102 protein-coding genes and 2 pseudogenes (1 of these 104 running past the window's edge) are annotated in these 115343 nt (G+C 74.3%); 81 read left to right on the top strand and 23 right to left on the bottom strand.

Going from position 1 to position 115343, the window contains the following annotated elements:
- Positions 1–630: the 3' portion of an NAD(P)-dependent oxidoreductase gene (locus LQ327_RS24220; RefSeq protein WP_230738345.1), read on the top strand. The gene continues 327 nt to the left of window position 1, outside the view; the window shows 630 of its 957 coding nt (coding positions 328–957); the start codon falls outside the window, past its left edge; it ends in the stop codon at positions 628–630.
- A gap of 84 nt (positions 631–714) precedes the next feature.
- Entirely contained in the window at positions 715–2043 is a 1329-nt protein-coding gene (locus LQ327_RS24215; protein ID WP_269070865.1) for a class II 3-deoxy-7-phosphoheptulonate synthase, read from the top strand.
- A gap of 51 nt (positions 2044–2094) precedes the next feature.
- Here LQ327_RS24215 and LQ327_RS24210 read toward each other — a convergent pair whose 3' ends face one another.
- The gene (locus LQ327_RS24210; RefSeq protein WP_308286366.1) at positions 2095–3348 is read right to left on the bottom strand and encodes a protein kinase domain-containing protein; all 1254 of its coding nucleotides are present in this window, start codon (positions 3346–3348) and stop codon (positions 2095–2097) included.
- Between the two features lie 120 nt (positions 3349–3468).
- Here LQ327_RS24210 and LQ327_RS24205 point away from each other — a divergent pair, with 120 nt between their 5' ends.
- Positions 3469–3828 (top strand): Rv2175c family DNA-binding protein, encoded by a 360-nt coding sequence (locus LQ327_RS24205; RefSeq protein ID WP_230738343.1) that lies wholly within the window; start codon positions 3469–3471, stop codon positions 3826–3828.
- Between the two features lie 338 nt (positions 3829–4166).
- Here the strand turns inward: LQ327_RS24205 and LQ327_RS24200 are convergent, their stop codons facing one another.
- Genes LQ327_RS24200 through LQ327_RS24190 form a run of 3 tightly spaced genes read right to left on the bottom strand, consistent with a single transcriptional unit; the run spans position 4167 to position 7854 of the window.
- On the bottom strand, positions 4167–5159 hold the full coding sequence (locus tag LQ327_RS24200) for a phytoene/squalene synthase family protein (protein WP_230738342.1): 993 nt from the start codon (positions 5157–5159) through the stop codon (positions 4167–4169).
- Positions 5156–6661 carry a phytoene desaturase family protein gene (gene crtI / locus LQ327_RS24195; protein WP_230738341.1) on the bottom strand — a complete coding sequence of 502 codons (1506 nt, stop codon included), beginning with the start codon at positions 6659–6661 and terminating at the stop codon, positions 5156–5158. The genes LQ327_RS24200 and crtI overlap by 4 nt, the downstream gene beginning before the upstream one ends.
- The gene (locus tag LQ327_RS24190) at positions 6658–7854 is read right to left on the bottom strand and encodes a polyprenyl synthetase family protein (RefSeq protein WP_230738340.1); all 1197 of its coding nucleotides are present in this window, start codon (positions 7852–7854) and stop codon (positions 6658–6660) included. The genes crtI and LQ327_RS24190 overlap by 4 nt, the downstream gene beginning before the upstream one ends.
- A gap of 133 nt (positions 7855–7987) precedes the next feature.
- Here LQ327_RS24190 and LQ327_RS24185 point away from each other — a divergent pair, with 133 nt between their 5' ends.
- A complete protein-coding gene (locus LQ327_RS24185; protein ID WP_230738339.1) occupies positions 7988–8878 on the top strand; it encodes a methylenetetrahydrofolate reductase in 891 nt (296 codons plus the stop codon).
- 12 nt (positions 8879–8890) lie between these two features.
- Here LQ327_RS24185 and LQ327_RS24180 read toward each other — a convergent pair whose 3' ends face one another.
- Positions 8891–9592 carry a DUF3153 domain-containing protein gene (locus tag LQ327_RS24180; protein WP_230738338.1) on the bottom strand — a complete coding sequence of 234 codons (702 nt, stop codon included), beginning with the start codon at positions 9590–9592 and terminating at the stop codon, positions 8891–8893.
- Between the two features lie 52 nt (positions 9593–9644).
- A complete protein-coding gene (locus tag LQ327_RS24175; RefSeq protein ID WP_230738337.1) occupies positions 9645–10427 on the bottom strand; it encodes a GNAT family N-acetyltransferase in 783 nt (260 codons plus the stop codon).
- 305 nt (positions 10428–10732) lie between these two features.
- Here LQ327_RS24175 and LQ327_RS24170 point away from each other — a divergent pair, with 305 nt between their 5' ends.
- Both LQ327_RS24170 and LQ327_RS24165 read left to right on the top strand, forming a co-directional pair.
- Complete coding sequence (locus LQ327_RS24170) at positions 10733–11023, top strand: hypothetical protein (RefSeq protein ID WP_230738336.1); 291 nt, start codon at positions 10733–10735, stop codon at positions 11021–11023.
- Between the two features lie 29 nt (positions 11024–11052).
- On the top strand, positions 11053–11592 hold the full coding sequence (locus LQ327_RS24165) for an SAV_6107 family HEPN domain-containing protein (RefSeq protein ID WP_230738335.1): 540 nt from the start codon (positions 11053–11055) through the stop codon (positions 11590–11592).
- A gap of 3 nt (positions 11593–11595) precedes the next feature.
- Here LQ327_RS24165 and LQ327_RS24160 read toward each other — a convergent pair whose 3' ends face one another.
- Positions 11596–12468: a ParA family protein gene (locus LQ327_RS24160; protein WP_230738334.1), complete on the bottom strand. Its 873-nt coding sequence runs from the start codon at positions 12466–12468 to the stop codon at positions 11596–11598.
- Between the two features lie 34 nt (positions 12469–12502).
- On the opposite strand from LQ327_RS24160, the gene LQ327_RS24155 reads away from it, so the two are divergent.
- The 6 genes from LQ327_RS24155 to LQ327_RS24130 all read left to right on the top strand — a co-directional run bounded on the left by LQ327_RS24155 (position 12503) and on the right by LQ327_RS24130 (position 19044).
- Positions 12503–13273, top strand: coding sequence for a methyltransferase domain-containing protein (locus tag LQ327_RS24155; RefSeq protein WP_269070803.1), 771 nt, complete (start codon positions 12503–12505; stop codon positions 13271–13273).
- 226 nt (positions 13274–13499) lie between these two features.
- Positions 13500–13901, top strand: coding sequence for an SCO2097 family morphological protein (locus LQ327_RS24150; protein ID WP_230738332.1), 402 nt, complete (start codon positions 13500–13502; stop codon positions 13899–13901).
- Positions 13902–14591: 690 nt separating this feature from the next.
- A complete protein-coding gene (gene mraZ, locus LQ327_RS24145) occupies positions 14592–15023 on the top strand; it encodes a division/cell wall cluster transcriptional repressor MraZ (protein WP_230738331.1) in 432 nt (143 codons plus the stop codon).
- 291 nt (positions 15024–15314) lie between these two features.
- Positions 15315–16304, top strand: coding sequence for a 16S rRNA (cytosine(1402)-N(4))-methyltransferase RsmH (gene rsmH / locus LQ327_RS24140; protein ID WP_230738756.1), 990 nt, complete (start codon positions 15315–15317; stop codon positions 16302–16304).
- A complete protein-coding gene (gene ftsL, locus LQ327_RS24135; RefSeq protein WP_230738330.1) occupies positions 16301–17104 on the top strand; it encodes a cell division protein FtsL in 804 nt (267 codons plus the stop codon). The genes rsmH and ftsL overlap by 4 nt, the downstream gene beginning before the upstream one ends.
- Positions 17104–19044, top strand: a complete 1941-nt coding sequence (locus tag LQ327_RS24130) for a peptidoglycan D,D-transpeptidase FtsI family protein (RefSeq protein WP_230738329.1) — start codon at positions 17104–17106, stop codon at positions 19042–19044. Before ftsL ends, LQ327_RS24130 begins: the two co-directional genes overlap by 1 nt.
- 76 nt (positions 19045–19120) lie before the next feature.
- Here the strand turns inward: LQ327_RS24130 and LQ327_RS24125 are convergent, their stop codons facing one another.
- A complete protein-coding gene (locus tag LQ327_RS24125) occupies positions 19121–19597 on the bottom strand; it encodes a GNAT family N-acetyltransferase (RefSeq protein WP_230738328.1) in 477 nt (158 codons plus the stop codon).
- Between the two features lie 52 nt (positions 19598–19649).
- On the opposite strand from LQ327_RS24125, the gene LQ327_RS24120 reads away from it, so the two are divergent.
- From LQ327_RS24120 to dnaE, 28 genes and pseudogenes are all read left to right on the top strand, one after another.
- A complete protein-coding gene (locus tag LQ327_RS24120) occupies positions 19650–20300 on the top strand; it encodes a TetR/AcrR family transcriptional regulator (protein WP_230738327.1) in 651 nt (216 codons plus the stop codon).
- Positions 20293–21924, top strand: coding sequence for a UDP-N-acetylmuramoyl-L-alanyl-D-glutamate--2,6-diaminopimelate ligase (locus LQ327_RS24115; RefSeq protein ID WP_230738326.1), 1632 nt, complete (start codon positions 20293–20295; stop codon positions 21922–21924). Before LQ327_RS24120 ends, LQ327_RS24115 begins: the two co-directional genes overlap by 8 nt.
- Positions 21921–23369 carry a UDP-N-acetylmuramoyl-tripeptide--D-alanyl-D-alanine ligase gene (locus LQ327_RS24110; protein WP_230738325.1) on the top strand — a complete coding sequence of 483 codons (1449 nt, stop codon included), beginning with the start codon at positions 21921–21923 and terminating at the stop codon, positions 23367–23369. The genes LQ327_RS24115 and LQ327_RS24110 overlap by 4 nt, the downstream gene beginning before the upstream one ends.
- Positions 23366–24433: a phospho-N-acetylmuramoyl-pentapeptide-transferase gene (gene mraY / locus LQ327_RS24105; protein ID WP_230738324.1), complete on the top strand. Its 1068-nt coding sequence runs from the start codon at positions 23366–23368 to the stop codon at positions 24431–24433. Before LQ327_RS24110 ends, mraY begins: the two co-directional genes overlap by 4 nt.
- Positions 24430–25902 (top strand): UDP-N-acetylmuramoyl-L-alanine--D-glutamate ligase, encoded by a 1473-nt coding sequence (gene murD, locus LQ327_RS24100; RefSeq protein ID WP_230738323.1) that lies wholly within the window; start codon positions 24430–24432, stop codon positions 25900–25902. The genes mraY and murD overlap by 4 nt, the downstream gene beginning before the upstream one ends.
- Positions 25899–27218 (top strand): putative lipid II flippase FtsW, encoded by a 1320-nt coding sequence (gene ftsW, locus LQ327_RS24095; protein WP_230738322.1) that lies wholly within the window; start codon positions 25899–25901, stop codon positions 27216–27218. Before murD ends, ftsW begins: the two co-directional genes overlap by 4 nt.
- Positions 27219–27241: 23 nt before the next feature.
- Positions 27242–28414: an undecaprenyldiphospho-muramoylpentapeptide beta-N-acetylglucosaminyltransferase gene (gene murG / locus LQ327_RS24090; RefSeq protein ID WP_230738321.1), complete on the top strand. Its 1173-nt coding sequence runs from the start codon at positions 27242–27244 to the stop codon at positions 28412–28414.
- Between the two features lie 158 nt (positions 28415–28572).
- The gene (murC, locus tag LQ327_RS24085; RefSeq protein WP_230738755.1) at positions 28573–30015 is read left to right on the top strand and encodes a UDP-N-acetylmuramate--L-alanine ligase; all 1443 of its coding nucleotides are present in this window, start codon (positions 28573–28575) and stop codon (positions 30013–30015) included.
- Between the two features lie 262 nt (positions 30016–30277).
- Positions 30278–30934 carry a cell division protein FtsQ/DivIB gene (locus LQ327_RS24080; RefSeq protein WP_230738320.1) on the top strand — a complete coding sequence of 219 codons (657 nt, stop codon included), beginning with the start codon at positions 30278–30280 and terminating at the stop codon, positions 30932–30934.
- Between the two features lie 694 nt (positions 30935–31628).
- A complete protein-coding gene (locus tag LQ327_RS24070; protein WP_269070802.1) occupies positions 31629–32969 on the top strand; it encodes a DUF8814 domain-containing protein in 1341 nt (446 codons plus the stop codon).
- Complete coding sequence (locus tag LQ327_RS34975) at positions 32953–34716, top strand: polysaccharide lyase family 20 protein (protein ID WP_230738318.1); 1764 nt, start codon at positions 32953–32955, stop codon at positions 34714–34716. Before LQ327_RS24070 ends, LQ327_RS34975 begins: the two co-directional genes overlap by 17 nt.
- 312 nt (positions 34717–35028) lie before the next feature.
- Positions 35029–36321: a cell division protein FtsZ gene (ftsZ, locus tag LQ327_RS24060; RefSeq protein ID WP_230738317.1), complete on the top strand. Its 1293-nt coding sequence runs from the start codon at positions 35029–35031 to the stop codon at positions 36319–36321.
- 60 nt (positions 36322–36381) lie between these two features.
- Positions 36382–37092 (top strand): peptidoglycan editing factor PgeF, encoded by a 711-nt coding sequence (gene pgeF / locus LQ327_RS24055; RefSeq protein WP_230738316.1) that lies wholly within the window; start codon positions 36382–36384, stop codon positions 37090–37092.
- A complete protein-coding gene (locus tag LQ327_RS24050; RefSeq protein WP_230738315.1) occupies positions 37089–37829 on the top strand; it encodes a YggS family pyridoxal phosphate-dependent enzyme in 741 nt (246 codons plus the stop codon). The genes pgeF and LQ327_RS24050 overlap by 4 nt, the downstream gene beginning before the upstream one ends.
- Positions 37830–38753: 924 nt before the next feature.
- A pseudogene (locus tag LQ327_RS35395) lies at positions 38754–39026 on the top strand (cell division protein SepF); the annotation flags it as partial.
- A gap of 370 nt (positions 39027–39396) precedes the next feature.
- Positions 39397–40368 (top strand): DivIVA-like cell division protein Wag31, encoded by a 972-nt coding sequence (gene wag31, locus LQ327_RS24040; protein ID WP_230738314.1) that lies wholly within the window; start codon positions 39397–39399, stop codon positions 40366–40368.
- 71 nt (positions 40369–40439) lie between these two features.
- Entirely contained in the window at positions 40440–42152 is a 1713-nt protein-coding gene (locus LQ327_RS24035; RefSeq protein ID WP_230738313.1) for a hypothetical protein, read from the top strand.
- A gap of 33 nt (positions 42153–42185) precedes the next feature.
- Complete coding sequence (locus LQ327_RS24030) at positions 42186–42983, top strand: class I SAM-dependent methyltransferase (RefSeq protein ID WP_230738312.1); 798 nt, start codon at positions 42186–42188, stop codon at positions 42981–42983.
- Positions 42984–43078: 95 nt separating this feature from the next.
- Positions 43079–44584, top strand: coding sequence for a potassium/proton antiporter (locus LQ327_RS24025; RefSeq protein ID WP_230738311.1), 1506 nt, complete (start codon positions 43079–43081; stop codon positions 44582–44584).
- Between the two features lie 158 nt (positions 44585–44742).
- Entirely contained in the window at positions 44743–45342 is a 600-nt protein-coding gene (gene lspA / locus LQ327_RS24020; protein WP_230738310.1) for a signal peptidase II, read from the top strand.
- Entirely contained in the window at positions 45339–46274 is a 936-nt protein-coding gene (locus tag LQ327_RS24015; protein WP_230738309.1) for an RluA family pseudouridine synthase, read from the top strand. The genes lspA and LQ327_RS24015 overlap by 4 nt, the downstream gene beginning before the upstream one ends.
- Positions 46275–46282: 8 nt before the next feature.
- A complete protein-coding gene (locus LQ327_RS24010; RefSeq protein ID WP_230738308.1) occupies positions 46283–47050 on the top strand; it encodes a hypothetical protein in 768 nt (255 codons plus the stop codon).
- A gap of 197 nt (positions 47051–47247) precedes the next feature.
- Complete coding sequence (locus LQ327_RS24005) at positions 47248–48519, top strand: NAD(P)/FAD-dependent oxidoreductase (RefSeq protein ID WP_230738307.1); 1272 nt, start codon at positions 47248–47250, stop codon at positions 48517–48519.
- A 96-nt stretch (positions 48520–48615) separates the two neighbouring features.
- Positions 48616–49593 carry a malate dehydrogenase gene (locus tag LQ327_RS24000; protein WP_230738306.1) on the top strand — a complete coding sequence of 326 codons (978 nt, stop codon included), beginning with the start codon at positions 48616–48618 and terminating at the stop codon, positions 49591–49593.
- Between the two features lie 52 nt (positions 49594–49645).
- Positions 49646–50029, top strand: coding sequence for a cupin domain-containing protein (locus LQ327_RS23995; RefSeq protein ID WP_230738305.1), 384 nt, complete (start codon positions 49646–49648; stop codon positions 50027–50029).
- A gap of 502 nt (positions 50030–50531) precedes the next feature.
- Positions 50532–51374, top strand: a complete 843-nt coding sequence (dapA, locus tag LQ327_RS23990; RefSeq protein ID WP_230738304.1) for a 4-hydroxy-tetrahydrodipicolinate synthase — start codon at positions 50532–50534, stop codon at positions 51372–51374.
- Positions 51375–51460: 86 nt separating this feature from the next.
- Positions 51461–51817 (top strand): hypothetical protein, encoded by a 357-nt coding sequence (locus tag LQ327_RS23985; RefSeq protein ID WP_230738303.1) that lies wholly within the window; start codon positions 51461–51463, stop codon positions 51815–51817.
- A gap of 45 nt (positions 51818–51862) precedes the next feature.
- Positions 51863–55408, top strand: a complete 3546-nt coding sequence (gene dnaE / locus LQ327_RS23980; RefSeq protein ID WP_230738302.1) for a DNA polymerase III subunit alpha — start codon at positions 51863–51865, stop codon at positions 55406–55408.
- On the opposite strand, the gene LQ327_RS23975 is transcribed toward dnaE, so the two are convergent.
- From LQ327_RS23975 to LQ327_RS23960, 5 genes and pseudogenes are all read right to left on the bottom strand, one after another.
- Entirely contained in the window at positions 55409–55909 is a 501-nt protein-coding gene (locus LQ327_RS23975) for an SDR family oxidoreductase (protein WP_269070845.1), read from the bottom strand.
- A gap of 125 nt (positions 55910–56034) precedes the next feature.
- A pseudogene (locus LQ327_RS35310) lies at positions 56035–56082 on the bottom strand (hypothetical protein); the annotation flags it as partial.
- A 136-nt stretch (positions 56083–56218) separates the two neighbouring features.
- Positions 56219–56989 (bottom strand): crotonase/enoyl-CoA hydratase family protein, encoded by a 771-nt coding sequence (locus tag LQ327_RS23970; protein WP_230738301.1) that lies wholly within the window; start codon positions 56987–56989, stop codon positions 56219–56221.
- Entirely contained in the window at positions 56986–58056 is a 1071-nt protein-coding gene (locus LQ327_RS23965; protein ID WP_230738300.1) for an LLM class flavin-dependent oxidoreductase, read from the bottom strand. Before LQ327_RS23965 ends, LQ327_RS23970 begins: the two co-directional genes overlap by 4 nt.
- Before the next feature lie 7 nt (positions 58057–58063).
- Positions 58064–59095, bottom strand: coding sequence for an LLM class flavin-dependent oxidoreductase (locus LQ327_RS23960; protein ID WP_230738299.1), 1032 nt, complete (start codon positions 59093–59095; stop codon positions 58064–58066).
- A gap of 77 nt (positions 59096–59172) precedes the next feature.
- Between LQ327_RS23960 and LQ327_RS23955 the strand changes: the two genes are divergently transcribed.
- The 5 genes from LQ327_RS23955 (at position 59173) to LQ327_RS23935 (ending at position 63692) form a co-directional block, all read left to right on the top strand.
- Positions 59173–59994, top strand: coding sequence for a class II aldolase/adducin family protein (locus tag LQ327_RS23955; protein ID WP_230738298.1), 822 nt, complete (start codon positions 59173–59175; stop codon positions 59992–59994).
- A gap of 46 nt (positions 59995–60040) precedes the next feature.
- The gene (locus LQ327_RS23950) at positions 60041–60943 is read left to right on the top strand and encodes an ERCC4 domain-containing protein (RefSeq protein WP_230738297.1); all 903 of its coding nucleotides are present in this window, start codon (positions 60041–60043) and stop codon (positions 60941–60943) included.
- A 50-nt stretch (positions 60944–60993) separates the two neighbouring features.
- A complete protein-coding gene (locus tag LQ327_RS23945) occupies positions 60994–61827 on the top strand; it encodes an amidohydrolase family protein (RefSeq protein ID WP_230738296.1) in 834 nt (277 codons plus the stop codon).
- A 75-nt stretch (positions 61828–61902) separates the two neighbouring features.
- On the top strand, positions 61903–63279 hold the full coding sequence (locus tag LQ327_RS23940) for an NAD-dependent succinate-semialdehyde dehydrogenase (RefSeq protein WP_230738295.1): 1377 nt from the start codon (positions 61903–61905) through the stop codon (positions 63277–63279).
- Positions 63279–63692 (top strand): VOC family protein, encoded by a 414-nt coding sequence (locus tag LQ327_RS23935; RefSeq protein WP_230738294.1) that lies wholly within the window; start codon positions 63279–63281, stop codon positions 63690–63692. Before LQ327_RS23940 ends, LQ327_RS23935 begins: the two co-directional genes overlap by 1 nt.
- A gap of 51 nt (positions 63693–63743) precedes the next feature.
- Here the strand turns inward: LQ327_RS23935 and LQ327_RS23930 are convergent, their stop codons facing one another.
- Entirely contained in the window at positions 63744–64622 is an 879-nt protein-coding gene (locus LQ327_RS23930; RefSeq protein ID WP_230738293.1) for an LLM class F420-dependent oxidoreductase, read from the bottom strand.
- A gap of 92 nt (positions 64623–64714) precedes the next feature.
- On the bottom strand, positions 64715–65608 hold the full coding sequence (locus LQ327_RS23925; protein ID WP_230738292.1) for a PaaX family transcriptional regulator: 894 nt from the start codon (positions 65606–65608) through the stop codon (positions 64715–64717).
- Between the two features lie 17 nt (positions 65609–65625).
- On the opposite strand from LQ327_RS23925, the gene LQ327_RS23920 reads away from it, so the two are divergent.
- The 4 genes from LQ327_RS23920 (at position 65626) to LQ327_RS23905 (ending at position 71319) form a co-directional block, all read left to right on the top strand.
- The gene (locus LQ327_RS23920; protein ID WP_308286365.1) at positions 65626–66939 is read left to right on the top strand and encodes an adenosylmethionine--8-amino-7-oxononanoate transaminase; all 1314 of its coding nucleotides are present in this window, start codon (positions 65626–65628) and stop codon (positions 66937–66939) included.
- 467 nt (positions 66940–67406) lie between these two features.
- Positions 67407–69821 (top strand): SulP family inorganic anion transporter, encoded by a 2415-nt coding sequence (locus tag LQ327_RS23915; RefSeq protein ID WP_230738291.1) that lies wholly within the window; start codon positions 67407–67409, stop codon positions 69819–69821.
- A 21-nt stretch (positions 69822–69842) separates the two neighbouring features.
- Positions 69843–71021 (top strand): 8-amino-7-oxononanoate synthase, encoded by a 1179-nt coding sequence (locus LQ327_RS23910; protein ID WP_230738290.1) that lies wholly within the window; start codon positions 69843–69845, stop codon positions 71019–71021.
- 94 nt (positions 71022–71115) lie between these two features.
- Positions 71116–71319, top strand: a complete 204-nt coding sequence (locus tag LQ327_RS23905) for a hypothetical protein (protein ID WP_230738289.1) — start codon at positions 71116–71118, stop codon at positions 71317–71319.
- 104 nt (positions 71320–71423) lie between these two features.
- Here the strand turns inward: LQ327_RS23905 and LQ327_RS23900 are convergent, their stop codons facing one another.
- Complete coding sequence (locus tag LQ327_RS23900) at positions 71424–71663, bottom strand: type II toxin-antitoxin system antitoxin (RefSeq protein ID WP_230738288.1); 240 nt, start codon at positions 71661–71663, stop codon at positions 71424–71426.
- 8 nt (positions 71664–71671) lie between these two features.
- A complete protein-coding gene (locus LQ327_RS23895; RefSeq protein ID WP_230738287.1) occupies positions 71672–72574 on the bottom strand; it encodes an SPFH domain-containing protein in 903 nt (300 codons plus the stop codon).
- 86 nt (positions 72575–72660) lie between these two features.
- Between LQ327_RS23895 and bioD the strand changes: the two genes are divergently transcribed.
- The 4 genes from bioD (at position 72661) to LQ327_RS23875 (ending at position 75371) form a co-directional block, all read left to right on the top strand.
- Entirely contained in the window at positions 72661–73371 is a 711-nt protein-coding gene (gene bioD, locus LQ327_RS23890) for a dethiobiotin synthase (RefSeq protein ID WP_230738286.1), read from the top strand.
- An 89-nt stretch (positions 73372–73460) separates the two neighbouring features.
- Positions 73461–74498: a biotin synthase BioB gene (bioB, locus tag LQ327_RS23885; RefSeq protein ID WP_230738285.1), complete on the top strand. Its 1038-nt coding sequence runs from the start codon at positions 73461–73463 to the stop codon at positions 74496–74498.
- An 8-nt stretch (positions 74499–74506) separates the two neighbouring features.
- Positions 74507–74710, top strand: coding sequence for a biotin synthase auxiliary protein BsaP (gene bsaP, locus LQ327_RS23880; protein WP_230738284.1), 204 nt, complete (start codon positions 74507–74509; stop codon positions 74708–74710).
- 19 nt (positions 74711–74729) lie between these two features.
- Entirely contained in the window at positions 74730–75371 is a 642-nt protein-coding gene (locus tag LQ327_RS23875; protein ID WP_230738283.1) for a DUF2567 domain-containing protein, read from the top strand.
- A gap of 10 nt (positions 75372–75381) precedes the next feature.
- Here LQ327_RS23875 and LQ327_RS23870 read toward each other — a convergent pair whose 3' ends face one another.
- Both LQ327_RS23870 and LQ327_RS23865 read right to left on the bottom strand, forming a co-directional pair.
- Positions 75382–76188, bottom strand: coding sequence for an LON peptidase substrate-binding domain-containing protein (locus LQ327_RS23870; protein ID WP_230738282.1), 807 nt, complete (start codon positions 76186–76188; stop codon positions 75382–75384).
- Positions 76189–76306: 118 nt separating this feature from the next.
- Positions 76307–77002: an NUDIX hydrolase gene (locus LQ327_RS23865; protein WP_308286364.1), complete on the bottom strand. Its 696-nt coding sequence runs from the start codon at positions 77000–77002 to the stop codon at positions 76307–76309.
- A gap of 217 nt (positions 77003–77219) precedes the next feature.
- Between LQ327_RS23865 and nadA the strand changes: the two genes are divergently transcribed.
- The 6 genes from nadA to LQ327_RS23835 all read left to right on the top strand — a co-directional run bounded on the left by nadA (position 77220) and on the right by LQ327_RS23835 (position 83962).
- Positions 77220–78260 (top strand): quinolinate synthase NadA, encoded by a 1041-nt coding sequence (gene nadA, locus LQ327_RS23860; protein ID WP_230738281.1) that lies wholly within the window; start codon positions 77220–77222, stop codon positions 78258–78260.
- Entirely contained in the window at positions 78257–79882 is a 1626-nt protein-coding gene (nadB, locus tag LQ327_RS23855) for an L-aspartate oxidase (RefSeq protein ID WP_230738280.1), read from the top strand. Before nadA ends, nadB begins: the two co-directional genes overlap by 4 nt.
- A complete protein-coding gene (nadC, locus tag LQ327_RS23850; protein WP_230738279.1) occupies positions 79879–80757 on the top strand; it encodes a carboxylating nicotinate-nucleotide diphosphorylase in 879 nt (292 codons plus the stop codon). The genes nadB and nadC overlap by 4 nt, the downstream gene beginning before the upstream one ends.
- On the top strand, positions 80754–81878 hold the full coding sequence (locus LQ327_RS23845) for an NAD(P)/FAD-dependent oxidoreductase (RefSeq protein WP_230738278.1): 1125 nt from the start codon (positions 80754–80756) through the stop codon (positions 81876–81878). The genes nadC and LQ327_RS23845 overlap by 4 nt, the downstream gene beginning before the upstream one ends.
- 10 nt (positions 81879–81888) lie before the next feature.
- On the top strand, positions 81889–82812 hold the full coding sequence (locus tag LQ327_RS23840; protein WP_230738277.1) for a GH12 family glycosyl hydrolase domain-containing protein: 924 nt from the start codon (positions 81889–81891) through the stop codon (positions 82810–82812).
- Between the two features lie 136 nt (positions 82813–82948).
- Complete coding sequence (locus LQ327_RS23835) at positions 82949–83962, top strand: GH12 family glycosyl hydrolase domain-containing protein (RefSeq protein WP_230738276.1); 1014 nt, start codon at positions 82949–82951, stop codon at positions 83960–83962.
- Between the two features lie 88 nt (positions 83963–84050).
- Here the strand turns inward: LQ327_RS23835 and LQ327_RS23830 are convergent, their stop codons facing one another.
- Positions 84051–84482: an RNA-binding S4 domain-containing protein gene (locus LQ327_RS23830; RefSeq protein WP_230738275.1), complete on the bottom strand. Its 432-nt coding sequence runs from the start codon at positions 84480–84482 to the stop codon at positions 84051–84053.
- 151 nt (positions 84483–84633) lie between these two features.
- Between LQ327_RS23830 and LQ327_RS23825 the strand changes: the two genes are divergently transcribed.
- Both LQ327_RS23825 and LQ327_RS23820 read left to right on the top strand, forming a co-directional pair.
- Complete coding sequence (locus LQ327_RS23825; RefSeq protein WP_230738274.1) at positions 84634–85968, top strand: sensor domain-containing phosphodiesterase; 1335 nt, start codon at positions 84634–84636, stop codon at positions 85966–85968.
- A gap of 112 nt (positions 85969–86080) precedes the next feature.
- Positions 86081–87322, top strand: coding sequence for an EAL domain-containing protein (locus tag LQ327_RS23820; RefSeq protein ID WP_230738273.1), 1242 nt, complete (start codon positions 86081–86083; stop codon positions 87320–87322).
- 7 nt (positions 87323–87329) lie between these two features.
- Here LQ327_RS23820 and LQ327_RS23815 read toward each other — a convergent pair whose 3' ends face one another.
- A complete protein-coding gene (locus tag LQ327_RS23815; RefSeq protein WP_230738272.1) occupies positions 87330–88007 on the bottom strand; it encodes an MBL fold metallo-hydrolase in 678 nt (225 codons plus the stop codon).
- Between the two features lie 411 nt (positions 88008–88418).
- Between LQ327_RS23815 and uvrA the strand changes: the two genes are divergently transcribed.
- From uvrA to pheT, 7 genes are all read left to right on the top strand, one after another.
- Positions 88419–91316: an excinuclease ABC subunit UvrA gene (gene uvrA, locus LQ327_RS23810; RefSeq protein ID WP_230738271.1), complete on the top strand. Its 2898-nt coding sequence runs from the start codon at positions 88419–88421 to the stop codon at positions 91314–91316.
- A gap of 349 nt (positions 91317–91665) precedes the next feature.
- Positions 91666–92253 (top strand): translation initiation factor IF-3, encoded by a 588-nt coding sequence (gene infC / locus LQ327_RS23805; protein ID WP_230738752.1) that lies wholly within the window; start codon positions 91666–91668, stop codon positions 92251–92253.
- Between the two features lie 133 nt (positions 92254–92386).
- Positions 92387–92578 (top strand): 50S ribosomal protein L35, encoded by a 192-nt coding sequence (gene rpmI / locus LQ327_RS23800; RefSeq protein WP_230738270.1) that lies wholly within the window; start codon positions 92387–92389, stop codon positions 92576–92578.
- Between the two features lie 73 nt (positions 92579–92651).
- Entirely contained in the window at positions 92652–93044 is a 393-nt protein-coding gene (gene rplT, locus LQ327_RS23795) for a 50S ribosomal protein L20 (protein ID WP_230738269.1), read from the top strand.
- On the top strand, positions 93041–93853 hold the full coding sequence (locus LQ327_RS23790; protein ID WP_269070828.1) for a TrmH family RNA methyltransferase: 813 nt from the start codon (positions 93041–93043) through the stop codon (positions 93851–93853). Before rplT ends, LQ327_RS23790 begins: the two co-directional genes overlap by 4 nt.
- Positions 93854–93896: 43 nt before the next feature.
- On the top strand, positions 93897–94964 hold the full coding sequence (pheS, locus tag LQ327_RS23785; protein WP_230738267.1) for a phenylalanine--tRNA ligase subunit alpha: 1068 nt from the start codon (positions 93897–93899) through the stop codon (positions 94962–94964).
- A gap of 61 nt (positions 94965–95025) precedes the next feature.
- Positions 95026–97542, top strand: coding sequence for a phenylalanine--tRNA ligase subunit beta (pheT, locus tag LQ327_RS23780; protein WP_230738266.1), 2517 nt, complete (start codon positions 95026–95028; stop codon positions 97540–97542).
- 51 nt (positions 97543–97593) lie between these two features.
- Here pheT and LQ327_RS23775 read toward each other — a convergent pair whose 3' ends face one another.
- Positions 97594–98151, bottom strand: a complete 558-nt coding sequence (locus LQ327_RS23775; RefSeq protein ID WP_230738265.1) for a TetR/AcrR family transcriptional regulator — start codon at positions 98149–98151, stop codon at positions 97594–97596.
- Positions 98152–98222: 71 nt separating this feature from the next.
- Between LQ327_RS23775 and LQ327_RS23770 the strand changes: the two genes are divergently transcribed.
- Complete coding sequence (locus LQ327_RS23770) at positions 98223–99041, top strand: alpha/beta hydrolase family protein (RefSeq protein ID WP_230738264.1); 819 nt, start codon at positions 98223–98225, stop codon at positions 99039–99041.
- Here the strand turns inward: LQ327_RS23770 and LQ327_RS23765 are convergent.
- Positions 99020–100714, bottom strand: coding sequence for an alpha-keto acid decarboxylase family protein (locus LQ327_RS23765; RefSeq protein ID WP_230738263.1), 1695 nt, complete (start codon positions 100712–100714; stop codon positions 99020–99022). The genes LQ327_RS23770 and LQ327_RS23765 overlap by 22 nt on opposite strands.
- Positions 100715–100762: 48 nt before the next feature.
- Between LQ327_RS23765 and LQ327_RS23760 the strand changes: the two genes are divergently transcribed.
- The 12 genes from LQ327_RS23760 to tyrS all read left to right on the top strand — a co-directional run bounded on the left by LQ327_RS23760 (position 100763) and on the right by tyrS (position 114977).
- A complete protein-coding gene (locus tag LQ327_RS23760) occupies positions 100763–101761 on the top strand; it encodes a winged helix DNA-binding domain-containing protein (RefSeq protein WP_230738262.1) in 999 nt (332 codons plus the stop codon).
- A gap of 40 nt (positions 101762–101801) precedes the next feature.
- Entirely contained in the window at positions 101802–103457 is a 1656-nt protein-coding gene (locus LQ327_RS23755) for a class I adenylate-forming enzyme family protein (RefSeq protein ID WP_230738261.1), read from the top strand.
- A 229-nt stretch (positions 103458–103686) separates the two neighbouring features.
- The gene (locus LQ327_RS23750) at positions 103687–105591 is read left to right on the top strand and encodes an NAD(P)/FAD-dependent oxidoreductase (protein WP_230738260.1); all 1905 of its coding nucleotides are present in this window, start codon (positions 103687–103689) and stop codon (positions 105589–105591) included.
- A gap of 56 nt (positions 105592–105647) precedes the next feature.
- A complete protein-coding gene (argC, locus tag LQ327_RS23745) occupies positions 105648–106679 on the top strand; it encodes an N-acetyl-gamma-glutamyl-phosphate reductase (RefSeq protein ID WP_230738751.1) in 1032 nt (343 codons plus the stop codon).
- Positions 106676–107842, top strand: coding sequence for a bifunctional glutamate N-acetyltransferase/amino-acid acetyltransferase ArgJ (gene argJ / locus LQ327_RS23740; protein ID WP_230738259.1), 1167 nt, complete (start codon positions 106676–106678; stop codon positions 107840–107842). The genes argC and argJ overlap by 4 nt, the downstream gene beginning before the upstream one ends.
- On the top strand, positions 107839–108795 hold the full coding sequence (gene argB, locus LQ327_RS23735; protein WP_230738258.1) for an acetylglutamate kinase: 957 nt from the start codon (positions 107839–107841) through the stop codon (positions 108793–108795). The genes argJ and argB overlap by 4 nt, the downstream gene beginning before the upstream one ends.
- A complete protein-coding gene (locus LQ327_RS23730; RefSeq protein WP_230738257.1) occupies positions 108770–109978 on the top strand; it encodes an acetylornithine transaminase in 1209 nt (402 codons plus the stop codon). Before argB ends, LQ327_RS23730 begins: the two co-directional genes overlap by 26 nt.
- Positions 109975–110964 (top strand): ornithine carbamoyltransferase, encoded by a 990-nt coding sequence (gene argF / locus LQ327_RS23725; RefSeq protein WP_230738256.1) that lies wholly within the window; start codon positions 109975–109977, stop codon positions 110962–110964. The genes LQ327_RS23730 and argF overlap by 4 nt, the downstream gene beginning before the upstream one ends.
- Complete coding sequence (locus LQ327_RS23720; protein WP_230738255.1) at positions 110961–111590, top strand: arginine repressor; 630 nt, start codon at positions 110961–110963, stop codon at positions 111588–111590. Before argF ends, LQ327_RS23720 begins: the two co-directional genes overlap by 4 nt.
- Positions 111587–113029: an argininosuccinate lyase gene (argH, locus tag LQ327_RS23715; protein WP_308286363.1), complete on the top strand. Its 1443-nt coding sequence runs from the start codon at positions 111587–111589 to the stop codon at positions 113027–113029. Before LQ327_RS23720 ends, argH begins: the two co-directional genes overlap by 4 nt.
- The gene (locus LQ327_RS23710) at positions 113026–113658 is read left to right on the top strand and encodes a DNA-3-methyladenine glycosylase (RefSeq protein ID WP_230738254.1); all 633 of its coding nucleotides are present in this window, start codon (positions 113026–113028) and stop codon (positions 113656–113658) included. Before argH ends, LQ327_RS23710 begins: the two co-directional genes overlap by 4 nt.
- Before the next feature lie 41 nt (positions 113659–113699).
- Positions 113700–114977, top strand: a complete 1278-nt coding sequence (gene tyrS / locus LQ327_RS23705) for a tyrosine--tRNA ligase (RefSeq protein ID WP_230738253.1) — start codon at positions 113700–113702, stop codon at positions 114975–114977.
- Positions 114978–115343: the final 366 nt, after the last annotated feature.

The following is a 115343-nucleotide window of genomic DNA, read 5'->3' as shown; positions in this document are numbered from 1 at the left end:
CTGCTGCTCCTCTCCCTGCTGCGCCGGTTCTCCGAGGCGCGGGCGAACGTCGCCGAGAAGGCGGTCGGCGCCCCGATGGGGACGATGCTGCGCGGCCGGACGGTCGCCGTGCTCGGCACCGGGGACATCGGCGTCGAGGTCGCGACGCGGCTCGCGGCGTTCGGGGTCCACGTCGTCGGGGTCGGCCGGCGGGAGGCGGACGCCTACCCGGCCGCGGCCGCCGTCGTCGGGACCTACCGCCGGGCGCACGACCTGTCCGCCGCCCTCGACGGCGTCGACGACCTCGTCGTGGCATGCCCGCTCACCGAGGACACCCGCGGGATCGTCGACGGCGCCGCCCTCGGCGCACTGCGGCCCGGTGGGCACGTGGTGAACGTCGGGCGCGGCCCCGTCGTCGACTACGACGCCCTGCTCGCGGCCCTGCGCTCCGGGCGGCTCACCGGCGCCGGGCTCGACGTGACCTGGTCCGAGCCGATCGACCCGCACGACGAGCTGCTCGCCGAGAACGTGGTGGTCACCCCGCACATCGGGGGGATCACGGAGGAGTCCTACGCGGGCATGGCCCGCGGTTTCGTCGCCAATGTGGGGCGCTTCGCGCGCGGCGAGGAGATCGATCACCGCGTGTGCTGACGGGCGCCCGTAAGCTCCCGTGTCGTGTGGTCCGTCGATCTGCCCGTGGATGCCCTGCCCGGCCTTCCCCCGCTGCCCGCCGAGATGCGCGAGCACCTGGATGCCGCGCTCTCGAAGCCCGCCTCGCAGCAGCCGGAGTGGCCGGATGCGGATGCGGTGCTCGACGTGCGGACGGTGCTGGAGCATGTTCCGCCGATCACGGTGCCGGCGGAGATCGACCGGTTGCGGGGGCAGTTGGCGGCGGTCGCCCGCGGCGAGGCGTTCCTGTTGCAGGGTGGGGACTGCGCGGAGACGTTCGCGGACAACACCGAGCCGCATCTGCGGGGCAACATCCGGACCTTGCTGCAGATGGCGGTTGTGCTCACCTACGGCGCGTCGACGCCGGTGGTGAAGATCGGGCGGATCGCGGGGCAGTACGCGAAGCCGCGCTCGGCGGGCACGGATGCGTTCGGGTTGCCGTCGTATCGCGGGGACATGGTGAACTCGCTGGCGGCCAACGCGGAGCTGCGGGTGCCGGATCCGGGTCGGATGATCCGGGCGTACGCGAACGCGTCGGCGGCGATGAACCTGACCCGGGCGTTGACCTCGGGTGGGATGGCGGATCTGCACGAGGTGCACGACTGGAACCGGGAGTTCGTGCGCACCAGCGCCGCGGGGGAGCGCTACGAGGCGGTCGCGGCGGAGATCGATCGGGCGCTGCGGTTCATGTCGGCGTGCGGGGTGACGGATCATTCGTTGCACTCGACGGAGATCTACGCGTCGCACGAGGCGTTGGTGCTGGATTACGAGCGGGCGTTGTTGCGGCTGGATTCGGCGCGCACCGATGATCCGCGGTTGTTCTCGTTGGGGGCGCATTTCCTGTGGATCGGGGAGCGGACCCGGGCGTTGGACGGGGCGCACATCGCGTTCGCGGAGTTGTTGGCGAATCCGATCGGGGTGAAGATCGGGCCGTCGACGACGCCGGAGCAGGCGGTGGAGTACGTGGAACGGCTCGACCCCCGGCGTGAGGCCGGGCGGCTCACGCTGATCAGTCGCATGGGGGCGGGGAAGGTCCGCGAGGTGCTGCCGGGGATCGTGGAGAAGGTGACCGCCTCGGGGCACCAGGTCATCTGGCAGTGCGACCCGATGCACGGCAACACCTACGAGGCCACCACGGGGTTCAAGACCCGGCACTTCGATCAGGTCGTCGACGAGGTGCAGGGATTCTTCGAGGTGCATCACCGGCTCGGTACGCATCCCGGTGGGATTCATGTGGAGCTGACCGGGGAGAACGTCACCGAGTGCCTGGGTGGCGCGCAGGACATCTCCGACTCGGATCTGGCCGGGCGCTACGAGACCGCCTGTGACCCGCGGCTGAACACCCAGCAGTCCCTCGAACTCGCTTTCCTCACCGCGGAGATGTTGCGGCATTAGGTGCGCTGCGCGCGTGTGAGCACTCATTGTCGCCATAGCGACGATGAGTGCTCACAACCCGCCGGCACCCAGGCCCCAGCCGGCGATCCCGGCCGCCACGGTCGCCGCGGTGACGAGCACGAGCCACACCGCGAACACCCGCCGCGAGCGGATCCGGTCCCGACGCCGGGCGTGGCGCTCGACGCGGTCGACCACGTCGTCGACGTGCCCCGTGCGCCCGGTTCCGCCGGAGTCCCGGGTCGGCTCGTCGGGCTCGTCGTCCTCGTCCGGCTCGTCGTCGTCGACGGGAGGCGGCGGCGGAGCCTCCTCGGGGGCCGTGCGGGGCGTCGGGCCGCTGAACCGCCGCGTCCCGGTGTGCGGCGGCGGGGCTGCCGACCCCGCGCGGGGCCGGCGCGGCGGCGCGACCGGCGAGAACGGCAGCGACTCCTCCTGACGCACCCGCCGCGCGGCGTCGAGGAACGCGGCCGCGGAGGCCAGCCGCTCGCCCGGATCGCGGCGGGTGGCGGCGACGACGAGCCGGTCCAGGGCCCGCGGGATGCCCGGCGCCCGGGTGGACGGCGCCGGCACGTCGACGTTCACGTGCCGGTAGGCCACCGCCAGCGCGGTGTCTCCGCCGTGCGGGGGCGCGCCGGTGAGCAGTTCGAAGAGCACGACGCCTGCGGCGTAGACGTCGCTGCGCTCGTCGGTGCGCCCGTGCTCGACCTGCTCGGGCGCGAGGTACGCGGCGGTGCCGAGGATCAGGTCGTCCGAGGTGGAGCCGCCGGTGTCCAGCGAGCCGTCCGCGGCGCCGTCCCACGCGGCCGCCACCAGCCCGAAGTCGGCCACCTTCAGCTCGCCCGAGCGCGAGACGAGGACGTTCTCCGGCTTGACGTCGCGGTGGACCATCCCCTGCCGGTGCGCCACGCGCAGGGCCGCGAGCACGTTCTCGACCACCGTGAGCGCCGTCGCCGGGGCCAGGCGCACCTGCTCGCGGATGACGTCGCGCAGCGTCCCGCCCTCGACGAGCTCGAGGACCAGGAAGATCGTGCCGTCGTCGTCGCGCCCCTGGTCGTGCACCGCGACGATCCCGGGGTGCGAGAGCCGCGCCGCGGCCCGGGCCTCCCGCTCGAACCGGCGCACGAAGTTCGGGTCCTGCGCCAGCGACGGCTCCATGATCTTCACCGCGACCGGCCGGTCGAGGCGCAGGTCGGTCCCGCGGTGCACGGTGGACATCCCGCCCCGCGCGAGGACGTCCCCGACGCGGTAGCGACCCTCGAGAACCGTGCGCGACCCGGTCCTCGGAGGACCTGGGTCGTCGCGGGCCATGGACGGATGCTACGAGCGGACGACGGCGCTGCCCCTTCCGACGCGCGGACTCCAGGGTGGAGCAGGCGTTTCCCCGGGAGATCGGTGATGCCGGACGGTGTCCTCTGGCACAGTGTCCCGATGACCGCCGCACTGACCGCCATCGTCGGACGGGAGATCGACACCCTCACCCTCGCCGAGGCCTCCGAACGCCTCGGCGTACCCCGTACGCGCGTCGCCCAGATGATCAAACAGGGCCAGATGCTCGGGGTGCGCGACGGCGAGCGGTGGATCGTGCCCGCCGCGTTCGTCGGCGAGACGGCGGTGGTGAAGGGCCTGCCCGGCACCATCACGGTGCTGCGCGACGGCGGCTACTCCGACGAGGAGATCCTCCGCTGGCTCTTCCTCGAGGACCCGACGCTGCCGGGCGCCCCCATCGAGGCGCTGCGCTCGGACCGGGGCGGCGAGGTGAAGCGCCGCGCCCAGGCGATGGCGCTGTAGCGCCCGCCACCGAGGAGCCCACCGAGCACCGGCACGAGGGCGGCGGCCCGGCGTGGACCCAGGGTCGTGACCAGGCCCGCGGCGACCGCCGGGCCGTGCCACGCCCGCACCTCGTCGGCGCCGTCCGGGCGCACGCTCACCGCGAGCAGCGTCGGCGCCCACGGCGCGTCGGCCCCGTAGGCCTCGGCCCGCCAGGCCCGCACGCGGTAGTCGCGCAGCGGTGCCACCTCGAGACCGGGAGCGCGGCGTGCGGCCTCCGCGCCCGCCGCACGGCACCGGTGGCAGTCGGCGTCCACCGCGAGGACCAGCTCGTCGACGGCGGGGCGCACCTGCGCAGCCTACGGCCGGTGTCGGCGCCCGGGACGCCGTCGCGCGAGCACCGCGCGCACCAGCCCCGGGCCCGCGACCGCCGCTCGGCGGCCGTTGCCGACGACGACGCGGTGGGCGAGCACGTCGTAGTCGACCGCCACGATCTCGTCGAGGATGCCGCCGTAGAGCACCGCCGCCGCCCGCACGCAGGGGCGCGAGACCGGGTCGAGCAGCTCGATCCCGGGCTCCGCGCGCCGGTAGATCGCCCGGGTCCGCGCCACCAGGTGGGCCAGCGCCCGGCGCACCCGGGGGTCGTTGCGCTGCCGCGCCCGGCACCACAGCAGCAGCTCGCGGTCCACGCCGAACGCCGCCAGCTCGTCGCCCGGCAGGTAGACCCGCCCGCGGTCGAGGTCCTCGCCGACGTCGCGCAGGAAGTTCGTCAGCTGGAACGCCACCCCGAGCGCGGCGGCGGCGGGCTCGGCCTCGGCGCGCGGGACCACCGTCCCCAGCACCGGCAGCACCTGCAGCCCGATCACCGCCGCGGAGCCGTGGACGTAGACGCCGAGGTCGTCGAACGACCCGTAGTCGGGGACCGTGAGGTCCATCGCCATCGAGTCCATGAAGTCCTCGAGGTGGCGGTGCGGGATCCCGTAGCGCTCGACGGTGTCGGCCAGCGCCGCGACCACCGGCTCCTCGGTGAGCAGCCGCTCCCCGTCGGTGGTCCCGGCGAGCGCCACCCGCATCCGCGCCCGGACCTCCTCCAGGCGCGCCACCACCTCGGCGGTCGAGGCCGCGCCGGGGGTGTCGACGACGTCGTCGGCCATCCGCGCGAAGCCGTACAGCGCGTGGATCGCGGGCCGCTGCGCCGGCGTGAGTAGACGGGTGGCCAGGAAGTACGTGCGCCCGTGCGCGGCGTTGAGCGCCCGGCAGCGGGCATAGGCCCCGCGCAGCGCGGGCGCGGTGATGCCGGCGGCGTCGAGCTCGCCCGCCGCGACCCGCGGCGCGGCCACCCCCGACGTCATGCGGCGTCCCCGACGATGCGCTGCGCGGCGAGCTTCCCGGACACGACCACCGTCGGTACACCGACGCCCGGTGTCGTCCCGCACCCGGCGAGGACGACGTTGTCGACCCCGCGCGGGAGGTTGCCGGGCCGGAACGGGCCGGTCTGGGCGAAGGTGTGCGCGGTGGCGAACGGGGTGCCCGCCGCCATCCCGGCCCGCGCCCAGTCGGCGGGGGAGATGCGGTGCTCGGCGACGACGGACGCGGGGTCCAGGTCGATGCCCCGGCCGGCGAGCACCCCGAGGATCTCGTCGCGGTAGCGCGGCCCGATGCGGTCCCAGTCCAGGTCGGGCGCAGCGTCGAGGTGCGGGCACGGCGCGAGCACCGAGACGTAGTCGCCGCCGGGTGGGGCAAGCGCGGGATCGGTGGCCGTCGGGCGCGTGACCAGGAGTGACGGGTCACTCATCAGCCGCCCGCGGTGGATGATCTCGTCGAACGTGGACGCCCACGCGCCGCCGAAGGAGATGGTGTGGTGCCCGAGCGTCGGCTGCGGCCGGTCGAGCCCGAGGTGCACGACGAACGCCGACGGCGACCACCGCAGCGGCACCGGGCGTCGGGGGGTGCGGCCGAGCAGCCGGTGCACGACGGGGAGGTCGGGGGTGAGGACGACGGCGTCGGCCGGCACGCTGCCCCCGTCGGTGACGACGGCGGTGACCCGGTTGCCGCGACGTTCCAGTCCGGTCACCTCGGTGCCCAGGCGGAGCTCGACCCCGGCCTCGACCGCGGCGTCGGCGTAGGCCTGCGGCAGGGCACGTACCCCGCCCGGAGCGCGGTCGTGCCCCCTGGGGAAGAACACCCCCGCGATCGTGTCCATGTAGGCGATCACCGCGTACGCCGCGAGCGCCCGCTCGGGCGGCACCCCCGCGTAGAGCGCCTGGAACGAGAAGATGCGGCGCAGGCGCTCGTCGTCGAGGAAGCGGCCGATGCGCGGGCCGAGCCGGCCGAAGCCGCCGAGTGCGGCGAGCCGGGCCAGGTCGGGGGAGAGCACGTCGAGCGGCGAGTCGAAGTTGGCGTCGATGAAGGTCGCCATCTGCACGCGGTACAGCTCGCCGAGCCAGGTGCGCAGGCGCCGGTAGCCCACGGCGTCGCGCGCGGAGACCTGCTCGCGGATCTCCTGCTCCATGGCCTCGGTCCCGGTGTGCACGTCGATCGCGGAGCCGTCGGCGAAGCGCGCGTGGTAGGCCGGATCCAGTGGGACGAGGTCGAGGCGGTCGCCGATCTTCTCCCCGACGGCGGCCAGGGGCGCCTCGAGCAGGTCGGGCATCGTCAGGACGGTGGGCCCGGTGTCGAGCCGGAAGCCGGCCAGGTCGAGCCGGCCCGCCCGGCCGCCGGGGAACGGCTCGCGCTCGACGACGGTGACCTCGCACCCGGCCCCGCGCAGGTGCAGCGCGGCGGCGAGTCCCGCGAGCCCGGCCCCGACGACGACCACGTGGCGCGACGGCGGCACGGTCCGGCGCGGGCTCATCGGGTGCGGCGGGTGGCGGCAGCGGCGAGGGCGACGAGGCGCTCCCGTCCCTGCGGGTCGAGGTCGACCTCGGCGAGGGCGTCGAGCGCGGAGGTGGTCAGGGTGGCGATGCGCTCCTCGACGTCGTCGACCACCCCGAGCGTGTCGAGCGCCGCGCGCGCGGCCTCGACGTCGGAGGTGGTCAGGTCCTGCTTGCCCAGCGCGCGCTCGACCGGGGCGGCGCCGTCCTGGTCGGGGTGGTTGCGGGCGAGCGCGACGAGCAGCGTCCGCTTGCCCTCGCGCAGGTCGTCGCCGGCGGGCTTGCCGGTCACCGCCGGGTCGCCGAACACCCCGAGCAGGTCGTCGCGCAGCTGGAACGCGATCCCGAGGTCGGTGCCGAAGCGCCGGTAGGCGGAGACGACGTCGCCGCCGGCCCCGGCCAGTGCTGCGCCCAGGTGCAGCGGCCGCTCGATGGTGTAGGCCGCGGTCTTGTAGCGGCTGATCCGCAGGACCCCCTCGGGGGTGGCGAGGTCGGTCGCGTGGCCGACGACGTCGAGGAACTGCCCGGTGAGCATCTCGGTGCGCATCGCCTCCCACACCGGGGTGGCCCGCGCGAGCGCGGCCGGGTCGAGTCCCGCCGCGCGCAGCATGTCGTCGGCCCAGGCCAGGGCGACGTCGCCGACGAGCACCGCGACGGCCGCACCGAGGCGCTCCGGCTCGCCGATCCAGCCCCGCTCGCGGTGGCGGCCGGTCCAGCGCGCGTGCACCGTCGGGGAACCGCGCCGCAGGGCCGAGTCGTCGATGAGGTCGTCGTGGACGAGCGCGCACGCCTGGATCAGCTCGAGCGCGGCCACGGTGTGCAGCACGACGTCGGGGTGCGGCGCGTCGGGCGCGTCCGGCCCGCCGGCGGCGCGCCAGCCCCACCAGGCGAAGGTCGGCCGCAGCCGTTTGCCCCCGCCGAGCGCGAGCGCGGCGAGGTCGTCCACGGCGTCGAGGAACTCCTCCGCCATCTCGGCGCACGCCGCGCGGCGGACGTCGAGGAAATCACGGAGGGCATCCGTCACGGCCGCGGGCAGATCGGCGTCGACGGTGGCGAGGACCTCGCTCACGTCCCGGTCCCCGCGCCGTCGCGGGGCCGTCGACCCGTCGTCGGACCCGGGATCGTCGCCGGTCAGGGCGCCGCTCGGGGTCGCGAGCGTCCGGCCAGCCGTCATCCGTTCTCCTCTCGGCGGTTCGCCGGGTTCAGGGTAGGCACGTCCGCGCGGACCGGCCGGACGGGTGTCGGAGCGGGCGGCGGGGGTCACACGAGTGGTCCCGGGGGAGGTGTCGGCCACGTATGGTCACCGGATGGCCACTGTCATGGAACGCATCCAGCGTGGGACGCCGACCTTCTCGGTGGAGTTCTTCCCGCCCAAGAACGACGAGGGCGAGCGCACCCTGTGGGACACGGTGCGGTCGGTCGAGCCGCTCGACCCGGCGTTCGTCTCGGTGACCTACGGCGCGGGCGGCTCCAGCCGTGATCGCACCGTGCGCACCACCGGGCGGATCGCCACCGAGACGACGCTCACCGCGATGGCCCACCTCACGGCGGTCGACGCGTCCATGGACGACCTGCGCCACGTCATCGGCTCCTACGCCGAGGCGGGCATCTCCAACGTCCTCGCGATCCGGGGGGACCCGCCCAACGACAAGGACGCCGAGTGGGTGCCGCACCCCGCGGGCCTGCAGTACACCGACGAGCTGGTGCACATGGTCCGGCGCCTCGGCACCTTCTGCGTCGGCGTGGCGGCCTTCCCGTACCTGCACCCGCGCTCGGAGGACGAGGACGTCGACACCCGGTTCTTCGTGCAGAAGGTGAAGGCGGGCGCGGAGTTCGCGATCACCCAGATGTTCTACGACGCCGACCAGTTCCTCCGGATGCGCGACCGGATCGCCGCGGCCGGGTGCGACATCCCGATCATGCCGGGGCTCATGCCGATCACGACGGCGAAGTCGATGGAGACCGGCGCCGACTTCTCCGGGGCGCCCCTGCCCCGTCACATGCTCGACCGGCTCGAGCCGCTGGTCGACGACAAGGACGCCCTGCGGGATGCGGGCATCGACCTGTGCGTCGAGCTCTCGCAGCGGATGTACGACGAGGGCGTCGGCAACATCCACTACATCAGCATGAACCGCCACCCCGCGGTGGTGGACGTGGTCAGCCGCCTCGGCGTCGCGGCCGACCCCTCCGCGAGCTGACCCCCGCCGTCGTCAGCGACGTGCCCGCCGGTCGACCCGGGGGCGCGTCGCGGCGGCGAGGGCGAACACCACGCCCGCGGCGACCAGCACGACGAGGGTCAGCAGCAACGCCCAGCTGACCCACGACGGGGCGTTCGGGTCCGGGTAGTCGGCGACGGCGTTGACCTCGCCGACCTCGCCCGGGGCGAAGGTCCACGAGACGACGCCCTGCGACTGGGTGCCGTCGGTCTGACGGATCGTGCCCGGGAAGGCCATCTTCAGCTGCACGTCGGCGCTCTCCGCCGACACGCGCGTCAGGTCCACCTGGCCCGAGAGGATCACGCGGTCGCCCGCGCGGCGCAGCTGGAGGCGGACGGCCGACGACGTCGTCGGGCTGATCTGCGGGAGCAGCCGCGACACGTCGTCGAAGGACAGATCCTCGAACGACAGGTGCGAGCCGACGTAGCCGTCCTGCTCGTAGCGGGTGACCGTCACGTCACTGGAGAGGTCCGAGGGCACCTGCAGCGGCGGGCCGTTGCCGCCGGGCGCGCCGTCGGGCGTCCCGATGTCGATCGTCCCCGACACCGTGTCCTGCGGCGAGACCGCGAGGCCGGCGCGGACCCGGACGCACCCGGTGCTGAGCAGGGCCACGACGGCGAGCATCGCGGCGAGGACGACGACGGAGCGTCGGCGCGTGGGACGCGTGGGAGGGGAGCCCGGGGACACGGGACTCATCGTGCCAGGCACCCCCGACGGTCCCCGGGCGGCGCGGCGCGGCGCGTCCCGGTCAGCGCACCGACTCCGGGTCAAGCGGCAGCGGGCGGCCGAGGACCGCGAAGGGGCGCGGGTCGCTCGAGAAGCGGTGGTGGCGGAGCAGGTCGCGGAACCCGCACCGGCGGTAGAGCAGCCAGGCCCGCGTCGGGACGGGCGCCTCCGGGGTGGAGAGCAGCACGTGGCCCGCGTCGGCGCGGTCGAGGAGCCGCCGCAGCAACGCGTGTCCGAGCCCGTGGCCCTGCGCGTCGGTGCGGACGTGGAGCTCGGTGAGCTCGAAGTAGTCGGCGAGGTAGGTCTCGGGGTCGCCGTCGACGGGCCAGGTGTCGAGGTCGGCGGGGGACGGGCCGGGGCGGGTGCCGCCGAGGTTCGTCGCGTTCGCGGGGTTGGCCGCCTGGGCCGCTTGCGCCGCGTGGGCCGCGCTCGCGGCCTGGGCCGTGCTCGCGCCGCCGTCGCCGAGCAGCCGGCCGAGGCCGGAGCCGAGCAGACCGACGCCCGCGGACCGGGCCGGGCGCGCGGACCGCCGCAGCCCGCGGCGGACCTCCTCGTACCACCACTGGCCCGGCGCGCCGGGATAGCCGTAGGCGATGCCCTGCAGCACGTCGTGCCGGTCGAGGGCGGCGACGCCGCGCCAGCCGGGCCGCCGGGAGTGCTCGAGCCACATCGGGGCCCGCTGGCGGGCGGTGCCGGGTGGGTACCCCATGGCCGCCACATAGAGATCCAGCGCCTCGTCGAGCCGGGCGGCGAGCTCGGCCGGGTCGAGGTCGACCAGCCGCGCCTCCTCCGGCGCCGCCGTCATCGCCGCCCACCCACCCGGCACGGGGCCGGGATGTCCCGCGCCCGCGCCGCACCGTCCATCGCGCCATCTCATCACGCCCGTCGAGTGGGGTTCACCGCCCGGCCGGGGGAGGTCGCGCGGACGACTTGACGCGCGCCGGGAGGCAGGGTTCACTCGTGGCTGTCGAACACGTGTTCGACTCGGGTGCGGCGGGCCGTGGGGAAGCGTCTCGCCGCACCCTCCAGCCGCCGGCTTCCCCACGGTGGCAGGCACAAGGCCCGTCCCGCGTCCGGTGGGGCGGGGTAGCGCGCCGCCGTGGAGGACGCATGGTTCGTAGCCCCTCGCCGGTCCAGGTGCGGTGCGTCGACGGCGACCCCGTCGAGTTCCACCGCCGCCCGAACCGCCGTGACAGCCACTACCTGGTCACCGAGGTCCAGGAGCGCTGGATCGAGCAGTCGCGGTGGCCGTTCCGGTCGGTGATGCCGATCGGGGGCGATCGGTGCCGGTGCTGGCGGGTGCTCGCGCGTCGCTCCGACGAGCCGCACCTGCCGCCCGGCGAGTTCGTGCTCCGCATGCGGTCCGGGCCGGGGGTCTGGGACCTCCGCTGGCTGACCTGATCCCCGCTCCGAGTCCCCGGGAGGACACCATGACCACACCGACCACCACCCCGGACCGCGCCGCCGAGTCCGGGGGGCTCTTCGACACCGGGCTGGCCCACACGCCCGCGCCACGCTCCGCGCCTCGTGCCCGGTCCACGGGCGCCCGTCGCCCCGGCGGACCGGCGGCCGGGCCCCGCCCGCCCGGCCCGCCCCCGTCCCGCTCCGTGGTCACGCTGCTCGGGGCCGCACGCGACGGGCTGCGCGAGGCCCAGGCGGCCGATACGGCGGCGGAGCGCTTCCGTCTCGCCCACCTGTCGGCGCTGCGGTCGGCGGCCGCGGTGCTGGCGGCGCGGGCCAGGACCCGGCGGTCCGGGCGCCCCACCGACGCGTGGACGCTGCTCGCCTCGGTCGCGCCGGAGTACGGCGAGTGGGCCGCGTTCTTCGCGGCGCACTCGGCCACCCGCTCCGCGGTCGAGGCGGGCGCGCGCAGCCGCGTGACGCAGCGCGACGCCGACGACATGGTGCGCGAGGCCGACCTGTTCCTGGCCCTCGTGACGCGGACGGTGGCCGGACGGCGGCCGTCGTGACCCTCAGCCGGTGCGGCGGGAGCCCTTCTGCTCCTTGGGCGCCTTCTGGTCCCGGGCGCGGTGCCCGGCCCGCACGATGCGCCCGAGCAGGTTGTCGAACTGGTGGGAGATCTCGCGGGCGCCCGGGGTGTCCCAGCGCTGGATCGGCACGCCCGCGCCCTGGGCCTGCTGCACCGCGGTGCGGTCGGGCAGCACGCCGGGGAGGACCAGGGGACCGAACAGCTCGCGGAGCTCGTTCACCCGGAACTCGTGCTCGGCCGAGCGGGCCCGGTAGCGGTTGATGAGCACGCCCAGGGGCTGCAGGCTCGAGTTGTGGGCGCGCTCGGCCTGCACCGCCTCGAAGGCGCGCTGCACGCCGGAGACGGCGAAGATCGTCGGTTCGGTCACGAGGACCGCCCGGTCGACGGCCACGAGCGCGGAGCGGGTGAGCTGGCCCAGCGAGGGCGGGCAGTCGATGAGGACGAGCTCGTACTGGGGGAGGCGCGCGGACCCGCCGCGCGAGGTTCCGCCGTCGTCGGCGCCCGTCCCGCGCGGCAGGGCGGCGAGGAGGCGGGACAGGCGGCCGAGGCGCTGCGAGCCCGGGTCGGGGTGGTTGTGACGCTCGATGTCCTCGGAGCCGACCAGCACATCGATCGAGTCGTCCCAGGAGCTCGGCGCGATCGAGGTCGACAGCGTGGCGGGCGAGGGGTTCTCGAGCGCGTCCGCGATGGTGGTCTCGCTCTCCGCAGGCTCGAGGGCCGTGGTGGAGTTGCCCTGGGGATCCAGATCCACGACCAGGGTGCGCAACCCCTGCCGCGCGGCGGCCCCGGCCAGGCCGAGGGTGACGGTGGTCTTGCCGACCCCGCCCTTCAGGCTCAGCACACCCGTCACGTACACGGGGGCAACGTACCGGCTCGCGCACGAATCCCCGATGGGTGAGCACTACGGTGTGGCCGTGAACGCTCGACCGTCCGCGCCGACGACCGTCGACGTCGTGGCCCGTGCCCTGCACGACGAGCTCGTGGCCGCCCGCGCCCGACGCGGTGGTGCGGCCCCCCGCGTGCTCGACGTCGGCGGTGGCAGCGGGACCTGGGCCGTGCCGTTGGCGGCCGAGGGCTGCGAGGTCACCGTGGTGGACTCGAGCGCGAACGCCCTGGCGGTCCTCCGCAGCCGGGCTCGCGACGCCGGGGTCGCCGACCAGGTGCGCGCCGTCCAGGGGGACGTGGACGCCCTCGCCGACATCGACGGCGACGTCGGCGCCGACCTCGTGCTCGGCCACGGTCTGCTGGAGTACGTCGACGACCCGGCGGCCGCGGTCCGGGCCCTCGCGACCGCGACAGCGCCAGGGGCGGCGGTGTCCGTCCTCGTGGCCGGCCGCTGGGCGGCGGTGCTCGCCCGGGTGGTCGCCGGACGGGTGGCCGAGGCGCGGCGTCTGCTCGCCGACCCCGCGGGCCGCTGGGGGCGCAACGACCCGTTGCTCCGCCGGATGGACACCGGGGAGGTCCGGGAACTGCTCGAGCGGGACGGCGGGCTCGTCGTCGAACAGGTCCGCGGCCACCGCGTCCTCGCCGATCTCGTCCCGGAGGCCCCCGACGGCGGGGGAGGCGCGTCCGACCTCGCCGCGCTCGAGGAGCTCGCCGCCGACACGCCGCCGCTGCGGGATCTCGCCTCGCGCATCCACGTCATGGCCCGGCGTCGGTGACCCGCGGTGATCGTCCGCGTCCGGCACGCTGCGCGCCGGAATGATCGCGGCGCGTCGCCCGCGTGAGGCTTCTCACCGGCCGAAAGAATGATCGTCGGGGCAACACACCGGTCCGGGTAGTCGGAGTGCCGGACGACTCGTACGATGAGGTCAGCCATCCCGATGATGTGCCGATCGTCCCCTCCCGGGCCGATCATCGCTCTCGTTCCGGTGCCGGAGGAGAACCATGCCGCTCTCCGAGCACGAGCAGCGTCTGCTCGACCAGATCGAGCGCGCGCTCTATGCCGAGGATCCGAAGTTCGCGTCGACCGTGCGGGGTGGTCGACTCCGCCGTCCGTCACGGCGCCGACGGGTCCAGGGTGTGGTGCTGTTCGTCCTCGGCGTCGTCGCCCTGGTGCTCGGGCTCGTCTTCCAGTGGTTCGTCGCGGGCTTCCCGATCGTCAGCGTCGTCGGCTTCCTGCTGATGTTCGCCGGCGCGGTCCTCGCGATCACGGCCACGGGCGGGAAGAAGGGCGAGGCCGCCGCCGGCGAGGGAGACGGCAAGGCGTCCCCCGCGGGCGACAAGGAGAAGAGCAGGTTCACCAGCCGGATGGAGGAGCGCTTCCGGAAGCGCTTCGAGCAGGAGTAGCACTCCTTTCGTCTTCACGACGCGCCGTCGACCCACGTGATCGGCGGCGCGTCGTCGTGTGTGGGGCGGCGTGAGGCGGGCCTGCAAGATCAGGGAGCCCCTGCGCGGCGACAAGAAGATCCGCTCGACCCGTACCGGCTCCCTCGCGCCGCAGGGCGCCCGGCCGCGTGCGTTCCCCCTTGATCAGGAGCACGTGAGGCACACGCCGACGCGCCGCGGGCTGCGCCAAGTGCTCCTCGTCAGGTGGGGCGGGGTGACGCCGTTGATCAGGAGCACGTGAGGCATACGCCGACGCGCCGCGGGCTGCGCCAAGTGCTCCTCGTCGAACGGCCGGCTGTCCGGCGCCCCACCGCGCGCCCCACCCCGCCCCACCGACGCGCTCCACCGATCCCCACCCCGCGCTCCGGCCCTCCCCACCAGCCCCCACCGGACGCCCCACCAGCCCCCACGCCCGCCCCCGAGCAGGGCGAAGAGGGTCGATCGAGCCCGGAATCGCGTGTCGGAGCCCCCGCACCGGCCCCGGATCGGAGATCGTCGCCCCGCGTCCCCCACCACTCCCCACCGCAGTTGACCTGCGCGAACTCCTCCTAATGGGTCAGCGACGCGCGCACCCTGAGGTTGTGGGTGGAGCGATGTGGGGTATTGTGGTGAGCAGTGGGGCGCACTGGGCCTCATCGGGGAGGTGGGTCCGTGTTCCTCGGCACCCACACCCCACGGCTGGACGACAAGGGCAGGTTGACCCTGCCCGCACGATTCCGCGACGAGCTCGCAGGGGGGCTGATGATCACGAAGGGGCAGGACCACTGCCTGTACGTGTTCCCCCGCGACGAGTTCGAGCAGATGGCCCGCAAGGTCGCCGAGGCGCCGTTCACCGACGAGCGGGTGCGCGCCTACCAGCGCTACCTGTTCGCCGGCACCGACGAGCAGCGTCCGGACTCCCAGGGGCGCATCCCGATCACCGCGGAACTCCGCCGCTACGCCGGGCTGGACCGGGACTGCACGGTCATCGGGGCCGTGAACCGTCTCGAGATCTGGGACTCGACGGCGTGGCAGCAGTACCAGGACGCCCACGAGGACAGCTACGCGCAGGCTCAGCAGGAGGTGCTCCCCGGGGTCTTCTAGGCCCCGAGCGAACGATCGAGCCCACCGACGGTGCGGGTGCCGTGAGGCCCCGGCCCGCAGGGTGACGGCCCTGGCACACCTTCCCCGGTGCCAGGTCCGCCCGCCCTGCGGGCCGGGACGTGACGACATCCGCCCGACCGGGCCGGGGTGCGGCCGGGGGACCGACGTCCTCCGGCCGTACTCGCAGAGCGGACATGGCGGCGCACGGACACCGCGGCAGCCCGGCGGAGAGCGGCGGAGGCGACGATGGAGCCACGGGGTGGGGACGACGACGCGTCCGATTTCACCCACATGCGCACCACTGGCGCGCAGGGTGACGAGCCCCGCCCGACCTCCGGTCGCCACGTCCCCGTCCTTCTCGCCCGGGTCCTCGAGCTCCTCGACCCCGCGCTGACCGACCGGGACGCGGTCGTCGTCGACGCCACCCTCGGGCTCGGCGGCCACGCCGAGGCACTGCTCGCCCGCCACGCGGGCCTCACGCTCGTCGGCCTCGACCGCGACCCGGAGGCCCTGCGGCTCGCGACCGAGCGCCTCGCCCCCTACGCCGACCGCATCCACCTCGTCCACGCGATCTTCGACGAGGTCGGCAGCGTCCTCGACGACCTCCGCCTCGGACCCGTCCAGGGCGTGCTCTTCGACCTGGGGGTCTCGTCGCTGCAGCTCGACGAGGACGAGCGCGGCTTCTCCTACGCCCGCGACGCGCCCCTCGACATGCGGATGGACCCGACGACGGGCCCGAGCGCGGCCGACGTGCTCAACACCTACGCGCCCGGCGAGCTGGTGCGGGTGCTGCGGGACCACGGGGAGGAACGACAGGCCAAGCGGATCGTCGAGGCCGTCGTCCGTGCCCGGCGGCGGGCTCCGTTGCGTACCAGCGCGGAGCTCGTCGCCCTCCTCGAGCAGGCGATGCCCGCCGCCAGCCGGCGCACCGGCGGGAACCCCGCCAAGCGCACGTTCCAGGCCCTGCGCATCGAGGTGAACGGCGAGCTCGACGCGATCACCACCGCGATCCCCGACGCCGTCGACGCCCTCGCGCTCGGCGGTCGGGTCGTCGTCATGAGCTACCAGTCCCTCGAGGACCGGATCGTGAAGCGGGCGCTGGGGGAGCGCTCGCGCACCACGGCGCCACCGGACATGCCGGTGCTGCGCCCCGAGGACGAGCCCGAGCTCGCACTGCTCACCCGCGGTGCGGAGAAGGCCGACGAGTCCGAGGTCGCCGCCAATCCCCGGGCGGCATCGGTGCGGCTGCGCGCCGCGGAACGCGTCCGGGAGGCGGCATGAGCTCGAGCACGCTCGAACGCGGGACACGGACCGCCGAACGCGGACGGCCCGAACCGGCCACGAGGTCCCGGGCGGCGGGCACGACGACGGGTACGACGTCGGGTCGGGGCGCGTCGACGACCCGCGGCGGCTCGCGGGCCACGGCCTCGCGGGCGCGCGCCCGGGTCGAGGAGGTCGCCGACGCCTCCGGCGGCACCGCGCCGTTCGTGCTGCTGATCATGGTGCTGCTCACGACCGGACTCGTCGCGACCCTCTGGCTCTCCACCGCGGCCGCGGCCGACTCCTACCGGCTCGACTCCGCCCGCCAGGCCACCCGTGACCGCTCCGAGGAGGTCGAGCGGCTGCACCGCGATGTCGCCGCGATGCAGTCCGCGCCCGCGCTCGCGGCGGCCGCCGAGCGGATCGGGATGGTCCCGGCCGGTGTGCCCGCGGTGATCCTCGTGCACCCGGACGGCTCCTCGCAGGTCGTCGGGACGCCGGCCAAGGCCCGGGCGGCCGCTCCGCCGCCCTCGCCGGCCGCCGCGTCGGCGCCCGGCACCCCCGGCGCCGCGGCCGGGTCGCCGGACCCGGAGGCGCTCGCGAACGACCCGCGCTCCGGTGTCCAGGCCTCCACCGGCGGCGTCCTCGCCCCGGCACCCGCGGGCGCCGCGGCGACCGGCACCGCCCCGGCGTCGTCCCCGGGACCCGTCACCAGCCCGGCCGCAAGCCCCACGCCGGCCCCGGCCGCGAGCCCCACGCCCGCCCCGACGCCCAAACCGAAGCCCGGCCCGACGACCCCCGCGACCCCAGGAGGCCGTTGATGGCGCGCCTGCCCGCGACGCTCACCCGCCCGCCGTCACGGCAGGGCGGGCGGGGCGACCGCTCGGGACAGGCCGCGCCGGGACCCCGCAGGCCCGCGCCGAACCCGGGACCGCCTCGTCGTCCGGGCCCGCCGCCCGGACCTCCGCCGAAGGCGCGACGCGCCCCCACCCCGCCCGACCCCCGCCGCCGGCTGCGGCTCGGGCGGATCCTGCTCGTCGTCCTGCTGCTCGTCGCCGCGGGCAAGCTCGTCGAGGTGCAGGCGCTCAGCGCGAGCTCGCTCGCCGCCGACGCCGCCAAGCAGCGCATGACGAAGCTGGTCATCCCCGCCGAGCGCGGCGCGATCCTCGACCGCAACGGCACCCCGCTGGCGTTCTCGGTCGAGGCGAAGGCGCTCACCGCGAACCCGCGCCGGATCACCTCCGACTGGTCCAAGCCCGAGGTCCGCAACGTGCCCGGCACCCCGACCCCGGACCAGCGCAAGGCCCAGATCGCCCAGGGGATGGCGGCGATCCTGCACGCCGACCCCCTCGCGCTGTTCCAGTCGCTGATGAGCGACAAGAGCTACGTCGTGCTCGCCCCGCTGGTCGACCCGACGGCGGCGCGCACCATCCAGGACCAGTTTCCGGAGATCTCCGCCGAGGACCGGGAGTCGCGCCAGTACCCGGCGGGCGACGTCGGCGGCTCCGTCGTCGGCAGCGCGTCGTGGAGCATCGACAAGGGCCGGGTCAACGGCAACGTCGGGCTGGAGAGCGCCGAGGACAAGATCCTCGCGGGCTCCGACGGGTACCGCGTGGTCGACACCGCCGAGGGCAGCGACGCCGTCATCCCCGGCAGCACCCGGGCCGAGCAGCCCGCGCAGGCCGGGCGCGACGTCGTGCTCAGCATCGACTCCGACCTGCAGTACACCGTGCAGCAGAAGCTCTCCGCCTACGTGGCGAGGACCGGCGCGAAGGACGGCAGCGCCGTCGTCCTCGACGCGAAGACCGGGCAGATCCTCTCGCTGGCCAACAGCGCCGCGGGCGGGGCGCCCGCGCAGGGCGACGCCGCAGTCACCTCGCCGTTCGAGCCCGGCTCGGTGAACAAGGTGGTCACCTTCGCCGGGGCCCTCGACGCCGGACTGATCAAGCCGGAGGACGTCCTCGAGGTCCCGGGCAGCATCAAGGTCGCCGACCGCACGATCAACGACGCCTGGGTGCACGGCACCGTGGCGCTGACGATGAACGGCATCCTCGGCAAGTCGTCCAACGTCGGGACGCTGATGACCGCCCAGAAGCTGGGACCGGACCGGTTCGCGGCGATGCTGTCCAGCCTCGGCGTCGGCACCCGGACCGGCGTCGAGCTCCCGGGCGAGAGCCCCGGGTCGGTGCCGCCGCGCAAGGACTGGTCGGGGTCGACGTTCGGCAACCTGCCGATCGGCCAGGGCCTGTCGATGACGACGCTGCAGATGGCGAGCATCTACCAGGCGGTCGCCAACGACGGGGTCCGCGTCCCGCCCCGGGTGATCTCGGCGACGGTCGGGCCGGACGGGGTGCGCACGCCCACGCCCCAGCCGGCCGGGATCCGCGCGATGTCGCCGCAGACCGCGCAGACGCTGCGCCAGATGCTGCAGTCGGTCACCCAGAACGCGAAGAGCCCGAACGAGGGCACCGGGGCGAAGGCCGCGATGGACGGCTACCCGGTGGCCGGCAAGACCGGGACCGCCCAGCAGGTGGACCCGGGCTGTGGCTGCTATGCGAAGTCGACCTACTGGATCACGTTCGCGGGCATGTTCCCGGCCGAGAACCCCCGCTACGTCGTCGCGCTGATGCTCGACGCGCCGCCCGGCGGGGACTCGGCCGCGCCGCTGTTCCACGACATCTCGACCTACCTCGCGGCGCACGGCAACGTGCCGGTCTCGACCGCCCCGCCGCGGGTGGTGCCGCTGCAGCTGACGCCCTGACCCAGGTGGGACGAACGACTCGTTCGTGCACGTAGACGCCACGAACGAGTCGTTCGTCCCATCAGGGGATGGGCGGCTACAGCGCCAACACGTACGACTGCCCCAGCAGCTCGTCGCCGAACTCGCTGTGCGGCTGCTCGTCGACCAGCTCGAACCCGGCCGCCAGGTAGATCCGGCGGGCCGCGGCGAGCGGCTCGTTGGTCCAGAGCACCAGGCGGGCGAACCCGGCGTCCCGGGCGAACGCGACGCACCGCTCGACCAGTGCCCGGCCGACGCCGGTCCCGCGGGCGGCGGGGTCGACGATCAGCGTCCGCAGCCGGGCCGTCTGCGCGTCGTCGAGGGTGCACAGCACCGCGCCCACCCGCGCCCCGTCGAGCTCCGCGACCCAGCCGGAGAGCCCGTCGCCGTCGGAGGCCAGGAAGTCGGCCACGATCCGCGCTGTCACCGCCTCCACCGACCACCCGAACTCGGCCGCGTAGAGCTCCCCGTGGGCCATCAGCAGCCAGCCCAGGTCCCCGGGGCGGTCCGCGTCCCGGACCACGACGTCAGCCATGACACACGCCCCCTTCACTGAAACGACTGTTTCAGTGAAGCACACTGTGCGCGTGACGGCGACCGATTCCCCGACGGGCACGGACGAGGCGGCCGGCCCGGGCGAGGGCTCCGCGCGGCGGCGCGAGCTGCTCGACGCCGCCTACGGGTGGGTGCTCGCGCACGGGCTCGCGGACATGTCGCTGCGCCCGCTCGCGGAGGCGATCGGGTCCAGCCCCCGCGTGCTGCTCTACCTCTTCGGGAGCAAGGACGGGCTCGTCCGGGCGCTGCTCGGGCGCTCGCGGGCCGACCAGCTCCGCGTGCTCGAGGACCTCCCCGACGACGCCGGGCTGGACGTCGTCGCCCGCGGGGTGTGGCGGTGGCTCGCCGCGCACGAGCACCGCCCGCTGCTGCGGCTCTGGCTGGAGGCCTACAGCCGCTCCGTGATCGGTGAGCCCGGCCCCTGGGAGGGGTTCGCCGAGGACACCGTCACCGACTGGGACCTGCTGCTCGCCGCCCACCAGCCCTCCTCGCGGGTGGGCACGACCGACGGTGCCGCCGAGCGCGCACTGCTGCTCGCGGTCCTGCGTGGCGCCCTGCTCGACCTGCTCGCGACCGGCGACGACCACCGCACCGGGGCCGCCGTCGAGGCACACCTGCGGACCCTCTCGACGGGGCGACGCGCGGTGGAGGGCGCGGACGGTGGCGATCGGGACGATGGGTAACCTTCCGACCGTGCCGCCCGCGCCCAGCCGGACCGCCGGGGAGACCTCCGGGGACGCCGTCCCCGCAGGCCCCGACGTGATCCGCCCGCGCCACGTCACCCCGACCCGGATCGACGCGCTCGCCGCCCGGATCGCCGAGGCCACGGGGTCCGCGCCCGAGATCCATGGCGACCCGACGGTCGCCGTCACCGGCGCCTGCCTGCGGGCCCAGGACATCGTCGCGGGCGAGCTCTTCGCCGCCCTGCCGGGTGCGAACGTCCACGGCGCGGACTTCGCCGCCGTGGCTCTCGAGTGCGGCGCGGCCGCCGTCCTGACCGACCCCGACGGGGTCACCCGGCCGGCGATCGCCCGGGCCGGTGTCCCCGTCCTGGTCCACCCGCAGGCGCGGGAGGCACTCGGCCCGGCGTCGTCACTGATCTTCGGCGACCCGACCCGCCGGCTGGCGGTGCTCGGGGTCACCGGAACCAGCGGCAAGACCACGACGTCCTACCTGCTCGAGGCGGCCCTCGCGGCGGCCGGCGCGACGACGGGGCTCATCGGCACCGTCGAGACCCGGATGCGCGGTCGCCACGTGCCGAGCGCGTTCACCACCCCCGAGGCCCCCGACCTCCAGGCGTTGTTCGCGGCGATGGTCGAGGAGGGGATCACGCACACCGCGATGGAGGTCTCCAGTCACGCCCTGTCCCAGGCCCGGGTCGGCGGCACGACGTTCGCGGTGGGTGCCTTCACGAACCTCTCGGCGGAGCACCTGGACTACCACCACACGATGGAGGGCTACTTCGAGGCGAAGGCCCTGCTGTTCGACGGGCGGGCGTCGGCGCACGTCGTCTGCGTCGACGACACCTGGGGCCACCGGCTCGCGACGCGGGCGGACGCGGTGACGGTGAGCGCGACCGGACAGCCCGCCGACTGGACCGCGACCGGGGTCCATGCCCACCGCGACGGCACGCAGACCTTCCACGCGCAGGGCCCCGACGGACTCGACCTCCCGGTGACACTGCGCCTGCCCGGGGCGTTCAACGTCGCGAACGCGCTCGTCGCGCTGGCCTGCGGGGCCGCCGCCGGGCTCGACCCCGCCCGGCTCGCCGCCGGGTTCGCACAGGTCCAGGTGCCCGGCCGGATGCAGCGCGTGGACGTCGGCCAACCCTTCCTCGCCGTCGTGGACTACGCCCACAAACCGGCCGCCGTGGAGGCGCTGCTGACCACGTTGCGGGCGCAGGGCACCGGACGCGTGCTCACCGTGCTCGGCTGCGGCGGCGACCGCGACCGCGAGAAGCGGCCCGTCATGGGCGCGCTGGCCGCGGAGCTCTCCGACCTGGTGTGGATCACCGACGACAACCCGCGCACCGAGGACCCGGCCGCGATCCGCGCGGCGATGCTGGACGGGGCGCGCACCTCCGACGCCGCACGTGCGAAGGTGACCGAGCAGGGCGACCGCCGGACCGCGATCCGGGCCGCGATCGCCGCGGCGCGCCCGGGCGACGTGGTCGTCGTCGCCGGCAAGGGTCACGAGCCGGGCCAGAAGGTCGGCGCCGAGGTGCTGCCCTTCTCCGACGTCGACGAGGTCCACGCCGCCCTGCGTTCGACCATGACCGACCAGTCCATCCCGGAGGACCCTGCGTGATCGTGGAGACCCTCGCCGAGCTCGCGCGCCTCGTCGGCGGGCGGCTGCACCGGGCGACCGGGGACGAGCGCGTCACCGGCACGGTCGAGTTCGACAGTCGTGCAGTCGGCCCCGGCGGCCTGTTCGTGGCCCTGCCCGGCGAGCGCGTGGACGGCCACGACTTCGCGGCCACCGCCGTCGCCCGGGGCGCCGCGGGGGTGCTCGCCGCGCGCGAGGTCGACGCGCCCGCGGTGATCGTCGACCCGACGCCGGGTGAGCACGGCAGCTACGTCCTCGAGGCCGACCACGACGGGTCGGGCGCCGCGGTGCTGACCGCGCTGCAGATCCTCGCCCGCCACGTCGTCGACCTCCTGGTCGCGACGCGGGGCCTGTCCGTCGTCGGGATCACCGGCTCCTCGGGCAAGACCTCGACCAAGGACCTGGTCGCGACCCTGCTCGAGCGCGACGGCCCCACCGTGGCGCCCCCGGGGAGCTTCAACAACGAGCTCGGTCACCCGTGGACCGCGCTGCGCGCCGACGCCGCGACCCGCCACCTGGTCTGCGAGCTCTCCGCCCGCGGGCCCGGCCACATCGCCGCGCTGTGCCGCGTCGCGCCGCCGCGGGTGGGGGCGGTGCTCAACGTCGGGTCCGCGCACCTCGGGGAGTTCGGCTCCCGGGAGGCGATCGCCGCGGCGAAGGGTGAGCTGGTCGAGGCGCTGCCGGCCGCGGACCGGGGCGGCGTGGCCGTCCTCGGCGCCGACGACCCGGTGGTCGCCGCGATGCGCCACCGCACCACGGCCCGCGTCGTGCACGCCGGCCGTGCCCCGGAGGCCGACGTGCGGGCCGTCGACGAGTCCCTCGGCGACGACGGCCGCGCGCGGTTCCGTATGGTCACCGCGTCCGGCGAGTCCGACGTGGCGCTGCGGCTGCGCGGCGCCCACCAGGTCGACAATGCGTTGGTGGCGGCCGCGATCGCGCTGGAGACGACGGGCATGACGGTGGCGCAGGTCGCCGACGCCCTCGATGCGGCCGAGCCGCGCAGCCGCTGGCGCATGGAGGTCGGCGAGCGCGCGGACGGCCTCACGGTCCTGAACGACGCCTACAACGCCAACCCGGAGTCGATGCGCGCCGCCCTGACGACCCTCGCCGCCATGGGCGGCAACCACAAGGCCGTCCTCGGCCCGATGGCCGAGCTCGGCGCGGACGCGGACGACGCGCACGTCGCGCTGGGCCGCCTCGCCGCGAGCACCGGCCTGCACCGGCTCGTCGTCGTCGGCGAGGCCGCGCGGGGCGTCCACGAGGCCGCCCGCGACGCCGGGCTCGCCTCCGACCTGGTGCCCGACGCCGCCGCCGCGGTGGCCGCGCTCGACGCCGGGCCCGGGGACGTCGTGCTGGTCAAGGCGAGCCGCTCGGCCGGGCTGGAGTCCGTCGCGCAGGCGCTCCTGGACGGGGGGCCGACCCGATGAAGGGTGTACTCGTCGCGGCCGGGGTCGCGCTCGCGGTGTCGATCCTGCTGACGCCGTACGTGATCCGGCTGTTCATCAAGCAGGGCTTCGGGCAGGAGATCCGCGAGGAGGGCCCGCAGAGCCACCAGGGCAAGCGGGGCACCCCGACGATGGGCGGGGTCGCGATCCTCGTCGCCATCTGGGTCGGCTACCTCGTCTCGCACCTCGCGGCCGACGTCTCGATCTCGGTGTCCGGCCTGCTCGTGCTGCTGCTCATGACCTCGCTGGGGATCGTCGGGTTCCTCGACGACTTCATCAAGATCCGGCGGCAGCGCAACCTCGGGCTGAACAAGACCGCCAAGCTGGTCGGCCAGCTGGTCACCGCCGTGATCTTCGGGACGCTCGCGCTGCAGTTCGCCGACGAGCAGGGCCTCACCCCGGCCTCGACGAACCTGTCGTTCGTCCGGGACATCGCGGTGGTCGGCTTCGGCAGCGTCGGGTTCATCCTGTTCTGCTACCTGATCGTCACGGCGGCCTCGAACGCGGTGAACCTCACGGACGGGCTCGACGGGCTGGCCGCGGGCATCTCGGCGATGGTGCTCGCGACCTACCTCATCGTCTCGTTCTGGCAGTTCCGCAACGCCTGCGGCACCGCGATCGAGGCCGGCTGCTACCAGGTCCGCGACCCGCTGGACATCACGCTCGTGGCGGCCGCGGGCATGGGGGCGTGCATCGGGTTCCTGTGGTGGAACGCCGCGCCGGCCCGCATCTTCATGGGCGACACCGGCTCGCTCGCCCTCGGCGGTCTGTTCGCGGGGCTCGCGATGGTCACCCGCACCGAGCTGCTGCTGGTGGTCCTCGGCGGGGTGTTCGTCGTCGAGGCGCTCTCGGTGGTGCTGCAGGTCGCGGTGTTCCGGACGACGCGGCGCCGACTGTTCCGGATGGCCCCGTTCCACCACCACTTCGAGCTGGCCGGATGGGCGGAGACCACCGTGATCATCCGCTTCTGGCTGCTCGCGGCGATCTGCTGCGCGCTGGGCGTCGGCCTGTTCTACAGCGAGTGGCTCGCCGCGTCGGGCGGGTGAGCACGATCGAACCGCCGACCCCCGCCCGTCTCGCGGGCGCGCACGTGCTGGTGGCCGGGGCGCGCCGCACCGGGGCCTCCGTCGTCGACGTGCTGCTCGACCTCGGTGCCACGGTCACGGTCGCCGACGGCGACCCGGCCCAGCTCGCGACCCTGGGCGACCGGAAGGTCGCCGCCACCACCGACCTCACGACGCTGCCCGAGGGCTGCGACCTCGTCGTCACCAGCCCCGGCTTCCGCCCGGACTCCCCGCTGGCCACCGCGTCGAAGGCCGCCGGGATCGAGATGATCGGCGAGCCCGAGCTGGCCTGGCGCCTCGGGGACGACCCGGCGGTCTGCCCCGACGGGCCGCCGCGCTGGCTCGCGATCACCGGGACGAACGGCAAGACCACGACGACGGGGATGCTCGAGGCGATCCTGCTCGCCGCCGGCCAGGACGCCGTGGCCTGCGGGAACATCGGCCTGCCGATCGTCGACGCGCTGCGCGCCGGGCACCGGGTGCTCGCCGTCGAGCTCTCCAGCTTCCAGCTCGAGTGGTCCCCGTCGATCCGGCCGTTCGCGGGCGCGGTGCTCAACGTCGCCGACGACCACATCGACTGGCACGGCTCGATGGCCGCCTACGCAGGCGCGAAGGCGCGGCTGCTGCGGGGCGGGGTCGCGGTCGCGGGTCTTGACGACGAGCGCGCCGCCGGCCTGCTGCGCGACGCCCCGGCCCCGGTCCACGTGGGGTTCACCCGCGGCGAGCCGGGGCCCGGGGAGCTCGGCATCGTCACCGAGCGCGGCCAGGGCCTGCTGCTCGACCGCGCCTTCGCCGACGACGGGGCCCGGTACGGCACCGTGCTCGCGGGTCTGGACGACGTCGCCCCGCCCGGCCCGCCGGGGGAGGCGAACGCGCTGGCCGCCGCCGCGCTCGCCCGGGCGCACGGGGTGCCCGCCGAGGCCGTCGCGGCCGGGCTGCGGGCCTACTCCCCGGGTGCGCACCGCGGCGCCGTCGTCGCGGAGTCGAACGGGATCCGCTGGTACGACGACTCGAAGGCCACCAACCCGCACGCCGCGGCGGCCTCGCTCGCCGCGCACGACCGCGTGGTGTGGCTGGCCGGCGGGATGCTCAAGGGGGCGCAGGTCGACGACCTGGTGCTCGCCCACCGCGGGAGGCTGGCCGGGGTGGTCGTCCTCGGCGTCGACCGGGCCGCGATCCTGGCCGCGCTGGCCCGACACGCGCCCGAGGTGCCGGTCGTGGACGTCGGCGGGGGTGACGATGGCCCGATGACGCCCTCGATGCCCGATCCCATGACGCGGGCGGCGCACGCCGCCGCCTCGATGGCCCATCCCGGCGACGTCGTGCTGCTGGCGCCGGCGGCGGCCTCGATGGACATGTTCCGCGACTACGCCGCGCGGGGGGACGCGTTCGCGGCGGCCGCGCAGCAGGTGGCGGGACTCGGGGAGCCGACGACGGACCCGTCGTCGTGAGCACCCGGGGCGACGGCGCCGTCCGCTCGCGCGATCGCGGCGACGCCGCGTCGCTGACCCGGGGCCGGCGGGAGGCCCCGCCGCGGGTCCGCGCGCTCGGCGCGGCGCTGCAGCAGTGGCTCGGGCGGCCGCTGACCTCGCTGCACCTGGTGCTCGCGGTGTTCGGCCTGCTCACCGCGCTGGGCCTGGTGATGGTGCTCTCGGCGTCGTCGGTGAACGCCTACGCGGCGGGCGGCTCGGCCTACGGCGTGTTCTTCCGCCAGCTCGCGTTCGCGGTGCTCGGCGCGGTGCTGTTCTGGATCGGGGTGCGCGTGCCGCCGCGGCGGTGGCGGGCGGCGAGCCCCTGGCTGCTCGCGGGCTGCCTGGTGCTGCTCGTGCTGGTGCTCGTGCCGGGGCTGGGCGCGGCGGTCAACGGCTCGCGGTCCTGGTTCCGGATCGCCGGGGTGTCGCTGCAGCCCTCGGAGATCACGAAGGTCGCGCTGGCGCTCTGGGGTGCGCACGTCCTCGTCCGGCACCGCCCCGCGCCGCGCCGCTGGCGGCAGGCGCTGATGCCGGTCATGCCGGTGGCGCTGCTGATCCTCACGCTCGTGGTCGCCCAGCCGGACCTCGGCACCACGATCTCGCTCGCGGTGATCGTCGCCGCCCTGCTGTGGTTCGCGTGCGCCCCGGTGGGGCTGCTCGCGCTGCTCTCGACGGCGGGCGTCATCGGCGCCGTCGTGCTCGGCGTCGTCGCCTCCTACCGGCAGAGCCGGATCGCCGCGTTCCTCGACCCGTCGGGCGCCGACCCGCTCGGGCCCGCCTACCAGGCGCGCCAGGCGCTCTACTCGCTCGCCGACGGCGGCCTGTTCGGGCAGGGCCTCGGCCAGGGCCGGTCGAAGTGGAGCTACCTGCCCAACGCCGACAACGACTTCATCTTCGCGATCATCGGCGAGGAGCTCGGCTTCCTCGGCGCGGTCGCGGTGATCATCCTGTTCGTCACGCTGGCCTACACCGGGCTGCGCATCGCCGCGCGGTCGGTCGACCCGTGGATCCGCGTCGTCGCGAGCACGCTCACGGTCTGGCTCGTCGTGCAGGCCGCGATCAACGTGGGCTACGTCGTCGGGCTGCTGCCGGTCACCGGGATCCCGCTGCCCCTGGTCTCCTCGGGCGGCACGTCCCTCGCGCTGGCGCTGTTCGCCGGTGGCCTGCTGGCGAACTTCGCCCGCCACGAGTCCGACGCGGCCGCGGTGCTGCGTACCCAGGGCCAGGGCCGCCTCGCACGGGCCCTGCGCCTCCCACCACCCGAACCGGTGCGGGCCCGCCCCCGCACCGGCTGATCCCCAGACCGAGGAGGCACCTCGTGCCCGACCGGCCCCGTTCGTCCCCCCGCCCGCTGTCGGTCGTCGTCGCCGGCGGCGGCACCGCGGGCCACATCGAGCCGGCGCTCGCCCTGGCCGACGCAGTGCGGCGGCTGCGCCCGGACGCGACCGTGACGGCGCTGGGCACCGAGCGCGGGCTGGAGACGTCGCTCGTGCCCAAGCGCGGGTACGCGCTCGAGCTGGTGCCGCCGGTGCCGCTGCCGCGCAAGCCGTCGAAGGACCTCGCGGCGCTGCCGTGGCGGATCCTGAAGTCGGTCCGGCGGACCCGGAAGGTGCTGCGCGCGGTGGACGCGGACGTCGTCGTCGGGTTCGGCGGGTACGTGGCGCTGCCCGCCTACCTGGCGGCGCGCACGCCCGGCACCCGGATGCCGGTGGTGATCCACGAGGCCAACGCCACCGCCGGGCTCGCGAACAAGGTCGGGGCGCGGCACGCGGCCGCGGTGGCGGCGGCGGTCCCCGGGAGCGGGCTCGCCGGCCCGGTGATCGGGATGCCGCTGCGCCGCGCGATCACAACCCTCGACCGGGACGCCCTCCGCGCGAAGGCCCGGGCGCACTTCGGGCTCGACCCGCACGCCCCGACCCTGCTGGTCTTCGGCGGGTCGCAGGGCGCGCGCTCGCTCAACGAGGCGGTGGCCGGGGCGGCCGCCGAGCTGGGGCGGGCCGGGATCGGGGTGCTCCACGCGCACGGGCCGAAGAACACCGTCGAGGTCGACCAGGTCCCCGGGGCGCCGCCGTACGTCGCGGTGCCCTACCTGGAGCGGATGGACCTCGCCTACGCCGCCGCGGACCTGGCGATCTGCCGCTCCGGCGCGATGACGGTCGCCGAGGTGTCGGCCGTCGGGCTGCCCGCGATCTACGTGCCGCTGCCGCACGGCAACGGGGAGCAGCGGCTCAACGCGCTGCCCGTGGTCGAGCACGGCGGCGGCGAGATCGTGGAGGACGCCGACCTCACCCCGGAGCGCGTCGTCGAGATGGTGGTGCCGATGCTCACGAGCGGCGAGCGACTCTCCGCGATGAGCGCCGGGGCGCGGCGGACCGGTCATGCGGACGCGGACGAGACGCTCGCGCGCATGGTGCTGGAGGTCGTGGAAGGCGGCGACGGGGCTACGGGCACCATGGGGGGCGTGGCGCGGCAGGAGGAGAACGAGCGGTGAGCGAGCAGGAGCAGGGTCAGGGGCGGGCAGGGTCGACCATCCAGGCCGGAGACGCAGCGAAGCGGAGCTCGACCATCCAGCCGGGCGAGCAGGCGGTGATCCCCGAGCTGCCGCAGCTGCTCTCGCGGGTGCACTTCATCGGCGCGGGCGGCGCGGCGATGAGCGGCATCGCGCGCATCCTGCTGGCCCGCGGCGCGATGGTCTCGGGCTCCGACGCCAAGGACTCCCGTGCCGTGCTCGCGCTGCGCACGCTCGGGGCCGAGGTCGCCGTCGGGCACGACGCCTCCAACCTGGACCTGCTCCCCGGCGGCCCCAGCGCCCTGGTCACCACCAAGGCGGTCCACCAGGCCGACCCCGACAACCCCGAGCTCCTCGAGGCCGCCGCCCGCGGCATCCCGGTGCTGCACCGCTCGGCCGTGCTCGCGGAGCTGATGGCCGACCACCGCGCCGCCTGCGTCTCCGGCAGCGCGGGCAAGACCTCGACGACGTCGATGCTGGTCGTCGCGCTGCAGGCGTGCGGCGCCGATCCGTCGTTCATGATCGGCGGCGACCTGCTCGCCTCCGGGTCGAGCGCCCACCACGGGCACGGAGACGTGTTCGTCGCCGAGGCCGACGAGAGCGACGGCTCGTTCCTCGCGTACTCGCCCGCGGTGGCCATCGTGACCAACGTCGAGCCCGACCACCTCGACCACCACGGCACCGTCGAGGCCTATGTCGCGGTGTTCGACGCGTTCGCGTCGCGCATCGAGCCCGGCGGCTGCCTCGTCGTCTGCGCCGACGACCCGGGCGCCGCCGCGCTGGGCGACCGCGCCGAGGCCGCGGGCGTCCGGGTGCGCCGCTACGGCCGCGCCGCGACCGGGCCCGACGACGTCACGGTGCTGGACTACCGCGCCGAGGCCTCGACCGGGCTGCTGCACCTGCGGATCGGCGACGCCGGAGACGCAGCGGAGCGGAGCTCGACCATCGAGACCGAGCACCACGTCCGGCTCGGGGTGGCGGGGGAGCACCAGGCGCTCAACGCCTGCGCCGCGCTGCTCGCCGGCCTCGACCTCGGGGCGCCGCTGGACCGGCTGCTCGGGGGCCTGTCGTCGTTCACCGGGGTCCGGCGCCGCTTCGAGCTGCGGGGCCAGGCCGCCGGCGTGCGCGTGTACGACGACTACGCGCACGCCCCGACCAAGGTCGCCGCCCAGCTGCGGGCCGCGCGCCCGGTGCTGGGGGAGCGGGGCCGGCTGCTGGTGGCGTTCCAGCCGCACCTGTACTCGCGCACCCGGGACTTCGCGACGCAGTTCGGCGAGGCGCTCTCGCTGGCCGACGAGGTCGTCGTGCTCGACGTCTACGGCGCCCGCGAGCAGCCCGAACCCGGCGTCAGCGGCGACCTCATCGCGACCCGCGTCGGCCTGCCCGCCGAGCACGTCCACTACGAGCCCTCGTGGAGCGCGGTCCCGGCGCTGCTCGCGGACCTGGCCCGCCCGGGGGACCTGGTGATCACGATGGGCGCCGGCGACGTCACCGTCCTCGGCCCGGAGGTGCTCGCCGAGCTGGAGCGCCGCGAGAGCTCGGACCCCGGTGTGAGCGCGCTCGCCGACCGCGTCGGAGGCTGATCCTCTGCCCTCCTCCCCGCGCCGCGGCGCCTCCGCCCGCACCGGTGCCGCCGAGTCCGGCACCGGGCGCGGTGGGGGCTCTGCGGGGCAGTCCGGGGGGACGCGGCGCGGCTCGTCGTCGCGGGGTGGCCAGGAGCGGCGGACGCAGGCGGAGCGCACCTCCCGACGACGGCCGTCGAGCCGGCCGCCGCGCGACCGCGGCCCCCGGGAGCACCCCGCCCTCGATGCCCGCGCCGCCCGCCGTCGCACGGTGCTCCGGCGCGTGGCGATCGGGGTGGTCGCGGCGGCCGTCGTCGCCGGGCTCGTCTGGCTGCTGGGCTTCTCGTCGCTGTTCGACGTGACCGACGTCCGGGTCGACGGCGCCACGCCGGAGACGCTGCCCGCCGTCCGTCAGGCGGCCACCGTGCCGCCGGGCACCTCGCTGATCTGGCTCGACACCTCGGAGCTCGACGGGCAGGTGCAGACCATCCCGCGCGTGGCCACCGTCGACGTGCGGCGCTCCCTCCCGCACACCGTGACCGTGACGGTGACCGAGCGGGAGCCGGTCGCGGCGGTGCCGATGGGGGCGGGGGTCGCACTGGTCGACGGCACCGGGTTCGCCTACCGGACGATGCCCGCCCCGCCGCCGGGGGTCCCGCGGCTCGTCCTCGGGCTGGGGGTCGCGGCGTCGCCGTCCGACCCGACGACGGTGGCCGCGGTCCGGGTGCTCGCCTCGCTGCCGCCGGACCTGCGCTCGAAGATCACCGAGCTCCGGGCGGTGAGCCCCTACGACGTGTCGTTCACGCTCGACGCGAACCGGACGGTCCGGTGGGGCGCGGACTCCGACGACGCCCGCAAGGCCGCCGTCCTCGGCCCGCTGCTCACCCGGCCCGGGTCGACGTACGACGTCTCCACGCCGGACTTGCCGGTCGTCTCCTGACGGCGCTGCGGTCGCGGTCGACGAGGGGCACGTGGCGCGTCCCGCGGGCGTGCTCGGCCTGCCTGGTGTGCTGTTGATCAGCCGAGCGATCAGGTCCTGATCGGCGAGGGGCACGTGGCGCATCCCGCGGGCCTGCTCGGCGTGCCTGGTGTGCTGTTGATCAGCCGCAGTGTGGGCGGGGTGAGCACTCCGACCAACCCCTGACCGACGGGATCGGGTGGACGGCCCGTGCCGCAGGTGTGGCCCGGCGGACGAGGGGTACAGGACGCACGCCGCGACGCCGTCGGACCTGGCTCACGTTCCCGTGATCTTGAGGACAGGCCCGACACGCCGCACCGCCCTGCGGCGAGGAACACGTCCGTCGAGGCCCGTGTGCACGGCGCGACCGGCCGCGCCGCCCACCTCGCGCCGTTCACCCTCGGTCACCATTTTCCGTGATCCATCTGCTCGCCGAGCGTCACGAACAGCCCGTCGATCACTCGGACGAGTCCCACGCGTACCACGATCGTGTCGGTTCACGGCTCTTTGACCTGCGCGAACGCCCGTCACCTAGCCGGTTATCACTCACGCGCACACCACCTGTCTCTCTTGACCCACCCGTGTCACGGAGCGTCAACTCTGCGGCGTCCCGGATGCGGGGCGCGCGGCGTTCGGGGCCGCGCCGCATCCCGGGGACGGCGGAGGAGAGATCGCGATGACCATGACGACCGCGCGGGCGAGGCCCGACCGTGGGCCCGGGGGGCGGGCGCCGCGTGGCGGGGGGACGACCCGGGCCGCTCTCGGGTCGCTGCTCGCGGCGGGCCTCACGGTGGTCGCGCTGCTGGGCGCGGGTCTGGCCGAGGCCCCGGACGCGCGCGCGGCGGCGGCACCCGGTGACACGTGGATCGCCGAGCTCTCGGTGGCCGGCGGGGACGACACGAACGTCGTCGCGACCGACGGGGCCGTCCGCCTCGCCGGGACGACGACCCGTGCCCAGAGCGCCCGCTCGCCGCTGGCCGAGGGGGAGCTGCTGCTGCCCCCGCGCCGTCTGCCCACTCCCGTCGACCGGGTCAGCGCCGACGTCACCGCCGACGTGCCGCCCGGCGCGGTCGTCTCCGTCGACGTCCGCGGCCTGCGCGCCGACGGCACCTGGAGCGGCTGGGCGTCCGCGAGCCCCGGCGGGCCTGCCATGCTGCCGCAGGCGAGCTCCGAGGTGCAGGTCCGCGCCAGCCTCGTCGCGAGCCCGAGCGGTGCCGGGCCCGCGCTGCACCGCATCTACCTCACGGCCGACCGCACCAAGGCCGCGACGGCCCCGTCCGCGACGATCCCGATCGTGCCGGGCGCCCCGGCCCCCGCCCCGTTGGCGACCCCCGCGGTGAGCAGCAAGGTGTTCGCGACGCGGGAGGGCCTCGTCGGCGGCACCACCGCGAACGGGCACGTGATAGCGCCCAACGACCACTTCGTCGCGCTGCCCTCGCGCCGCGGCCTCTCGCCGCGCGACACGGGCGACTACACCGTGAAGGTCTGCGCCGCCACCGGGCGCTGCGCCTGGGCGCCGGTGTGGGACGTCGGCCCGTGGAACACCACCGACGACTACTGGAACCCGGCCGCGGCCCGCCAGACCTGGAAGGACCTCCCGCAGGGGACCCCGCAGGCCCAGGCCGCGTTCCAGCAGCGCTACAACGGCGGCAAGGACGGGTTCGGGCGCGCGGTCGTCAACCCGGCGGGCATCGACCTGGCCGACGGCACCTTCTACAACGACCTGGGCCTGCGCGACAACGGCTGGGTCACCGTCACCTACCTCTGGACCGGCACCGGTCCGACCGCGCTGGCGAAGCCGACCGGCACGCCGACCGTCGCCGTCCGCTCCGCCCCGACCGACGCCTCGTCGGCCGTCGGCGCCGTCGCCGGCGGTGCGCGGGTGGCCGTCCAGTGCACCGCCGCGGGCCAGCTGCGCTCCGGCGCCCAGGGCACGAGCAGCAGCTGGCTGCGCATCGGCCCGAACCAGTACGTCCCCGCCGCCGGTGTGGAGGCCCCCCGTGTCGCGTCCTGCTGACCTCGTCGACGACCTGTCCGCCGAGCCGCCGACGGTCTCCACGGAGGCCCCGACGGTCGACGTGACCGAACCCGCGGTCGCCCGTCTCCGCGCGTCCCTCGAGGTCACGGACCGTCGCCACGAGCCGCTCGCCCCCCGCCCGCTGTCCCCGCACGCCGGGCCGGGCGCCCGTCCCGAGGCCGGGCCGGATCCCGCCCGGGCACGACGGCGCCGTCGGGCCGCCCTGATCGCGGGCGCGGGCGCGCTGCTCGCCGCGGTCCTCGGGCTCGCCGCCTCCGCCACCGCGGTCCCGACCGGGGAGAGCTGGGGCGCCGAGCTCGCCGTCTCCGGCGGCGACGACGTCAACGTGCACCTCGCCGACGGGGCGGTGCGCCTGGTCGCGCCCTCGACGGCGCGCAAGCGTTCCGAGGGGGTCATGGTGCTGGCACCGCGCCGGCCCGCCGCCCCCACGAACGCGATCACCTCGGACCTCACCGCGGATCTCCCACCGGGCACGGCCGCCCGCGTCGACGTGCGCGGCGTGCTGCCCAACGGTTCGTGGAGCCGGTGGATCCCGACCCGGAACGAGGAGCGGACGGTGCTGCCGTCGGCCACCACCCAGGTGCAGGCACGGATCGTGCTGCTCGGCGGGTCGGGCGCGGTGAGCCCGGCGGTCGACCAGCTCTGGCTGACGACCTCGACCACGACGGCCGTGCCGGAGACGGCGACCGCCCCGGTCGCCCCGAGCACGACCGCGGTCCCGCCGCCGGTCAAGCCCGGCGGCACGAAGCCGGCCCCCGCGAAGCCGGGCGACGCGAAGCCGGGCGACACGAAGCCCGGCGACACGAAGCCGTCCCCCGCGAAGCCGACCCCGACGACGGCCAGGCCCCCGGCCTCCGGCCCGCTCGGGCTCCCGGGTCTCCCGCAGATCCTGTCCACGCCGGACCCGAACGCGCCGGACCCGAACACGCCGTCGACGGCGGTGAGCACGGTGCCGACCAAGGCCCCCGAGGCCTCGGCGACGAAGCCGTCGACCTCCGCACCGAGCACGTCGTCCGCCGCGCCGACCACCACGCCGACGACGCCCGCCCCGGCGATCGCCCCCGTCGTGAAGGCGATCTGGGACTCGGACATCACCGCGCAGTCCCTCGGGATGTTCAAGGACACGCCCTGGAACTTCGTGGGCGCCAAGCAGCCGACCGTCGTCCCCGCGACCGACCTGCCCGGCCAGAAGGCGCTGAAGTTCACGATGCCCGGCGGCGCCAAGCGCGCCGAGATCGAGCCGAACGTCGACAACTTCACCGAGGGACAGGACCGCTACATCCGCATGACGGTGCGGCTGGCGCCCGGTTTCCCGACCGACACCGACACCTGGCAGCTCATCACCCAGTTCAAGAACGACGGTGACGGCAGCCCGCCGCTGGAACTGCGGATCGGGAAGGGGAACTACATCCTCTCCGGCGGCGCCGACGCCCCCGGCGGGTCGAAGAACTTCGACCAGACGATCGCACCCGCCGTCGTCGGGAAGGTCACGACGCTGGTGCTGCACGTGAAGTTCTCGAGCAACAAGTCGGAGGGCGTCGTCGACGCCTGGGTCGACGGTCAGAAGAAGGTCACGGGCTTCCACCCGCCCGCCGGCACGCTCTACTCCGGCGACTTCAGCTACTGGAAGCTCGGCCTCTACCGCGACACCAGCATCGACCAGGCCGCCACCTACGAACTGTCCGACGCCCGCGTCGGCGACTCGTACGCCTCGGTGGCCGGGTAGTCCGCCTTCCGACCGGAGGGGCCCTTCGCTCGAATGGACGGGCGAGGGGCGCCTTTCGTCGGAACCTTTCCGGGAAACGCGTTCTGATCGGCCGAAGTCTCGACCTGGGATCGAGACTTCGGCGCGCGCGACACGACGACCGGGACACGCCCGGCGCGCCTGCTGGAAAAGGCGCGCGTCGGCTGCCTACGGTCGCGCCCGACGCCGGAGCGACGACCCTGCAGCATAAACCTCCACTCGAGGTCGAAGGTTGAGGGATCGGTCGCGTGTCGGGCCGGCGTCGCCCCGTGCTCCGCAGTGAAAGGCGGTCCCATGACGCCCCCGCACAACTACCTGGCCGTCATCAAGGTCGTCGGCATCGGTGGCGGCGGCGTCAACGCCGTCAACCGCATGATCGAGGTCGGCCTCAAGGGCGTCGAGTTCATCGCGGTGAACACCGACGCGCAGGCCCTGCTGATGTCCGACGCCGACGTCAAGCTCGACGTCGGCCGCGAGCTCACCCGCGGTCTGGGCGCTGGCGCGGCGCCGGACGTGGGCCGCCGCGCCGCCGAGGACCACGCCGAGGAGATCGAGGAGGTCCTCAAGGGGGCCGACATGGTCTTCGTGACCGCGGGCGAGGGCGGCGGCACCGGCACCGGCGGCGCGCCCGTCGTCGCGAGCATCGCCCGCAAGCTCGGCGCGCTGACGATCGGCGTCGTCACCCGGCCGTTCTCCTTCGAGGGCAAGCGGCGCGCCACCCAGGCCGAGAACGGGATCACCGAGCTCCGCAACGAGTGCGACACGCTCATCGTCATCCCGAACGACCGGCTGCTCCAGCTCGGCGACGTGTCGCTGAGCCTGATGGACGCGTTCCGCTCCGCCGACGAGGTCCTCCTCTCCGGTGTCCAGGGCATCACCGACCTCATCACGACGCCGGGTCTGATCAACCTGGACTTCGCCGACGTCAAGAGCGTCATGTCCGGGGCGGGCAGCGCGTTGATGGGCATCGGCTCGGCGCGCGGGGACGGCCGCAGCGTCGAGGCGGCCGGCAAGGCGATCAACTCGCCGCTCCTCGAAGCGTCCATGGACGGCGCCTACGGCGTGCTGCTGTCGATCGCCGGCGGATCCGACCTCGGCCTGTTCGAGATCAACGAGGCCGCCTCGCTCGTCCAGGAGGCGGCGCACCCGGACGCCAACATCATCTTCGGGACGGTCATCGACGACTCGCTCGGCGACGAGGTGCGCGTGACGGTGATAGCAGCCGGCTTCGACTCCGGGTCGCCGACGCAGACCAGGACCGTGCCCGCCGCGGCGCTCGGCAGCGGGCAGCCGAACGGCAACGGCCAGCCGACCCGGTCGTCGTCCACCGCCACCGCCCAGGCGGGCCAGGTCCACCGGTCCGCGCCGGAGCCCGCGATCCCGGCGGCCGTGGCCTCGGCGCCGACGATGCCGACCACGCCGGCCGTGTCGCGGGAGGAGGCGACCGCGTCCGCGCCGTCCGGCTCCGAGGAGAAGAAGCCGGAGGCGCCGGCCGCGGAGTCCGCCGCGCCGGCGTCGTCGTCCACCCCCACGGCGAAGACCCGCGGCGAGGACGACGAGGTCGACGTCCCGTCCTTCATGCGCTGAGGCCCGCTCGTGACGGCCCGGGGTGACGGCTCCCGGGTCGCCACGCGGGATGATGGTCGGGTGCGGGTCCGGCGTGTACTGACCACTCGTGCGGGCGGCCGGTCACGGCCCCCGTACGACTCGTTCAACCTCGGTGACCACGTGGGCGACGAGCCCACGGCGGTCGCCGCCAACCGTGAGCGCCTCGCCCGGGGCATCGGCCTCGATCCGTCCCGGGTGGCCTGGATGAACCAGGTCCACGGGACCGACGTCGCCGTCGTCGAGGGCCCCCAGGAGGAGGTCCCGACGGCGGACGCGCTGGTCACCGACCGGCCCCGTCAGGCGCTGGCCGTCGTCGTCGCCGACTGTGTCCCGGTGCTGATCGCCGATCCCGAGGCGGGCGTCGTCGCGGCCGCGCACGCCGGACGCTCCGGCGCGGCGGCCGGCGTGCTCCCCCGCACGCTCGGGCTCATGGAGCGCCTGGGCGCGGAGCGCGACCGCATCGAGGTCCTGATCGGCCCCAGCGTGTGCGGGCAGTGCTACGAGGTCCCCGCCGAGATGCGCGACGAGGTCGACACCGTGCTGCCGGGCAGTGCGGGGACCACCCGGATCGGCACGCCGTCGCTGGACCTGCGCGCCGGGCTGGTGCGCCAGCTCGAGGGCCTGGGCATCCGCAAGATCGACGCCGACGGGCGCTGCACCCTCGAGGACGACCAGCTCTTCAGTCACCGCCGTGCCCGACCGACCGGCCGGTTCGCCGGCGTGACCTGGTGGGAGTACGACCGGCCGTGACCGCCGCGGAGGAGTCGGGAGGCGCCGACGGGCGCCGTGGCGCCCTGGCGCGCTCCCTCGACGAGGTGCGCGCCCGCATCGACGCGGCGGCGCGCGCGGCCGGCCGCGACCCCGGCGAGGTCACCCTGCTCGCCGTCACCAAGACCTGGCCCGCCGCCGACGTCGCCCACCTCGTCGACCTCGGCCTGTCCGAGTTCGGGGAGAACAAGGAGCAGGAGGGCGCGGCGAAGGCCGCCGAGCTCGCCGCGCTGCGCCCGGCGGCGGCGGTGCGCTGGCGCGTCGTCGGGCGGCTGCAGCGCAACAAGGCGCGGAACCTGGCGCGCTGGGCGGCCGGGGTGGACTCGGTCGACTCGGCGCGGCTGGCCGACGCCCTCGACCACGCCGTCGGGAACGCCATCGACGCCGGGGAGCGGCGCGACCCGCTCTCGGTGCTGGTCCAGGTGAGCCTCGACGACGCCGTGGGCCGCGGCGGGGCCTCGATCGCGGACGTGCCGGAGCTCGCCGACCGTGTCGCACAGAGCGAGCATCTCTCACTCGACGGCGTGATGGCGGTGGCCCCGCAACACGCGGATGCCGCAGCGGCGTTCGCCACGTTTGCCGAGCTCGCGGCGCGGGTGCGGGCTGCCCATCCGGGCGCCACGACCCTCTCAGCAGGCATGTCGGGGGATCTCGAGGCCGCGATCGAGCACGGATCCACGTGTGTGCGTGTCGGAACGGCTCTCCTCGGCGCCCGGTAGCTAGCGTTCCGTGTGAGTGAATGACAACGCTGTAAGTCTTCCTGGCACGGGTCCCCGCGGGCGTCCCTCCCTGCCGGTGGATCTTTGTGAGGGGAGAGGGCTGCCATGACCGCTCTGCACCGCGTGAAGGCGTACTTCGGCATGGTGCCCGCGGACGAGCTGGACTCCTACGACGGGTACGGCGAGTACAGCGCCTACGCCGACGCGGACCGCCCTGCGCGGGGGAGCGACCGCTACGACGCGGACCGGTACGACTCCGATCGGTACGACGTGGACCGCCACGACTCCGACCGGTACGCGCGGCGGTCGCGCCACGACCGCTACGACGCCGCCGACCGGTACGACTCCGATCGGTACGACGAGGGCCGTCACGACCCCGACCGGTCCGACCGCCACGCGGCCGACCGGTACGGATCGGACCGCTTCGGCGATCCGCGCCATGACGACGACCGCTACGACGACCGGTACGACGGGGCGCGTCACGACCGCTTCGACGCCGACCGCCACGAGCGGACCGGCCGGGGCGAGGGCTCCCGCGCCGAGGAGCGGGGCCGCACGCCGCGGCCCCGCGACCCCGAGCCCGAGGTCCGCGCGGACCTGCCGCGCCTGGGTGACCACGACCGGACCGGGTCCGGCGACCGCGACGAGGAGGCCGACGTGACGAGTCGTTCGAGCACCCGGGGCCGGAGCTGGGAGCACAACACCGGCCCGAACCACACCTCCCGCAGCGGCCGGTCCGGCACGCTCACGTCGGTCGGGTCGTCGTCGGGATCCTCGTCGGGTTCGTCGTCGCTGTCCGGGTCGCTGAGTGCCTCCGGAGCGGCCGCCCTGGCCCTCGACGAGCCATCGCGCCGGCCGTCGGAGCGGTCGGACCGCGGCGAGCGGGCCGACGTCTCCGCGGTGCCCGACACCCCCGCCGTCCCGGAGATCACCACGCTCCAGCCCACCAGCTACAACGAGGCCCGGGTGATCGGTGAGCGCTACCGCGACGGCATCCCGGTGATCATGAACCTGACGGAGATGGACGACGTCGCCGCCAAGCGGCTCGTCGACTTCGCGGCGGGCCTCGCGTTCGCCCTCCGCGGGTCGATCGAGAAGGTCACCAACCGCGTGTTCCTTCTCTCACCGCCCAACGTCGAGGTCTCCGCGTCCGATCGGCGCAAGCTCGCGGAGAAGTCGTTCGCGACCGCTCCCTGAGCCGAATCTGAGAGCCGGCAAGCCCTCGCGGAATGATTGCGGTGGGTGGTCGGACGAGGGCGGTGAGCGTCTCGCCGAGGGTCGACCGTGCCGTGGAGCAGGGCATGTACCCACATCACGGGCGGTGGAGAACGGTGAGCGGTCCCGCCCCGTCCGGCCGATCGCTCTGTGGCGTGTCGCGAGGTACGCGTGTGGGTGGTGAGGCAGCCGGTTGTGGCACTGCGTCACCGATCGGGCGTCGTCCGCAGCGCATCCCTGGACCCGTCCACTATGGTTCACCTGCTCGCAGAGTCCTACTCTGCGTGTCGCGGAGCTCGAAGAGCCCGAGGTACCTGGGGTTCCGCAGCCGAGGAGTGCTTGAGGAGATCCGATGCCGCTGACCCCCGCCGACGTCCACAACGTCGCGTTCAGCAAGCCGCCGATCGGCAAACGGGGCTACAACGAGGACGAGGTCGACGCGTTCCTCGACCTCGTGGAGGCCGAGCTCGGGCGTCTCATCGAGGAGAACAACGATCTCCGCGAGCAGGTCGAACAGCTCGAGCAGCAGCTCTCGAGCGCTCACTCCGACCTCGATGACGCCCGGACGAAGGCAGCACAGGCCCAGTCCGCCGGTCCGCAGTCACCACCCGGCCCGTCGGCCGCGCAGACCACGATGGTCGCGCCGCCGCAGCAACCGCAGCGGCCCGTCGAGGACGCCCCTCGCACGGTGCAGCAGCCGATGCCGGTGCCGCAGCAACCGGCCCCGCAGCCGGTGCAGCAACAGCCGCAGACCTCGGCGGTCGTCCCGCCGCCCTTCGGCGGGGACTCCTCGCCGATGAACGGCAACGGCGACCACCACGTCCAGGCCGCCAAGGTGCTCGGGCTCGCCCAGGAGATGGCCGACCGGCTCACGGCCGAGGCGAAGTCCGAGGCCGACGGCATGCTCTCCGACGCGCGGACCAAGTCCGAGCAGCTCCTCTCGGAGGCCCGCACCAAGTCCGACAGCATGGTCAACGAGGCCCGCAGCCGGGCCGAGACGATGCTGAACGACGCACGGACCCGTGCCGAGACGCTCGAGCGGCAGGCGCGGGACAAGGCCTCCACCCTCGAGCGCGACGCGCAGCGCAAGCACAACGAGACGATCACCCTCATCGAGCAGCAGAAGAGCGGCCTCGAGAAGAAGATCGACGAGCTGCGTACCTTCGAGCGCGAGTACCGCACCCGGCTCAAGACCTACCTGGAGTCGCAGCTGCGGGATCTCGAGGGCCGGGGATCGGCTGCGCCTGCCGACGGTGGCAGCCGCAACGGCTCCGGGGGATACGCGACCAGCGGTTACGGCTCCCGGGCCGAAGCCGGCAGCTGAGTCGGGCGATCCGGTCGGGGCAGGGGAAGGCTTCCGACCGGTGACCCGGCGCGGTACGTGAGGGGTCGACCGTGCTTCTGCTGGTCCTGCTCTGCGTCGTCATCGCCTTCGGGCTCCTCGTCGTCGCCGTCGTCACCACGACGGCGGCGTGGGCGTGGGGCTCGGTGGTGGCGAGCGCCGTGGCCGCGGTGCTGCTCGCCGCGGACTTCATGCGGCGACGCAAGGCTGCCCGCGCCGCGGCTCCGGCCGCGGCGTCGGCGCCTGCCGCGGGTGACGCGTCCTGGAACGGCGGCCCGGGGGCCTCACAGCCCCAGCCGCTCGCCCAGCCCGGCCCCGCGGGGGCCTCTGCGGAGGCACCCACTGCGGTAGGTGCGCCCCAGCGGGCGGCGTTCGCCGGGGGACCGGGCGGTCCCGGTGCCCCGAACGGGCCTGGCGGTCCGGCCGGCTCCGGCGGTCCCGGTGCGTCCGGGCCGGGCGGGCCCGGGGGACCCGGCGGTCCTTCCGGTCCCGGCCAGGGCGGTCGCCCGCCGATGGCTCCGCCGCCGATGCGGCCCCGCGGGATCCCGCCGGGGCTGCGCGCGACGACGTCGGGTCGCCTCGGCACCGACCCGTCGCGCGTTCCGAACGCTCCCGAGGGCTCGCGTTTCGTCGGCCTCGTCCCGCTCCCGAACACCCCGGCCGCGGCGCCGCCCGGTCCGCCCGGGCGTCCCTACGGGCCTCCGCCGGGGGGTCGTGGCGGTCTGCAGGGGCCTCCGGGGCAGCAGTCGGGTCCGCCCGGCCAGCACGGCCCGCAGGGTCAGCCCGGCCAGTCCGCTCCGCAGGGGCCGGGCCAGCAGCCGCCCTACGGTGGGTCGTCCGCGGCCCGTCCGTCCCAGGAACAGCAGGGCGACGGCCGCGGCGCCGCGCCCGAGGACACCCGCACCGGCTCCCGGGGCGCGGCCGCGGCAGGCGCCGGCGTGGCTGCCGCCGGCGTCGGTGCCGGAGCGCTCGCCGCCGCGGCCGCCGGACACGAGGACGACGAGGAGGGCGCCACCTCGCGGATGCCCGCCGAGAGCCTCGACCGCGCCCGGCGCGAGGCCGGGCCCGAGGACGACGGCGCCACGCGGACCGGGGCCTCCGGGCCGGACTCCGCCGAGGCCGGGCCGTCCCAGCACGGTCCGGCCGGGGGCGACGCCCCGCAGGGCGGTCCGCAGACGCCGGGTGGCCCGCAGACTCAGGGTGGCCCGCAGACTCAAGGTGGCCCGCAGGCCCCCGGCGGCCCGCCGCCGGCCGGCAACGGCTACCGGTCCGCGGAGGCCGCGCCTTCGACGTCGCAGGGCAGCGGTCCCCAGGCCGCGCAGGCGCCCGGCCGACCGGCACAGCCCGACGAGGCCGCGGCGGCGTACGGCGGCGCGCCGGGCCACGGCGGCGCGCCGGGCCACGGCGGTGCGCCCGCCCACGGTGGTGCGTCCGGCAACGGTGGCCCGGGCAACGGTGCGCCTGGCAACGGCGGTGCTCCCGGCAACGGGGCGCCCCCGCGCTCCGGTCCTCCCGCGCGGGCCCCGGAGCCCGAGGACGAGACCCCGGACGCCGCCAGCCTCGACGTCGTGGCTGCCCGTGTCGACGAGGTCCTCGTGATCGACGAGGAGCCCCACTTCCACCTCGGGCGGTGCGGCTACCTCTTCGGCCGCGAGGTGATCCCGCTCCCGGTCTCGGAGGCGATCGAGCTCGGGTTCGCCGGATGCTCCTGGTGCACCCCGATCCGGGCGCTCGCCGAGCAGCACGGAGCCGACAGCCGCCGCTGACCCGCGCCGGCCGGGCGTGATCAGATGGTGGACGTGGAGACCGGAACGGAGACCGCCGCCGCGCGCTGGGCGGCCATGATGCACGCCCGTCGCGTCCCGGACGAGATCCTCGCCCACGCCCCGGGCAGCCCCTACCGCCAGGACCCCGAGCGCTTCCGCCCCGCGCCCGCGGCCCCCGACACACCGTCGCGACGGAGTGCGCTCGCGCTGCTGGCCGATGCCGCGGAGCGCACCGTGCTCGACGTCGGGTGCGGGGCGGGCGCCGCCTCGATGGCGCTGGCGGGGGAGATCGACCACGTCGTCGGGGTCGACCCGGCGTCGGACATGCTCGCGGCGTTCGTCGCGGCGTGTCTCGACCGCGGCGTGCCGTACCAGGCGGTGCTCGGGAGCTGGCCCGAGGCGGCGACGGACACCGGTGACGCCGCGGTGGTCCTGTGCCACCACGTCGGGTACGACACCGACGACCTCGCCGGGTTCGCCGCGGGCCTCTCGGGCGCGGCACGCACCGGCGTGGTGCTGGAGCTGCACGCCGAGCACCCGCAGGCCTGGCTCGACCCGCTGTGGGCCCGGTTCCACGGCATCGAGCGCCCGGCGCCGCCGACGGCCGGCGACGCCCTGGCCGTGCTCGCCGAGCTCGGGATCGTCGCGACCGTCGAGCGCTGGAGCGCCGGGCCCCGCCCGTCCGAGGACCCGGACACCCGCGCGGCCCGGGTGACCCGCCGGCTGTGCCTGGCGCCGGAGCGCGTCGGGGAGGTCGCCGAGGCGCTCGCGGCGGACCCGACGCTGGCCGGGTCGCCCCGCGAGCGGGTCACGATCACCTGGCGTCCTTGATCACCCCGCCCGCCCTGAGCAGCCGGGGGCCGACCGGACGACGGTAGGATCGCCGTTCCGCTTCGGGGGACGACGGGCAGGAGGGGCGCGGGCGCGTGGACCGGCTGCCGGTGCTGCTGGGGATCGGCTCCGGAGTCGTGCTGCTCGCGGTGGTCGCCGTCCGGCTCTCCACGCGGGTGGGGCTGCCCTCGCTGCTGCTCTACCTCGCGATCGGTGTCCTGATCGGGGAGTCGGGTCTCGGGATCCGCTTCGACGACGCCGACCTCACCCAGATGCTCGGCCTCGCCGCGCTCGTGCTGATCCTCGCCGACGGCGGCCTCTCCACCCGGTGGACGACGGTGCGCCCCGCGCTGGGCCTCGGGGTCGCCCTGTCCACGGTGTCGGTCGCGGTCAGCATCGTCACGACCGGCTTCGCGCTGCACTGGTTGCTGGGGCTGGACCTGCGCATCGGCTTCCTGTGGGGTGCCGTGCTCTCGTCGACCGACGCGGCCGCGGTGTTCAGCGTGCTCCGCGGCCTCGGGCTGGGCGGGCGGCTGGTGGGCGCCCTGGAACTGGAGTCCGGCCTCAACGACGCCCCGGTGTTCCTCGCGGTCGTGCTGCTCGCCTCCACCGCCGACCTCTCCTGGACCGACCCGCTGCTCGTTGTCTACGAGCTGGTCACCGGCGCGGTGCTCGGCGCGGTGCTGGGCCGCCTCGGCGCCGCCGGCCTGAAACGGGCGGCGCTGCCGGCGACGGGGCTCTACCCGCTCGCCACGCTCGCGGTGTGCGTCGGGGCCTACGCGCTGGTCCAGTCGCTGCACGCCTCCGGCCTGCTCGCCTGCTACGTCGCGGCGCTCGTCCTCGGCAACGCGGCCCTCCCGCACCGCGAGGGCACCCGGTCCTTCGCCGAGGGCCTGGGCTGGCTCGCGCAGATCGGCCTGTTCGTGCTGCTCGGCCTCTACGTCTCCCCGGACCGCCTGCTCGACGCGATCGTCCCCGCCGTCATCGCCGCCGCCGTGCTCCTCGTCGTCGCGCGCCCGCTCTCCGTGGTCGCGGCCGCGACCTGGTTCCGCATCCCGTGGCGGGAGCAGGCGTTCCTGTCGTGGGCGGGCCTGCGCGGCGCGGTGCCCATCGTCCTGGCGCTCGTCCCGCTCACCACCGGGCTGCAGGGGGCCCGCGAGCTCGTCGACGCGGTCTTCGTCCTCGTCGTCGTCCTCACCCTGGTCCAGGGCACGACGCTGCCCGCGGTGGCCCGGCTGCTCGGGCTGGCCGCGCCGCCGGTGCAGGAGATCGAGGTCGATGCCGCCCCGCTGGAGTCGCTGCGGGCCGACCTGCTCCAGATGACGGTGCCGCAGGGCTCCCGCATGCACGGGGTCTACGTGCGCGAGCTCCGCCTGCCCGAGGGGACCAACCTCTCGCTGGTCGTGCGACGCGGTGCGAGCTTCACCCCGCAGGACGAGACCCGCATCCAGGAGGGCGACCAGCTGCTCGTCGTCGCCACCGCCACCGCCCGGGACGCGGCCGAGCGGCGGCTGCGCGCGGTCGACCGCTCCGGGCGGCTCGCGCGCTGGCGCGGCGACGCCGGCCGCGAGGACGACGGCGGCTCGCGTCCGCCGCGATGATCAACGGGCCCCGGCCCGACTCCGCCCGCTCGCGATGATCAGGGGCACGCCAGGCACCCCGGAGGCCCGCGAACCTGCGCGCTGTGCCCCTCGTCCGGCCGACCCCTGCCCGAAACCCCACACACCGCCCCACTCCCGGCGCGGGGGAGGATGGAGTTGTGCAGAGCGCCACCCCGGGCAACGACCCGTCGGCTCCGTCCGCCGCCGATGCTCCAGACGAGTCGGGACCGGCGGGCACGACGGATCCCGCGGTGCCCCGCCGCCGTCTCGTGATGCTGGTCGTGACGGCGGTCGTGGTGCTCGCCATCGACATCGGGACCAAGGTCCTCGTCGTCGCGACCATGACCGACGGCCAGCGCATCCCGCTGATCGGCGACGTCGTCAGCCTCTACCTGATCCGGAACTCCGGCGCCGCGTTCTCGCTGGCCACGGGGATGACCTGGGTGCTGACGCTGGTGGCGATCGCGGTCGTCGTCGGGATCGTGCGGTTCGCGCGGCAGCTGGGCTCCCGCGGCTGGGCGCTGGCGCTCGGGCTCGTGCTCGGCGGCGCGCTGGGCAACCTCGCGGACCGGTTCTTCCGTGGCCCCGGGCCGCTCGAGGGCCACGTCGTCGACTTCGTCTCGGTGGGCTGGTGGCCGGTGTTCAACGCCGCCGACTCCGCGATCTGCTGCGGCGGCGCCCTGCTGGTGTTCCTGGCGCTGTGGGGCATCGAGATCGACGGCCACCGCTCCGGCCGGGATCCCGAGGCCTCCCGGTGAGCCTGCGCACGCTGCCCGTCCCCGACGGGCTCGACGGGATGCGTCTCGACGCCGGGCTCTCCCGGATGCTCGGACTCTCCCGCACGGTGGTGGCGGCCCTGGCCGAGGACGGCGCCGTCCGCCTCGACGGGACCTCGGCGGGCAAGTCCGACCGGCTCGTCGCGGGCAGCTGGCTCGAGGTCGACCTGCCCGACCCCGAACGAGAGCCCTCCGCGCACATCGTGACCGCCCAGGCCGTCGAGGGCCTCGTCGTGCTGTACGAGGACGACGAGATCGTCGTCGTCGACAAGCCCGTCGGGGTCGCCGTGCACCCGAGCCCCGGCTGGGGCGGCCCGACGGTCGTCGCCGGGCTCGCCGCGCTCGGCATCTCGATCGCCACCAGCGGGGCCGCCGAACGCCAGGGGATCGTCCACCGGCTGGACGCGGGCACGACCGGCGTCATGGTCGTCGCCAAGTCCGAACGCGCCTACGCCGTGCTCAAGGACGCCTTCCGCGAGCGCACCGTCGCCAAGACCTACCTCGCCGTCGTGCAGGGACACCCCGACCCGAGCGATGGCACGATCGACGCCCCGATCGACCGCCACCCCAAGCACGACTGGCGCTTCGCGGTGATGACCGACGGCAAGCCCTCGGTCACCCACTACCGCACGCTCGAGGCGTTCCCGGCGGCCTCGCTGCTCGAGGTCGAGCTGGAGACGGGGCGCACCCACCAGATCCGGGTGCACTTCTCCGCGCTGCGCCACCCCTGCGTCGGGGACTCCGGGTACGGCGCCGACCCGACGCTGTCCAAGCGGCTCGGCCTGACCCGCCAGTGGCTGCACGCCTACCGCCTCGGCCTGCACCACCCCGCCGACGGGCGCTGGGTCGAGTTCACCAGCGAACCCCCGGCCGACCTGGCGCACGCCCTCGACGTGCTGCGGGCGGCGGCCTGACCACGCCGGTGGACCCCGAGGCCCGTCCCGAGGACGAGGGTCCCGACGACGACGTGCCCCGCTGGCCCCGCTACGCGATCGGGCTGGCCGTCCTGCTCGTCGTCGTGCTCGTGACCGCGTGGGCGGCGGGGCTGCAGCTCTCCGGGCCGTCACCCGACGGCGGGTCCACCGACGCGGTACGTCTGGGGCCGGCGTCGGGGGAGGACGTCGGCGCGTACCTCGCCCGGACGGCGGTCGTCCCGGCGCCCACCGATCCGTCGCCGCGCCTCGCCCTGGTGCAGTTCGACGCCGCCCTCACCCCGGACGCGGCCGCGGCGGCCCTCGCGCGGACCACGCCGCTGCAGGCCGTGGTGCGCGTGCCGTTCCCCCGCGTCCAGACCGCGCTGCACCGCGTCGACACCCCGCCCGCGGCCCCGGCCGCGGCACTGCAGGCCGCGCTCACGACGGCGGGTGGCGAGGCCGCCGCGGACGCCGCCCGCGCCGGGCCGGCCACCTCACCCGCGGACACCCGCCGGGTCGCGGTCGCGGAGGCCGAGGCCACGGCGCTCGGCCGACCCGGCTGCGCGTGCCTGATCGCGGCGGTGGTGCGGGTGGCGCCCGACGCGGTCGCGGACGTGCGCCGCGCGCCGGGGGTGCGGGCCGTCGAGGTCGCCCCGCCGGGCGCGTCCCGCACCCGTCTGGCCGTGTCTCCGCTGCTGCCGGACCAGGGGCCGGGCCGCCCGGACGGGCCGGTGGTCGGTCCCGTGCCCGACGACGGCCCGGTGCCCGCAGGGTGATCCACATCGGTGCACCGTGCGTGACAGGACTAACGACGTGACATGCGCGGTACGGCCCCGACACCCCATCCGGGGGCGTGACGGAGGACCATGAGGGGTAGAGCAGAGGCAGTCACGCGCAGTCGTTCTCGATCGATTCCGCCCGGGTGGATCGGGCGTCGGGGACGGCGGGCGTGGTCGTGAGAGGAGCAGGTGCCATGAGTGCCGCGGTAGCCGCGGGGGCGGAGACGGACACCCGTCCCCACGTCGTCGTCGTGGGAGCGGGGTTCGCGGGTCTGTCCGCGGTGCGGTCGCTGCGCAAGGCGCCGGTCCGGGTCACCCTGATCGACCGCCACAGCTACAGCACGTTCCAGCCGTTGCTCTACCAGGTCGCGACCGGGGCGCTGAACCCCGGCGACATCACCTACGGGGCGCGCTCGTTCGTGGCCACCGTGGGGCGCAAGGGCGACACCTGGGCGACCTTCCGCAAGGGCGTGGTCACCGAGATCGACCCCGACGCGAAGGTGATCACCCTCGACGTCGGGCCGTCGCTGTCCTACGACTACCTCGTCGTCGCCAACGGCGTCACCACCAACTACTTCGGCGTCCCCGGCGCCAAGGAGCACGCCTACCCGATCTACACGCGCGCCGAGGCGCTCTCGGTGCGCGACCGGATGATGGGCTACCTCGACCACATCTCGGCGACGAAGGAAGCCGACGGCGCCTCCGTCGTCGTCGTGGGGGCCGGCGCCACCGGCGTCGAGATGGCGGGCACCCTCGCCGAGCTGCGCAACGCCATGCTCCCGAGCCGCTACCCCGAGCTGGACCCCGACCACGTCAAGGTCATCCTGCTCGAGATGACCGACAAGGTCCTCGCCCCGTTCGACCCCAAGCTGCGCACGTACGCCGCGGAACAGCTCCGGGCCCGCGGGGTGGAGCTGCGCCTCGGCGCGGCGGTGGCCGAGGTCAAGGAGGACCGCGTCGTCCTCAAGGACGGCTCCGAGCTGCCCGCCCAGATGACGATCTGGGCCACCGGCGTCGCCGCCCACGACACCGTGAAGAAGTGGGGCCTGCCGCAGGGCCGCGGCGGGCGGATCATCGTCTCCGACGACCTCCGGGTCACCGAGCACCCGGACGTGTTCGTCGCCGGGGACATCGGGATCATCGACGACAACCCGCTGCCGCAGCTCGCCCAGCCGGCCATCCAGACCGGTGCGCAGGCGGGCAGGAACCTGCTCGCGCTGCTCGAGGGCCGGCCGACGACGCCGTTCAAGTACTTCGACAAGGGGACGATGGCCACGATCGGCCGTCGTTCGGCGGTCGCCCAGATCGCGCACGGCCCGCGGCTGCACGGCACCATCGCCTGGCTCGCCTGGATGTTCGTGCACATCTTCGCGCTGCTGGGCAACCGCAACCGGATCATGGTGTCGCTGGCGCTGATGTTCCGCTACATCGGGCAGCGGCGCTCGGTCCTCGTCGTCGGGGACTGATCCCGGGGGCGTGACCTGCCTCGCTGCGTCGTCGTCGGCGGGGCGTGGGAGGCTCGCCGGGCAGGGAGAACGATCAGCTCGCAGCTTGGAGAAGCAATGGCCTCGCCCGTCAACGTCGTCGTCACCGGAGCCGCCGGACAGATCGGCTACGCGCTGCTCTTCCGGATCGCCTCGGGTCAGCTGCTGGGGGAGGACACCCCGGTCCGGCTGCGTCTGCTCGAGATCCCGCAGGCCGTCAAGGCCGCCGAGGGCACCGCGCTCGAGCTCGAGGACGGGGCGTTCGAGCTGCTCGACGGCGTCGACGTGTTCGACGACGCCGCGAAGGCGTTCGACGGTGCGAACGTCGGCCTGCTGGTCGGTGCCCGCCCCCGCACCAAGGGCATGGAGCGCGCCGACCTGCTCGAGGCCAACGGCGGCATCTTCAAGCCGCAGGGCGAGGCGCTCAACGGGGCGGCCGACGACGTGAAGGTCCTCGTCGTCGGCAACCCGGCCAACACCAACGCGCTCATCGCGGCGTCGAACTCGGACGTCCCGAAGGACCGCTTCACCGCCATGACCCGCCTCGACCACAACCGTGGCCTGGCCCAGCTCGCCAACAAGTTCGGCGTCGGCGTCGGCCAGATCTCGAAGTTGACCATCTGGGGCAACCACTCCGCCTCGCAGTACCCGGACGTCTCGAACGTCCTCGTCGACGGCAAGCCGGTGGCGGACCAGATCGACCAGGGCTGGCTGACCGACGAGTTCATCCCGCGGGTCGCCAAGCGCGGCGCGGAGATCATCGAGGTGCGCGGGGCCTCCTCGGCGGCGTCGGCGGCCGCGGCGGCCATCGACCACGTCTACACCTGGACCAACGGCACGAAGCCCGGCGACTGGACCTCGGCGGCGATCGTCTCCGACGGCTCCTACGGCGTGCCCGAGGGCCTCGTGTCGTCCTTCCCGGTCACTGCCGAGGGCGGGAAGTGGAAGATCGTCCAGGGCCTCGACGTCAGCGACTTCTCCCGCGAGCGCATCGACGCCTCCGTCGCCGAGCTGGCCGAGGAGCGCGAGGCCGTCACGAAGCTCGGGCTGGTCTGATCCTCCGGGTCTGATCTTCCGGTCCGCCCGGACGGCGCGCGAGGATGTCCGCATGAGCGAACCCGTGCGCGTCGTCCGGGAGGACGACCTCGTCGACGGCGACCCCACCCCCGGCATGCACCGGCAGGTCGCGTTCGAGGCCCCGTCGTTGTGGGCGGGCCTCGTCCACACCGAGCCGGGCGCGACGTCGGGCTGGCACCACCACGGCGATCACCAGACCAGCCTGTACGTGGTGTCGGGGACGATGCGCCTGGAGTTCGGCGCGGGCGGGGCCGAGATCGCCGACGCCGGCTCCGGCGAGTTCATCCACGTGCCGGCGTGGACGGTGCACCGGGAGTCGAACCCCGGGGGCGACCGCTCCACCGCGGTGATCGCCCGCGCCGGCGACGGCCCGCCGACGGTGAACGTGGACGGCCCGGACGCCGAGGTGAGCTGAGGGGCTCGTCGTCGGGCCGCGCCGTCTGCCGCTCGGCCGTCTGCCGCTCTACCGCTCGGCCGTCTGCCGCTCGGGGTCCATGATCAGGAGCGCCTGGCGCAGGTTCGACGGCGGGTGCGGCTGCCTGATGTGCCTCTCGTCGGGGCGGTCCGGGCGTTCGGGGCGTCGCGCGGTCGGTCCCGGCGTCCCCGCAGCCATGATCATGAGTTCGGGAGCGACACGCGCAAGAATTGCTGCGACACGCTCCCGAAGAAAAGATCTACGGCCGCACCCCGAGGAGCCCGGAGAAGCGGCCGCCCGACGTGGACGCCGCGCCTCGTCCGGAGCCGCCCTGCCCGCCCATGATCATCAGTATGTGAGGCATCCCCGGCGCCCGGCCGCAATGCCTGACGTACCCCTCGTGTGAAGCGGCGCTCCGGCCGTCCCCACCCGGCCGACACCAGGCGCTCCGTGGCCGGGGGTGGGCTCGACGCGCCGCACTCCGACAAGGCAACCTGTCCGTGTGTCGCTCGGAACCGTCCTCACCGCCATCGTCACCCCCTTCGACGACCGCGGGGCCGTCGACGAGAAGGCGTTCGTCGACCTCATGAAGTACCTGTGCGCGCACGGGTCGGACGGCGTCGTCGTGTGCGGGACGACCGGGGAGTCGCCGACGCTCTCCACCGACGAGCACCTGCGCCTGGTCGAGCTGGCGAGCTCCGAGCGCCCGGCCGGGGCCACGGTCATCGCCTCGACCGGCTCGAACGACACCCGCCATGCCGTCGAGATGACCGAGCGGGCCACCGAGGTCGGCGCGGACGCGATCCTCTCGGTCACGCCGTACTACAACCGGCCGAACCGGCGTGGCCTGCACGCGCACTACTCCGAGATCGCGCGGGCCACCGACAAGCCGGTCGTGCTCTACAACATCCCTTCGCGCTGCTCGCTGGACATCCCCAACGACCAGCTGGCCGAGCTCGCGCAGATCGAGCACGTCGACTACGTCAAGCAGGCCAACAACGCGAACCTCGCCCCGGTCGACGGGCTGGGGATCTACGCGGGCAACGACGACCTGTTCGCCGCCGTGCTCGACATGGGCGGCTGCGGCGGGATCCTCGTCGCGAGCCACGTGGTCGGCCCGCAGATGCGCCGGATGGTCGACGAGCCGGAGAACCGGGCCGAGATCGAGGCGTCCCTCAAGCCGGTGTTCGACGCGATGGGCGTGACCACCAACCCGATCCCGGTGAAGGCCGCGCTGGCGCTGGTCGGTCGCCCGGCCGGCCGGCTGCGGCTGCCCCTGGTCGAGGTCGACGACGCCGAGCGCGAGGTCATCCGGGCCGCCCTGCAGGGCGCCGGCGTCCTGTAGGCCATCCCGACGGCGGGTCGCTACCGCCGGTGACTGTCGGACCCTCCTGCCACTCTCCGCTCACCGACGAGGTGAGGAGGGTCGCCATGAGGCGGACAGGACGGCGGATCGAGGGGCTGACGGCGTGGGACGTCGCGCTCGTGCAGCGGGTGCGGCAGGGCGGGAGCGTCCGTCCCGACGAGTGGCTCCGGTTCGCGAGCGGGGTCGAGAACCTCGACGCCCGGCTCGAGGTCGACGACGGGTTCGACGACTGCGGGTACGACGACGACGGGTGCGACGAGGACCTCCGGCCGCTCCCGTGCGACGGCTCGGTGTGCTGCCCGTGCGGCCGGTGCCCGGGCCTCGAGCTTGCTCGAGGTGTCGACACGCCGTCGCGGGGCGATGAGCAGCACCGACGTCCCACCGCCCGAGTGAGCGGCCAGGCTGTCGGACCCGAGAGGTAGCGTTGCCCGCGTCCCGATGGCCGTTCCTGCGGGGAGGTTCCTGGCGTGTCCGACGACTCGTTCGTCCACCTCCACACCCATACCGAGTTCTCCATGCTCGACGGGGCCGCCCGGTTGGACGACCTGTTCTCCGAGGCCGCGCGCATGGGCATGCCCGCCCTGGCCATGACCGACCACGGCAACACCTACGGCGCCTACGAGTTCTGGAAGAAGTCGAAGGCGCACGGGGTGAAGCCGATCATCGGCATGGAGGGGTACATCGCGCCGGGCTCGCGCCACGAGCGCAAGCGCGCCTCCATCGGGCAGAACGCCAACGGCAGCGACAACCCCGACCTCATGTACACCCACATGACGCTGCTGGCGGAGAACACCGAGGGGATGCACAACCTCTTCCGGCTCTCCAGCCTCGCCAGCCTCGAGGGGTACTACTACAAGCCGCGCATGGACCGCGAGCTGCTGGAGACCTACGGCAAGGGGATCATCGCGACGACGGGCTGCCCGTCGGGCGAGGTCGCGCGCCTGCTCCAGCAGGGCGACCGCGACGGCGCGATGCAGGCCGCGAGCGACTACCGGGACATCTTCGGCAAGGACAACTTCTTCTGCGAGCTGATGGACCACGGCATCGAGATCGAGCGCCGGGTCCGGGACGACCTCTACGACCTCAAGAAGAAGCTCGACCTGCCCGGCCTGGCCACGAACGACCTGCACTACACCTACGCCAAGGACGCCAAGCCGCACGAGGTGCTGCTCTGCGTCCAGACCGGCAAGACGATGAACGACCCGAACCGCTTCCGGTTCGACGCGCAGGACTTCTACCTCAAGAGCGCGCGCGAGATGCGCGACCAGTGGGACCCGATCTTCCCCGAGGCGTGCGACAACACCCTCGCCGTCGCCGAGCGGGTCGACGTCGAGTTCACCGAGGGCCGCGACCTGCAGCCGGTGGCGCCGGTCCCCGAGGGGGAGACCGAGGGCAGCTGGCTCGTCAAGGAGGTCGAGCGGGGGCTGCACTGGCGGTTCCCGAACGGCATCCCGGACAACTACCGCAAGCAGGCCGAGTACGAGGTCTCGGTCATCATGCAGATGGGGTACCCGGGCTACTTCCTGGTGACCGCCGACCTCATCAACCACGCGCGTGAGGTCAACCTGCGCGTCGGGCCCGGCCGTGGATCCGCGGCGGGCAGCCTCGTGGCCTATGTCCTGGGGATCACCGAGCTCGACCCGATCCACCACAAGCTGATCTTCGAGCGCTTCCTCAACCCCGAGCGCGTCTCCATGCCCGACATCGACATGGACTTCGACGAGCGCCGGCGTGGCGAGATGATCCGCTACGTCACCGAGAAGTACGGCGAGGAGAAGATCGCCCAGATCATCACCTACTCCACGATCAAGGCGAAGGCCGCGATCAAGGACTCCGCGCGCGTGCTCTACGGGCAGCCCGGCTACGCGGTGGCCGACCGCATCACCAAGTCGATGCCGCCACCGGTGATGGGCAAGGACATCCCGCTCTCCGGGGTGTTCGACCCCAGCCACAAGCGCTACTCCGAGGCCACCGAGATGCGGGCGCTCTACGAGTCGGACCCGCAGGTCAAGGAGATCGTCGACACCGCGAAGGACCTCGAGGGCCTCAAGCGGCAGTGGGGTGTGCACGCCGCCGGCGTGATCATGTCGAAGGAGAACCTCCTCGACGTGATCCCGATCCAGCGCCGCGAGGCCGACGGCGCGATCATCACGCAGTTCGACATGGGGGTCTGCGAGACCCTCGGGCTGCTGAAGATGGACTTCCTCGGCCTGCGCAACCTCACGATCATCGACGACGCGCTGAACAACATCACGCTCAACGGCAAGGAGCCGCTCGACCTCGACAACCTCGGGCTCGACGACAGGCCGACCTACGAGCTGCTCTCCCGCGGCGACACCCTGGGCGTCTTCCAGCTCGACGGCGGCCCGATGCGCGACCTGCTGCGGCGCATGGCCCCCACCGAGTTCGACGACATCTCCGCCGTCGGCGCGCTCTACCGGCCCGGTCCGATGGGCGCCAACGCGCACAACGACTACGCCGACCGCAAGAACAAGCGGCAAGAGGTCAAGGCCATCCACCCGGAGCTGGCCGAGCCGCTCAAGGAGGTGCTGGGCGAGACCTACGGCCTGATCGTGTACCAGGAGCAGGTCATGGCGATCGCCCAGGTGCTCGCGGGCTACTCGCTGGGCAAGGCCGACCTGCTCCGCCGCGCCATGGGCAAGAAGAAGAAGGAGATCCTCGACAAGGAGTACGAGGGTTTCGCCCAGGGCATGCGCGACAACGGCTACTCCAACGACGCGATCAAGACGCTCTGGGACATCCTGCTGCCGTTCTCGGACTACGCGTTCAACCGCGCGCACTCCGCGGCCTACGGCGTGGTCTCGTACTGGACGGCCTACCTCAAGGCGAACTACCCCGCCGAGTACATGGCCGCGGTGCTCACCAGCGTCCGCGACGACAAGGACAAGGCGGCCATCTACCTGTCCGAGTGCCGCAAGATGGGCATCACGGTGCTCCCGCCCGACGTCAACGACTCGGTGCGCGACTTCGCCCCGGTCGGCGACGACATCCGGTTCGGCCTCTCGGCGATCCGCAACGTCGGCACCAACGTGGTCGACTCGATCGTCGCCACCCGCCGCGAGAAGGGGAGCTACTCCGACTTCTCGGACTTCCTGCGCAAGGTCGAGCAGCAGGTCTGCAACAAGAAGGTGGTCGAGTCGCTGGTCAAGGCCGGCGCGTTCGACTCGCTCGGCCACCCGCGCAAGGGCCTCGCCCTGGTGCACGCCGAGGCGATCGACTCGGTGATGACCACCAAGCGCGCCGAGGCGGACGGCCAGTTCGACCTGTTCGGATCCTTCGACGACGACCAGGCGGACGACGACCCCTCGGACACCACCGGGATGTTCGACGTCAAGGTGCCGGAGGGGGAGTGGGAGCCCAAGCACCGCCTCGCCCTCGAGCGCGAGATGCTCGGCCTCTACGTCTCCGGCCACCCGCTGAACGGGATCGAGCACGTCCTCGCCAGCCGCGCCGACACCCCCATCACGAAGATCCTCGAAGGGGACGTGGCGGAGGGCGCCGCGGTCACCGTCGGCGGCATCCTCGCGAGCGTCACGCGCCGGGTGAACAAGAAGGGCGAGCCCTGGGCGTCGGCGCAGATCGAGGACCTCGCCGCCGGAATCGAGGTGCTGTTCTTCCCGCGGACCTACGCGGCGGTGTCGATCGACGTGTCCGAGGACGCGATCGTGCTGCTCAAGGGCAAGGTCAACAAGCGCGACGACCGCGTCAGCCTGTTCGTCGAGGACCTCGCCGTTCCCGACCTGTCCACGGGGTCGGGCGCCGCCGCACCGGTCCGCGTGCAGATCGAGAGCGCGAAGTGCACGCCGGAGCGGGTCGGCAAGTTCAAGGAGGTGCTCGTCGCGCACCCGGGGCCGAGCGAGGTGCACCTGACGCTGCTGGCCGCGAACGGGGCGAGCCACGTCCTGCGGCTCGACGACGGGCTCAAGGTCACCAACTCGGGTGCGTTGATGGGCGACCTCAAGGCCCTGCTCGGACCCCGCTGCCTGGGCTAGCTACGGGTTCTCCCAGTCGACCGGGGAGTGCAGGACGCCCGGGCCGGAGGTGGTGAGCATCAGCTCCGGCACGAAGCACCGCGGCGAGGTCCGCAGGAGGAAGCGCACCGACTCGGCGACGTCCTCGGCGGTGATCATCGTGTCCTGGGCCGACGAGGCCCACGACGCCCCCGCCGTGTCGACGAAGCCCGGGAGCAGCGCGGTGACGTGGATGCCGTCGCGGCTCAGCTCGGCGTGGGCGGAGTTGCTCAGCGCGACGAGCGCCGCCTTGGTGGCGGCGTAGACGGACACCGTCGGCGGAGTCTGGCGGGCCACGAGCGAGCTGACGTTGACGACGGTCGACGGGCCGTGGCGGGCGGCGGACTCCCGGAGGCTCGTGATGGTGGCCCGCAGCAGTCGGAACGCGACGCGGAAGTTGAGGTCGAGCTCGAGATCCAGCGCCTTGTCGGTCTTCGTCTCGATCGGGGAGCGACCGCCGACGCCGACGTTGTTGACGAGCAGGTCGAGCCCACCGTGCTGCTCGAGGTGGCGGGCCTGGACGCGCTCGGCCTCCCGGACCTGGCGAGATTCGCGGCGACGGGCGTCGCCGTCGGGCCGAGCTGCGCCGAGGCGGCCGCGAGCTTGTCCTCGTCGCGGCCGCAGATGGTGACCGACCAGCCGTCGTCGACGAGCATGCGCGCGATGGCGTAGCCGATGCCGGCGGAGCCGCCGGTGACCAGCGCGAACCGTTTCGTGCCGGCAACCTGCTCGCTCATGCGGACACCCTTCGACGGAGATGTCGAAGGTTCTTCGGTCTCGTCGACCAGGACGTCAAGCGTCGGCCCCGAACGAGCCGTGACGGCCCTCGCCTGCGGCGAACCGGGCAGCGCCGGCCACGGTCTCGGCGTCCAGGGCCGCCCGGCCCCGCGCGAACTCCGCGGCCAGGGCGGCCTGCTCGTCGAGCCCCTCCTGGTCGAGCACCGACGCCCGGTCGCCACGCAGGCAGACCTGTGGGAATGCCGCGAGCTCCAGTGCCAGTGCCTGGGCCGCCGCCAGTGCCTCCCCGGCCGGGACCACCCGGTTCGCCAGCCCGATCGCGTGCGCCTCCGCCGCACCGACCGGGCGACCGGTGAGCACCAGGTCCATCGCGCGGCTCGTCCCGATGAGCCGGGGCAGCCGCACCGTCCCGCCGTCGATCAGCGGCACGCCCCAGCGCCGGCAGAACACCCCGAACACGGCGGTCTCGTCGGCCACCCGCAGGTCGCACCAGCACGCGAGCTCCAGCCCGCCGGCCACCGCGTGCCCGGCGACGGCGGCGATCACCGGCTTCGACAGCCGCAGCCGGGTCGGCCCCATCGGGCCGTCGCCGTCGGGCTCCGTCCGGTTGCCGTCGGGGGTGGCGACGGCGGTGAGGTCGGCGCCCGCGCAGAACGTCCCGCCCGCGCCGTGCAGCACGGCGACCGCGGCGTCGTCGTCGGCGTCGAAGGCCCGGAACGCGTCGGCCAGCGCGGCCGCCGTCGGCCCGTCGACGGCGTTGCGGCGCGCGGGCCGGTCGAGGGTCACCGTCGTGACCGGTCCGTCATGCTCCACGTGGACACTCATCCGGCCGCCCCGATCCCCGTCGCTCCGCTCGCCCTGGGCGACCATCCCAGAGCCGGCCCGAGCTTCGTCGCCATGTCGGTGAGGATCTGCACGTAGTCGGCGTGCTCGAAGGTGAACGGCAGCGCCCACACCACCTCGCGGACCTCCCGGAACGCGGCGTTCGTGTACAACGCCTCGGCGATCTCCTCCGACGACCCCACCAGGTCACGGGCGAAGAGCATCTGACGGGGCCCGTGGGCGACCGCGGTCCGGGGCGTGCGGGCCTCGACGTACGCGCGGTAGCGCGCCTCCTGGTCGGCGGTCGCGGTGTCGGTGGGGATGACGACGAGGCCCTGCGACACCCGCGCCGCCCCGCCGAGCGGGTGCACGGACCGGAACAGCTCGATCTGCTCGCGCTGGATCTGCTCGAAGACCCGGGAGGCGTCGTCGCCGAGGTCGTGGCCCTCGGACTGGATCACGTTGCTGGTGAGCATCGCGAGGCCCTGCTCGCCGGCCCAGCGCACCGAGCGCCGGCTGCCGCCGCCGTACCAGACCCGGTCGGCGAGCCCGGGGGAGTGCGGCTGGACCCAGTCGGTGAACGACTCGATGCCGTCGACGCCGGAGAAGGTGCTGACCGGCTCGCGACGCAGGATCCGCAGCAGGCGCTCCACCCGGGTGTAGGTGAGGTCCTCGACGTCGGCGGTGTCGGGGTAGAGCCCGCCCTTGACGTCGTCCCAGTGGATCGGCGGGCCGACGCTGATGCCCGGGTTCATCCGCCCGCCGGAGAGGATGTCGAGGGTGCCCAGGTCCTCGGCGTAGCGCAGCGGGTTCTCCCAGCCCAGCGGGGTCACGGCGGTCCCGAAGTCGATCCGCGACGTGCGCTGCGAGGCCGCCGCGAGCATCGTCACCGGCGAGGAGATGCCGGACTGGAAGTGCCGGTGACGCAGCCACACCGAGTCGAACCCGAGCTCCTCACCCAGGACGATCTCCCGGAGCAGGTGCTCGTGTCCCGGGGCGGGATCGTCGCCGTCGTAGGTGCCGAGGGTCAGGAAACCGAGCTTCTCCAGGGGCACACCGGGGGTCGGCATGCCCCGATCATGCCCCCGCCTGAGCGCTCCACCCCAACGCCGGACCCAGCTTCGTCGCCATGTCGGTGAGGATCTGGACGTAGTCGTCGTGGGCGAACGAGAACGGCAGCGCGAACACGACCTCCCGGGACTCGCGGAAGCCGGCGTGGGCGTACAGCGCCTCGGCGATCTCGGCCGAGGTCCCCAGGATGTCCCGGGCGAAGAGCAGCCGGCCCGGGCCCTGCGGCTCGGCCGTCCGCGGGGTGCGCGCCTCGACGTAGGCCTCGTACTTCGCGCGCTGCTCGGCGGTCGCCGAGTCGGTGGGGATGACGACGAGGCCCTGCGAGACCCGGGCCGCGTCCCCGGCCGGGTGCGCGGCGCGGAAGGCGCGGATCGAGCCGGCCTGGATGGCGGCGAAGTCCGGCTCCTCGTCCGGGGCGACCCGCACGACGCTGGACGTCAGCAGGTTCAGTCCCTGCTCGCCGGCGCGGCGGGCGGAGCTCTCGCTCGCCGCGCCGTACCAGAGCCGGTCGGCGAGCCCGGGGGAGTGCGGCTGGACGTGGTCGGAGAACTGCTCGATGCCCTCGGTGCCGGAGAACGCGCTGGCCTGCTCGCCGCGCAGCAGGCGGTGCAGGCGCGCCACGCGCTCGTAGGTGAAGTCCTCGACGTCGGCGGTGTCCGGGTAGAGGGCCTCCTTGACGTCGTCCCAGTGCATCGGTGGGCCGACGCTGATCCCGGGGTTCATCCGGCCGCCGGAGAGGATGTCGAGGGTGCCGAGGTCCTCGGCGTAGCGCAGCGGGTTCTCCCAGCCCAGCGGTGTCACCGCGGTGCCGAACTCGATGCGCGAGGTCCGCTGCGAGGCCGCCGCCAGCAGCGTCACCGGCGAGGACACGCCGTACTGCAGGTGCCGGTGGCGCAACCAGACGCTGTCGAACCCCAGCTGCTCCGCGAGCTCGATCTCGGCCAGCAGGTGCTCGTGACCCGGCCCGGGATCGTCGCCGTCGAAGGTCCCGATGGTGAGGAATCCGAGCTTGGAGAGCGCGACGCCGGGTGCGGGCATGGCCTCGATCATCCTCCGGTGCGCCCGCTCCCGACGAGGCCTTGACCGGCGCGTGTGTCGCGGCGCACCGTCGAGGCATGGCCGCACCCACGCAGGAGCCCAGCACCGACGGCATGTCCGCCTTCCGGCCCTCCCAGGAGGGTATCGAGATGCCGCAGCCGCCGAGTTTCGCGACGAGCGCAGAGGAGCGGCTCCACCGCAAGCAGCAGCTCGCGGGCGCCTTCCGGATCTTCGGGAAGTTCGGCTTCGGCGAGGGGATCGCCGGTCACATCACGGTGCGCGACCCCGAGGACCCGCACATGTTCTGGGTCAACCCGTTCGGGATGAGCTTCCGGCACATCCGGGTCTCGGACCTCATCGCCGTGAACCACCACGGCGACGTCGTGCACGGGAAGAAGCCGGTGAACCAGGCGGGCTTCGTGATCCACTCCGCGGTGCACGCCGCGCACCCGGACGTCGTCGCCGCCGCGCACGCGCACTCGGTGTACGGCAAGGCGTGGTCGTCGCTCGCCCGCCCGCTCGACCCGATCACCCAGGACGCCTGCGCGCTCTACGAGAACCACGGCGTCGTCACCGAGGGGCGCGGCGCGGTGGTGCTCGACCCGGAGGTCGGGCGCGCGCTCGCCACCGGGCTGACCGGCCGGAAGATGGTGTTCCACCAGAACCACGGCATCTTCACGGTCGGCGACACCGTCGCCGAGGCCGCGTGGTGGTTCGTCAACACCGAGCGCAACTGCCAGGCCCAGCTGCTCGCCGAGGCCGCGGGCACACCGACCCAGATCGACCACGCCAACGCGAAGTTCACCGCGGAGCAGACCGGGTCGGCCTACTCCGGCTGGTTCTCCTTCCAGCCGCTGTGGGACGAGATCGTGCGCACGGATCCCGACCTGTTCGACTAGGCCGCGAGCACCAGGCACGGCCCGGGCCCTACCAGGGTCCGGGGCCGTGGCTGACCTGGTCATCGCCCGCAACCCGGACCCGGACTCGACGCTCGCGTACCTGGTGTGGGTCCCGCTGGGGGACGGCCTGGTCTTCCGGACGTCGGACACGTGGCCGCGGACCAAGGCGCTCTACTGCCACCCGGTCGACCGCGACGAGTGGCCGGACGGACCCGACGTCGTCGAACGGATGCCGCTGCGGCAGTGCGCCCGCTACGGCGCGGCGATCGACGTGGTGGCCGACCGACACCGGGAGAAGCGCTCCCAGGTCGTCTACACCCGCGCCCGCGGGCGGGAGATGGTCTTCTGGCAGTCACCGCGCACGCGCAAGCAGGCGCGGCCGCAGGTTCGGACGCCGACCGCCCGCGCGGCCGGTACCGAGGCGGCGCCGGAGATCGTCGTCGACTCCCACGAGCGCTACGCCTACCGGTTCGCCGGCCAGCAGGTCTCCACCACCAAACGCGCCCTGAGCTGCGGTGACTACGCCATCGTCGTCGGGGACACGCTCGTCGCGTCGGTCGAGCGGAAGTCGCCCGCCGACCTCGTCGGCAACCTGCTCGACTCGACGCTGCGTCACGCCGTCGCGGAGCTCGCGACCCTCTCGCGGGCGGCCGTCGTCGTGGAGGACCGGTACTCGCAGGTCTTCGCGCTGCAACGGGTACGGCCGGCCCTCCTCGCCGAGGGCCTGGCCGAGCTGCAGGTGCGCTACCCGACGGTGCCGATCGTGTTCGCCGAGACCCGGTCGCTCGCCGAGGAGTGGACCTACCGGGTTCCTCGCGGCCGCCTCGACCTGGGCGCGCGACGAGCAGGTGATCGCCGACCGCGTCCCCGGCGCGAGCTCCGAGATCGACCCGGCGACCGCCCCGGAGCCGACGACGGCCGAGGTGCGCTGCGCGCTCGTGAGCACTAGGTGTTGCTATAACGACAATTAGTGCTCACGAGGCCGGAGGCCACCTGCTGATGATCGTCGACGCCCACGTCCACGTCGCGCACCTCGCGCGCCTGAAGGTGCCGTGGGAGACGTGGATCGGGCCCGCCGGGAACGCCGAGCGCTGGGCGTCGCTCTACGACGACGACGGGGCGCCGGTCCCCGAGCGGATCAGCCGCTACTTCGCCGACGAGGGCGCGGACCGGGTGCTGCTCTTCTGTGAGTACAGCCCCAAGGCCACCGGTTGGCAGACGATCGAGGACATGCTGCCGATCGTCGGGCACGACCCGGAGCGCTTCCGGATCGTCGCCAACGTCAACCCGCACGTGCACCACCCGGTCGCCCGCGAACTGGACCGCCAGCTCGACCACGGCGCCGTCGCCCTCAAGATTCACCCGGTGCACGCGGGGATCGCCACGAACGACCGCGAGCTCTACCCGGCCTACGCCCGCTGCGTGGAACGCGGCATCCCGGTGATCGTCCACACCGGGCCGTCGTTCTTCCCCGGCGCCACCTCGCGCCACGGCGACCCGGTGCTCGTCGACGACGTGCTGCGTGACTTCCCCGATCTCACCGTCGTGCTCGCCCACGGCGGCCGCGGGTGGAGCTACGACGCCGCGGCGTCCCTCGCCCTGACCCGCGACAACGTCTGGCTCGACATCGCGGGGCTCCCACCGAAGCGACTGCCCACCTACTACGCGAGCTCCGGGCTGGACCGCGTCGCCACGAAGTCGATCTTCGGGACGGACTCCCCGGCCGCGAGCCCGGCGCGCAACGTCGCCGCGATACGCGATCTCGGCCTCTCCGAGGAGCTCACCGACGCGGTGCTCGGCGGCAACGCGCAGCGGGTGTTCCCCGGACTGTGACCGGGCGGTTCCGAACGGTTGACGCTTGAACGGTTCGGCGTGTGCAGACGCCGTGCGAAGGGGTAGACCGGAGTCATGGCCATCGCGACGACGAACCCCGCCACCGGGGAGACCGTCCGGGAGTTCGACTCCCTCACCCAGCAGCAGCTCGAGGACCGGATCCAGCGGTCCTGGGACGCCTTCCAGACCTACCGCGACACGACGTTCGCCCAGCGCGCCGGGTGGATGCGCGCCGCCGCCGACATCCTCGACGCCGAGACCGACCGCCTCGCCGAGCTCGCGACGCTCGAGATGGGCAAGACGTTCGCGGCCGCCAAGGCCGAGGTCGGCAAGTGTGCCCTCGGGTGTCGCTGGTACGCCGACCACGCCGAGTCCCACCTCGCCGACCACCCGTGGGACCCCGCGGACGCACCGTCGAACGCCCGGGTCTTCACCCGCTACCAGCCGCTGGGCCCGGTCCTGGCGATCATGCCGTGGAACTTCCCGTACTGGCAGGTCTTCCGCTTCCTGTGCCCGGCGCTCATGGCGGGCAACGTCGGGCTGCTCAAGCACGCCTCGAACGTGCCGCAGGTCGCGCTGGCCATCGAGGACGTGCTGGTGCGGGCCGGCTTCCCGGCCGACGTGTTCCAGACGCTGCTGATCGGCTCGTCGATGATCGAGGCCATGGTCGACGACGACCGCATCCGCGCCGTGACCCTCACCGGCAGCGAGCCCGCCGGCCGTGAGGTCGGGGCGCGGGCCGGCAAGAACGTCAAGACCAGCGTCCTCGAGCTCGGCGGCAGCGACGCGTTCATCGTCATGCCCTCCGCCGACCTGAACGCCACTGCCGACGCCGCGGTCGCCTCGCGCACGCTGAACAACGGCCAGTCCTGCATCAACGCGAAGCGGATCATCGTCCACGAGCAGGTCGCCGACGAGTTCCAGCGCCTGCTGGTCGAGAAGATGGAGGCGCTCACGGTCGGCGACCCGATGGCCGCGGACACCGACCTCGGACCGATGTCCGGCCCGCAGGGTCTCGAGGAGCTGGACAAGCAGGTCCAGGACTCGGTGGCCGCCGGGGCGAAGCTGCTCACCGGCGGCAAGCCGCTCGGCGGCGCCGGCAACTTCTACCCGCCGTCGGTGCTCGCGGACATCCCGAAGAGCGCGCCCGCCTACTACGAGGAGCTCTTCGGCCCGGTCGCGCTGTTCTTCCGCGCGAAGGACATCGACGAGGCCATCGCGATCGCCAACGACTCGAGCTTCGGGCTCGGGGGCAGCGCCTGGACCCAGGACGCGGGCGAGGCGGAGCGACTGGTGAACGAGGTCGAGACCGGGATGATGAACATCAACAAGATCACCGCCTCGACGCCGGAGGTCCCGTTCGGCGGCGCGAAGAACTCCGGCTACGGCCGGGAGCTCGCGAGCTTCGGGACGCAGACGTTCACCAACGCGAAGACCGTGTGGATCCAGTAGTGCCCGCACCCACCTTCACGCGGGCCGCCCATGTCGCGCTGGTCGTGCGCGACATGGCGGTCAGCGTGGCGTTCTACGAGCGCGTGCTGGGGTTCGAGCAGGCGAGCGAGCGCCGCGAGGGGCCGCCGGAGGCGCGGCACCCGCGGCAGCTCGTCCGCCACCCGGACTCCGGGCTCGTCCTGGGGATCCACGAGCCGTACGAGCGCTCGAACGACCGGTTCGACCCGCAGCGCACCGGCCTCGACCACCTCGCGGTCACCGTGGCCGATCGCGGGGCGCTGGACTCCTGGATCGCCCACCTCGACGCGCAGGGGGTCGAGCACTCGCCGGTCCGCGACGCGGGCTATGCCGAGTTCGTGTCGTTCGCCGACCCGGACGGCATCGCCTGGGAGATCTGGCTCCCGACCGCGTAGGTGGCCTCCGGCCCTGTGAGCACTCATTGACGTCCCAGCGTCAATGAGTGCTCACGAGCCGAAGGCACCTAGCTTCGGCACCGCCGGCGCCATCCCGTCGATCCACGCCGCGGGCGAGCCCGTCGTCGGGGTGACCATCACGGCGTCGACCCCGAGCGCGGCGTAGTCGGCCATCGCGCGGACGAACTCGTCGAGCGTGTCCGGGCCGGGCCGCGGGTTGTTCGCCATGATCGTGATGCGGATGTCGTCGACGTTCCGCCCGACGTCGTCGCAGTGGCGGCGCAGCACGTCGAGCTTGTGCTCGATGTCGGCGGGGGAGGACGCGAAGAGGTTGCAGGCGTCCCCGTACTGCGCGACCAGGCGCAGCGTCTTGCGCTCGCCGCCCCCGCCGATCAGCACCCGCGGCCGGTGCAGCGGCTGCGGCGAGCACAGCGTCTCCGCCAGCTGGTAGTGCTTGCCCTCGTAGGGACCGTTGTCCTTCGGGTCCCACATCTGGCCGCAGATCTGCAGCGCCTCCTCGAGACGCTCGAACCGCTCGGCCAGCGGCGGGAACGGGACACCGAGACCGAGGTGCTCCCGCTCGAACCACGCCGCCCCGATCCCGAGCACCGCGCGGCCGCCGGAGAGCACGTCGAGCGTGGTCACGGTCTTCGCGAGCAGGCCGGGATGCCGGTACGTCACGCCGGTGACGAGCAGGCCGAGGTCGATCGTCGAGGTGTGGGCGGCCAGGTAGCCGAGGGTGGTGTAGCCCTCGAGCATGTGGGCCTCGGCGGGCAGGCCGGTCGGCTGGATCTGGAAGAAGTGGTCCATGAACGAGAGCCAGCTCGCGCCGGACGACTCCGCGGCGCTCCCGACCCGACCGAGCTCGGCGGCGATGGCCGTCGGCCCGCCGTCGATGTCGAAGATCGGGATGTGAAAGCCGAGCTCCATGAGGCGATCTCCTCGCGCTGTGACGATGGTGCTGGCGGCCATCGTGCTGCTTCGAGCGCGCTCGAACGCAAGCGCTCGGACACGAGCAGAGTTCAGCCCAGCGCCACGAACGCCTCCCGTGCCCCCGCCGCCCACGCCTCGTGGCGGCGGTGGAACACCTCGGCGGCCCGCGCGCCGACCCAGCCGGCGGGGAGCAGCTCGGCCGGCAGCTGCGGGTCGAGGAACGGGAAGCGCCGCCACGCGTCCACCAGCCGGACCTGTGCGGCGAGGATCGCGATCGGGTCGGCGGGGTCGGGTTCGAGGTCGGCGAACCGGTCGACGAACTCGGCGTAGCGGGCCTCGAGCTCGCGCAGGTCCCAGGCCTGGGCCACGAGCTCGGCGTCGGAGAGCCCGCCGTGGGTGCCGCCCACGACGACCAGCGCGCCCTCGTCGAGCCCCACGTCGGTCAGCGCGCGGTGGGCCTCGGCGACCCGCTCGGCGTCCGGGCACACCCAGACGCCGGGCGCCGGAGAGCCCAGCCCCGCCCACGCGAGCTGCGTGCGCAGCTGGTGGCGCAGCGCGCGCTGTGCCTCCGGGACGCTCACGACGAGCACGAGCCACCGCCCGTCCCAGGCCGGCCGGGGCGCCCCGTGGGCGTAGATCCGTTCCGCGCCTTCGGAGAGCAGCCGCTCCCCGGACGGCGTCAGCGACCAGCGGACCCGTCGTCCGGCCCGTTCGGAGACGACGACGTCGTCCGCGGCGGTCCGCGCGAGCGCCTGGCGGGCGGACTTCTCCTCGACCCCGACGGAGCCGAGGGCGTCCAGGACGGCCTGGGTCCAGACGGGCTCGCCCCGGGGGAGGACGAACTCCCCGAGGACGGTGAGCAACAGCGAACGGGCGCTCGTCGCGGCCACCTCGCGGCGGCGGGAGAAGGCGTCCTCGGCCGAACCCGACGACGTCGCCGGTGCCGTGGAGCCCGACCCGTGCGTCACCCCCCGCGCGGCCATGACCGACGATCGTAGGCGTGTCCACCACTCCGGGCCTGCCGCGACCCGCACCCGACGACCTCCGGGCCCGCGACCGTGAGCACGTCTGGCATCCCTACGGCCCGATGCCGGGGCGGACCGACCCGCTGGTGGTGGCCTCGGCCGAGGGCGTGCGGCTCACCCTCGACGACGGGCGTGAGCTGGTCGACGGCATGAGCTCCTGGTGGGCCGCGGTGCACGGCTACCGCCACCCCGCCCTCGACGGGGCGCTGCGGACGGCCGCCGACGAGTACAGCCACGTCATGTTCGGTGGCCTCACCCACGATCCGGCCGTGCAGCTCGCGACCCGGCTCGTCGAGATCACGCCCGAGCCGCTGCGCCACGTGTTCCTCGCCGACTCCGGCTCGGTGTCGGTCGAGGTCGCGGTGAAGATGTGCCTGCAGTACCAGCGGGCGCGCGGCCGGGCCGGACGCACCCGGATGATGACCTGGCGCGGCGGCTACCACGGCGACACGTTCGCGGCGATGAGCGTGTGCGACCCCGACGGCGGGATGCACTCGCTCTGGAAGGGCTTCCTCCCCGAGCAGGTCTTCGCCGACGTCCCGCCGGCCGACGCCCCGCCCGCCGAGTACGACGCCGCCTACGACGAGCACCTGGCCGGGCTGGCGGCGGAACACGCCGACGAACTGGCCGGGATCATCGTCGAACCGGTCGTCCAGGGGGCGGGCGGGATGCGCTTCCAGAACCCGCGGCACCTGGCCACGCTGCGGGAGATCGCCGACCGGCACGACCTGGTGCTCGTGTTCGACGAGATCGCCACCGGCTTCGGGCGCACCGGCGAGCTGTTCGCCGCCGACCACGCCGGGGTCGCGCCGGACGTGCTGTGCGTCGGGAAGGCCCTGACCGGCGGCTACCTGACGCTCGCCGCGGCGCTGTGCACGTCCGCCGTCGCGGACGCGGTGAGCGACGAGCGCGGCGGCGGCGGACTCATGCACGGGCCGACGTTCATGGGGAACCCGCTCGCCTCCCGGGTCGCCCTCGCGAGCATCGACGAGCTGCTGCGCCGGGACTGGCGCGGTGAGGTGGCCGCCATCGGTGACGCGTTGACGACGGGTCTCGGGCCGGCGCGGACGGTCCCCGGGGTTCGCGACGTGCGTGTGCTGGGAGCCATCGGGGTGGTCCAGCTGGATCACCAGGTCGACGTCCCCGCCGCGCAGGCCGCCGCCGAGTCCCACGGTGTGTGGCTGCGGCCGTTCCGCGACCTCGTCTACACGATGCCGCCGTTCGTCACCCCGCCCGACGACGTGGACCGGATCGCCCGGGCCGTCGTCGCCGCGGCCGCCACGGGCTGACAGCACGGGCCGAGGAGCGTGTGGCGGGTGTGTGACTGGCCTGTGTGTCGGCCCGGGTCGCCGGCGACCGAGACCGATAGGGGCGATCTGTTCCGTTTTCACCTGATCGACGCAATCGTGCGACGTCGATCACGGGGCCGAACGGCCGATCGCGCCCGAGCGTGATCATCCTCCGGGGCCCGGTGTCCCTCCGGTCGGGTCCGGGGGACGTCATCACGCCGAACCCGGTACCGGCAGTCACGTGAACGACCGGTGAACCGGGTTGCGCGCGATCGGAGTCGTGCAGACTTCCCCGTGGAACGTCCGGTTCGTCCGGATCGCCCGCCTTCAGCTCGACCCCGACCCGAGCCCACTGCCGCCCACGACGCCGCAGGCCGCTCGGACCGCCCCGGGCGCCGCCGGTCGCGACGACGACGTCGCACGCCCGCCGGCGCCGAGACGATCCGTCCGGAGGACTCCCCTCACCCATGAGCGCTCCCGCCTCGACGCCGCCCCCCGCGCCGTCGTCCCCACCCCCGTCCTCCTCGTCGCTCGGCGCCGCCCTCGCCGACTTCCGTGCCAACCTGCGCTACGACCTGCCGGCCTCGCTGGTCGTCTTCCTCGTCGCCGTGCCGCTGTCGCTGGGCATCGCGGTCGCCTCCGACGCCCCGCTGACCGCCGGGCTGATCGCGGCGGCGATCGGCGGCATCGTCGCCGGCACCCTCGGCGGGTCGGCGCTGCAGGTCAGCGGGCCGGCCGCCGGCCTCACGGTGATCGTCGCCGACCTCGTCAACCGCTTCGGCTGGGGCGTGACCTGCGCGATCACCGTCGCCGCGGGCCTGCTCCAGCTCGTCTTCGGCTTCTCGAAGGCCGGACGGGCGGCGCTGGCGATCTCACCCGCCGTCGTGCACGGGATGCTCGCCGGGATCGGCGTGACGATCGTGCTCGGCCAGCTCCACGTCGTCCTCGGCGGCGAGCAGCAGGACGACGCGATCGCCAACGTCCTCGCGCTGCCCGGTCAGCTGATCTCGGTCCACGGGCCCGCGGCGACCCTGGGCCTCGCCGTCATCGCGATCCTGCTCGCCTGGCCCCGGCTGCCGCGCAGCGTCCCCGCCTGGATCCAGGGCATCCCGGCGCCGCTGCTCGCGGTCACGCTCCTGACCGTCGTCGCGTCGGTGCTGATGCTGCCGGTCGAGCGGGTCGAGGTCGGCGGGTCGGTGCTCGACGCGATCGCGCTGCCGGTGCTGCCGACGTCCGATCTCGGCGGCGTGATCGTCGGCGTGTTCACCGTGGCGATCATCGCCTCGATCGAGAGCCTGCTGTCGGCCGTCGCGGTCGACAAGCTGCGCCCGGGCCAGACGTCGAACCTGGACCGCGAGCTGGTCGGTCAGGGAGCAGGCAACACTCTCTCCGGACTGCTCGGCGGCCTGCCGATCACCGGCGTCATCGTCCGCAGCTCCACCAACGCCGCGGCCGGCGCGCGCTCCCGGACCTCGGCGGTGCTGCACGGCGTGTGGATCGTGGTCTTCTCGGTGGCGCTGCTCGGCCTGGTCCAGCAGATCCCGATGGCGGTGCTCGCCGGGCTGCTCGTCCACATCGGCGCGAAGCTGGTGAACATCGCGCACATGCGCGAGCTGCACCGTCACGGCGAGCTGCCGATCTACGTCGTGACGATCCTGGGCGTGGTGTTCGTCGACCTGCTGACCGGTGTGCTCATCGGGCTCGGCCTCGCGCTGCTGATGGTGCTGCGGCGCGTGGTGTGGGCGTCGATCGAGGTCCAGGAGCCGAGCAGCGGCCAGGGCACGTGGCACGTCGTCGTCGAGGGTGCGCTGTGCTTCCTGTCGGTGCCGCGCCTCTCGCGCCGCCTCGCCCGGATCCCCGAGGGTGCCGACGTCGTCGTCGACCTCGTCACCGACTACCTCGACCACGCGGCGTTCGACCACCTCTCCGAGTGGGAGGACCGCCACCGGCTCTCCGGTGGCTCGGTGCGGGTCGACGAGGTCGGGACGATGGGCCTCGTCGCCCGCCGGGAGGCGACGGCGGGCGGCCCCGGCGACCGCCGGCCCGGGCCGGTGCCGCGCTTCCTCGCGCCGTGGTCGGTCTGGCAGGCCGGGCACGACGCGACCTACGGCGAGGGCTGGGGGCACGGTCACCGGAGCAGCGAGCCGTGCGACGACGGGTGCGGCGGCGCCTCGGGTGCCGACCCGATCCTCACCGGGCTGCGGGAGTACCACCGCCGCGCCGCGGGCCTCGTCGCGCCGTACCTCTCCGACCTCGCCGACGGCCAGGCCCCGCACGCCTGGTTCCTGACCTGCAGCGACTCGCGGGTGGTGCCGAACGTCCTGACCTCGTCGGGACCCGGGGATCTCTTCACCGTCCGCAACGTCGGCAACCTCGCCCCGCTGGGGGGCCGGGGCGACGACTCGGTCGGCGCGACGGTCGAGTACGCCCTCGACGCGCTGCACGTGCCGACGCTCGTCGTCTGCGGCCACTCCGGGTGCGGGGCGATGCAGGCCGTGCTGCGGTCCGACGGCGGGTTCGACGGGGCTCTCGGGCGCTGGCTCGAGGGAGCCTCCGAGAGCCTGTCGCGGTTCCGGAGCGGTCATCCGGTCGGCGAGCACGCCGGGGCGGCGGTGGCGAGCGAGGTCGACCGGCTGGCGATGGTGAACGTCGCCGTCCAGCTCGACCGGCTGGCCCGTCATCCCGGGGTGGCGACCGCGGTCGAGGAGGGCCGGGTCCGGCTCGTCGGGCTGTTCTTCGACATCGCGACCGCCCGGATGTCGGTGCTCGACGGCGACCGGTTCGTCCCGGCGTCGACGGATCGGCTCGGTGCCGGGACACGCAGCGGAGCGGAGCTGGACCATCGAGTCAGCTCCGCGACCACCTTCCCGGTCAGCGGCTGAGCAGTCCCTAGGGTGTCGGCTGTGAACGACCCCCTGGCCTGGCTGGACGAGACGGCGCAGGACCGCCGCGCGGCGGGCCTGCGCCGCTCGTTGACCCCGCGGGAGGTCGTCGAGCCGCTCGTCGACCTCGCCTCCAACGACTACCTGGGCCTCGCCCGCGACCCCCGGGTCGTCGAGGGGGCGGTCGAGGCGACGCGGACGTGGGGCGCGGGGTCGACCGGGTCGCGGCTGGTGACCGGGACGACGCGGCTGCACGCAGCGCTCGAGGAGGAGCTGGCCGCGTTCTGCGGGGCCGAGGCGGCGCTGGTGTTCTCGTCCGGCTACACCGCGAACCTCGGTGCCGTGACCGCGCTCTCGGGTCGCGGGGCGGTCGTCGTCTCCGACGTGGCGGCACACGCGTCGCTGGTGGACGCGGCGCGGCTGTCGCGGGCGCGGGTCGTGGTGTCGCGCTGCTCGGTGCCCGCCGAGGTGGACGCGGTGCTGGCCGAGGCGCCGGAGACCCGCCGCGTGGTGGTCACCGACGGCGTGGACTCGGTGGACGGCGGGCTCGCGCCGCTCGGGGAGCTCGCGGCGGTGTGCCGGGCCCGTGGCGCGGTGCTGCTCGTCGACGACGCGCACGGGCTGGGGGTGCGCGGCCCGGCGTCGCGGCCCGGGGCCGGGCTGGTCGCGGAGGCGGGGCTGATGCGGGAGCGGGGCGTCGTCGTGACGGCGACGCTGTCGAAGTCGCTGGGATCGCAGGGCGGGGTCGTGCTCGGCGACGCCGACGTGATCGCCCATCTGATCGACGCGGCCCGCTCGTTCATCTTCGACACCGCGCTGGCTCCGGCCGCCGCCGGGGCGGCCCAGGCGGCGCTGGGGGTCCTGCGCGACGAGCCGGAGCGGGTCGCGGCGCTGCACGCGGCCGCGGCGTCCGTAGCGGCGTCGGCGCGGGCGGCGGCCTCGTGGGCCGGCGTGGCCGAGCCGACCGCCGCGATGGTCCCCGTCGTGCTCGGCGAGCCGGAGCTGGCGACGGCGGCGCGGGACGCCTGCGCCGAGGCGGGCCTGCGCGCCGGGTGCTTCCGCCCGCCGTCGGTCCCGGAGGGCACCTCGCGGCTGCGGCTGACGGCCCGCGCCGATCTCGGCGCCGACGACCTCGCGCTGGTCGACCGGGTCCTCGCCGAGGTGCTCCCGGCGGTGCGGGGGACCGCCCTGACGGGGTGAGCAGCGTCGTTCCCGGCGGGGCGGACGAGCGTCGCGACGGGGCTGGTGGCATGCTGGAAAGCGCTTTACGGAATCGATCCCGAAGGAGGATGGTGTGACCGTCACGGACAGCAGGTCGGCCTTCCGACTCTGGCACTGCGGCCGCTGTCGCCGCCCGCTGGCGGAAGGCTCCGACTACCTGCGCTGCGGGTGCTGCGGCGCGGTCCACGACATGGACGGGACCCCGCGTCCCGACGTCGAGGACGCCGAGCGACCCGTCCTGGACCCGAACGTCGTACGCGTCCGCAACTGGCTCTAGCCCCCGCGGACCGGCCGTACCGGTGTCCATCGTCCGGCCAAGATCACCGGAAGGACGAGGATCTGGACGCTCAGGCCTCAGATCCTCGTCATCTCGGTGATCACTCATCTCTCGGGCTCCGCAGCGCCGTCCCCGCCCTCGTCGCCCTCGTCCGGTCGCCGCGGACGCCCCGGCCCGCGCATCGGCCGGGCCTCCCGGGGCGAGCGCCCGGCGTCGTCGAGCGCGCGCCGCAGGAGGAACTCGATCTGGGCGTTCACGCTGCGGAGGTCGTCGGAGGCCCAGCGGGCCACGGCGTCGTGCACGGCCGGGTCGAGGCGCAGCAGGAGCTTCTTGCGTTCCGCCACCCGCGCTCCTACTGGTAGAGCGAGCCCGCGTTGACCACGGGCTGCGCGGAGCGGTCCCCGGCGAGGACGACGAGCAGGTTGCTGACCATCGTCGCCTTGCGCTCCTCGTCGAGCTCGACGGTGCCGCGCTCCTCGAGCCGCGACAGCGCCGACTCGACCATCCCGACGGCGCCCTCGACGATCCGACCCCGCGCGGCCACGACCGCCCCCGCCTGCTGGCGCATCAGCATGACCTGCGCGATCTCCGGGGCGTACGCGAGCTGGGTGATCCGCGACTCGATGATGTGCACGCCCGCCGACTCCACGCGGGTCGCGATCTCGGCCGAGAGCATCGCGGTGATCTCGTCGGCGTTCTCGCGCAGCGAGCGGCTGCTCTCGTCGGTGGTGTCGTAGGGGTACGAGCCCGCGATGTGACGGACGGCCGACTCGGTCTGGATGTCGACGAAGCGCACGAAGTCGTCGACCTCGAAGACGGCCTTCGCGGTGTCGTCGACCCGCCAGACCACCACGGCGGCCATCTCGATCGGGTTGCCGTCGAGGTCGTTGACCTTGGTGGTGTCGGACTCGTGGTTGCGGATCCGGGTCGAGATCGCGCGGCGACTGGTCAGCGGGTTGACCCAGCGCAGCCCCTCGGTGCGCACGGTCCCGCGGTAGCGCCCGAGCAGCTGCACCACCTGTGCCTGACCGGGCGAGACCGCCACCAGGCCGCGCAGCGTCACCACTGCGGCGATCAGCAGCACCACGGCCACCGCGATCGCCGGCCCGGGCCCGCCGACCAGCCCGACGACGACCGCCGCCACCAGGAGCAGCACGGCGACGCCGAGCATCGCCCACCCCGACACGTCGTGGGCGCCCACCTCCCGGATGCGGGCTTCCGGCATCTCGATCTCGGCCTGCGTCGGCGTGGACATGGCGACCTCCCCGGTGAGCTGTCTTGAAGACATCAAAGTGATATCACTATTCGAGCGCCCAGCACCAGCCCCTACTCTCGTCCGACGTGCGGACCTTGATCGTCACCGGCACGGGGACCGGGGTCGGGAAGACGGTGGTGACCGCCGCCGTCGCGACCCTGGCAGCGGCGGCCGGCGAGCGCGTCGTCGTCCTCAAGCCCGCGCAGACGGGCATCGAGCCCGGAGCGCCGGGCGACCTCGCCGACGTCACGAACCTCGCCGGCCACGCCGTCGTCACCCGCGAGCTCGCCCGCTATCCGGAGCCGCTCGCCCCGGCCACCGCCGCCCGCCGCAGCGGCCTCGCCCCGCTCCGCGTCGCCGACGTCGCGCAGGCCGCCGAGGACACCGCGGCCGAGAACCCCGCCGTCGATCTCCTGCTCATCGAGGGCGCCGGCGGCCTCCTCGTCCGGCTCAACGACGACGGCGAGACCCTGGCCGACGTCGCTGCGGCCCTCGACGCCCCGGTCCTCGTCGTCGCGACCGCCGGCCTGGGCGTGCTCAACACCGCCGCTCTCACCGCCGAGGCCCTCGCGCGACGCGGCCTGACCCTCACCGGCACCGTCGTCGGCGCGTACCCCGAGCAGCCCGACCTCGCGGAGCGCACCAACCTCGCCGACCTCCCGGTCGTCACCGGCGCGCCCCTGCTCGGCGTCCTGCCCGCGGGGCTCGGCGACACCGACCCGGGGACCTTCGAACACGCCGCGCGGTGTGGTCTGCATCCCGTCCTGGGCGGGCAGTGGGTCCCGGCACTGCCGTGATCGCGCACCGTGAGGCAGACTCCGGCCGGTCGACACCCTCCGGGGCCGACATTTCCTCCAGCACCATCCCCGACGACGAGGAGCGACGCGTGACGGCGAGCACCGAGACCGCCCGCGAGACCGGTGGCACGAGCGACGACATCCTCGCCGTCGCCCGCGAGCAGGTCCTGGAGCGCGGCGAGGGACTCTCCGAGGCACAGGTGCTCGAGGTGCTGCGCCTGCCCGGCGACCGGCTCACCGAGGCGCTGGCGCTGGCCCACGAGGTCCGGATGCGCTGGTGCGGCCCGGACATCGAGGTGGAGGGGATCGTCAGCCTCAAGACCGGCGGGTGCCCCGAGGACTGCCACTTCTGCAGCCAGTCGGGCCTGTTCGACTCGCCGGTGCGCGCCGCGTGGCTCGACAAGGACCGCCTCGTCGAGGCCGCGAAGCAGACCGCGAAGACCGGTGCGACGGAGTTCTGCATCGTCGCCGCCGTCCGTGGCCCGGACGAGCGCCTCATGGAGCAGGTCCGTGCGGGCGTCGCCGCGATCCGCGCCGAGGTCGACATCAACGTCGCCTGCTCGCTGGGCATGCTGACCCAGGAGCAGGTCGACGAGCTCGCCGCGATGGGCGTGCACCGCTACAACCACAACCTCGAGACCGCGCGCAGCCACTTCCCCGAGGTCGTCACCACGCACTCCTGGGAGGAGCGCTGGGAGACGCTGCAGATGGTCCGTGCCGCGGGCATGGAGGTCTGCTGCGGCGGCATCGTCGGGATGGGCGAGTCCCTCGAGCAGCGCGCCGAGTTCGCGGTGCAGCTCGCCGAGCTGGAGCCCGACGAGGTCCCGATGAACTTCCTCATCCCGAACCCCGGCACCCCGTTCGCGCACCTCGAGGTGCCGCAGGGCCCGGACGCGCTCATGACGATCGCCGCCTTCCGGCTCGCGATGCCGCGCACGGTGCTGCGCTTCGCCGGCGGCCGCGAGCTGACCCTCGGCGACTTCGGGGCCGAGCAGGGCATGCTCGGCGGCGTCAACGCGATCATCGTCGGCAACTACCTGACGAATCTCGGACGCCCCGCGGAGCAGGATCTGGAGATGCTCGACAGCCTCAAGATGCCGATCAAGGCCCTCAACGACACCCTCTGACGGCGACCGTGTTCTGTTCCTGGTGCGGTGGCGAGACCACCGGTGACGACGAGGCCCACGAGCGTTGCCGTGCCCGCCTCGCGATGGTCGACCCGCCGCGCTACTGCCCGGAGTGCGCCCGCCGCATGGTCGTGCAGGTCGACCCGATGGGCTGGACGGCGCGGTGCAGCCGCCACGGCGAGAGCTCCAGTGCCGCCAGGGCCCAGCGGTGACGGTCACTAGGCTGCGGCCGTGACCGTGGGCGCCGAGCAGTTCCCGGCCGACGAGTTCGTCGCCGAGCAGCCCACCGGCCTGCTCAGCCGCGCCGAGCTCCTCGGCGACGTCCGGTCCGTGCTGCGGACGGTGATCATCGTCGTGGCCGGCGGGCTGCTGCTCGGGGTGCTGTGGGCGCTGGTCGCGCCGGGCCAGGAGACGGTGACGACGGCGTCGGGCGCGACCGCGGGCCTCGCGGCCGAGTCCGACCACGTCTTCGACGCCACCGCGGTGTTCTTCCTGCTCGCGAGCGCCTACGGCGTCGTCGTCGGAGCGCTGGCGTGGCGGGTGAGGTCACGGCGCGGTCCGGTGATGCTGGTCGGGATCGCCCTCGCGTCGACGGCGGCGGCCTGGGTGGCCGCCCGGATCGGGACCCTGCTCGCCGGCCCGCTGACCGACCGCAACCCGGTCGGCGTCCTGCTCGACCGCGCCGAGGCCTCCGCGAGCGGCACCCCCGGCCCCCCGATCCCGGCCACGCTCACGACGGTGCCCGCCGCGATCGGCTCGTTCTGGACGGTGGTGGGCGCGGGCGTCGGCGCGGTGCTGGCCTATCTGCTGTGCGCGATCGCCCTCGGGACCGACGACCTCGGCCGGGCCGACGCCCCGGCGCCGGAGGCCTGACCGCCCGGACTCAGTTGTCGCTCGACGGCACCGCGAACTTCGCGGTCGGCGCCCAGACCGCGTTCAACCGGCCGAGCAGCTCGGCCTCCCGCGCCATCGAGTGCGAGACCAGCTCGAGGCGCTTGCGCGGGCACGTCTGCTCGAGGAGTTCCTGGCGGTCCCCGAGCGGCAGCAGGCAGTCGGCCGCGAGCACGTGGGCGAGCACCGACGCGTCGACCGGCTCGTCGTCGTCGGCGCCCATCGGCGGCGCCTCCGCCGAGAGCGCGGGCTCCTCGTCCGGCTCCAGGGTCTCGTCGTCGTCCTCGTCCGCCTCCTCGAGGATCGACTCCGCGGCGTCGGCGTGACGGCGGTAGGTCCTCGCCGTCGTGCAGTAGCGCCGGTGCGCGGCGCGGGCGGCCCGCTCGAGGGGTTCGATGGCCTCGGGGTCGCCGCCCTCGACGTCGGGGAGCCACTCGACGTTCGCGACGAGGTACGGGGCGGTCGAGTCGTCGACGTCGATCAGCCGGAACCGCCGGTCGCCCATGGTCAGCATGTCGAACCGGCCGTCGGGCAGCCGCCGGACCTCGCGCAGCGCCGCCGTGCACCCGATCTCGTGCAGGCCCTCCGGCCCGTCGTCGGGACCCCACCCCTCCCGCACCGCGACCACACCGAACTGCTTGCCCGGCACCGCGCCGGTGACCAGGTCGATGGTGAGCTGCCGGTAGCGGGGTTCGAAGACGTGCAGTGGGAGCGGTGCCCCGGGCAGCAGCACCGTGCCCAGCGGGAAGAGGGGCAGCGTCTCGACACGCCCCCCGTCGCGTCGCTCGCCCCTGTCCACGGCGGCCACGCTACGGTCTGCGGCCCGCCGTCGCCGGGTGGACGACAGGAGACGAAGCGGAGCGGGCACGACCCGCAGTCGCGCCCGGGCGCGCAAGCGCGTGCGCCGCAGCACCTGCTCAGACGGCCCCGGCTCCCGACGGCGGACGCAGTGCCGCGAACGGGTCGGTCACCCGCAGGGTGTGCTCGGAGAAGCGGAAGAGCGCCGCCGGCCGGCCCCCGGCGGGCCCCGGCGCCGCCGTCGTCCCGGTGGGGACGAGGACCCCGCGCCGGGTGAGCACCCGCTGGAGGTTCGTGGCCGAGACGTGGTGCCCGAGCGCGGCGGCGTAGAGGCGTCGCAGCTCGGAGATCGAGAACACGTCCGGGGCCAGCGCGAAGCCGATGTTCGTGTAGGAGAGCTTCGCGCGCAGCCGGTCGAGGCCCACGCGGGTGATCTCGCCGTGGTCGAACGCGGTCGGCGGCAGGGCGTCCACCCGGTGCCAGGCGGTGTCGTCGGGGATCGCCGGGTCGGCGTCGGAGGGGACGAGGCCGAGGAACGCGGTCGCGACGCGGCGCGGTGCCGGACCGCGGTGGGGATCGCTGAACACCGAGAGCTGCTCGACGTGGGCGACCTCCGCGAGATCGACCTTCTCGGCGAGGTGGCGGCGCACCGAGGCCTCGACGTCCTCCGTCGCGCCCAGCCGGCCGCCGGGCAGCGCCCATCGGCCCTCGTGCGGTTCGCGGGCCCGCCGCCAGAGCAGGACGGAGGGGACCGTCCCGGTGATGCGCAGGACGACGGCCAGCACGTCGTGCGCGATCAGGCCCTCGGCCTCCACGCCGCCACGGTAGCGCTCCGTGCACACGGGCTGACGGTGATGGGGCCGAGCGGGCGCCGGGCGTGTCCCTGGTCATACCGCCCGACCGGACGGGTGGCACCGGGCGTGGTCGCGGCGTACTGTCGCCCACGTTTTCGACCAAAAGGCGAAAACCTCGACCGCCGCACCGGGGCCCCGCGTTCCCACCATGAGCGCGCCAGCCCGGGGGAGGACCGCCATGACCGTCACCGTGGACGCGCAGGCCCACCAGCCTCCGACCGACCTCGTCGAGCCCCGGTCGCTGACCGAGGCCTCCGAGATCGAGCGGTGGGCGGCCGAGATCCGCCGGCTGGCCCGTGACCGCGACGCCGTCGTGCTCGCGCACAACTACCAGCGCCCCGAGATCCAGGACGTCGCCGACCACACCGGCGACTCGCTGGCCCTCTCCCGGATCGCCGCCGCGGCGGACGCGTCGACCATCGTCTTCTGCGGCGTCCACTTCATGGCCGAGACCGCGAAGATCCTGGCGCCGGAGAAGACGGTGCTCATCCCCGACGCGCGGGCCGGCTGCTCGCTCGCCGACTCGATCACCGCCGACGAGCTGCGCGCGTGGAAGGCCGAGCACCCGGGCGCCGTCGTCGTCAGCTACGTCAACACGACGGCGGCCGTGAAGGCCGAGACCGACGTCTGCTGCACCTCGTCGAACGCGGTCGACGTCGTCGCGAGCGTCCCGGCCGACCGCGAGGTGCTGTTCCTGCCCGACCAGTTCCTCGGCGCGCACGTCCGCCGCGAGACCGGCCGGGAGAACCTGCACGTCTGGGCGGGGGAGTGCCACGTGCACGCCGGGATCAACGGCGCCGAGCTCACCGCCCGCGCCGAGGCCGATCCTGATGCCGACCTGTTCGTCCACCCCGAGTGCGGGTGCGCCACCAGCGCGCTCTACCTCGCCGGCGAGGGCGCGGTGCCGCGCGAGCAGGTCCACATCCTCTCCACCGGCGGCATGCTCGACGCCGCGAAGAACACCACGAAGCGCAGCGTCCTGGTGGCCACCGAGGTCGGGATGCTCCACCAGCTGCAGCGGGCCAACCCCGCCGTCGACTTCCGCCCGGTGAACGAGCGCGCGGCCTGCGGCTACATGAAGACGATCACCCCGGGCTCGCTGACCCGCGCGCTGCGGGAGGGCCGCGACGAGGTCCACGTGGACGCGGCGACGGCGGAGAAGGCGCGCGCGTCGGTCCAGCGGATGATCGAGATCGGCCGGCCCGGGGGCGGGGAGTGAGCGCCACCCGGGACGCGCAGCGCAGCGGAGCCGGACCATCGACCTGGACGGCGGCCGCCGACCTCGTCGTCGTCGGCTCCGGGGTCGCCGGGCTCTCGGCGGCGACGGCGGCGTCGCGACGCGGCCTGCGGGTCGTCGTCGTCACCAAGGACGCCCCCGACGAGGGCTCGACGCGCTGGGCGCAGGGCGGCATCGCCGTCGTGCTCGGGGACGTCGCGGGCGACAGCGTCGACGCGCACGTCGCGGACACACTCGCGGCGGGCGGTGGTCTGGTCGACGAGGCCGCGACCCGGAACATCCTGGGCGGCGGACCGTCGGCGGTGGCCGAGCTCCGCACGCGGGGCGCGGTGTTCGACGACGCCCACGACGGCGGCAGACTCGCCCGCACCCGCGAGGGCGGCCACGGCACCACCCGTGTCATCCACGCGGGCGGCGACGCGACGGGCGCCGAGGTCGAGCGGGCCCTGCTCGCGGCCCTGCCCGGCGAGGTCACGGTGCTGGCGGGGCACACCGCGGTCGCGGTGCGCCAGGCATCCTCGGTGACCGGGCTCGACGTCGTCGACGACGACGGACGCGTGGGTGTGATCAGCGCACCGGCCGTCCTGCTCGCCACCGGCGGCGTCGGCGGGCTCTACGAGACGACGACGAACCCCGCGGTCGCGACCGCCGACGGCTGGGCACTGGCCCTGCGCGCGGGCGCGGCGCTCGCCGACGTCGAGTTCGTGCAGTTCCACCCCACCGCGCTCGCCGTCCCGGGCCTGCGAGGGCGCGCGCCGCTGGTCACCGAGGCGCTGCGCGGCGAGGGCGCGCACCTCGTCGACCTCTCCGGGCGGCCCGTGATGGACGGCGTCGACCCGAGGGGCGACCTGGCCCCGCGTGACGTCGTCGCCGGCGCCATCACCGCGGTCCTCGCGGGGACCGGCGCGCCCCACGTGCTGCTCGACGCGACCGGGGTGGAGGACGTCCGGCGGCACTTCCCGACGGTGACCGCGTCCTGCGACGCCATCGGGGTCGACCCCGCCCGCGACCCGATCCCGGTCCGGCCCGCCGCGCACTACGCCTGCGGCGGCGTCATCACCGACACGCGGGGGCGCACCGGGGTGACGGGGCTGTGGGCGGCGGGCGAGGTCGCGCGCACCGGCCTGCACGGCGCCAACCGGCTCGCCTCGAACAGCCTGCTCGAGGGCCTCGTCGTGGGCCGTGCGACCGGCATCGACGTGGCCCGTGCGCTGGCCGGGCCGCGGCCGGTGATCCGCCCCGGTGAGCCGGCGACCCCGATCGCCGGCGCCGCGGACCGCGCGACCCTGCAGCGGGCCATGAGCCGCGGCGCCGCGGTCGGGCGCGACGCGGCGGGCCTGGCCGCGACCTCCGACGCGATCGAGTCGGTGACCGTCGACCGCGCGCTGACCGACCGGGCCGCCGTCGAGGACGCCGCGCTCACCCTCGCGGCGGGGGCGCTGCTCGCGGCGGCCGGGACGCGCACCGAGTCGCGGGGCTGCCACGTCCGGCGTGACCACCCGCGTCGTGACGACCGCTGGCAGGCCGCGTCGTCCGCCGTCACGCTCGTCGACGGGCGACTGACGCTGTCCTCGACCGACCGGGTTCTCGGAGGTGCCGCATGACCAGCACGACCACCCTGCCCGTCGGGCTGGACGCCGCGGAGGTCGACGCGATCGTCGACCGGGCCCTCGACGAGGACCTCCGGGACGGCCCGGACCGCACGACGGCGGCCTGCGTGCCGGCCGGGTCGGTGGCGGTCGGGGAGTTCCGGACGCGGCCCGCGGGCACGCTGGCCGGCGTCGGCGTGGCGGTCCGGGTGCTGGAGAAGGTCTGCGGCGACGAGCTGGAGATCCTCGACGCCCGCGCCGACGGCGACCGTCTGAAGCCCGGCGACACGGCGCTGACGGTCCGAGCCCCGCTCACGACGCTGCTCACCGCCGAGCGCACCGCCCTCAACCTGCTCTGCCAGCTGTCCGGGGTCGCGACCGCGACCGCGGCGTGGGTGGACGCGGTCGAGGGCACCCCGGCCCGCATCCGTGACACCCGCAAGACCGTGCCGGGCCTGCGGACGCTGCAGAAGTACGCGGTGCGCTGCGGCGGCGGGGTCAACCACCGGATGTCGCTGGGCGACGCGCTGCTGATCAAGGACAACCACGTGGCCGCGGCCGGGTCGGTGACGGCGGCGGTGCGGGCGGCCCGGTCCGCGGCGCCGGAACTGCCCTGCGAGCTCGAGGTCGACTCGTTCGACCAGCTCGACGAGGCGCTGACCCTCGGCCTGGAGCTGATCCTGCTGGACAACTTCTCGGCCGACGAGTGCGCCGAGGCGGTCCGGCGCCGGAACGCCGGCGCCCCGACCACGGGCCTGGAGGCCTCCGGCGGGCTGACCCTCGACACTGCCGCCGCCTACGGGGCCGCCGGGGTGGACTTCCTCTCCGTCGGCGGGCTGACCCACTCGTCCTCGGCGCTGGACCTGGGGCTGGACCTGCGGTCCTCGTGAGCGGGCACGGCGCGGTCGTCGTCGGCGGCGGCATCGCCGGGATGTCGGTCGCGGCGGAGCTCGCCGCGGCCGGGGTCGAACGCCCGGTGCTCCTCGAGGCCGAGCCGGAGACCGCCCGGCACACCACCGGGCGCTCGGCGGCGAGCTACATCCCGGGCCACGGCCCGCCGCCGACCCGGGACCTGATCGCGGCGTCGCTCGACCGCTTCACGGCGATCGCGCAGGACGCCGGCCACCCGTTCCTGCGCCCGCGCCCGGTCCTGCACGTCGCGCAGACGGCCGAGGAGGAACGGACCCTGCGCGAGGAGATCCTCCCGCTCGGCCCGGTCACCGAGCTCGGCGTCGACGAGGCCGTCCGGCGCTGGCCCGCGCTGCGCCGTGACGCGGTCCGGGCGGCCGCCGTCGTCGAGGACGCGATGGACGCGGACCCGATCGGGCTGCACCAGTACTACCGGCAGCGCTTCCGCGCGCACGGCGGGGAGATTCGGACGCGGGCACCCGTCGTCGGGATCGACCCCACGACGACGGGCCGGCGGGTCACCACCGCCGACGGGACCACCCTCGACACCGACCTCGTCGTGCTCGCCGCCGGCGCGTGGACCGACCGGCTGCTGGGACTGGCCGGAGCGCCGCCGATCGGCCTCACCCCGTACCGGCGGACCATCGCGATCGTGCGGGTCCCGCCCGGCGCACCGGTGGACCCCGACGATCCGTTCGCCGTGGCCGTGGACGACTCCTGGTACGCCAAGCCGGAGGGCGCCCACCTGCTCGTCTCGCCCTCCGAGGAGACCCCGCAGGAGCCCGGCGACGCCAAGCCGGACGACCTCGACGTCGCCCTCGCGATCGAGCGCGTGAACGCGGTGACCACCCTCGGGCTCCGCTCGGTCGTCACCGCGTGGGCGGGCCAGCGCACCTTCGCGCCGGACCGCTGCTTCGTGGTCGGGGATCGTCCGGAGCATCCGGCGCTGCACGTGTTCGCCGGTCAGGGCGGGTCGGGCATCGAGACCGCGCCGGCGGCTGCCGCCCTCGCCGTCGCCGTCATCCTCGGCGGGGACACCCCCGCCGACCTGCGACGACACGGCGTCGAGGCCGCGCGCTACAGCGTTCGGCGCATCCTCTAGCCTCACCCGCGTGGGCGAACCCACGCGTGCTCCACGCGTTCTCCTGGTGGCCCTCGTCGCGGCACTGACGCTGCTGGCGACGGCGTGCGGCTCCTCGCAGGCGCCCACGGTCCCGCCGATCGCGGTCGACCCGACGGCGCAGAACCTCGCCGGGCAGCAGTCACTCCCGGCCGCGGCCCCGGCACCGGCCCGGCCGGCCGCCCCGGCGCCGCCGCTGGTCCCGAAGCTCCTCGCCCCGCTGTCCGCGATCGGCAGCCGCACCGGCCCGCAGGTGTGCGAGAAGTTCGGGTCGACGCCGGTGGCCGGGGGGCGGTTCGAGGTGCAGAACGACGCCTGGGGCGCGTCCACCCCGCAGTGCACGACGGCGTTCAACACCGGGTTCAGCGTCCAGGCGGACCACGACAAGGACTCCGGCCCCGCCGCCTACCCGTCGATCGTGTGGGGCTGCAACCACGGGAACTGCACCCGGGGCACCCCGTTCCCGCGGCCGCTCGCCGACCTCGGCGACGTCCGGTCCAGCTGGGCGGTGACGGTCCCCGACCAGGGCCGCTTCAACGCCTCGTACGACATCTGGCTCGACCCGACGCCGCGCCGCGACGGCGACAACACCGGCGCCGAGCTGATGATCTGGACGATCCGCGCCGGCGGCATCGACCCCATCGGCGACAAGACCGGGACCGTGACTCTCGCGGGCGCTCCCTGGGACGTCTACCAGGGCGACAACAACGGGGTGCCGGTCATCTCCTACGTGCGCCAGCAGTCGGTGCGCGAGGTCCTCGACCTGCCGATCACCGACTTCGTGCGCGACGCGACGCGCCAGGGCGTCGTGAAGCCGGAGTGGTACCTGACGAACCTCCAGGCCGGCTTCGAGCCGTGGGTCGGCGGTACCGGCCTCTCGACCGACGCCTTCAACGCCACGCGCGACGGCGTCTGAGATCACGCGACGCGCCACCCGTGTGGGTGGCATCCGTGCCCCCACGTGCACGAACGACTGACTCCGTCTGGCGCGTCATGTTGCGCCGAACGTACGTTCCGCCGCGCTGAACGGTCCAACGGGGAGGGCGCGCGGGATGAGCGGTAGGTGGCCGACGACCAACGACGGCGGAGCTGGAGAACGGGTGCGGCGCGGGGCCGGTCGCCACCGGCGGCACGACGAGCCGCGCCGGCTCCGGCCGGAGGCGCTGCGGGCCCTCGTCGGCGGGCTCGGGCTGGTGGCGCTCGTGGTCCTGACGACGGTGGTCCCCCAGAGCGCGGCGAGCTCCGCGACCGACGCGGCCCTGGTCCCCGCCGCGGTGCGCACGTCCGCCACGTCCACCGCGACACCCACGACGACGGCCGAGCCGACCACGTCGTCGTCGGCACCCACGTCCACGAAGGCGCCCACCACGACGAAGGCGCCGGCCGCGGTGACCGAGAAGAAGGTCTGCGACAAGTACGGGTCGACCCCGGTCCAGGGCGGGCGCTACGAGGTGCAGAACGACCTCTGGGGCGGTGGCGGCGAGTCGCAGTGCGTCTTCGCGTTCGACACCGGCTTCCGGGTCGAGGCGAACCACAACAAGGACAGCGGCCCGGCGGCGTACCCGTCGATCGTCTTCGGCTGCAACTACGGCAACTGCACCAAGGGCACCCCGTTCCCGCGCCCGATCGCCGACCTCGGCGACCTGCGGACCTCCTGGAGCACGACCACCCCGGACAAGGGTGACTACAACGTCGCCTACGACATCTGGCTCGACCCGACCGCCCGCAAGGAGGGCGCGCCGACCGGGCTGGAGCTCATGGTCTGGCTCAAGCACACCGACCGCGTGAACCCGATCGGCAAGCAGACCGGCGACGTCGTCCTCGACGGGGTGCCCTACGAGGTCTGGCAGGGCGACAACGGCGTCCCGGTCATCTCCTACGTCCGCAAGCAGCAGACCAACGCCGTCGCGAACATGTCGATCCCGAGCTTCGTCGCGGACGCCCAGAAGCGGGGGGTCGCGAAGCCGAACTGGTTCATGACGAGCGTGCAGGCCGGGTTCGAGCCGTGGATCGGCGGCACCGGACTGGTCACGACGAACTTCTCGGTCACCCGCAACGGTCAGTAGGTCGGACCCACCGCCGGCGGCCGGAAGGTGCCGTCGGCGTAGGGGCGGGGTCTCATGACGCGGTGCCTGCCGTCCTGGATCCGAGTCCTCAGTCCTCCAGGTCGGCCTCGACCGCGTCGGGCTCGACCGCCAGGTCGTGCTCGACGCCGTGGAGCAGCGACGCCCGCTCGAAGGCCTCGATCCGCCGCCGGTCGCGCTTCGTCGGCCGGCCGGCGCCGCGCTCGCGCCGGGGCACCGGTGGGATCTCCCCCTTGGGCGGGGGCGGCGGGGTGTGGTCGACGTAGCAGGTCACGGCCTCCGGTGCGCCGACCCGCTTCTCGATCACGCGGCCGACCTCGACCACCCGCGGGATGTCGTAGAGGCGCGTGCGCACGGTGTCCCCGGAGCGCACCGGCGTGGAGGCCTTCGCCGGTTTGTCGTTGACGCGGACGTGCCCGCCCCGGCACGCGGTGGCGGCGTCGGCCCGCGTCTTCGACAGGCGCACCGCCCACAGCCACCGGTCGATGCGCGTGGAGTCCATCGGCGCCAGTCTGCACCCGTCCCCCGTTGCCATGGCGAACGACGCTTTCGGGTGACACGGTGTGACGACGGCTGTCCGGTCTCGGGGCCGGTGCCCTCCTCTCGGGGGATGCCTGGCACGGTGAGTGGTGACACGTCAGGAAGGAGTGTCCGTGCTCGACGAGGACGACGACGAGGTCGCGGCGCTCGACGCGCTGTTGGCCGAGCGCGCCGTCGAGCCGGTCTTCCAGCCGATCGTCGATCTCGTCGGGGGCGACGTCGTCGGGGTCGAGGCCCTCATCCGCGGTCCGGTCGACGGCCCCCTCGCCCGCCCGGACGCGATGTTCGCCGCGGCCCGCCGCGCCGGACGGGTCGCCGAGCTCGACCTGCTGTGCCGCGGGCGTGCGGTCGAGGAGGCGTACGCGTCCGGCATGAGCGGTCCCCTCGCGCTGTTCGTCAACGTCGAGCCGCTGACGGTCGCCACGGAGCTGGTGCCGTTCACGGCCACCTCGGACCTCGCCGAGCGTGGGGTGCGGGTCGTCGCCGAGCTCACCGAGCGGGACCTCACCGCCGACCCGGCCCGCCTGTTCTCGTTCGCCGACCAGGTACGGGCCCACGGCTTCCACGTCGCCCTCGACGACGTCGGCGCGCACCCCGCCTCCCTCGCGCTGATGCCGTTCCTGCGCCCCGAGGTGGTCAAGCTCGACCTCCGGCTGGTGCACGCCCACCCCGGGCCCGAGGTCGCCGAGATCATGTCGGCGGTCGCCGCGTACGCCGAGCACAGCGAGGCGCTCGTACTCGCCGAGGGCGTCGAGACCCGCGACCACCTCGCCACCGCCCGCAGCCTCGGCGCGACGCTCGGCCAGGGCTGGTGGTTCGGCCCGGCGGAACCCGCGGCGGCGATCCTGCCCGGGCTCCAGGCGCCCCGCCTCGTCCCGCCCTGGCGCCGCCCGGCGGCCCGGGTCCCGCGCGGCAGCCCCTTCGCCACCGTCGCCCGGGTCCGCACGCCGCGGCGGGCGACCGCCCCGCTGCTGCTGTCGGTCAGCCACTTCCTCGAGCGGCAGGCGGCCGAGCTGGGGGAGCTCGCCGTCGTCGTGGCCGCCTTCCAGCGCGCCTCGTCGTTCACCCCCGGCGCGCGCCGGCGCTACCGGGACCTCGGCCGCTCGGCCGCGTTCGTCGGGGCCATCGGCGCCGGGATGCCCGCCGAGCCGGAACCGGGGGTGCGCGGGGCCGACCTCGCGCCCGGCGACCCGGTGCTCCGGGAGTGGGACGTCGCCGTCGTCGGCCCGCACTTCGCGGCCGCGCTCGTGGCCCGCGATCTCGACGACGCCGACGGCCCCGGCGGGGTGGACCCCGACCGCGCCTTCGACTACGTCCTCACCCACGACCGCCCGTTGGTCCTCGACGTCGCGCGCTCGTTGCTCGCGCGCACGGTGCCGTCGACGGCCACCGACACCGTCGGGTCACCCGTATCGCCCGTGAGGGTGGTGTCGGTGGGGGACGGCTAGCTCGTTCGGTCCACCCGGGTACGCTCCGTGTACTGATGGTGGTCGTGCCGGGCCTGGTAGGGCCGTCGCACAAACGGGTACCCCCAGGTGTTCCCGGCGGAAGAGGTGGTTCGTGACCGACGCGCTGCGTGCGGTCGACGCCGAGCCCGAACTCTCCGGGCTCACCACGGTCTTCCAGCCGATCGTCGACCTCTCGACGGGTGCCGTCGTCGCCCACGAAGGGCTCACCCGCGGACCCGCCGGGGAGTGGCACTGCCCCGAGAAGCTCTTCCGGCACGCCCGGTCCCGCGGTGAGCTCGCGGAGCTGGACGAGTACTGCCGCGTGCTCGCCCTGCGCACCGCCCTCGCGGCCGGGTCCGCGGGCCCGTCGGCGCTGTTCCTCAACATCGAGCCGGACGGCATCCCGCTCGGTCCGCCCCCGGAGGAGGCGGTGACCTTCCTGCGCGGCGGCGGCCGGCTCGTCCTGGAGTTCACCGAACGCGCCCTCACCGGCGACCCGGCCCGGCTGCAGTGGTTCGCCACCCGCCTGCGCCACGTGGGCATCGCCGTCGCGCTCGACGACGTCGGGAGCCACCCGAGCTCGCTCGCCCTCATGCCGTTCCTGCGTCCCGAGGTCGTGAAGCTCGACCAGCGCCTGGTGCAGCACCCGGTCGACGAGGAGGTGGCCCGGGTCGCCGCGGCGGTCGGGGCCTACGCCGAGCGCAACGACGCCGTCGTCCTCGCCGAGGGCATCGAGACCCTCGAGCACGAGCGCACCGCCCGTGCCCTGGGCGCCACTCTCGCCCAGGGGTACCGCTTCGCCCGGCCCGGCCCGCTGCCGGTGGGCTCCGGCCGGATGCCGGTGGCCGGCCCGGGCGCCCCCGTCGCCCGGGGTCCCGAGGGCCCGACCCGGCTCAGCCCGCTCGACGCGGTCGCCCGCGTCCGTCGCCTGCACCGCGGCTCGGTCGAGGAGGTGCGCGTCGTCGCCACCCTGCTCGAGCAGCGCGCGGTCTCCGCGGAGGGCCCGACGGTGCTGCTCGGCTCCGTCGGACCCGACGGCGCCCCGCGCGCGGAGCGGGCCCGTCGCTTCGCCGCCGTGGCGCAGCACTCCGCCCTCGTCACGCTCGTCGGCGCGTCCGGCCCCCTGCCGGGCGGCGTCCGCGGCGCGGCCCTCGCCGACGGCGACCCGCTGCGCGACGAATGGGACGTCGCCGTCGTCGGGCCGCACGTGGCCGCCGCCCTGGTGGCGCGGCCGTGCGGGGTCGGCGAGATGGAGTACGCCGTGGTCCACGACCGCGACCTGGTGATGGAGGTGGCGCGCTCCCTGATGAGCCGCACCGTCCCGGCGCCGGGTGCGGCGGCGCCGGGCGTCTAGCGACGACTCACCAGCCGCGTTCGCGCCACTCCGGCAGCGACGGCCGCTCGGCGCCGAGCGTGGTGTCGTCGCCGTGGCCCGGGTAGACCCAGGTCTCGTCGTCGAACCGGCCGAACACCTTGCGCTCGAGGTCGTCCATCAGCGCGTTGTGGTGCTCGACCGTCGCGGTCTTGCCGTGCCCGCCCGGGAAGAGGCTGTCGCCGGTGAAGATGTGCCCGGTGCCGTCCGGGTCCCGGTAGTACAGCGCGATCGAGCCCGGGGTGTGACCGTCGAGGTGGATGACCTCGACGAACGAGTCGCCGAAGCGGACCTGGTCGTCGTCGCCCACGGTCCGGTCCGGCGCCACCGGCAGCTCCGGGCCGTCGAGCGGGTGGGCGTACGTGGTGGGGGAGACCGCCTTGATGACCTCGCCGAGCGCCTGCACGTGGTCCCAGTGCTGGTGGGTGGTGATGAGGTCCTTGAAGCCGTCGCGGGAGCCGACCGTGTCGACGGTGTCGAGCAGCCGGTCGGTCTCGTTGGCCGCGTCGATGAGCAGTGTGCGGCCGGTGGCCTTGTCGACCAGCACGTACGCGTTGTTGTCCATCGGCCCGACCGAGACCTTCGTGATGGTCACCGCGCCGAGGTCCCGCCGCGCGGCCGGGCCCTCCGGGTCGACGTGTCCGGTGTATGCGTCGAGGAGCTCCACGCCCGACAGTCTGCCCGGTACCGGCGCCCCTCGTCGTCCCCGGTTTCCTTGATCAGGGGCCCTGGAGCCATCCCGGCGGCGGTCCGCGCCTGCCTCATGGGCCCGTCGTCGTCTCGGAGGTCTCGGCGAGGGCGGGTGGTGGTCGCGTCCGTCACCCACGGGGCCCACCCGCTCGTCCGTTCGCCGCACGCCGCGCGGTGACGACGTCGGGTCGCGGTTGCGGCCCGCCGTCGGGAACGTGCCGTCCGTCGCCCCGGTCCGGGTGCGGCGGGCGCTGTCGGCGGGTGCTCTTAGCATGGGATGAGACCCCCGTGAGGCAGGGCGATCCGTCACCGCGGACGAGGCTGTCGGTGCCCCGGGGTATGCAGGGCGGGACGTCCTGCCCGCACTGCTGTTTCAGGGAGCTGATCCGTGGCCGACCGCCTCGTCGTCAAGGGCGCCCGTGAGCACAACCTCACGGGCGTCGACATCGACCTGCCGCGAGACAGCCTCGTCGTCTTCACCGGGCTGTCCGGGTCGGGGAAGTCCAGCCTGGCCTTCGACACGATCTTCGCGGAGGGCCAGCGGCGCTACGTCGAGTCGCTCTCGGCGTACGCGCGGCAGTTCCTCGGGCAGATGGACAAGCCGGACGTCGACTTCATCGAGGGCCTCTCGCCCGCGGTGTCGATCGACCAGAAGTCCACGAACCGCAACCCGCGCTCCACGGTCGGGACCATCACCGAGGTCTACGACTACCTGCGGCTGCTCTACGCCCGGGCGGGCACCCCGCACTGCCCGACGTGCGGCGAGGTGATCTCCAAGCAGACCCCGCAGCAGATCGTCGACCAGGTGCTCGAGATGGAGTCCGGGCGGCGGTTCCAGGTCCTGGCGCCGGTCATCCGCGGCCGCAAGGGCGAGTACGTCGACCTGTTCTCCCAGCTCCAGGGGCAGGGCTACTCCCGCGTCCTGGTCGACGGCACGGTGTATCCGCTGGCCGAGCCGCCGACGCTGAAGAAGCAGGAGAAGCACGACATCGCGGTCGTGGTCGACCGGCTCTCGGTGAAGGCCAGCGCGAAGCAGCGGCTCACCGACTCGGTCGAGACGGCCCTGCGGCTGGCCGAGGGCATCCTCGTGCTGGACTTCGTGGATCTCGAGGAGGACGACCCGGACCGCGAGCGCCGCTTCTCCGAGAAGATGGCCTGCCCGAACGGCCACCAGCTCGCGGTGGACGACCTCGAGCCCCGCGCGTTCTCGTTCAACTCGCCCTACGGCGCCTGCCCCACCTGTGCCGGTCTCGGCACGAAGATGGAGGTCGACCCGGAGCTGCTGGTGCCCGACGACGAGCTCTCGCTCGCCGACGGGGCCATCGCACCCTGGAACATGGGCCAGACGGCCGACTACTTCCAGCGGCTGCTGACGGCGCTCTCGCAGTCGATCGGCTTCCGGATGGACACGCCCTGGCGCAAGCTGCCCGCGGCGGTCAAGAAGGCCGTGCTGCACGGGTCGACCGACCAGGTGCACGTCCGGTACCGCAACCGCTACGGCCGCGAGCGCTCCTACTACGCGGCGTTCGAGGGTGTCGTCCCGTTCCTCGAGCGGCGCCTGGACCAGGCGGAGTCCGACAGCGCCCGGGAGCGCTACGAGGGCTACATGCGCGAGGTCCCGTGCCCGGTGTGCTCGGGGACGCGGCTCAAGCCGGAGATCCTCGCGGTGACGCTGCGCCACGAGACCCAGGGCGACCGCTCGATCGCCGAGATCTGCGCGCTGTCGGTGGCCGACTGCGCGGAGTTCCTCACCGGGCTCGTGCTCGGCGCGCGGGAGCAGGTGATCGCGGGCGCGGTGCTCAAGGAGATCGAGGCGCGGCTGGGCTTCCTGCTCGACGTCGGGCTGGACTACCTCACGCTCGCCCGGGCGGCGGGCACGCTGTCCGGCGGCGAGGCGCAGCGCATCCGGCTCGCGACGCAGATCGGGTCGGGCCTGGTGGGGGTGCTCTACGTCCTCGACGAGCCGTCGATCGGCCTGCACCAGCGCGACAACCGCCGGCTCATCGACACGCTGACCCGGCTGCGGAACCTCGGGAACACGCTGATCATCGTCGAGCACGACGAGGACACCGTCCGCGCGGCCGACCACGTGGTCGACATCGGGCCGGGGGCGGGCGAGCACGGCGGCCAGGTGGTGCACTCCGGGTCGGTGGCCGACCTCGAGGCCAACACCGCGTCGATGACGGGGGACTACCTCTCCGGCCGGCGCAGCATCCCGGTCCCCGACATCCGGCGGCCGCGGGACAAGAAGCGCCAGGTCGGGGTGGTCGGCGCCCGCGAGCACAACCTGCACGACGTCGACGTCTCGTTCCCGCTGGGCTGCCTGGTGTCGATCACCGGGGTGTCCGGGTCGGGCAAGTCGACGCTGGTCAACGACATCCTCGCGACGGTGCTGGCGAACAAGCTCAACGGGGCGCGTCAGGTCCCCGGCCGGCACACCCGCGTCACCGGGCTCGACAACCTCGACAAGCTGGTGAAGGTCGACCAGTCGCCGATCGGTCGCACCCCGCGGTCCAACCCGGCGACCTACACCGGCGTCTGGGACCACATGCGCAAGCTCTTCGCGGCGACGAACGAGGCGAAGGTCCGCGGGTACGGGCCCGGCCGCTTCTCGTTCAACGTCAAGGGCGGGCGCTGCGAGGCGTGCGCGGGCGACGGCACGATCAAGATCGAGATGAACTTCCTGCCGGACGTCTACGTCCCGTGCGAGGTGTGCAAGGGAGCCCGGTACAACCGCGAGACGCTCGAGGTGCACTACAAGGGCAAGACGGTGGCCGAGGTCCTCGACATGCCGATCGAGGAGGCCGCGGAGTTCTTCGAGCCGATCACGGCCATCCACCGCCACCTCAAGACCCTCACCGAGGTGGGCCTGGGCTACGTGCGGCTCGGCCAGCCCGCGCCGACCCTCTCCGGCGGCGAGGCCCAGCGCGTCAAGCTGGCCGCCGAGCTGCAGAAGCGCTCCATGGGCCGGACGATCTACATCCTCGACGAGCCGACCACGGGCCTGCACTTCGAGGACATCCGGAAGCTGCTCGGCGTGATCAACGGGCTGGTCGACAAGGGGAACACGGTGCTCGTCATCGAGCACAACCTCGACGTCATCAAGGTGTCCGACTGGGTCGTCGACATGGGTCCCGAGGGCGGCAACGGCGGCGGCACCGTGGTCGCCGAAGGCACTCCGGAGCAGGTGGCGGCGGTTCCGGAGAGCTACACCGGGCAGTTCCTGGCGGACCTGGTCACGCCCGAGGAGGCGCCGGCGAAGCGCTCCCGGGCCAAGGCGGGCTGAGCCGGGGCCGACCCCCGACACGGACACGCCCGGCGACCGTCCGACACGCCGGACTGGTACAGTCGGTGTGAGCGACCAGCTCGGTGAGTGCACTCTGCTCAGCGAGCGGCAAGTGGAGCCCCGCCTCCCACCCGGTCTGCCGCCTCAGGTGGCCGGGTCCGGTCAGCCGGCCCTCCGTGGGTCGGTGACGACGGCTCGCCGTCGGGAGAGATCCCGCCGGCACCGCCGGATCGGTACGAGTCAGGGCCCCCGCCACGAAGCACGACGGCGCGGGGCCTGATGTCGTGGGGAATTCGGACCCCTCTCGCCGGGTTGCGGCCGGAAACACTGTCGAACCCGAGGAGAACTCATCACCGTAGAGACGCGCATCAACGAGCGCATCCGCGTGCCCGAGGTCCGCCTGGTCGGTCCGAACGGCGAGCAGGTGGGCATCGTGCGCATCGAGGACGCCCTGCGGCTGGCCCGTGAGGCCGACCTCGACCTGGTGGAGGTCGCCGCCCAGGCGCGCCCGCCGGTCTGCAAGCTCATGGACTACGGCAAGTACAAGTACGAGAGCGCGCAGAAGGCCCGCGAGTCGCGGCGCAACCAGCAGCAGACCGTGATCAAGGAGCAGAAGCTCCGGCCGAAGATCGACCCGCACGACTACGAGACGAAGAAGGGTCACGTCACCCGCTTCCTCGGCCAGGGTCACAAGGTCAAGGTCACGATCATGTTCCGTGGACGCGAGCAGTCGCGTCCGGAGCTCGGCTTCCGGTTGCTGCAGCGACTCGCCGAGGACGTCGGCGATCTCGCGTTCGTCGAGGCTTCACCGAAGCAGGACGGCCGCAACATGACCATGGTGCTCGCGCCGAACAAGAAGGTCGCGAAGACGCCGAAGCAGCAGGCAGCACAGCAGGCCGAGGCCGAGCAGGCCGCTCAGCCCGAGCCCGCCTCCTGAGGCCCCGCGCAGCGGGCCGTACCGTCGTCGCTCGACGACGCCGGCCCGCTGCCGCGCGGGACGCAGGAGCCGCCCCCGCCCGGGCCGCACACAGTGCGATCCCCGGCCGGCCGGACGACCAGGACGAGGACGGATGAAGAACAAGACCCACTCCGGGACCAAGAAGCGCATCAAGGTGACGGGCTCCGGCAAGCTGATGCGCGAGAAGGCCGGCAAGCGCCACCTGCTGGAGAAGAAGTCCAGCCACAAGACGCGCGAGCTCGCCGGCGAGACCGAGGTCGCGCCGCAGGACGACAAGCGCCTGCGCCGCATGCTCGGTATCTGAGCGGTCCCCACCCACCCGGACCGGTCCCGCCGCGGCGGCCGACCGTCCCCGACATGACCTAAGGCAGGACGACGTGGCACGCGTCAAGCGCGCAGTCAACGCCCAGAAGAAGCGCCGCACCACCCTGGAGATGGCCAGCGGCTACCGCGGCCAGCGCTCGCGGCTGTACCGGAAGGCGAAGGAGCAGACGCTCCACTCGCTGACCTACCAGTACCGCGACCGGAAGCAGCGCAAGGGCGATTTCCGGCAGCTGTGGATCACCCGCATCAACGCCGCCGCCCGGGCCAACGACATGACCTACAACCGGTTCATGCAGGGCCTCAAGCTCGCGGGCATCGAGGTCGACCGCAAGAACCTGGCGGAGATCGCCGTCTCGGACCCGGCCGCCTTCACGGCGCTGGTCGAGACCGCGAAGGCCGCCGTCGCGGACGTGCCCAAGGGCGCGACCAACGAGGACGCCGCCTGAGCGAGGTTCTCACCGAACGCACCCCGCGCGTCGCGGCAGCCCGCAAGCTGCTGCGGCGCGCGGCGCGTGAGGACACCGGCCGTTTCCTCGTCGAGGGGGTGCGGCCCGCGTACGACGCGGTCGCCCGGGCGGAAGCCACGCCCGGCGCCGTCGTCGACCTCTTCGTCACCGAAGCCGTGGCCGACCGTGAGCGGGATCTGCTGATCCGCGCCCGGGCCGCGGACATCCGCACCGCGCTCGTCACCGAGAAGGCGGTCGCGACCCTCACCGACACCGTGCATCCGCAGGGACTCGTGCTCGTCTGCCGCCGCGACGAGTCCGAGCCCGCCGCCGCGCTCGCGCACGCCCGGCTCGTCGCCGTCCTGGCCGGGGTCGCCGACCCGGGCAACGCGGGCACCGTCATCCGCACCGCCGACGCGGCCGGCGCCGACGCCGTCCTGCTCACCGGCGACGCCGTCGACCCGTACAACCCCAAGTGCGTCCGCGCCAGCATGGGGAGCCTGTTCCACCTGCCGGTCCTGCGGGAGCGGTCGGTCGAGGCGGCCCTCGGCGCGTTGCGGGCGGCCCGGCTCGCCGTGGTGGTCGCCGACGGCGAGGGCGAGACCGAGCTCGGGCCGGCCACCGACGAACTGCTCGCCCGCCCCACCGCGTGGGTGCTGGGCAGCGAGGCGCACGGCGTGCCCGACGACCTCGCGGCCGCCGCCGACGCCCGGGTCCGGGTGCCGATCCGGGGGCGGGCCGAGAGCCTGAACCTCGCCACCGCCGCGGCGGTGTGCCTGTACGCGTCGGTGCGCGCCCAGGGTCGATAGACTCGACACCCACCCGCCGCAACCAGGAGCAGCAGCCACCCGCATGTCCGGAACCAACGACTCGTTCGACCCGAAGCAGGTCGCCGCGCTGTCCCCCGAGACCCTCGAGGCGGCCCGCGAGGAGGCGACGAGTGCGTTCGCCGGTGCGACGACGCTCGAGGCGCTGACGGCCCTCAAGCCCGCCCACCTCGGGGACCGCTCGCCGGTGCTGCTGGCCCGGCGCGAGATCGGGTCGCTGCCGCCGCAGGCGAAGGCCGACGCCGGGAAGCGGGTCAACGAGGCCCGGCAGTCGGTGCAGGCCGCGTACGACGAGCGCCACGAGGTCCTGCTCGCCGAGCGCGACGACCGGGTGCTGGCCGAGGAGGCCGTCGACGTCACGCTGCCGACCGACCGGCACCCGCGTGGCTCCCGCCACCCGCTCACCCAGACCTCGGAGCGGATCGCGGACGTCTTCGTCGCGATGGGCTGGGAGGTGGCCGAAGGGCCCGAGGTCGAGTCGGAGTGGTTCAACTTCGACGCGCTGAACTTCCTCCCGGACCACCCGGCCCGCACCATGCAGGACACCTTCCACACCGAGCCCGCCGAGGCGAAGCAGGTCCTGCGGACCCACACCTCGCCGGTGCAGATCCGCACGCTGCTCGAGCGCGACCTGCCGGTCTACGTCGTCTGCCCCGGCCGCACGTTCCGCACCGACGAGCTCGACGCGACCCACACCCCGGTCTTCCACCAGATCGAGGGCCTCGCCGTCGACAAGGGCCTGACGATGGCCCACCTCAAGGGCACGCTCGACGCGTTCGCCCGCGCCATGTTCGGCCCCGACTCCGCCATCCGGATGCGGCCGTCGTACTTCCCGTTCACCGAGCCCTCGGCGGAGCCCGACGTCTGGTTCCCCCAGAAGAAGGGCGGCGCGGGCTGGGTCGAGTGGGGCGGCTGCGGCATGGTCGACCCGAACGTCCTGCGGGCCTGCGGCGTCGACCCGGACGTCTACTCCGGGTTCGCCTTCGGAATGGGGCTGGAGCGCACGCTGATGTTCCGCAACGGCCTGCCCGACATGCGCGACATGGTGGAGGGCGACATCCGCTTCACCAGCGCGTTCGCCGTCGAGCCCTGAGGCCCCGAGCCCCTGAGCACCGCCCCCTGAAGTCCGGACGACCCTCCCGAAAGGCCCGATCGTGCGCGTCCCCGCCTCCTGGCTCGTCGAGCCCGTCGCCCTCGCCGACAGCGCAGGCGACCAGTCCGCGGATGCCCTCGCCGAGGCGCTGATCCGCGTCGGGTTCGAGGTCGAGGACGTCGAGCCGGTGGAGCCGGTGAGCGGCCCGCTGGTCATCGGCCGCGTGCTCGAGATCGAGGAGCTGGCCGAGTTCAAGAAGCCGATCCGGTTCTGCCGGGTCGACGTGGGGACGCGGGGCTCGGATGCCGATCAGCCGCAGGGCGTCGTCTGCGGCGCGACCAACTTCGCCGTCGGGGACCTCGTCGTCGCGGCCCTGCCCGGGACGACGCTGCCCGGCGGGTTCGGGATCGCCGCCCGCAAGACGTACGGCCGGACCTCCGACGGGATGCTCTGCGCGCTCGACGAGCTCGGCCTCGGCGAGGACCACAGCGGCATCCTCGTGCTGCCCCCGGGGACCGCGGAGCCGGGGGACGACGCCGTCGGGCTCCTGGGCCTCGACCCGGAGGCCCCCGACGCGGTGCTCGACATCGCCGTGAACCCCGACCGCGGCTACGCGCTGTCGGTCCGCGGTATGGGGCGCGAGCTCGCGTGCGCCTACGACGCGGCGTACGGGGATCCGGCCGCGATCGACCAGGGCCTCCCGGCGGCCACCGGGGACGGTTGGCCGGTGCGCGTCGAGCCGGACTCCGGCTGTCGCCGCTTCGTCGCCCGCCGCGTCACCGGGCTCGACCCGACGGCGCCGACCCCGTGGTGGATGCGCCGCCGCATCCTGCTCGCCGGCATCCGCCCGATCTCGCTCGCCGTCGACGTCACCAACTACGTGATGCTCGAGCTCGGCCAGCCGATGCACGCCTACGACGCGGCCCGGGTCACCGGCGACGTCGTCGTCCGCCGCGCCCGCACCGACGAGAAGCTGACGACGCTCGACGACGTGAGCCGCGCGCTCGACCCCGACGACGTCGCCGTCTGCGACGAGTCCGGGCCGATCGGGCTCGCCGGCGTGATGGGCGGCGCATCGACCGAGGTCACCCACGCGACCGCCGACGTCCTGCTCGAGGCCGCCACCTGGGACCCGGCCTCGGTCGCCCGCGCCGCCCGCCGTCACAAGCTGCCCAGCGAGGCCGCACGCCGCTTCGAGCGGGCCGTCGACCCGGCCGTGGCCCGCGCGGCGACCGACCTCGCCGCGGCCCTGCTCGAGCGCTACGGCGGCGCGACCGTCGAGTCCGGCGTCACCGACGCCGGGCCGTTCGCGGCGGGGACCGACCCGGCGGCGCCGCCCATCCGGATGGCGCTCGACCTGCCCGACCGCGTCGCCGGGGTCACCTATCCGCGCGGGGCGAGCGTCCGGCGCCTGGTGCAGGTGGGATGCGCGGTGGACGTCGAGTCCGACGGCGTGTCCGTGTCGCCCCCGACGTGGCGTCCCGACCTCACGCGGCCGGCGGACCTCGTCGAGGAGGTGCTGCGTCTCGAGGGCTACGAGTCGATCCCGTCGCAGCTTCCCGCCGCCGCGGCGGGCACCGGTCTGACGCTCGCGCAGCGTCGTCGCCGGCAGGTGTCGCGCGCCCTCGCCGACGCCGGGTATCAGGAGGTCCTGCCCTCGCCGTTCATGGCGCCGACGGTGCTCGACGCGTTCGGCCTGGACGACGACGACCCGCGCCGGTCCGCCGTCCGGCTCGCCAACCCGCTCGACGCCGACCGCTCGCTGGTGGCGACGACGCTGCTGCCCGGGCTGCTCGACGCCGTGGTGCGCAACGTGTCGCGCGGGCTGCGCGACCTCGCGCTCTTCCACGTCGGCCAGGTCGCCCGTCCCGACGGCACGCCCGGCCCGGCGCCCGAGGTCGGCGTGGAGTCCCGGCCCACCGACGCGCAGATCGCCGCGCTGCTCGGCCCGCTCCCGGCGCAGCCGCTGCGGGTCGGCGCCGTGCTGACCGGGGCGTGGGAGCGCCCGGGCTGGTGGGGCGAGGGCCGTCCGGCCACCTGGGCCGACGCCATCGACGCCGCCCGCACGGTGGCCGCCGTCTACGGCGCCGAGCTCACCGTCACCGCCGACCGGCACGCCCCGTGGCACCCCGGCCGGTGCGCGGCGCTGCACGTCGGCGACGTCCTGGTCGGGCACGCGGGCGAGCTGCACCCGAAGGTGCTCGAGGAGCTGGGACTGCCGGCGCGGACGTGCGCGGTGGAGCTGGAGCTCGACCGGCTGCCGGTCACCGAGGTGCTCGCCCGGCCCGAGGTGTCGGCGTTCCCGCCGGTGCTGCTCGACGTCGCGCTGGTCGTCCCGGTCGAGGCACCCGTGGCGGCGGTGCAGGCCGCGCTGACCGACGGCGGCGGGGAGCTGCTCGAGGACGTCCGGCTGTTCGACGTCTACAGCGGCGCGCAGGTCGGGGAGGGCCGGCGCTCGCTGGCGTTCGCGCTGCGGTTCCGCGCGCCGGACCGGACGCTCATCGTCGAGGAGGCGTCGGTCGCGCGCGACGCGGCGGTGGCGCTGGCGGGGGAGCGGCACGGGGCGGTGCTGCGATAGGTGCGCTCCGCGCTCGTGAGCAGTAATTGACGCCCGAGCGTCAATTACTGCTCACGAGCGCGACAGCGCACCGGTGAGCAGCCACCGCAGCCCGGTCGCGTAGGAGGCCCGGAGTCGGTCGGGCTCGATCGGGCCGGAGCCGTCGGCGGACGCCGCCACCGCCGCGTCCCCGATCGCGTGCACCACCAGCACCCGGATCGCGGAGTCCTGCGCCCCGCGGTCGGCCACCCCGCCCCGGGTGAGCAGGACCCGCATCGCCTCGCCGAGACGCTGCGCGTTCGGTCCCCGTGACCCCTGGCGGGCCACGAAGTGCGGCACCAGGCCCGGGTGGGCGAGCAGCAGCTCGTGGGTCGCGGTCATGAGCTCGGTGAGCCCCGCCGTCGGGTCGGTGTCCCCGGCGGGGAGCGGGAGCGCGCCCAGCAGGTCGTCGAGCACGGCGTCGAGCAGCCCGTCCCGGCCATCGACATGGCTGTAGAGGGCGTTCGGCGCCACCCCCAGACGCCCGGCGACCGCGCGCATCGACAGCGCCGACCCCTCGTCGAGCACGGCCCGGGCCGCCGTCACCACCGCATCCCGGTCGAGTCCTGCACGCTGTCCCGGAGCCCGCATGCTTCCGAACTGTACGCTGTCCAGCTAAGCTGTACAGCGTCCAATTCGATGCTCGAGACCAGGAGGACGCGATGTCCCTCGCTCCCGACGCCGTCACCGGCACCGCCGCCGGCGTGCCCTACGTGCTGCGCCCGCCGGCCAGGCCTCGTCCGGACGCGCCCCTGGTGGTCGCCTGGCACCTCATGGACGCGCCACGCACCGAACGCGCCTTCGCCGCCGCCCTTCCGCTGGAAGGGCTCGACGCCTGGCGGCTCTACCCCGGTCTCCCACTGTGCGGCGCGCGCTCGCCCGGCTTCGAGGAGATCATGCGGCTCGGTCGGGAGGAACCGGTCCTCAACCTGCACGGCGCGGTCAACGCCCAGGCCGTCGCCGAGCTGCCCGCCCTGCTCGACGCGGTGCGCGCGGAGCACGGGGTCGGTGACGGACCGGTCGCCGTCGTCGGCGGATCGGCCGGGGCGGGGATCGCCGGCGCGGCCGTCGTCGAGAAGGTGGTCGAGGCGCGCGCGGGCGTCCTGATCAGCCCGCTCCTGCAGCTGCGACCGATCGTCGCGCAGCTCTCGAGCTTCTTCGGGATGGAGTACCACTGGACGCCCGAGTCCGAGCCGGTGGCCGACCGGATGGATCTCGTGGCCCGGTCCGGGGAGCTCGGCCGCCTGCCGGTGCGCTTCATCGTGGGCGCCGACGACGCCGAGGCGTTCCTCCATCCCGCACAGCGGCTGCGCGAGGCGCTCGTCGCCGGCGGTGCGGTCGCCGACCTGCACGTGATCGAGGGCATGGGTCACGCCCTCGCCGAGGAGCCGGGCGTCGACCCCGCGCCGCAGACCGCCCACGCCGCCCGGGTCGACCGGCTCGCCGTCGCGTGGCTGGCTCAGGCCTTCGAGCTGCCCTGACCCGAGTTGGCCTGACCGAGGGCCTTCGTCAGGTCCGCGAGCAGCTGCGGGACGTCGTCGCGCGGGACGACCGCCTGGACCACGGCAAGCGTCGACGGATCCTCGCGCGCCGCGGTCAGCGCCGCGCGCAGCTCGCCCACCGTCTCCGCGCGGCAGGCCCGGGCCCCGCCCGCCGGCGCGAACATCGCGGGGACCGCCGTCCAGTCCCAGCGGGTGATGTCGTTGTAGGGCTCGGCGGGCCCGTGGATGGCGCGCTCGACGGTGTAGCCGTCGTTGTCGACCACGACGACCAGCGGTGCGAGGCCTTCCCGGACGATCGTCCCGAGCTCGGCGACCGTCAGCTGCGCGGCGCCGTCGCCGATGAGCAGGATCCCGCGCGAGTCGGGCTGGGCCAGGCAGGCCCCGAGCGTCGCCGGGAGCGTGTAGCCGATCGAGGCCCACAGCGGCTGCCCGATGAAGGTCACCCCGCTCGGCAGCCGGTGCGTGGAGGCGCCGTAGAAGGACGTGCCCTGGTCGGCGAGCACCAGGTCGCCCTCGCGCAGGAAGCCCGCGACCTCCGCCCAGAGCGCGTCCTGGCTCAGCGGCTCGGAGGCGTCCGTGGCGGGCAGCGGCGCGGCCGGGGTGGGCTCCCGCGGGGTCGCCGGGGCCCGGCCGGCGAGCTCGCGCACCAGCGGGATCAGCGCGCCGAGCGCGGTGGGCAGCTCGACGGGCGAGAACGTGGCCGCCCCGACGCTCGCCGTCCGCGGGCCCAGCTCGACCGTCCGCGGCCGGGTGATGCGCTGGGTGAAGAACCCGCTGGTCAGGTCGGTGAACTGGACACCCGCGACGATCAGTGCCGCCGCGTCCTCGATGGTGGTGCGGACCTCCTCGGCGCTCGCGCCGCCCGCGTACGTCCCGACGAAGTGGTTCACGCTCTCGTCGACGAGGCTCTTCGCCCAGACCGTCGTCGCGTGCGGTACCGGCCCGGCCCCCAGCAGCTCGCGGAGGACCTCGCGGCCGCCGACGCGGTGGGTCAGCAGCCCGGCCAGCAGCGCGACGTGGTCGACCGACCCGGCCTTCTCCAGCAGCGCCCGGGCGGCGTCGACGAACCCGGCGAGCGCCTCCGGGTCGGTGGTGTCGACCGGGGCGGGCAGGGGTCCCGACGGCGGGTCGGCAGGGGCGGCGGAGACGTCGGTGGGGATGAGCAGGTAGCCGGGCAGGTGCCGGTCCCGGACCTCGACGAGCACCCGGTCGATCTCCGCGCGGGCGGTGTCGGCCGTCAGCGCCGCGCGGGCACAGGTGATGCCCTCGTGCATCGTCATGAAGTGGGTGAACACGCCGTCGCCCAGCGAGTGGTGCACGACCCGGTGCGCGGACTGGTGGTCGGTCGACGGGGCCCCGACGACGTGCACGACCGGGACGTGCTCGGCGAAGCTCCCGGCCATCGCGTTGATCGCGGACAGCTCGCCCACCCCGAACGCCGTCGCCAGCGCCGCCATCCCGCGCAACCGGCCGTACCCGTCGGCGGCGTATCCCGCGTCGAGCTCGTTCGCGCAGCCCACCCAGGTCAGCGCCTCGTGACCGACCACGTGGTCGAGCATCGCGAGGTTGTAGTCGCCCGGCACCCCGAACACGTGCTCGACGCCCACCTCGGCGAGCCGGTCCGCCAGGTAGTCCGCGACGCAGTAGGTCATGTGCCGAGATGCTGCCAGTCCGCCCCGACACCCTGCGACGATTCGGGCGTGAACACCGACTCCGTGGGGCTGCGCCGCCTCGCCGCCCTCCGCCTGGTCGGCCCGCGCTGCGCGACGCCGGCCGACGCCGTCGCGGTGCTGGGCGCGGCGCAGGGCCAGGACCTGCCCGGCGTGCTGGAGTCGATCGCGCTGCGGACCGCGTCCGGGGACGCCGGCGAGGTCCGGCAGGCGTTCGACGACGGCCTCGTCGTCCGGTCGTGGCCGATGCGCCGGACGCTGCACGTCGTCCCGGCGCGCGACCTGGCGTGGATGCTCCCGCTCGCGACGGCCCGGCCGCTCGCCGAGGCGGCGAAGCGCCGCACGCAGTTCGGGCTGGCCGACGAGGCCGTCGACCGTGCGGGCGAGGTGGCCCGGGAGGCCCTGGCCGGGGGCGGGCGCCTGACGCGGGGTGAGCTCGCGCAGCGCTGGGCCGACGCCGGGCTCGCCCTCGAGTCCTCGCACGTCACGCACACGATCTCGGTGCTCGCGATGCACGGGGTGCTGGCGTACGGGCCGTTCGCCGGCGCGAAGGAGCAGGCGCTCGTGCTGCTCGACGAGTGGGTCCCCGAACCCCGCCGGCTCGACCGCGACGAGGCGCTGGCCGAGTGGGCCCGCATCTACTTCACCGGCCACGGACCGGCCCGGCGGCAGGACTTCGCGCGCTGGACCGGGCTGCCGGCCGCCGACGTCCGGACCGCGCTCGACGGCGCGCGGGAGCACCTCGTCACCGACGACGACGGGATGTTCCTCGACCCGACGACGCCGGACCGGCTCGCCGACGCCGCGGACCCGGGAGCGGAGCTCCTGCTGCCCGGGTTCGACGAGTTCGTGCTCGGCTACGGCGAGCGTGCCGAGGTTCTCGACCCCGCGCACGCGGACCGGATCGTGCCCGGCGGCAACGGCGTCTTCCGCCCGACGATCGTGCGTGACGGCCGCGTCGTCGGGTGCTGGAAGTGGGCGGGCAGCGGCAGGAACCGGCGGGTCGAGCGGGATCTCTTCGCCGGCTGATCATGCGTGGGCCGACGATCAGGGAGCAGACTCCCGGGTCATGACCTCCACGGCACGGGAGACCTCCGCGGTGACGTCCCCCCGCAGCATCGAGATCCCGGTGGTCCCCGTCGGGGCGCTGCTCGACGGCGCGGCCCGGCGGTACGGCGACCGGGCCGCCCTGGTGCACCACGACGACGTCGTCACCTACCGGCAGCTGTGGGAGGAGGCGTGCGGCGTCGCGCACGCGCTCGTCGAGCGGGGCATCCGGCCGGGCGACGTCGTCGCCCTCCACCTGCCGAACCGCCTCGCCTGGCCGATCGCCTACCACGGGATCCTGCTGGCAGGGGCCACCGTCGCGCTCGCCAGCCCGGCGCTGCCCCGCGACCTGCTGGACGCGCAGCTCGCCGACGCGGGCGCGGTCGCCGTCGTGAGCCTGGACCCGTCGCTGGAGAACGTGATCACCACCGACGGGCGGCATCTGGACCTGCCCGTGGCCGAGCACACCACGCCGCCGTGGCTCGACCTCGACCCCGCCGTCGCCCTCGCGCACCTGGCCTACACCGGGGGCACGACGGGGCGGTCCAAGGGCGTCGAGCTGACCCACGCCAACGTCGTCGCCAACGTGCTGCAGTACGTCGCCTCGTCGGCGGGGGCGGTGGCGGTCCCGGACGTCGAGGGTGGGGTCACCGTCGAGCAGACGTCCCCGCCCGAGGAGCACCCGGTCCGGCTGGGGGAGGCGGTCTCGCTCGCCGTGGCCCCGTGGTTCCACGCGATGGGGACCAACGGCCTCACGATCGGCCTGGTCACCGGCGCGACCGCCGTGGTCCAGGACCGCTTCGACCCGGCCGCCTACCTCGCCGACGTCGAACGGCACCGGGCGACGACGCTGTCCGGGGCGCCCGCGATGTACCACGCGCTGCTCGCCCACCCGGACGCCTCGACGCGCGACCTGGGCTCGGTGCGCACGGTGACCTCGGGGGCGAGCCCGATGGCCGTCGCGCAGGCCGAGAAGATCGCCGCGCTGATGCCGGAGGCGGTCGTCGTCGAGGGGTACGGCCTCACCGAGGCGACCATGGGCCTGTCCATCTCGCCCTCGGAGCGGTCGGCGCCGCGCCGGGTCGGGACGGTCGGCGTGCCGGTCGCGAACACCGAGATCGTGCTGCTGCCCGTGGAGACCGGCCGGCCCGGCGACGAGCCGGTCGCCGTGGGGGAGCGCGGCGAGATCTGGGCCCGCGGCCCGCAGGTGATGCAGCGCTACCACGAGCGACCGGACGAGACCGCCGCCGGACTCGTCGACGGCTGGCTGCGCACCGGGGACATCGGGATCCTCGGCGACGACGGGTTCCTCGCGGTGGTCGACCGGGCCAAGGACATGCTGCTCTACAAGGGCTACAACGTGTTCCCGCGCGAGCTCGAGGAGCTCCTGGCGCACCGTCCGGAGGTCCGGACCGCCGCCGTCGTCGGGATCCCCGACGACGCCGTCGGCGAGCTGCCCGCCGCCGCCGTCGTCCTCGTGCCCGACGCTCCCGACGGTGCGGTGGGCGACCTGGCCGCCGCGGTGAACGGTGCCGTCCGCCCCTACGAGCGCCTGCGCCGGATCTACACGGTCGACGCACTGCCCATGTCGGCGGCGGGAAAGGTCCTCAAGGGTGACCTCCGTGAGGCGTTGCTCGCCTCCGACGGCGGGCCGGAGTGGGTGGACGGCGCTTCCTGAGAGCGGGGTTCGTGGGCACCGGAGTCCGCTGGTCCGATCGGACGATCTCGCTGCAGTTGGGCGCCCTGATCGCGGCGTCGGGCGGCATCCGTGGTGCCGGGGTTCTCATGTTGGCCCTGCGCGAGCGCGCGACTCCCTAGCGTTGCCGTCCGACCTCGCCGCCGGACCCCCGACCCGGCGGCGGGGCCGCTCCCCAACACCCGGTCCGGAGAGGCAGCTCCCCCTCGCCATGACTCGTCCCGATGAGCAGTACCAGTGGTCCCCGACCGGCCCGAGGCCCCGCACGGCGGCCCGGCTGCTGGCGGTCCTCGGCGTCCTCACGTTCCCCGTCCTCGCCGTCGTCCTCTGGGTCGGCGGTGTCGTCGGCGTCTGGATCGCCCTCGGCGTGGCCGCCGTCGCCCTCGGCCTCGGTACGGCCGTGCTCGCCGGCACGGCGCTGTTCCGCGCGTCCCCGGACGCCGCCCCCGACACCGGCGACTTCGTGCCCGGTGCCCGCGTCCTCGTCGTCGGCGGCGGCTACGTCGGGCTCGTCGCGGCCCGCGCCCTGCAGGCCCGCCTCGGCATCGCCGGCGACGGCAGGCACCGCGGCAGCCGGCCCGGGCGCTCCCGGGCGGCGGTGCCGATCGGCTCGGTGACCGTCGTCGACCCACAGCCGCACATGACCTACCAGCCGTTCCTGCCCGAGGCCGCCGGCGGCTCGATCGCGCCGCGGCACCTCACGGTCTCGCTGCGCCGGGTGCTCGACCGCTGCGACGTCGTCACCGGCTCGGTCGTGGCCGTCGACGACGTGCGTCGGCGCGCCGTCGTCCACCTGCCCGACGGCACGTCGCGGGAGGTCGGGTACGACGTCCTCGTCGTCGCCCCCGGGGCGATCGGTCGCGAACTGCCGGTGCCGGGCCTGGCCGAGCGCGCCCTGGGCTTCCGCTCGGTCGGCGACGCCGCCGCGCTGCGCGACCACGTGCTCTCCCGCCTCGACGCCGCCGCGTCGATCTCACCCATGACGGCGGTCGAGGCGGCCCGCCGTGCGCGGCTGCTCACGTTCGTGGTGGTCGGTGGCGGCTTCGCGGGTGTCGAGGCGCTCGGCGAGCTCGAGGACCTCACGCGCCGGGCCGGGCGCCAGGTCGGGGTCGACCCGGCCGAGATGCGCTGGGTGCTCGTGGAAGCGGCCAAGCGGATCATGCCCGAGGTCACCGAGCCGACCGCGGCGCGCGTGCACGGCAAGCTCACCCGCCGCGGCATCGAGGTCCGCGTCGGCGCGGGCCTCGTCTCCGCGCTCGACGGCGAGATCCGGCTCGCCGACGGCACCGCGATCCCGGCCGACACCGTGATCGTCGCCGCGGGTACCCGCCCCCACCCGCTGCTCGAGCGGACCGACCTGCCCCTCGAGCGCACCGGCAAGGTCCGCTGCACGGCGATGCTGCAGGTCATCGGCCGGCCGCACGCCTTCGCCGCCGGTGACGGCGCCGCGGTGCCCGACCTCGCGCGCGGCGCCACCCTGGCCGACGAGGACCCGAAGGTGCTCACCGCGCCGACCGCCCAGCACGCGGTCCGGCAGGCCCGGGTCCTGGCCGACAACGTCGTCGCCTATCTCGGCGGGCGGCCGCTGCAGCCCTACGAGCACTCCTCGGCCGGCGTGGTGGCCGGTCTCGGCCGCCGGCGCGGCGTGGCCGAGATCCGCGGCCTGCGGCTGATGGGCTGGCCCGCCTACGCGCTGCACCGCGCCTACCACCTGTGGGCGATGCCGACGGCCGAGCGCAAGGCGCGCATCGTGCTCGACTGGGTGGGCTCGGCGCTGCTCGGCCGCGACCCGGTGGCGGCGGGCGCCGTGGTGCCCGCGCCGCGCCGGGGTGACGCCGACGTGGAGGTCGGTGCCGTGCGGCCGGCTCCCGTCAGCGATGCGGCGCCGCAGACGTCCAGTGTCAGCCACGCCGCATCCTCGGATCCGGCGCCCGTGCCGTTCGTCGCCGCCGGGGTGGAGGTGGACCAGCCGACGCTGCGGGAGCCGCACCCGTCGTTCCCGGTGTCGGCCCCGGTCGCCGTTCCGGTGGCGGCGCGCCCGGACCGCGCGGTCACCGGCGACCAGCCCGCCCTCACCTGGCTCAGACCGGGGCGGCACGACTTCCTGGAGCGGTGACCTCGGGGGCGCCGACGTGACGAGCGTTGCATGATCTTCCGTGATCGTGCATAGTCATACGCATGCGGATCGCGGTGGCCGGGGCAAGCGGCTACGTCGGAGGTGAGCTCCTGCGGCTCGCGCTCGGCCATCCCGAGATGGAGGTCGGCGCGCTGACGGCGGGGGACTCGGCAGGCAGTCTGCTGGGTGCCCACCAGCCGCACCTCACCACCCTGGCCGATCGCCCGATCGAGGCCACCTCGGCGGCGGCGCTCGCGGGACACGACGTCGTGTTCCTCGCGCTGCCGCACGGGCGCTCGGCCGAGCTCGCCTCCGAGCTGCCGGAGGACGTGCTGGTCGTCGACTGCGGCGCGGACCACCGGCTGCGGGACCCGGCGGCGTGGGACCGCTGGTACGGCGGCTTCTTCACGGCGCCGTGGCCGTACGGGCTCCCGGAGATCCCCGGGGCGCGTGAGGCCCTCGTCGGGTCGCGCCGGATCGCGGTCCCGGGCTGCTACCCGACGACGGCGACGCTCGCGGCGATCCCCGCGGTCGCCTCCGGGCTGGTCGAGCCGGAGGTGAGCGTCGTGGCGTTCTCCGGCACCTCCGGCGCGGGACGGGCGGCGAAGCCGCACCTGCTCGGCTCCGAGGTCATGGGCTCGGCGACGGCCTACGGGGTCGGCGGTGCGCACCGGCACACCCCCGAGATCATCCAGAACCTCTCCGGGCTCGGCGCCGGCCCGGTGAAGGTGTCCTTCACGCCGGTCCTCGCCCCGATGCCCCGCGGCATCCTGGCGGTCGTCAGCGCCCCGCTGGCGGCGCCCGGGGTCGACGCCGCGCAGGCCCGGGAGGCCTACGCCAAGACCTACTCCGAGGAACCGTTCGTGCACCTGCTGCCCGAGGGCGTCCAGCCGGCCACCAAGAACGTCGTCGGCGCGAACACGGCGCAGGTGCAGGTCGAGGTGGACGTCGACGCGGGCCGCCTCGTGGCCACCGCGGTCATCGACAACCTGACCAAGGGCACCGCGGGCGGCGCGTTCCAGTCCGTGAACATCGCGCTGGGGCTCGACGAGTCCCTCGGGCTCCCGACGGCCGGGCTCGCCCCGTGAGCGTCACCGCCGCCGCCGGCTTCCGCGCCGCGGGCGTCCGCGCGGGGCTGCGCGCCCACGGCGACCGTCCCGATCTCGCCCTCGTCGTCAACGACGGCCCCTCGACGACGGCGGCCGGGGTCTTCACGCGGAACCAGGTCAAGGCCGCGCCGGTGCTGTGGTCCCAGCAGGTCCTGCGCGAGCAGTCGCTGCGCGCCGTGGTGCTGAACTCCGGCGGCGCCAACGCCTGCACCGGGCCCGACGGTTTCGCCGACACCCACCACACCGCCGAGCGGACGGCCGAGGTGCTCGGGTGCGGCGCGATCGAGGTCGCGGTGTGCTCCACCGGGCTCATCGGCGAGCGCCTGCCGATCGACTCGCTGCTCGCCGGGGTCGACGACGCCGCGGCGGCGCTCGGCGCCGGTCCGGAGGCGGGGACCCGGGCGGCCACCGCGGTGCTGACCACCGACACCGTCGACAAGCAGGCCCGGCACGGCGCGGCCGACGGCTCCTGGACCGTCGGGGGGTTCGCCAAGGGGGCCGGAATGATGGCTCCCAGCCTCGCGACGATGCTCGTCGTCGTCACCACCGACGCGGTCCTCGACGCGGGCGTCGCGGACCGCGCGCTGCGGGCGGCCACCGCGGTCACCTTCGACCGGCTGGACATCGACGGCTCCACCAGCACCAACGACACCGTGCTGCTCCTGGCCTCCGGCGCCTCGGGAGTCACCCCGGGCGAGGCCGAGTTCACCGAGTCGCTGCGGACGGTCTGCGCCGACCTCGCCCGCGGCCTGCAGGCCGACGCCGAGGGCGTCACCAAGCGCATCGCGGTCACCGTCACCGGGGCCGACTCCGACGCCGACGCCCTTCTCGGCGCCCGGGCCGTCGTCCGCGACAGCCTCGTCAAGACCGCCCTCTTCGGCTCCGACCCGAACTGGGGCCGGATCGCCGCGTCGGTCGGGGCGAGCGAGGCGCGCGTCGACCCGGCGAGCCTCTCGGTGACCGTCAACGGTGTCCTGCTGTGTGCCGCCGCGGCCGCGGTGGGCGACCGCTCGAAGGCCGACCTGTCCGGGCCGGAGATCACCGTCGAGGTCGACCTCGGCCTCGGCGCGGGCACCGCGACGGTGCTGACCACCGACCTGTCGCACGCCTATGTCGAAGAGAACAGCGCGTACTCGACATGACCGGCACCGCCGTCGGAGAGGCCGCCACCTCGCACGAGGAGGCCCAGGCCAAGGCCGCCGTCCTCGCCGAGGCCCTGCCGTGGCTGCGGGAGTTCCAGAACGCCGTCGTCGTCGTCAAGTACGGCGGCAACGCGATGGTCGACGACGACCTGCGCCGGGCCTTCGCCGAGGACATGGTCTTCCTCCGGCTCGCCGGGATCCGCCCCGTCGTCGTCCACGGCGGTGGCCCGCAGATCACGTCCATGCTCGAGCGGCTCGACATGCCCGGCGAGTTCCGCGGCGGGCTGCGGGTCACCACGCCGGAGACGATGGACGTCGTCCGGATGGTCCTCGTCGGCCAGGTCGGCCGGGAGCTCGTCGGGCTGATCAACGCGCACGGCCCGCTGGCGGTCGGGATGTCCGGCGAGGACGCCCGCCTGTTCACCGCGGCCCGCCGCACGGCGCGGGTCGAGGGGGAGGACGTCGACGTCGGCCTGGTCGGCGACGTGGTCGAGGTGAACCCCGCGGCGGTCCTCGACCTCGTGGCCGGCGGCCGCATCCCGGTGATCTCCACGGTGGCCCCGGACGCGGACGGCGTGGTGCACAACGTCAACGCGGACACCGCGGCCGGCGCGCTCGCCGTGGCCCTGGGGGCCCGCAAGCTCGTCGTCCTCACGGACGTCGAGGGCCTCTACACCGACTGGCCGGACCGCTCCAGCCTGCGCACCGAGATCGGCGCCGACGAGCTCGCCGAGCTCCTCCCCGGCCTGGCCAGCGGCATGATCCCCAAGATGGAGGCGTGCCTGCGGGCCGTCGACGGCGGGGTCCCGCGGGCGCACGTGATCGACGGCCGCGTGGCGCACTCGGTGCTGCTCGAGGTCTTCACCAGCAAGGGCGTCGGGACGATGGTCGTCCCCGCCCCGTCCGGAGACGAAGGAGGTCCCCCGCATGACCACAGCGACACCGACCGGTGAGGACCTCCGCCGCCGCTGGTCGAGCACCATGATGGGCAACTACGGCACCCCGCCGGTCAGCCTCGTGCGCGGCGACGGGGCCCGGGTCTGGGACGCGGACGGCCGGGAGTACCTCGACCTGCTCGGCGGCATCGCCGTCAACCTCCTCGGCCACGCCCACCCGGCGGTCGTCGAGGCGGTCTCGACCCAGGTCGCGACGCTCGGGCACACCTCGAACCTGGTGATCAACCCGCTCACCGTCGAGCTGGGTGAGCGCCTGCTGGCCCTGCTCGGGGCGCCCGACGGCCGGGTGCTGATGTGCAACTCCGGCGCCGAAGCCAACGAGGCGGCCTTCAAGATCGCGCGGCGCACCGGCCGACTGAAGATCGTGTCGACCGTCGGGGGCTTCCACGGCCGGACCATGGGGGCGCTCGCCCTCACCGGCCAGCCCGCGAAACGGGAGCCGTTCGAGCCGATGCCGCCCGGGGTCGAGTTCGTGCCGTACGGCGACGCCGAGGCGCTCCGGGCCGCCGTCGACGACGAGACCGCCGCGGTGGTCCTCGAGCCGATCCAGGGTGAGTCCGGGGTGATCATCCCGCCCGAGGGCTACCTGCAGGCCGCCCGCGAGATCACGTCCGGGCACGGGGCGCTGCTGGTGATCGACGAGGTGCAGACCGGCATCGGGCGCACCGGGGTGTGGTTCGCCCACCAGCGGGCGGGCATCGTCCCGGACGTCGTCACCCTGGCGAAGGGGCTCGGCGGCGGGCTGCCGCTCGGGGCCTGCATCGGGCTCGGGCCGGCCGCCGACCTGCTCGGTCCCGGCGCGCACGGCACCACCTTCGGGGGCAACCCCGTCTGCTGCGCCGCGGCGCTCGCCGTCCTGGACACCATCGCCCGCGACGGTCTCCTCGACCGCGCGGACGCGCTCGGCAAGGACCTCAGCACCCGGATCGAGGGCCTGGACCACCCGCTGGTCGACCACGTCGACGCCGCGGGCCTGCTGATCGGGGTCGCGCTCACCGCGGACGTCTCGGGTCCCGTCACGGACGCGGCCCGCGAGTCCGGCTACCTCGTCAACGGGCCCACCCCCGGCCGGCTGCGGCTGGCTCCGCCCGCTGTCGTCACCGATGCCCAGGTCGACGGCTTCCTCGCCGACCTGCCCGCGGTGCTCTCGAGCGGCGCCGAGGCCGGAGCCGCGTCGTGAGCGCCGTGGCCGGTGTGTCCGGCGGCCCTGGGCCGGCCGTGGCGAGCCGCCCCCGCCGTCACCTGCTCCGCGACGACGACCTCACCCCGGCCGAGCAGACGGAGATCCTCGAGCTCGCCGCGACGATGAAGACCGATCCGTTCGCGCTGCGCCCGCTCGCGGGCCCGCGAGCGGTGGCCGTGATCTTCGACAAGCCCTCCACACGGACCCGGGTGTCCTTCGAGGTCGGCATCGCGGCGCTCGGCGGCACGCCTGTGATCATCGACGGGCGGGCCGCCCAGCTCGGGCGCGGCGAGACCATCGCCGACACCGCCCGCGTCCTGTCGCGATACGTCGACGCGATCGTCTGGCGCACCGGTCCCGACGCCCGCATCGAGGAGATGGCGGAGTACGCGTCGGTCCCGGTGATCAACGCCCTCACCGACGGCTTCCACCCGTGCCAGGTCCTCGCCGACCTGCAGACCGTCGTCGAGCGCCACGGCCGCACCGCCGGGCTGACGATGACCTACCTCGGCGACGGCGCGAACAACATGGCGCACTCGCTGCTGCTGGGCGGGGTGACCGCGGGCATGCACGTCCGCGTCGCCTCGCCCGACGGCTTCCGCCCCGAACCGGCCGTGCTCGAGGCCGCGCAGCGCCGCGCTGTCGAGACCGGAGGGTCGGCCACGGTGCTCGACGGGGACGGCCGCGCCGACGCGGCGGCGGCCGTCACGGACGCGGACGTCCTCGTCACCGACACCTGGACGTCAATGGGGCAGGAGGAGGACGGCCTGGACCGGACCGCCCCGTTCCTGCCGTACCGCATCGACGCCGACCTGGTCGGTCATGCGACGCCGGGGGCGACCGTCCTGCACTGCCTGCCCGCGCACCGCGGCGACGAGATCAGCGCCGACGTCATCGACGGCCCGGCCTCGGCGGTGTGGGACGAGGCCGAGAACCGGCTGCACGCCCAGAAGGCCGTCCTCACCTGGCTCCTCGGTCGATGAGTCGGGTCGAGGGAGCCGCGGCCGAGGCACCGGGCGACGAGGAGCCGGTCGAGGTCAGCCCGGAGGACCGGGCGGCGGTCCGCGAACGGCTCGAGCGGCTGCGGCCGGCGCCGAGCCGGGCCTCCCGGCAGGCGCGCATCGTGACGCTGATCAGCACCCAGGCGGTGCACAGCCAGACCGAGCTCGCCGGGATGCTCGCCCGCGAGGGCGTCGAGGTCACCCAGGCGACCCTCTCGCGGGATCTCGACGAGCTCGGCGCCGTCAAGCTGCGCGGCGCCGACGGCGGCGCGGGCCGGTACGTCGTCCCGGACGACGGCAGCCCGGTGCGCGGGGTCACCGGCGGCACCGACAGACTGGCCCGGCTGCTCGCGGAGCTGCTGGTGTCGGCCGACCACTCCGGCAACCTGGCCGTCCTGCGGACCCCGCCGGGCGGCGCGCACTACCTCGCCAGCGCGCTCGACCGGGCGTCGCTCGCCGAGGTGGTCGGGACCATCGCGGGCGACGACACCGTGCTCGTCGTCGCCCGGGAGCCGCTCGACGGAGCCGGGCTCGCGGAGCTGCTGAGCACGTTGGGCACCCGGCCGACCAGGACGACCCCGGACCAGCAGGAGGAGGAGCAGCGGTGAGCTCACCGGGCGCGGGACCCGCGAGCGCGGCGCTCTGGGGCGGACGCTTCGCCTCGGGCCCGGACGCCGTGATGGCGGCGCTGTCGAAGTCCACCCAGTTCGACTGGGTGCTCGCGCCGTACGACATCGCCGGCTCCCGCGCGCACGCCCGCGTGCTGCACGGGGCGGGCCTGCTCGACGACGACGAGCTCGCCGGGATGCTCGACGGGCTCGCGCGGCTCGCGAACGACGTCGCCTCCGGCGCCTTCGTGGCCGCCGAGGACGACGAGGACGTCCACACGGCGCTCGAGCGCGGGCTGATCGAGCGGGTCGGGCCGGACCTGGGCGGCAAGCTGCGGGCCGGCCGGTCGCGCAACGACCAGATCGCGACGCAGCTGCGGATGTGGCTGCGCGACCGGCTGCGCGATCTGACCCGCGGCGTGTGCGACGTCGTGGACGCGCTCGTGGGGCAGGGCCGGGCGCACCCGGACGCGGTCATGCCGGGGCGCACCCACCTGCAGCACGCGCAGCCGGTGCTGCTCGCCCACCACCTCGGGGCCCACGCCCAGGCGCTGCTTCGCGACCTGGAGCGCTGCCGGGACCTCGACCGGCGTCTGGAGCTCTCTCCTTACGGGTCGGGCGCGCTCGCGGGCACCTCGCTCGGCCTCGACCCCGGTGCGGTGGCGCGCGACCTCGGCTTCCGCGACGCCGTCGACAACTCGATCGACGGCACCGCGTCGCGTGATCTCGCCGCCGAGGGCGCGTTCGTGTTCGCGATGGTGGCGGTCGACCTCTCGCGCATCGCCGAGGAGCTGATCCTCTGGGCCACCGCGGAGTTCGGGTACGTGACGCTGCACGACTCCTGGTCCACCGGGTCGTCGATCATGCCGCAGAAGAAGAACCCGGACGTCGCCGAGCTCGCCCGCGGGAAGGCCGGCCGCCTCGTCGGGAACCTCGCCGGGCTGATGACGACGCTCAAGGCGCTGCCGCTGGCCTACAACCGGGACCTGCAGGAGGACAAGGAGCCGCTGTTCGACTCCGTCGCCCAGCTGTCGATGGTGCTGCCCGCGATGGCCGGGATGATCCGCACCCTCACGATCCACACCGACCGGCTCGCAGCCCTCGCGCCGGCCGGGTTCACGCTGGCCACCGACATCGCGGAGTGGCTCGTCCGGCAGGGCGTCCCGTTCCGCCGGGCCCACGAGGCCGCCGGGGCGTGCGTCCGGGCCGCGGAGACCCGGGACGTCGGGCTCGACGAGCTCACCGACTCCGAACTGAGCACGTGCGACCCGGCGCTCACCCCGGACGTCCGCTCGGTGCTCACCGTCGAGGGCTCGATCGCCTCACGGGACGCGCACGGCGGGACCGCGCCCAAGCGGGTCGCCGAGCAGTACGACCGGATCGTCGGCGCCACCATCGAGGCCCGCGGGTGGGCGGCGGTCCCGATCGACCGCCGGTGACCGCCACGCTCGTGGACCGCGCCACGCTGGCCGTCGACCCGCTCGAGGCCGCGCGGGTGCTCCTGGGGTCCGAGCTCGTCGCCGACACCGACGACGGCGAGGTCCGGGTGCGCCTCGTCGAGGTGGAGGCCTACCGGGGACAGGACGACCCCGCGTCCCACTGCTACCGCGGCCGCACCCCGCGCAACGCGGTGATGTGGGGCGAGGCCGGCCACCTGTACGTGTACTTCGTCTACGGCATGCACTTCTGCGCGAACATCGTCGCCCTCGACGAGGGCCGGGCCGGTGCGGTGCTGCTCCGGGCGGGGGAGGTGCTCTCCGACCCCGGGATCGCGCACGTACGACGCCCGACCGCCCGGGGCAAGGACGCCGAGCTGGCGCGCGGGCCGGCCCGGCTCTGCTCGCTGCTGGGGCTGGGCCGGGAGCAGAACGGCGTCGACGTGGTCGACCCGGCGTCGCCGGTGCGCCTCGAGCCGGGTGAGCGGGTCCCCGACGACGACGTCCGCACCGGCCCCCGCGTCGGTGTCGCCGCCGGCCAGCAGCGGCCCTGGCGGCTGTGGGTGGCGGGCTCGCGTGCCGTCACGCCGTACAAGGCCGGCCGGGCACGCGCCGACGGGCCCGACTGGTAGCGCGGCTGCTGTCCGCCCGGACAGCACGACACAATGGGCCGGTGACCGCACCGCACATCCTCGACGACCTCGCCTGGCGTGGTCTCCTCGCCCAGAGCACCGACCTCGACGCTCTGCGCCGCGACCTCGACGCCGGACCGGTCACCCTCTATTCCGGCATCGACCCGACCGCGCCCAGCGCGCACATCGGGCATCTGCTGCAGTGGCTGACCCTAGCCCGGTTCCAACAGGCGGGCCACCGGCCGATCGCCCTCGTCGGTGGCGCCACCGGCCTCATCGGCGACCCGAAGCCGACGTCCGAGCGCACCCTGAACGACCGCGAGGTGGTCGCCGACTGGGTCGACAAGATCGGCGCGCAGCTCCGGCCGTTCCTGGACTTCACCGGGGAGCACGCGGCGCTGCTGGTGAACAACCTGGACTGGACCGAGGACATCTCGGCGCTGGACTTCCTGCGGGAGTACGGCAAGCACTTCCGCGTCGGGCGCATGCTCGCCAAGGAGGCCGTGAGCCGGCGGATGGAGTCCGACGAGGGCATCAGCTACGCCGAGTTCTCGTACCAGATCCTGCAGTCGCTGGACTTCCTCGAGCTCTACCGCCGCTACGGGTGCACGCTCCAGACCGGCGGCAGCGACCAGTGGGGCAACCTGACCGCGGGCATCGACCTGATCCACCGCGTGGAGGGCCGGACCGCCCACGCCCTCGGCACCCCGCTGATCACGAAGGCCGACGGCTCGAAGTTCGGCAAGACCGAGGGCGGCACGGTCTGGCTCGACGCCTCGCTGACGAGCCCGTACGCCTTCTACCAGTTCTGGATCAACGCCGAGGACGCGAAGGTCGGGGAGTACCTCCGGGCGTTCACCTGGCTGTCCCACTCCGAGATCGAGGAGCTGGAGCAGGCCACCGTCGAGCGGCCGCAGGCCCGGGCGGCCCAGCGGGCGCTGGCCCGGTCGGTGACGGCCCTGGTCCACGGCGAGGACGAGGTCGGGCGGGTCGAGGCGGCCAGCCAGGCGCTCTTCGGTCGGGGGGAGCTGCGCGAGCTCGACGCCGACACCCTCGCGGCGGCCCTCGCCGAGGTGCCGTCGACCTCGCTCTCCCGCACCGACCAGCCGACGATCGTGGACCTGCTCGTCGGGACCGGCCTCGCCACCGGGCGGGGCGCCGCGCGGCGGACCATCGCCGAAGGCGGCGCCTACGTGAACAACGCGAAGGTCGAGACCGAGGACTGGACGCCGGCGGACGCCGACCTCCTCCACGGCCGCTGGCTCGTGGTACGCCGCGGAAAGCGGACGACGGCGGGCGTCGAGCTCGTGACGGGCTGATGTCGGGCGCGGGTCGGGCCGGAAACGCGGCCCGACCTGCGACGACGCCCCAACCAGTACCCCCCTCGGAAGGCCCCCACACCGGCCCTGTAGTGTTCTCCATGTCGCCAGGGCAAAGGGGTTGCTCCCGGCCGGGGCGGCGGGATAGGTTGGAGCGGTTGCCCTCCGGTTGGTTCTGGTAGGGTGAGCGTCTGATGGCACCGGATGGTGCGGCCGCCTGATGTTGGTGGTTGGCAGTTCGTGTGGTCGTCCTTTGAGAACTCAACAGTGTGCTGACGTTTTGTGTGTTCTGGCCCCAGCTTTGGTTGGGGTTTCTTTGAGTATGGTCAGGGAAATTCGTTTCTCTAATGTTTTTTGTTGGAGAGT

Origin of the sequence: Actinomycetospora endophytica (genome assembly GCF_021026375.1) — a bacterium.
Classification (GTDB): Bacteria; Actinomycetota; Actinomycetes; order Mycobacteriales; family Pseudonocardiaceae; genus Actinomycetospora; species Actinomycetospora endophytica.
Note: the sequence above shows the minus strand (reverse complement) of the source record. Positions and strands in the feature narration are given on the sequence as shown.

What these genes read in the sequence shown, in the direction of transcription:
- LQ327_RS24215 (WP_269070865.1), top strand. Translation starts at nt 715, where the DNA reads ATGCGCGAGCACCTGGATGCCGCGCTCTCGAAGCCCGCCTCGCAGCAG.
- LQ327_RS24210 (WP_308286366.1), bottom strand. Translation starts at nt 3,348, where the DNA reads ATGGCCCGCGACGACCCAGGTCCTCCGAGGACCGGGTCGCGCACGGTT.
- LQ327_RS24205 (WP_230738343.1), top strand. Translation starts at nt 3,469, where the DNA reads ATGACCGCCGCACTGACCGCCATCGTCGGACGGGAGATCGACACCCTC.
- LQ327_RS24200 (WP_230738342.1), bottom strand. Translation starts at nt 5,159, where the DNA reads ATGACGTCGGGGGTGGCCGCGCCGCGGGTCGCGGCGGGCGAGCTCGAC.
- crtI (WP_230738341.1), bottom strand. Translation starts at nt 6,661, where the DNA reads ATGAGCCCGCGCCGGACCGTGCCGCCGTCGCGCCACGTGGTCGTCGTC.
- LQ327_RS24190 (WP_230738340.1), bottom strand. Translation starts at nt 7,854, where the DNA reads ATGACGGCTGGCCGGACGCTCGCGACCCCGAGCGGCGCCCTGACCGGC.
- LQ327_RS24185 (WP_230738339.1), top strand. Translation starts at nt 7,988, where the DNA reads ATGGCCACTGTCATGGAACGCATCCAGCGTGGGACGCCGACCTTCTCG.
- LQ327_RS24180 (WP_230738338.1), bottom strand. Translation starts at nt 9,592, where the DNA reads ATGAGTCCCGTGTCCCCGGGCTCCCCTCCCACGCGTCCCACGCGCCGA.
- LQ327_RS24175 (WP_230738337.1), bottom strand. Translation starts at nt 10,427, where the DNA reads ATGACGGCGGCGCCGGAGGAGGCGCGGCTGGTCGACCTCGACCCGGCC.
- LQ327_RS24170 (WP_230738336.1), top strand. Translation starts at nt 10,733, where the DNA reads ATGGTTCGTAGCCCCTCGCCGGTCCAGGTGCGGTGCGTCGACGGCGAC.
- LQ327_RS24165 (WP_230738335.1), top strand. Translation starts at nt 11,053, where the DNA reads ATGACCACACCGACCACCACCCCGGACCGCGCCGCCGAGTCCGGGGGG.
- LQ327_RS24155 (WP_269070803.1), top strand. Translation starts at nt 12,503, where the DNA reads ATGGGTGAGCACTACGGTGTGGCCGTGAACGCTCGACCGTCCGCGCCG.
- LQ327_RS24150 (WP_230738332.1), top strand. Translation starts at nt 13,500, where the DNA reads ATGCCGCTCTCCGAGCACGAGCAGCGTCTGCTCGACCAGATCGAGCGC.
- rsmH (WP_230738756.1), top strand. Translation starts at nt 15,315, where the DNA reads ATGCGCACCACTGGCGCGCAGGGTGACGAGCCCCGCCCGACCTCCGGT.
- ftsL (WP_230738330.1), top strand. Translation starts at nt 16,301, where the DNA reads ATGAGCTCGAGCACGCTCGAACGCGGGACACGGACCGCCGAACGCGGA.
- LQ327_RS24130 (WP_230738329.1), top strand. Translation starts at nt 17,104, where the DNA reads ATGGCGCGCCTGCCCGCGACGCTCACCCGCCCGCCGTCACGGCAGGGC.
- LQ327_RS24125 (WP_230738328.1), bottom strand. Translation starts at nt 19,597, where the DNA reads ATGGCTGACGTCGTGGTCCGGGACGCGGACCGCCCCGGGGACCTGGGC.
- LQ327_RS24115 (WP_230738326.1), top strand. Translation starts at nt 20,293, where the DNA reads ATGGGTAACCTTCCGACCGTGCCGCCCGCGCCCAGCCGGACCGCCGGG.
- mraY (WP_230738324.1), top strand. Translation starts at nt 23,366, where the DNA reads ATGAAGGGTGTACTCGTCGCGGCCGGGGTCGCGCTCGCGGTGTCGATC.
- murC (WP_230738755.1), top strand. Translation starts at nt 28,573, where the DNA reads ATGAGCGGCATCGCGCGCATCCTGCTGGCCCGCGGCGCGATGGTCTCG.
- LQ327_RS24070 (WP_269070802.1), top strand. Translation starts at nt 31,629, where the DNA reads ATGACCATGACGACCGCGCGGGCGAGGCCCGACCGTGGGCCCGGGGGG.
- ftsZ (WP_230738317.1), top strand. Translation starts at nt 35,029, where the DNA reads ATGACGCCCCCGCACAACTACCTGGCCGTCATCAAGGTCGTCGGCATC.
- wag31 (WP_230738314.1), top strand. Translation starts at nt 39,397, where the DNA reads ATGCCGCTGACCCCCGCCGACGTCCACAACGTCGCGTTCAGCAAGCCG.
- LQ327_RS24005 (WP_230738307.1), top strand. Translation starts at nt 47,248, where the DNA reads ATGAGTGCCGCGGTAGCCGCGGGGGCGGAGACGGACACCCGTCCCCAC.
- LQ327_RS24000 (WP_230738306.1), top strand. Translation starts at nt 48,616, where the DNA reads ATGGCCTCGCCCGTCAACGTCGTCGTCACCGGAGCCGCCGGACAGATC.
- LQ327_RS23995 (WP_230738305.1), top strand. Translation starts at nt 49,646, where the DNA reads ATGAGCGAACCCGTGCGCGTCGTCCGGGAGGACGACCTCGTCGACGGC.
- LQ327_RS23985 (WP_230738303.1), top strand. Translation starts at nt 51,461, where the DNA reads ATGAGGCGGACAGGACGGCGGATCGAGGGGCTGACGGCGTGGGACGTC.
- LQ327_RS23970 (WP_230738301.1), bottom strand. Translation starts at nt 56,989, where the DNA reads ATGAGTGTCCACGTGGAGCATGACGGACCGGTCACGACGGTGACCCTC.
- LQ327_RS23965 (WP_230738300.1), bottom strand. Translation starts at nt 58,056, where the DNA reads ATGCCGACCCCCGGTGTGCCCCTGGAGAAGCTCGGTTTCCTGACCCTC.
- LQ327_RS23960 (WP_230738299.1), bottom strand. Translation starts at nt 59,095, where the DNA reads ATGCCCGCACCCGGCGTCGCGCTCTCCAAGCTCGGATTCCTCACCATC.
- LQ327_RS23955 (WP_230738298.1), top strand. Translation starts at nt 59,173, where the DNA reads ATGGCCGCACCCACGCAGGAGCCCAGCACCGACGGCATGTCCGCCTTC.
- LQ327_RS23945 (WP_230738296.1), top strand. Translation starts at nt 60,994, where the DNA reads ATGATCGTCGACGCCCACGTCCACGTCGCGCACCTCGCGCGCCTGAAG.
- LQ327_RS23940 (WP_230738295.1), top strand. Translation starts at nt 61,903, where the DNA reads ATGGCCATCGCGACGACGAACCCCGCCACCGGGGAGACCGTCCGGGAG.
- LQ327_RS23930 (WP_230738293.1), bottom strand. Translation starts at nt 64,622, where the DNA reads ATGGAGCTCGGCTTTCACATCCCGATCTTCGACATCGACGGCGGGCCG.
- LQ327_RS23925 (WP_230738292.1), bottom strand. Translation starts at nt 65,608, where the DNA reads ATGGCCGCGCGGGGGGTGACGCACGGGTCGGGCTCCACGGCACCGGCG.
- LQ327_RS23915 (WP_230738291.1), top strand. Translation starts at nt 67,407, where the DNA reads ATGAGCGCTCCCGCCTCGACGCCGCCCCCCGCGCCGTCGTCCCCACCC.
- LQ327_RS23895 (WP_230738287.1), bottom strand. Translation starts at nt 72,574, where the DNA reads ATGTCCACGCCGACGCAGGCCGAGATCGAGATGCCGGAAGCCCGCATC.
- nadA (WP_230738281.1), top strand. Translation starts at nt 77,220, where the DNA reads ATGACCGTCACCGTGGACGCGCAGGCCCACCAGCCTCCGACCGACCTC.
- nadC (WP_230738279.1), top strand. Translation starts at nt 79,879, where the DNA reads ATGACCAGCACGACCACCCTGCCCGTCGGGCTGGACGCCGCGGAGGTC.
- LQ327_RS23835 (WP_230738276.1), top strand. Translation starts at nt 82,949, where the DNA reads ATGAGCGGTAGGTGGCCGACGACCAACGACGGCGGAGCTGGAGAACGG.
- LQ327_RS23830 (WP_230738275.1), bottom strand. Translation starts at nt 84,482, where the DNA reads ATGGACTCCACGCGCATCGACCGGTGGCTGTGGGCGGTGCGCCTGTCG.
- rpmI (WP_230738270.1), top strand. Translation starts at nt 92,387, where the DNA reads ATGAAGAACAAGACCCACTCCGGGACCAAGAAGCGCATCAAGGTGACG.
- pheS (WP_230738267.1), top strand. Translation starts at nt 93,897, where the DNA reads ATGTCCGGAACCAACGACTCGTTCGACCCGAAGCAGGTCGCCGCGCTG.
- LQ327_RS23775 (WP_230738265.1), bottom strand. Translation starts at nt 98,151, where the DNA reads ATGCGGGCTCCGGGACAGCGTGCAGGACTCGACCGGGATGCGGTGGTG.
- LQ327_RS23770 (WP_230738264.1), top strand. Translation starts at nt 98,223, where the DNA reads ATGTCCCTCGCTCCCGACGCCGTCACCGGCACCGCCGCCGGCGTGCCC.
- LQ327_RS23765 (WP_230738263.1), bottom strand. Translation starts at nt 100,714, where the DNA reads ATGACCTACTGCGTCGCGGACTACCTGGCGGACCGGCTCGCCGAGGTG.
- LQ327_RS23755 (WP_230738261.1), top strand. Translation starts at nt 101,802, where the DNA reads ATGACCTCCACGGCACGGGAGACCTCCGCGGTGACGTCCCCCCGCAGC.
- LQ327_RS23750 (WP_230738260.1), top strand. Translation starts at nt 103,687, where the DNA reads ATGACTCGTCCCGATGAGCAGTACCAGTGGTCCCCGACCGGCCCGAGG.
- argB (WP_230738258.1), top strand. Translation starts at nt 107,839, where the DNA reads ATGACCGGCACCGCCGTCGGAGAGGCCGCCACCTCGCACGAGGAGGCC.
- LQ327_RS23730 (WP_230738257.1), top strand. Translation starts at nt 108,770, where the DNA reads ATGACCACAGCGACACCGACCGGTGAGGACCTCCGCCGCCGCTGGTCG.
- LQ327_RS23720 (WP_230738255.1), top strand. Translation starts at nt 110,961, where the DNA reads ATGAGTCGGGTCGAGGGAGCCGCGGCCGAGGCACCGGGCGACGAGGAG.